A 115343-nucleotide genomic window follows, 5' to 3' on the forward strand; every position below is an offset into this window, starting at 1 on the left:
GTGCGATCGGGCTATGATTCGCCGCACGACGTTCTATAAGCACTTTGCGGATAAAACGGCCTATTTCTCATTTTATGTCGATAGCCTGTGCTCGAATTTTGTGGAGCGCGTAACACAGGAGCAGGCCGCAAAGGCGGCGTCGGTGGACGAACGCCAGGCAATCTTCCAAATGCTGATCGACTTTTTCTTGGAGCACGAGAAGCTTATGGATAACGTGCTCACGAGTTCGGTGAGCGCGATGCTCACCTTCAAGATCTGCGAGACGGTTTCGGGCTTGATACGCAGCCGCTATGCTTCTGAGCTCTCTGCTGGCGAGGATCAACTTGATCTTTTGGACCCCGCCTCCGATTTCATTGCGGGCGGCATCATGCGTCTGATTCGCATGTGGTGGGCAAGCGACGACCGCCGCGAAAACGAGGAGCATTTCGTGCAAGTTTCTAACGTGCTGGTTACGAGAGTGCTCGAGAATAAATAGGGGCCGTGTTGGCAGACGCTTGCTCGGTCTGCGTTCGGCCTGTTTCGCTGACTGAACCGAGGACTGGCATCGAGGGTGTGCTCAAAGGGCGGGGGATGTCCAAATTTTGAGCTGCGCTCAAAATTTACCCGGTCGGGGTCGCGCTCGGCTCGCATCTGGCTGACGGTTGCTCGGTCTGCGCTCAGCCCGCTTCGATGATTGAGCCGAGGACTGACATCGAGGGTGTGCTCAAAGGACGGGGGATATCCAAATTTTGAGCTGCGCTCAAAATTTACCCGGTCGGCGGCAAGCGCCGACCGCGCTTCGCTAAAAACGCGCCACCGGCGCGTTTTCTTAACGCTGCGCGCCCTGTCGGGTTCGAATCCCCCTCCCTCCGCCAGCACGTGGCGGCAAGGGGCTTCTTTGGGCAATTATTCGATTATTAGGAATTCTATGAAAAAGAAATGGCGGAGAGAGGGGGATTCGAACCCCCGGAGCGCTCATCACGCTCAACGGTTTTCAAGACCGCCGCATTAAACCGCTCTGCCATCTCTCCGTAAGGCTTAATGATAGCATCGAATTGGGTGGATATCGGCGAAGGGTTCATAATGGCACAGCGACATGAAGATGAGCGTTTTATGCGCGTGGCGCTTGATGAGGCTGCGCTTGCTGCCCAGGCGGGCGAAGTGCCCATTGGGGCGGCGGTGGTCTTTGAGGGGCGCGTAATCGCCAGGGCGCATAATCGGCGCGAACTCGACAAAGACCCCTCTGCTCATGCGGAGTTCCTCGCGTTGCTTGAGGCGGCGCGCGTCCTTGGGCGATGGCGCCTTACGGGCTGTACCGTCTACGTGACACTTGAGCCGTGCCTTATGTGCGCAGGGCTTATGGTCAATTCTCGCATCGAGCGTTGCGTCTTTGGCGCGCCCGATCCCAAAGGCGGCGCCGTGGGGAGCTTGTATGACTTAAGTCGCGATAATCGTCTCAATCATGCCTTTGAAGTGGCATCGGGCGTGCTTCAGGATGAGTGTTCCAAGCTGCTGCAGGGCTTTTTTTCTCAGCTGCGCGACGGCACGCGCGCCAGTGCACTGAGCCGCGAGGAAGCGCCGCTGCCGTGCTGCTGCCCGAACGCCGATGAGGCACAACTGGGGCCGCGCGTGCTTCTTGCAATCGATTCCTTTAAAGGCTGCGCTACAAGCGCGCAGATTGAAGACTGGGTTGAGGAGGGCGTTCTCCATGCCGCTCCGGGCGCGCAGGTAGAGAAGATTGCAATAGCCGACGGCGGCGAGGGAACGTGCGAGGCTGTCCATCGTTCTCTTGGCGGTGAATTGGTAGAGACCAAGGTCGAGGGCCCCTTGGGTTTTTTGTGCCAGGCTCGCTACCTCTTTGTCGATGATGAGGGCACGACAGGACCGTTTGCTGTGATTGAGTTGGCGCAGGCGGATGGCATTACGCAATCTTCTTGCACATACGATGCTGCCCTCGATGCCTCTACCTTTGGTGTGGGGCAGCTGATCGTTCACGCTCTGGATCGTGGCGCTACGTCTCTCTACATCGGTTTAGGGGGGAGCGCCTCTACCGATGGTGGTGCGGGCCTGCTCATGGCTCTTGGAGCGCGCCTGCTCGACGAAGCCGGCGGGCAAATTGGCCGCGGGCTTCGTGGCCTTGAGAACCTGGCTTCAATCGATCTTTCGCCGGCACTTGAGCGCTTGCGGAATGTCTCGGTATCGGTATTGAACGATGTGACGAATCCGCTGGTGGGGGCTCGTGGCGCGGCGCGAATCTTTGGGCCGCAGAAAGGCTTATGCGCGCAGGGCGCTCCGGCCGTTGCCCTTGACCAAGCAGATGCCAATCTGGTCCGCTATGGCAGGCTTCTCACACAGGCGCGTGATGCGCACGATGGTGACGCCCTGCAGGTGGGCGAGAGGGGTGCTCGCCCCCGTTCAATCATGGCGGTTCCCGGTGCGGGCGCTGCCGGTGGCACAGGCGCTGCGCTTCTCGCGTTGGGCGCGCGCATGTCATCGGGTATCGAGACGATGCTCGATCTTGTTGGGTTTGATGAAGCGGCCGCTCATGCCAATTTGATTATCACGGGAGAGGGCAACATGGACAACCAGACGGCTGCCGGAAAGGCTCCTGTCGGCGTGGCCAAACGAGCCAAGGTAGCGGGAAAGCCTGTGGTGGCGATTGTTGGAGGCAGGGCCAATGACATCGATGAGGTGTATCGCGCCGGTATCGATCTTGTAGTCCCTCTTGTGCCTCGTCCGCTTGCGCTGGAGTGTGCCCTTGACCCTGCTGTTGCTCGCGAGAATGCGCGCATCGCGGGCGACGCAGCTGTTCGCGCTTATCTGTTGTAGCCCGCCTGTCGTCCGCATTCGCGACGGCGCAGTGCGTCCGAGGTGCTACGATGCATGTCATTTGATGAGCAGAAGAAAGGTTCAGCATGTCTTCCCAACATGTCGCATATGATTTTGGTCGACCGATTGACCGCCGCCACGACGCTCGCAGCTATTCGCAAAAGTGGAGCTGTGCCGAGTCTCTTGCCAAGCGGCTTGGCGTCAAAGAGATTACCGATAACCATATCGCTCTCTTTACGGCAGATATGGACCTGCGCTGTGCGCAGCCCATCCTCGACGCCCTACATGCTACCGTCGACCATGGCATTTTTGGCTATTCCACCCTCGATGGCTGCAGTGCATACACGGATGCCATCCGCGGCTGGTTTGCGCGCCATGACAGGTGGGACGTTGACTGCGATCTTATGTCGCTCAGCGCGGGCACCGTCAAGGCGCTTGACGTTTGCGTCCGGGCGTTCACAAAGCCTGGCGATGGGATTATTATCCAGCGTCCGGTCTACCCGCCGTTCATGCACGTTGTCGAGGACAACGACCGCATGATTTTGAACAACCAGCTCATTCGCCATACTGCCAAGGATCCTGAGGGCGACCTTTACTACTCTATCGATTTCGACAATCTGGAGGAGCTCGCCGCGCGTCCCGAAGCAAAGATGTTTATCCTTTGCAACCCGCATAATCCGGTCGGCCGCGTGTGGTCTGTCGAAGAACTCGAGCGCATGGCCCAGATCTGCATGAAGCACGATGTGCTGATTGTTGCCGACGAAATTCATGGCGACCTAGTGTGTGAGGGCATAACGATGCATCACATGGCGCAGGTGGCGCCTGAGGCTCGCGTGATAACCTGCACGGCGGTGAATAAGACATTCAACCTTGCCGGCCTTGCTGCAACCAATGTGTTTTTTAGCAATGCACAGGACAAGGCATGTTTTGAGAAGATTCGCGGCTTTGTTGAGCCGAACCCCTTTGCCATCAGTGCGGTAATCGCGGCCTACAACGAGGGCGACGACTGGTATGAGCAGGTAAAAGCTTATATCGAGGCCAACTTTGATACCGTGATCGCATACTTTGCCGACCATCTTCCCGACGTTGGCGTGCGTCGTCCCGAGGGCACCTATATCCTGTGGTTCGATTTTGAGGCCCGCTGCCGCAAACTTGGTATCGATGGCACCGAGCTACACCGTCGCATCTACGACGAAGCCCAAGTGCTACTGCAGGATGGAAGCAATTTTGATCCCGACGGTGGTGAGTTCTTCCAGCGCATGTGCGTTCCCACGCCGCGTACCATGCTGCTCGATGCTTGCGAGCGCATTGCGCGCGTGCTTGCGGAGTAACTTTTTCTTCCGTCTCGCGTGCCTCTCGTGAAGATATGGACGCGAGGCGGGGGAGCGGCTACTATATAACAACAGCGCCGTGCGCGCTCGATGGGTTCGGATGACGATATGTTCCGAATCTGGTCAGGTCCGGGAGGAAGCAGCCATAAGGAGCCTCTGACGGGCATCCGGATCCATCGAGCGCGCACGGCTTTTTTCATGCCGAGAGACCCTTTTCGCAGCGGCATAAGGTGCATCTTTCTTTACCGCCTGTTTACCTAATTGTTCTATCATGACCTCGTGAACCATCGCGCAAGTCCGCAGCGCTGTTGGTGTTTGCTGCTTGCCGCATGTCGGCGGGCCATGTTGTCGTGAAACGAAAGGGAAGCGCTGCGCATGCTTGAGCTGCTTAGACGTTATTCCGGGCCGTATCGAAAGTACTTTGTCGTTGGCCCTGCCTGCAAGTTGATCGAAGTCTTGTTCGATCTGTTCACACCTCTTGTCATCGCCCGCATGATCGATCGCGGCGTGGGCGCGCGCGACGTTCACGCTGTGGCCATGTACGGTTTGCTGCTGGTTGCAATGGCTGCCTTGGGCATTCTGTTCACGCTTGTATGCCAGAAGATGGCTGCCCTCGCATCGCAGGGTATGGGAACGGTGATTCGCGGAGAGCTTTACGAGCATATCAACGAACTCTCCTACGCCGAGCTCGATCGCTTTGGCACCCCGTCGCTTATCACGCGTATTACCAACGACGTTAACCAAGTGCAGCTTGCCGTGGCCTTGGGCGTGCGCCAACTGATTCGCTGGCCGTTTTTGGCTATTGGCTCCATGGTTGCCGCGCTGCTTATCGACGTGAAACTCGGGCTTATCTTCCTTGTTTCGACGCCGCTCATTGGTATTGTCTTTTGGGTTGTGATGGCGCGTTGCGTGCCGTATTTCAAGCAGATGCAGCAAAAGCTCGACCGCATTGCGCTTATCTGTCGTGAAGGGCTTTCGGGCGCGCGCGTGGTACGAGCTTTTGTACGCGAGGAGCACGAACGAAAGCGTTTTCATGAGGCCGCTGCCGATCAAACACAGACGGCGATTACCGTGGGGCGCCTGTCCTCGACGCTTAACCCCGTGACGTTTTTGGTGATGAATCTTGCTGTTTGCGCCATCCTGTGGGCTGGCGGTGTCCAGGTGAACGTGGGCAACCTCTCGCAGGGCCAGGTTATCGCCTTTGTGAACTATATGACGCAGACGTTGCTCTCCATCGTGTATGTTGCGAACCTCGTGGTGGTCTTCACCAAAGCGAGCGCTTCGGCTTCCCGCGTCAATGAGGTGCTCCATGCGCGCCCGAGCATTACCGATGCGGGCAATGGGTTGGTGGAGCTGCCCTGCGCATCCGAGGCGGCGGGCATGCTGGCTCTGGAATTCGAGCAGGCGTCATTTGCTTTTGGTGAGGGCGCTGCTGCCGCCGTGGACGGCGTGACGCTTGGCCTGCCGATCGGCGTGACGCTTGGCATTATCGGCGGTACGGGCTCAGGCAAGTCGACCATGGTCTCGCTTGCGCCGCGTCTATACGACACCACTTCGGGCACTGTGCGCGTAATGGGCAAGGATGTACGCGCATGGCTGCTTGAGCAATTGCGCCATGTGGTGGGCATTGTTCCGCAGCGCGCTTCGCTTGTTACGGGGACCATTCGCTCCAATTTGCAGTGGCGAGATGCCAAGGCTTCGGATGAGGGTCTATGGCAGGCGCTCGAGGTGGCGCAGGCAGCCGAGTTTGTGCGCAAGCTGCCTCAAGGGCTCGATAGTCCGGTGGAGGCGGGCGGCAAGAACTTCTCGGGTGGTCAGCGCCAGCGTCTGACCATCGCTCGCGCCCTTGTGGGCAACCCGCTCATTCTTATCATGGACGATTCCGCTTCGGCGCTTGATTTTAAGACCGATGCTGCCTTGCGCCGTGCGGTGAAGCGTCGCAGCGAAGAAGGGCGTGCGAGCGGAGGGCTGCCGCTCACAACGGTTATCGTTTCACAGCGTGTTTCCACGGTGCGTGGCGCCGACATGATCTGCGTGCTGAGTCACGGCGCCGTGGCGGGCTTGGGTACGCATGACGAGCTGTTTGAAACCTGTGAACTCTATCGCGAGATCTGCCTCTCGCAGTTCAAGCGCGACGAGTCCGCATCCGTAAAGGGGGTGTGTTAGATGAATCCTTACGCATCTACCGGTTCGGTCGCGACGGTGACCGCGAGCGTTTCGGGCAACGACAATCTCAATGATCTGGGAGGGCCCAAGCGCAACGTCCCTCCCATGCCGGCGGGCAAGGTTACGCGTCGCTTGCTTTCCTACGTGCGCCCTCACATGGCGTCGTTTATCATCTCGTTTGTATCGGCGGCCATCTCCGTGACGCTGCAGCTCTATACGCCTATCCTGATCGGCCAGGGTATCGACTGCATCGTAGACGCGGGCAAGGTGGACTTTGCCACGCTCGCCCCAATCATCGTCAAGCTTGCCATTGTGGTGGTGCTTGCCGCTGTTTTCCAGTGGATCCAGGGTTATTGCGTAAACCGCCTTTCCTACGAAACGGTGCGCGACATGCGTATGGAAGCGTCCGATAAGCTTTCGCGCATGTCCCTTTCGTTTATCGATTCCCATGCGCACGGCGACCTTATCAGCCGTGTGGTAAACGATGTTGATCAAGTGGGCGACGGCTTGCTCCAAGGTTTCACCCAGCTGTTTACCGGCGTGGTGACTATCGTGGGCACCCTGGTGTTTATGCTATCCATCTCGGTTCCCATGGCCATTGTGGTGGTGCTTGTGACACCGCTGTCCATTTTTGCGGCAGGGCTCATTGCCAAGCTGTCTAACAAGAGCTTTGCGGCTCAGCAAAGCATTCAAGGACAGCTTGGCGGGCATATCGAGGAATACGTGGGCGAGCAAAAGCTGGTGGACGCGTTTGCCTATGGCTCGCATGCCAAACAGCGCTTTGATGAGCTTAACGAGCGGCTGTATATGGCAGGCGAACATGCGCAGTTTATGAGTTCGCTTTCGAACCCTGGGACGCGTTTTATCAACAACATCATCTATGCAGTGGTGGCGGTAATTGGTTGCGCGGGCGTTATCACCGGCGTGCCGGCGCGGCTGACGGTGGGCCAGGTTCAGACATTTTTGAGCTATGCGAACCAGTACACGAAGCCATTCAACGAAGTGACGAGTGTCATTACGCAGATCCAGACGGCGTATGCCTCCGCGCGTCGTGTGTTTTCGCTGCTTGATGCTGGCGAGGAGACACCGGATGCTGCCGATGCCGCAGAGCTTGTGGAGCCGCGCGGCGAAGTCCAACTCAAGCATGTTGACTTTTCCTACGTACCCGACCGCAAGCTCTTGCAGGACATTTGCATCGATGCCCAGCCTGGACGTCGCTTTGCCTTGGTCGGTCCTACGGGATGCGGCAAGACGACCCTTATCAACTTGTTGTTGCGCTTTTACGATATCGATGCTGGAGAGATTGATGTAGATGGCCGCTCTTCGCGCGAGTATACACGCGCGAGCCTGCGTCGCAGCTTTGGCATGGTCTTGCAGGATAGCTGGCTATTTGAGGGGACGGTACACGAGAACATCGCGTACGGTCGTGCGGATGCCACACGCGAGCAAGTGGTCGAGGCGGCTCGTCGAGCGCATGCCGACAAGTTTATTCGCCAGCTGCCGCAGGGCTACGACACCATGATTGGCGAGGACGGCGGGACTTTTAGCCAAGGTCAAAAGCAGCTTTTGTGCATTGCCCGCGTGATGCTCACCAATCCGGCGATTCTCTTGCTGGATGAGGCGACCTCGAGCATTGATACCCGCACCGAGCTGCAGGTTCAGGAGGCATTTGACGAGCTCATGACCGGGCGCACCAGCTTTGTGGTCGCGCATCGTTTGAGTACCATACGCAACGCGGACTGCATCCTCGTCATGCGAGATGGTCAGATTATCGAACGTGGCACGCATGAGGAACTGCTTGCCGCCAATGGATTCTACGCCGGCCTGTATAACAGCCAGTGGGCTGTGGAGGAGTAAGGGGCTTGATCGAGCTGAGTTGCTTGGCTGTCTGAATGTTGGGTACAACCTAGCAGGTCAACCAAAGCTGGCATCAACGTTTGGGGAAGAGTATGAACATTGCTTTGATCACTAATAGCAAGAGCGGCAATACGGCGCAGCTGGCACAGGCGTTGCGCGAGGCATTTGCCGTATCGGACGTACAGCTTGTCTGCGATGTCGAGCTTCCCGATGCACCCGATACCGCCCAACTTGAAGACGTTGCTGGTCAGGCGCTTTTAGCCGATGCTGTCTGCGTTGGTTTTTGGTGCGATAAGGGCTCTTGTACCGAGGGCGTGGCCAAGCTGCTTGAGCGCATGGACGGAAAGCGCGTCTTCCTTTTTGGTACCTGTGGTTTTGGCGGGAGCCAAGAGTACTTTGATCAGATTATTGAGCGTGTAAAGGAGCACCTGCCGCAGACGGCGGAGCTTGCGGGCGCGTTTATGTGCCAAGGCAAGATGGGCTCTGGCGTTCGCGCACGCTACGAGGCCATGCTTGCGAAGAACCCGACCGATGCTCGGGCACAGGCGCTCATCGACAACTTCGATTTGGCTTTGGCGCATCCTGACGCCGAGGATCTTAAGGCCGCTGCGTCTTTAGCTGCTCGGGCTCTGAATCTCTAACGCGGCAAGCATCATTTCTTTCTAGGAGGCTCCCCTTTTGGCTGGATTCAAAAGGGGAGCTTTCTATTGTGACGAAAACTTGTTCAAATAATCATGTACAAGTAGACGCCCATCTCGGCTACTATAGAGCTAGTTCGTATGGTTAGTTTGACGCTGGGACACTCTGGCGCCGCACTAGAAAGGAATGTGCACCATGCTCGTTAACCTTCGTGACATCACCGCTATTGCAGAGCAGAACAACATGGCCATTGGCGCCTTTAACTCGCCGAGCCTTGAGTCTGCTCGTGCTGCAATCGATACGGCCGAGAAGCTGGGTTATCCCGTCATCATCGATCATGCTCAGGGTCACGAGGAGATCACCCCGCTCGACGTCATGGGCCCGGTGCTGATTGCTCTTGCCGAGCGCTCCACTGCTCCTGTCTGCGTGCACCTCGATCACTGCGAGGACCTGTCCTATATGCGTCGCGCGCTGGAGATGGGCTTTAACGGTGCCATGTTCGACGGCTCTTTCCTGCCGTACGAGCGCAACTGCGAGCTCGGTCACCGCGCTGCCGAAATGTGCCACAGCTTTGACTGCGGTCTTGAGTGCGAGCTCGGCTCGATGGGTAGTCGCGAGGCCGGTGCAAAGGTCGAGGGCGGCACTGCCGAGGAAGCAGGCGCCATCTACACCGACCCCGATCAGGCCAATGAGTTTATCGCGGCAACCGGCTGTGACATCCTGGCTGTCTCGTTTGGTACGGTCCACGGCCTGTACAAGGGCGAGCCGCACCTTTGCTTTGATGTGCTGAATCAGATCCGCGAGCGCACCCTCACCCCGCTTGTCATGCACGGCGGTTCGGGTGTTTCCGACGAGGATTACGCTAAGGCCATCGATGCCGGCATCCGCAAGATCAACTACTTCACCTACGGCTCCAAGGCCGCTGGCGAGGCAGTGACTGCCGATCTCAAGAACGAGGAGGTCCCGTACTATCACAAGATGACGATGACCGCCTACGATGCGTTCTGCAAGGATTATGAGCACGTCATGAAGGTCTTCGCCAACGGCGCCAAGCCCATCGCGTAATCATCTGCTCTAAAGATCAAACTCGAGAGGCGACAGCCCCCTTCCATCCCGTCGCCTCCCCTCTACCAAAAGTGCCCGGCGCAGTTTAGACCGCGCCGGGCACACTCTTTTTTAATCCCCGTATCCGGAACCGCCGAAACAGACGTCGGGCATAGCGGCTAGTGGCTTCTGGTGGGATGAGGCCGGGGCCCTTTCGCTCGAGACAAGTTCCGCACAAATGAGAAAAGAGCCAGTGGCGCTTTTCTCATTTGGAGGACTGTTTGCAGGCTCGAGCAAAAGGGTCCCGGCCGACCATTTGGGGCCGAATCCTTACTTGATCTTAGTGGTGCCCGGCGCCAGGTTCGGGTCCGTCTCGTTTGCGGCGTCCTGATAATGCTTGGTGTAGATGTCCTTGCCATCGCCAAACATCATGTAGTACTGCATTGCATGGTAATCGGAGCGTGCTTTCTCGCAGGCCGCAGCGATGGTGTCGTTATATGCCTCGTCGCTCTTTGAGCTGGAGAGCAGCCAGCGATCCTGCGAATCCTCGTAGCCCACGGAGTTCAGGGCGGGCAGAGACTGGCGCAGCGTGAGGTGGGCCTTCTGGTAGTCGGTGAGGGGCGCGCCGATAAGCTTCATGAGCTCAGAGCTCAAGTAGTTGGAAGAAAGGTCTTCCTCTTGGCTCGTCTGGGAATTGCCCGCTACGTCGTAGTTGGCCCAAATAATGTAACTGGTCTGCCACAGGCGTTCCTGGTGCGTGGCGTCGTCCTCGTTGGTGAACCAGCGGTCGTTATACGTATCGGGGAAGAACGGCTGATGGTCGCCCCAGAACACCACGACAACCTTGCGGTCGAGCTTGCTCAGCTTATTGAGGAAGTACTTAAGTGCCTCGTCGGACTGCTGAATGAGCGAGACATACTCGTTGACGTTTGAGTTGTACTCGCCGTCGATGTTCAGGTTCATCTGCTTGTCATAGGGAATGAGGCCGGTGTCATAACCGGAGTGGTTTTGCATGGTCACGTCAAAGATGAACTGCGGGTTACTGTTGGTGTCCAGCAGCTCAAGAATCTTGTCGTACGTGGCCTTGTCGGTCACCATGCCGCGCAGCGTCTCGGCATTCTGGAAGTCGTTGATGGTGAGGAATTGGTCAAAGCCAAAGTCCTTATAGACGTTCTCGCGGTTCCAGTTGGTGCCATGGTTGGGGTGCATGGCGGTGGTGTAGTAGCCAAGCGACTTGAACTGCGCAGCGAGGTTCTCGGTGTCGGTGAGGTCGTATGTGGTGTACGGATACACGCCGCTGCCCAGATAAGCCATGGAGTTGCCCGTCAGGAACTCGAACTCGGTGTTGGCGGTGCCGCCGCCATAGGCGGAGACGTAGAGGCGCCCGCGCGAGAGGCAGTTGTCGATGCTCTTAAAGTACGTGGGGCCCTGATAGTCGGCATGCATGTTCTGGTAGATGGAGAGGTCCGAGAAGGTCTCGTTCATGACGGCGATGACCGTGGGCTTTTCTTCATCAAACTGCTTCGTGGCCTCAAGCCGCGTCGAAGAGGAACCGCCCGTCTGGTTGTTGCCGTCATACTCCTTTGCGTACTCGGAGATGAGCTTTTTTGCGCCAGAGACCGTGTAGTCCTCGGGTTTGGAAGGCTTGATGGTCTGAGCACCAGAGATGAACGAGGGTAGGAAGCCCTGGCGGTAATAGCTCTCAAGCGGGCGCCAGGGGTACACCTGAATATAGAGGGTGTGGTAGTAGTCGAGCAGCGTAGTGTGTGCAGCAATGCCGCCCAGGCAGACGATGGCAATCAGCAGGTTGAGTACCAGGCCGCGCCAGGAACCTTTCTGGCGTTTGGGCGCAACCTGTGCCGCGAGGGTGCAAATCTGGATAGCGATAACCGTAAAGGCAAGGCTCAGCATGCAAAAGCTGGTGATCGTGTATGTGAAGCCCGTGCCAGCAACGGCGGCGGCGGTGGAGAGGGCCGTCAAATCGTCGGGGGAGATGGGCATGGACTTAAACAGGATGACAAAGTACTCGGCAAGACCCAGGACATAGAGGGCAACAGCAAGCACGACGGCACCGCCGCAGCGACGCTGGAACAGGAAGAAAAGTCCCAGCATGGCGAATGCGATGAGCGCCCACTCGAGCAGCAAGCACAGGGGGTACATCCAGGTGAGGTCGTGGTTGGAAGAGAATTCGAGCCCCAGCGTGGCAAAGACGCCGGCAAGAAGGAGCATGATCGAGGCGCCAAGCAGCGGATGGGCAAACTTCCCCTCTGCACCAAGGAGCGCCCGCAGACGCTCGAGTACGCAATCGCGGTGGATATTGAAATAGACGCAGCCGCACAGGAGTGCGTGCGCAACAATCGCTACGACAACCGCCATGGGGTCTGCACAGTCCACGAGGCCGATGGCAGACCAGACAGTGAAGAACAGCTGGATCAGCAGGATGAGGCCGCAGCGGACAAAGAGCGTGCGGCTCGGCGTGTTTCCCGTGCTTTTGCAAGCCTTGAGGTGCTTGAGCACGAGCAGTACCGTGCCTGCGGCGCCAACGAGCGAAACGAGGGCAGCGAACATATGGTGGGGCTCCTTTGCGAATTATCTGGCGTATACACGGACGTGGAAGCCCGTGCCTATGCTTCGCGTTTTGCAAGCAACCATAGTACCGTGGGAATGTTGAGATTTCGTATTGATGCACGAAAACGGCCCTATTTGTGGAATTTCGCCACGAAGTCAACAGAGGGTTACCTTGAAAAAAGTGGGCAATTCCAATGACGGTGCAAGCTAAGTGACATATCGGTTTTCTCTGAGGCGCGTCGCGAGGGCTTTCCTTTCGATTTTCGGCCACGTTCGGCGGTTCTCCGCCGTTTCTCATGCGTCGCGTGGCATGATGGAGCAACGCGAATAGAAGGGATTCAACTCATGGCAGACGAGCTAACCATCGATACCATTCCCGCAGCGTATGCAGATGATGCCACGCTTGGGCTCATCGATGCGCGTTCTTCGACTCGTTCTTTTACCGAGGGTGTCGATATCACCGATGAACAGCGTGCTGCGATTTTGCATGCAGCAAGCCGTGCGCCCTCTGCGGGCGCCATGATGATGTATTCCATCATCGACGTGCGTTCTCAAAAGACGCGCGATCGCCTCGCGGTTCTGTGCGACAACCAGCCTATGATCGCAAAGGCGCCTTGGGCATTGGTGTTTGTTGTCGACTACGCTAAGTGGATCGACCTGTTTGAACATGCGGGCTGCTTTACACCCGAGTTTGCAAAGCGCACGGGTAAGAGCCCGCGCGTCGCGCCTGGTTTGGGCGAGTTTGCCATCGCGGCACAGGACGCCGTGATCGCGGCTCAGAATGCAACCATCGCGGCAGAGGCCGTGGGGCTTGGCAGCTGCTATATCGGCGACATCGTTGAATGCCAGGAAGAAGTGCGCAAGCTGCTTGACCTTCCGGCCTACACCGTGCCGCTTTCGATGCTCATTATCGGCGAGCCCAAAAAACGCCGCCCTGCAACACCGCATCCCGTCTGCAACTTGGTGATGCGCGAGCGCTACCAGCGCGCCGACGCGTCAGTTCTCGATAAGCAGATTGCCGAGATGGACGCGATGTTTCGCCCGCATGCCACCGAGCCTGCCTCGCGCGTGCACGATATCTATACGCGTAAGCACACGAGCGATTTTATGGTCGAAATGTGCCGTTCGATGCAGCTATGGCTCGACAACTGGCAGGGTAAATAACAAACCGTCGCGCGAAAACGAAGAAAGGACATCTACATGATCAACCATTTTTGCAAGACTCCGCTTTGGGAGTGCAACGACAAGCTCGTGCGCGTAGCGCAGGGCCAGGAGCCGGCAGACCTTGTGATTCGTCATGCCAACTTGGTGAGCGTAACCACACACGAGATTTTGGAAGACACCGATATCGCCGTGTCCTGTGGACGCATCGCCTATTTGGGCATAGGCGAGTACACCGCGGAGCATTGCATTGGTGAGAACACGACGGTGGTGGACGCTACGGGCAAGTACGTAGCTCCGGGCTATATCGATTCTCACATCCATGTCGAGTCGGCCATGATCGGCTGCGCCGAGTACGCCAAGGTTGTGGTTCCGCGCGGTACCACTGCGATCTTTGCCGATCCGCACGAATGCTGCAACGTTGTGGGGCTCGATGGCGTGCGCGTGATGTTCGACGACGCCAAGCGCGCCCCGCTCAAAGCGATGCTCACCACGCCTTCGTGCGTGCCCGCCGTGACCGGTTTTGACGACAGTGGCGCTTACGTGGATGCGGCGCAGGTTGCCGAGACCATGAAGTGGGATGACGTTGTGGGCCTGGGCGAGATGATGAACTTCCCCGGCATCCTGGGAGGCGAGGAGAATGCCCAGCATGAGGTGGGTGAGACCCTCAAGGCCGGCAAGTGCGTGACGGGCCACTACTCCATTTCAGAAACCGACCGCGGTCTCAACGCATACATCGCTTCGGGCGTTCGCGCTTGCCATGAGTGCATTACGTCCGACGATGTGATGGCCAAGCTGCGCATGGGCATGTACGTGCAGGCGCGCTATGGCTCGGCATGGCTTTCGCTTCCCAACTATCTCCCGCAGGTGCTTGAGAGCGGCGTCGACACGCGTTTGATTATCCTGTGCACCGACGACAACCATCCCAACACGCTTGTTAGCGAGGGCGGCATGGACCGCGCTCTGCGTGCCGTACTCGAGTGCGGATGCGATCCTGTGACAGCTTTGCAGTTTGCGACCATCAACGCCGCACAGTGCCTGGGTGTGGACCAGGATATGGGCTCTATCACCCCGGGCAAGTGCGCCGACATGGTGGTCCTGCCCAATCTGGAGACCTTCATTCCCGAGCAAGTTTATATCGACGGCGACTTGGTGGCTCAAGACGGGAAGGCCACGTTCGACCACGACCTCTTTGAGTGGCCCGAGTTTATGACGCACACCATGAACGTTGGCCGCACCTTTACCGCTGCGGACTTCGAGATCCCCGTGGACCGTCCCGACGGTATGTGTCGCGTGCGCGCCATCGGCGGTGTAGGTGGCTCGACCATTACCGAGGATGCGGTGATCGAGGTTCCCGTTGTGGACGGAAAGCTACAGGCAAACCCCGCGATCGATGCGCTCAAGATGGCCGTGTTCGATCGCCATCATGGCGCCGAGGGAACTCATTCCTTTGGCTTCTGCACGGGCTTTGGCGTCCACGGTGCGCTGGCACAGACCGTTGCGCACGACTCCCACAACCTGCTTGTTGTGGGTGATAACGACGAGGATATGGCGCTTGCGGCTCAGACGCTCGTGGAGTGCGGTGGCGGCGAGGTCGCGGTTCAGGACGGTCGCGTGCTCGCTTTGGTGGAGCTGCCGGTTTGCGGCCTCATGAGTGACAAGCATGTCGAGGAGGTTGCCCAGGAGGTAGCCGCTATCGAGCAGGCTTGGGCCGATATGGGTTGCAAGATGCCCTCGCCCTTTATGACCATGGGCATCCTCTCGCTGCCTTGCGTGCCGGTGCTTCGCCTTACCAATCGCGGTTATGTGAACTGCCTCACCTTCCAGTTCGAGGACCTGCTCATCGAGGACTAACCTTCCCCATGTGACAAAAGTCCACGGGTTTGTTTTGTCATATTATTGGTCGGGCCTGATTGGGCCAAAAAAATGCCCCGCATCTCATGGGAGGTGCGGGGCATATTCGGTGCGCATGGGAATGCGTCGAGCTAAACGAACGGCGGGGGCGCGAAACTAGGGGCGCTCGTCTGGGGCGATGCGCTGCATCTTGTCAACGCTCTTGAACTTGGTGAACAGCGGCACATATTCGAACGTGACGTTGGAGTTCTCCAGGCCGTACCAGCGCGCCGGATTGCCGGCGGCGCGGCGAATGAGGTACTTGAGAACGATGGCCGTGCGCTCGGTGCTGTCCACATCGGATTCGGGTGCAAGGAGCTTTCGCAGCATGATGAACTGGAACGAACCGATGGGGCTCGGCTTCTTGTAGACCGAATACTCGTGGGTCTGGTCGGGCAGCTCGCCAGATGCGGAGAGGTCGGAGACCACCTGGCGCAGATAGGCGTTCACGCGCTGGTTGACCTTATAACCCAAGAACAGGTGCACGCGGAAGACGTAGTCGGTGCCAAAGGTCTCAACGGAATAGGCGAACGTATGGGGTTCGTCCATGGTCTCGACGTTGATGAACCAGTAGGCGCGAGCACGCTTGGGGTGCTTGTCGAGAATCGAGTAGATCACGTCGCGATCGATGTAATCGGTGTTGCTGTCCTTGGTAAGGTAGACGATGTTGTCGCTCATCAGCTCGTAGGTCTCGTCGTTGCGCAGGCGATCGAGCTGCGGCAGATAGGTGCGCAGCGGCAGGAGGGTTGCCTGGCGGCGCTCGACGGCGGTGCCGTTGAACCAGCTCACCATGATGCCCATGATCAGCGCTGCCATCAAAATGGTGAAGTAGCCGCCGTGGAAGAACTTGGTGAGCGAGGAGCCAAAGAAGAAGCCCTCGAGTGCCAGGAAGAACACGATAAAGACCCAGGGGAAGACCTTGATCTTGCGGTCGTTATGCAGGTAGAAGAAGAGCAACAGCGTAGTGCACATCATGGTGATGGTGATGGCCAGGCCGTATGCCGCTTCCATGTGAGCGGAGGACTGGAAAAGCAAGACCACGATGACGCAGCCCACGAGCATGACGTTGTTCACCATGGGGATGTAGAGCTGGCCCTTGGTCTCTGCCGGGTAGAAGACCTGCATGTGCGGCATGAGGTCCAGGCGGCTGGCCTCGGATACCAGTGAGAACGCGCCGGTGATAAGTGCCTGCGAGGCGATGATGGCAGCAAGCGTGGAGAGGATTACGGCAAACGGGCGAACGTTGCTGTTGAGCATCTCAAAGAACGGGTTGAGGTCATGGATACCCACAAGCGAGGGGTTGCTGGCGTTGGCAAGCAACCAAGCTCCCTGACCAAGGTAGGAAAGCAGCAGGCAGACCTTAACGAACGGCCAGGTGGCGTAGATGTTTCCGCGACCCACATGGCCCATGTCGGAATAGAGGGCCTCGGCGCCGGTGGTGGCAAGGAAGCAGCTGCCCAAGATCATGATGCCCGCGTGGTTGTTGGGCGAGAGCAAGAACGAGATGCCTTCAAACGGGTTGAACGCAAGCAAAACGATGGGGTTGCCCAGGACAAAGAACAGGCCGGTGCCGCCCAGGAACAGGAACCACAGGGTCATGATGGGGCCAAAGGCGCGGCCGATCTTGGCGGTGCCCACATGCTGAATCAAGAACAGCGCGATGATGATTGCAAGCGTGATGATGACCACGTTGGTCTGCGCCGGACCGATGATCGACTTCATGGCAGGGATGGTTCGCAGGCCCTCGACAGCGGTGGTGACGGTCACCGCGGGGGTGAGGATACCATCGGCCAAAAGCGCAGCGCCGCCCAGCATGGCGGGGATGATGAGCCACTTGCCAAAGCGGCGTACCAGGCTGTAGAGAGCGAAGATGCCGCCTTCTCCGTGGTTGTCGGCCTTCATGCAAATCAGCACATACTTAATGGTGGTAAGCAGCGTGACCGTCCAGATCACAAGCGAAAGGGCGCCCAGGATAAATTCCTGGTTCACCGAGGTGATGCCACCGTTGCCGGCAACGAGTGCCTTGGTGACGTACATCGGCGACGTTCCGATGTCGCCGTACACCACGCCGAGCGTGACGAGCATGGCAGAGAGGCTGATAGGGATTGCGTGCGCATCAGTGTTGCTCACGGTTGCGGATTGAGCCTTTTTGCTCATGTCGCGTTTTCCTCCTTTTACCATCTCAGCCGCCTTGCCAGGTAGATATCCCGATGGAGGCGGCTGTTGGAAAACGGGTGATTGCCTAATCCTCAGAAGTATAGCCATGCACGCGATTCTGTGCGCGACAATTTGCGAAAATCGCCCGCTCAGCTGAGAGGTTGGGCCACAAGGACACTCGATTTGTAGAGAATCGCGCCCCTGTGACCCGTTGCATTACTCTGCGCGTTGGTTGCGTCCGTGGTCGCGCTCGTGTTCGCGTAGCTCCGCCTGACGTGCGCTGATGGCGGCGTCGTTCATACCAGCCAGGCGCATGGCGTCCTCGATGCGGTAGCGTTTGACGATATAGCAGTGATGGATGCGCTTGTTGCGCGCAAAGTCCTCGGGGATGGTTTGCTCGGTGATGTCGGTGAGCACCACGCCGGCTCGTGCCAGGGCTTCTGTATCCGGTTTGAACGTGCGGAGATTGCATGAGAAGATGGCCTCTCCCTCGCGTGTGAGGAGGCGCGAGATACCCACGATAAGGTCCACATGATCGCGCTGTACGTCCCAGGTGCGACGGCCCATCTTCGAGGAATTGGAGAACGTGGGCGGATCGCAAAAGATCAGGTCCCAGCGGTTGTCGGTCTGGCGCTGGTAGCGAATCCATGCCAGCACGTCATCGCGTACGAAGTAATGGTTGGAGCCGGTAAAGCCGTTTTGGCGCATGTTACGCTCGGCCCAGTCCAGATAGGTGTTGGAAAGGTCGACCGTAACGGTTTCTTCCACGCCTGCGTCAGCGGCGTAGCAGGTGGCGGTGCCGGTGTAGGCAAACAGGTTGAGGAACCAGCGCGCCTTCTTGGCATGCTCTCGCACCAGGCCTCGCGTAACGCGGTGGTCTAGGAAGATGCCGGTATCGAGATAATCGTCAAAGTTGACCGTAAAGGCGAGGCCGCCTTCTTGGATATTGGGAAGAGTCGGGTCGTTGAGCATGTCGCGCTTGGGTGCGCTTGCGCCCTTGCCGCCCTTCTTGTCGCGTGGCCCCTGGGCATACTGCGAGCCGCCGCGCGAGCGTGTGCGCGCACGGGTGGCAACATGGTTGGCCGGAACATCGAGCACGGCAGGGGCGATGGCGAGGATATCCATCATGCGTGCTTGGGCGAGCTCGGGGTCGACGCTTTTGGGGGCAGCGTACTCGGCCACGACGAGCCAGCGGCCAGGTGTATCCGGCGCACCTTCATAGAGGTCGATGGCTGCGGCGTAGTCGGGAAGATCGGCGTCGTAGACGCGATAGCAGGTGACGCCCTCGCGCGCGGCCCAGCGCCGACGCTGCTTTGCCACCTTGCGCAAGCGGGCGGCAAACTGGTCGGACTCGGGGATGAGCATGGGGATGCGCACGCCGTCGCCCACCTTGACGGTCGCCTGGTCCGCATCGGCCTCTTCGGTCTGTCCGCGCGTGGCGGGATCGAAGTACATGAGCGAGGCGTCTTCGTTGTTGGGCTTGATGGCGAGCGTGCGGGCGGGAGCAAGGCCCAGGCTGCGGCAAACGATCGTGTCGCGTGCGAGCACCACGCAAGGTAGGTGCTCTAGCAGCTCATCGCGCGTGACGTTGTCGAGCAGTTTGAGGGCGCGGGAGGTATCGGTTGGGGCGATGTCGGTGGTGTCGGCCACGACCATGCCTCGGGCGGGAAGCGGTGCGCGGCGGATTCCGAGCTTTGCCACGATTTTCTGTGCGTTGGGAGGCATGGCGGCTACGTATTGGGAGAGACCGGCGGCAGCGAGGACGCGCTGTGTGGCCGAGACGGCGGCGGCATCTACATCGGTGGCGATAATGCGGCAGCGGCGCTCATTTGCGCGTTCGGCGCGACCGTCGGCTTCATCCAGAAGCGCGTCCCAGGTTTGCTCGTCATGCAGGCGCCAGCCCATAAAGCCCCAGTGTTCACGCAGGAGGCCCGGAGCGCGGTCGAGAAGCTGCTGAGTCGCCTCGAGCACCAGGCCGCCGCCCGCGCAGCAGGCATCAACAAAGACGAGCGGTCCTGTGCCCTCGGCGTCCTCATCTTTTGCGGGGGTCTCGGCGCACAACAGGGACCATCCTCCCTGCGCGAGGGCAAGGGCGGCGTAGTCGGGACGAAGCACATGATGGGCGGCATCGCCGTGGGTTGCCTCGCGGGGGAGGCGGCGGAACAGCGCGTCTCCCGAGAGGTCGAGATGCAGGCTTGCGCGGTCGTTGCGAATGGAAAGGGCGATGCGCGCGTCGGGGTTTTCGGTATCGACGTTAGGACGCGCGCCGGTTGCCTCAAGCATGTGGTCGCAGATGGCGTCTTTCACGCGCAGAGCGCTAAAGCGGGTGTTTCGCAGGTTGTCGTTGGTGCCACGAGCGGTGACGGCGATGGTGGCGCCTTCGGCCAGGATCTCCTCCCAAGCGACTTCGCGCGTGCCGGCGTAGAGGGCGTCGGCATCGCGAGCGTCAAAGCGGTCGATGACCACCAGGATGCGGCTCGCCAGACGCGACCACAGGCAGACGCGCTCACCGTCGATGACCTGGCCCGTAAACGAAACACGACCTTTGAGTTTACGCACCTGTGCTAGGCCGAGGGCATTGAGCTCATCGGCAAGGGCGTCCTCGAAACCGGTGGGACAGCTGGCAAAGAATTCCATGGCATGTGCCTTTCGCAATCAGTGTGTTCCGGCACATTATCGCATGGATGACCGGCGGGATAGGCCGGTGCGTAAAGGCTGCACCGCAGTCCTCTCATATGAAATAGGGCCGCCGATTGCTCGGCTATCTTATAAAAAAGTCAATTTCTATAAGATAGAGCAGATTATTACGTTGCTATTTTATAAAAATGGCAATTTCTATAAAATAGAACCAGAAAGTGCTCCTCTAAAAGTGAGAAATGGCGATTTGTATGACATACGAGTCTCTTTCCAAACTTTTTTACAAAGATTCGTCGAGCGATAGGTTCGAAAGAAATGCCGTGCTCGCAAAAGCTCGTAGGCAAGCAGATTCATCTTTTCTTTTGGGAATGAAGAACGAGAACGGTGAAGAGCTCTTCTTTTCGATGCCACGAGAGCTGGCCGTTCTGAGCGAGGCCGTTTTGTGTCGCGAACGCGAGATATCAGATTCGCTCTCCACGCTGCCGGGCATTGCCCGTTCGGCTCTGGTGAGAAATCTCGTGATTTCAGAGGTGGTTAGCACCAATCAGCTCGAGGGCATTCATAGCACACGGAAGCAGATCAACGATTTACTCGAAGGTGCTGACAGCCCTTCTGAACCTGCTGCACAAAAGCGATTTCGGGAGCTTGCGAAACTCTATATGGGCTTAAGCGACCCCCGTGGTTTTTCACGTCCGGAGGCCCCGGAGGATATCAGGCTGATTTATGACCGGGTGATGGACGGGGAGAATCTCGGGGGCGATGCTCCCGATGGAAGGCTTTTCCGAAAAAATGCCGTTGAGGTTATTGGCGCTGGTGGGAAGGTGCTTCATGAGGGCTTGATGCCCGAGGAGGCTATCGTTGGGGCCCTCTCGTCGATGCTATCGCTGGTTAACTCTCCTGACGTCCCAGGACTCATGGCCGCAATCGCCGCTCATTATATTTTCGAATATGTTCATCCCTTTTACGATGGAAATGGGAGGACGGGGCGCTATCTTCTTGCTCTGCATCTGAGCCGTCCCCTGTCCCAGTTAACAGCGCTTTCGCTTTCGCGAGCTATCGCAGATAGCAAGGCTGCATATTATCGAGCTTTCAAAGATGCCGAAAACCCGCTCAATCATGGGGAAATCACCACTTTTATGATCTGCATGATGGAGTACCTCTCCTCTGCTCAGGTGGCACTTCTTGATGATTTGGGGTCGAACGCCGGACGATTGCGCGAGGCGGAGATTGCGCTTCGAAAGGTGGAGGAAGAGCGCGATTTGACTTCCAAACAGGTCGATGTCCTTTTCGTTCTTGTTCAAAGCAGCCTGTTTGCAGCGTTCCCAGATGTTTCGCTTGCCGATCTCGCATTGGCGGTGGGGCTTACTCGGCAAGGGGCGCGACCACACGTCAAAGAGCTTGAAAAGCTTGGTCTTGTTGTTGCGACGTCTCAGAAGCCTTTGCGTTTTGCACTTGCGGAGGAAGCGAGAAGGTTGCTGAGCCTTTCTTAGCAGAGGATTTTCAGCGTCAATCGCCCTTACGATTGCAGACACTTGCATGCGGGCATAAGAGTTCTACATAGCAAGCTCTATGCGAGGAGGTTGGCGCGTATGGATAAGACGGCGTTTTTTACGATGACGAGTGGCCTGTATGTGGTAAGTGCCGCGGCCGGCGATTGCAAGGCGGGCTGCGTGGTCAACACGGCGGTGCAGGTGACGTCCAGCCCTGCGCGCATTTCGGTTGCGGTGAATAAGGAGAACTTCACCGCAGGAGTGATCGCCGATGCCGGCGCCTTTGCCGTGACGGTTATCGATCAGACGGCGGACATGATTTACATCGGCAACTTTGGTTTCCGTACCTCGGCGAACTTCGATAAGTTCGAACGCTATGAGGAGCGCCAGACTGCTCTTGGTGCGCCTTATGTGCCCGAGCATGCGACGGCGCTGTTCTCGTGCCGTTTGGTGGAAACTCTCGACGTGGGCACGCATCTGCTTTTTATTGGCGAGATTGAGGATGCGCAGAGGCTTTCCGACGAAGCTCCGCTTACCTATGACTACTATCACAAAGTCCTTAAAGGAAAGACACCGCCCAAGGCGTCCTCGTATGTGGAGTAGGGATTGCGCCAACATGGCGTAAGCAACATCGGCCCGCACGCCGTCAAAGCGTGCGGGCCGATGCCGTTATCGCAGGGGTTCTTGGTGCAGCGCGCTATGCGAACACGATGTCGCCGGTCTCGGGGTCCATGCTGTCGACGATGGCGAGGGACTCTACCTGGTAGCCGCGCTCGCGAAGCTCTTTGCCGCCGGGCTGGAAGCCTTTTTCGATGGCGATGCCGATACCCTCGACGACAACGCCGGCCTCGTCGCAAATCTCCAGAAGACCGTTGAGGGCGCAGCCCATGGCCAGAAAGTCGTCGATGATGATGACATGCTCACCGGGGTTGAGGAAACGCTTGGCAACAATAACGTTGTAAACGCGATTCTTGGTGAAGCTCCTAATCTCCGTGCGGTACTGCTCGCCATCGAGGTTCGTGGACTCGGTCTTGCGTGCAAAGACCACAGGCACGCTGCCAAAATGCTGGGAGGCAACGCAGGCGATGCCGATGCCGGACGTCTCGATCGTCAAGATCTTGTCGATGCGCTTGCCCTCAAACAGGCGTGCCCACTCAGCACCCATCTGGTCGTACAGGGACACATCGCACTGATGGTTGAGGAAGTTGTCGACTTTGAGGACATTGCCCTCACGAACGATGCCGTCCTTGCGAATGCGGTCTTCGAGCTCCTTCATGTATGTCCTCCAGATGGTGAGTGCACGGAAACAGTTGCTCACCATATTGCCACGTCTGGGGCGCTATACGGACCTGCAGGGTGTTCATTCACCTACACGCCATGAAGCAACGGCGTGGGCCGGCCAAAGCAAGCCAGTATGAAAGCGGCCGCCCGACGCTTGATGCGTGTCGGGCGGCCGCTCGGTGAGGTCGTATATGTGGAAAGGCGCTACTCCAGCTCAAAGGCTCCGGTGTAGAGTTGGTAGTAGTAACCGCGCTTGGCGATAAGCTCCTCATGGTTGCCGCGCTCGATGATACGACCGTGTTCCAGGCAGATGATCACATCGGAGTTGCGCACGGTCGAGAGACGGTGGGCAATCACGAAGGTGGTGCGGCCATTCATGAGGGCGTCCATGCCGCGCTGCACGATGGCCTCGGTGCGCGTATCGATGGAGCTCGTGGCCTCGTCCAAGATCATTGCGGGAGGATCGGCCACGGCGGCGCGTGCGATAGAGATCAGCTGGCGCTGCCCCTGGGAAAGCTGCGCGCCATTGCCCGAGAGCATGGTGTTGTAGCCTTCCGGCAGGCGGGTGATGAAGTCGTGTGCGCCGGCGAGCTTGGCTGCGGCGATGCACTCCGCGTCGCTTGCGTCGAGGTTGCCGTAGCGGATGTTGTCCATCACAGATCCGGTGAACAGGTTCACGTCCTGCAGCACAACGCCCAGACTTCGGCGCAGATCGGCCTTGCGGATCTTGTTGATGTTGATACCGTCGTAGCGAATCTTGCCGTCGGCAATGTCATAGAAGCGGTTGATGAGATTGGTAATGGTCGTTTTGCCAGCACCGGTGGCGCCCACGAAGGCGACCTTCTGGCCGGGCTTGGCAAAGACGCTCACGTCGTGCAGCACCGCGTGGTCGGGCGTGTAGCCAAAGTCAACGTGGTCCATGCGAACGTCGCCGCGCAGTTCCTCGTACGTGAGGGTGCCATCGTGGTGCGGGTACTTCCAAGCCCAAAGACCCGTGTGCTTGTCGGTCTCGATAATCTGGCCCGTAGCGCGGTCGCGCTCTGCATTGACCAGCGTGACGTAGCCCTCATCCTCTTCGGGCTGCTCGTCAATGAGCTCGAAGATGCGGTCTGCACCAGCAAGGCCCATGACCACGGCGTTGATCTGCATCGAGATCTGGCCAATCTGGCCGCAGAACTGCTTGGTCATGTTGAGGAACGGCACCACCACAGCGATGGAGAGCACCGTGCCGGAGATGGAGAGGTTCGGCACGTTGAGCGCCAGGAAGATGCCGCCGGCAAGAGCGACCAGCACATAGAGGAGGTTGCCCAGGTTCATAAGGATCGGCATGAGGATGTTCGCATACATGTTGGCCTTCTGCGACACCTCGAACAGTTTCTCGTTGCGCTCATCGAAATCGGCCTCGGCGGCGGACTCGTGGCAGAACGCCTTAACGACCTTCTGGCCGTTCATAACCTCTTCGATATGGCCCTCGACAACACCCAACTCGGTCTGCTGTGCGATAAAGAAGCGCGCGGAGTTAGAGCCCAAGAGCTTGGTCATAAAGGCCATAAAGGTAACGCCGGCGATAATCACCAGGCACATCCAGACGGAGTAATACAGCATGATGAAGAACACCGTGCAGATAACGATGATCGTCATGAGCAGGTTGGGCAGCGACTGGCTGATCATCTGACGCAGCGTGTCGATGTCGTTGGTGTAATGGCTCATGATGTCGCCGCGCTGGTGCGTGTCGAAGTAGCGAATCGGCAGGTCCTGCATGCGGTTGAACATCTTTTCGCGCAGCTTCTCGAGCGAGCCCTGCGTGACGGTGGCCATTGCGCGGTTCCAGAAGAGCGAAGAGAGTACGCCGACGGCATAGATGCAGCCAAGCGTCGTTGCCAGACTCAAGATCTGCGGACGCGCTGCCTCCCAGTCGCCGGACTGCCATGAGGCGCTGATGATCTCGAGGGCGCGCTGCAAGAAGGTGGCGCCGATGGAGTTGATGACGGCGCAAACAATAACGCCAATCGTTACCAGGGGCAGGAGCACGGGATAAAACGAGAAAAGCGTTTTGATGAGGCGGGAGAACGTGCCGGGCTTACGGTTCTTGGCGCGCTCGGCGGTGGTTGCCTTACTCATGCGCCTCGCCTCCTTCCTGCTCTGCTGCATCCAACGTGGGCGCCTGGGCCTCTTCGGTCATTTTGTTTTGCGAGGTAAAGGTCTCGCGATAGATTTCACTCGTCTCGAGCAGCTCGTTGTGCGTGCCGATCTGCGCGATGTGACCGCCTTCCATCACGATGATGCGGTCGGCTTCCTGTACGGAGCTGATGCGCTGGGCAATGATGAGCTTGGTCGTATCGGGCAGATACGTGGCCAGGCCCTCGCGGATCTTGGCGTCGGTCTTGGTGTCGACGGCACTCGTGGAGTCGTCCAGAATCAAGATCTTGGGGCGGCGCAGCAGGGCGCGGGCAATGCACAAGCGCTGCTTTTGGCCACCGGAGACGTTGGAGCCGCCCTGCTCAATCCAAGTGTCGTAGCCCTTGGGGAAGCCGTCGACAAATTCGTCGGCGCAGGCAAGACGCGCGGCTTCGCGCACCTCTTCGTCGGTGGCGTTGGGGTCGCCCCAACGCAGATTCTCGGCGATGGTGCCGCTGAACAGAACGTTTTTCTGTAGCACCATGGACACCTGATGGCGCAGCGTATCCAGATCGTAGTTGCGTACGTCCACGCCGCCTACGCGCACGGTGCCCTCGGTGGCATCGTACAGGCGTGCGATAAGGTTTACGAGCGAAGACTTGGCGGAACCCGTGCCGCCGATGATGCCGATGGTCTCGCCGCTCTTGATGTGCAGGTCGATGTTATCCAGGGCCTGACGCTCGGCGTGCTTGGAGTACTTGAAGCTCACGTGGTCAAAGTCGATGGAGCCGTCGACAACGTCGGTGACGGGCTCGGCGGGATTGATAATGGTCGGCGTGGCGTTGAGCACCTCGACGATACGATGCGAGCTCTCGTCTGCCATGGTGACCATGACAAAGATCATGGAGAGCTGCATGAGGCTCATGAGGATCTGGAAACCGTAGGTAAGGATTGAGGAGAGCTGGCCCACGTCAAAAATGGTTCCCTGGCTCGTGATGATGATCTTGGAGCCCAGGTAGATGATGGTGACAAAGGCGCCGTTGACGCAGATGTTCATCATAGGGTTGTTAAAGGCCAGGAGCTTCTCGGCGCGGGTGAAGTCGGCGCAAACGTCGCGGGCGGCACGGGCGAATTTCTGCTTCTCGTGATCCTCGCGTACGTAGCTCTTCACTACACGCATTCCGGTGACGTTTTCCTCGACAGACTCGTTGAGCGCATCGTACTTATGAAAGACACGCGCAAAGATGGGACGCACCTTAAAGATGATGAAGAACAGGCCAAAACCCAGGATCGGGATGATGATTAGATAGACCATCGCTACGCTGCCGCCCATGGCAAAGGCCATGACAAAAGCGAAGATAAGCACCAGCGGGGAGCGCACGGCGATGCGGATGAGCATCATGAATGCTTGCTGGACATTGGTGATATCGGTGGTGAGGCGCGTGACGAGCGAGGAGCTCGAGAACGTGTCGATGTTGGCAAAGCTAAACGTCTGGATCTTATAGAACAGATCGTGGCGCAGGTTCTTGGCAAAACCGCAGCTGGCGTGGCTGCAGGTGATGCCCGCTGCGGCACCAAAGGCAAGCGAGCACAGCGCGATAATCGCAAGGATGCCGGCGGTGGGCAGGATCTCTGCGACGGTGGCGCCGTCTTTGATGGTGTCGATGAGGTTTGCGGTGACAAACGGGATGCTCATCTCGCAGATGACCTCGCCCAATACCAGCAGCGGGGTGGCGATGGTGACTTTCTTATAGTCACGAATGCTTGCTGCAAGAGTTTTAATCATCGAGTCCCTCCCAAGTGTTTCGAATCTTGTTGAGCATGGTGAGCAGCTGCTCGCGCTCTTTGAGCGTGAGAGCAGAGAACGCTTCACTGCGGAATTTGATGCGCGCGGCTTGTTCAAGTTCTGCCTGGCGCATGCCTTCTTCCGTGAGCTTAATGATGAGCTGCCGGCGGTCTTCGGTGCTGCGCGAGCGCTCGATGAGTCCGATGGCTTCGCACTTGGAGAGAATCTCGGAGAGGGAGCCGGGCTTGAGGGCAAAATGCAAGCCCAGTTCCTGCTGGGAAATCTTGCCGCCATGTTTGGCGATCAGACAGATGATAGGGGCCTTGCCCGATGCGCCGCCGCCGTGAAAGTGCAGGTAGTGACCACAGTAGCCAAGGCCATTAAGAATCTGCTTTGCAAGCATGTCCTCGGCGTTTTCGGGTTCCGGCAAGTCTGCCGGTTCTTCTCCGAGAGTGCGGGGGATTTCGCATGCATCGCAGGTTTTTTCTGCTGTCAAAAGGTCACTCCTTTCGTTCTTTTTTGATTTCTGAGGTACACGAATAATGAGGGTACCGCACGATATATAACTGTCAAGGTACCGAAGGAATATTTTGAGAAGAACATATGCCGTCCGAGGAACGCTTTGCATGCCTGCGCGCAGGGGCGCGTTCTTGCGCGGCGACGCCGTGGTGCCGGTTCGTTACAGCTGCTTGAGCAGGGCCTTGCAGCCGGCGAGAACATCCTCGTAGGTGGCGTCGAAATTGCCGGTGTACCAGGGATCGGCGACATCGCGATCGCTGCCGGTAAGACTCAAGAGCTTGATTAGCTTGGCGCAATCGTCGGCCTGTGCTGTGGGTTCATGCTCGAAGATGCGGCGAAGGTTTCGCATGTTGGCGCTATCCATGCCGATGATGAGATCCCAGTTGGCATATTCCTTTGCGCGAACCTGTCGTGCGCGGTGCGGCACCAAGGGTATGCCCGCCTGGCGCAACTTTGCGACAGTTCCATAGTGCGGCGGGTTGCCGATTTCTTCGGTTGAGGTTGCCGCGGAGTCGATGACAAACTCTTCGCTGCGGCCTGCCTGGTGCATAAGCTCGGTGAATACCGACTCTGCCATGGTCGAGCGGCAGATATTCCCATGGCAGACAAAGAGAACGCGGTGGACGGGCTTTGGGCTATTCATGACCAGCTCTCTCCAAACGAAGCCAAGTACGACGCATTATCGAACGGCGTCCCTAGGCCCTGACGATGCCAGCGAGCGCGACAGGTTCATGCTGGGAACCTCGATTATGCGCCAGAACACAACGGAGACGAGCATGCTTGCGGGCAGCGAGACCGCGGCAATCGCGAGCGGGTCGACAATCCCGAGCCTGGGCAGCAGGGCAACGAGCGCACCGATGACCATGGCGTGGGTAAGGTAGAGGCTGTACGACACCTTTCCCAAAAAGACCATGGGGGCCGCAGAGAGCGCACGGCGTGTGAACCCGTCGGCGATCGCGACGACAACCACCACCAGGCAGGCCGCGTTCATGGCGGTGGACTTCAACGCCTCGAGGACCCCACCGGGATGCCACACGAGCGAGAGCTCGATAACACCAACGGAGGCCACAAGCAGCGCCAGCTCGGCCAGCATTGAAAGCTTGACGGCCTTGATTTTGTCGAATCGCCGGGCCACCATGACGCCAAGCCAGAACATCAGGCAAAGGCGCAGCGGAAAGTAGCCCGTCCAGTGCGAGACAAGCACCGCAATAAAGGTCGCAACAACCGCCAGACCCGTCCGGCGAATCCTTGATATGCACCAGATGGCCAGCGGAAGCGTCAGGCTAAACCAGAGCTCCCAGCTCATGGACCAGACGGGAGAGTCAACGCGGACGAGCTGCGCGCCAAAGAGGTTGTTGCCGCCATCGGACACGTTGAACAGCACGTCGAACTGCATGAGGATGTCATGAACCGCAGCGGGAAGGCCTGCGTCGTAGGTAACAGCAAGCGCGGAGCGCGAGGTGGACCCCAGGCGCCAGGCCACGTAGCCCATAGGAAGGGCCAGCGTAATCGCCGCAAACAGCGGCCCGCAAAGGCGGACGACCCTTCTTGGGTAATAGCCAAGCCAGTCGTACCCGCCGTTTCCCATGTGCTTAAAGGGAACAAGAGACAGCACTATGCCAGATAGGATGAAGAACACCATAACCGACGCGGTGCCAGGGAAGAGGCTCGGACCCCCCGCGCCAAACGGCTTGACCATGATGTCGACGTGATACAGGAACACCATCAGCGCCCCGAGCCCTCGAAGACCGTCAAGCGACAAAACGCGTTCCTCGTGTTTTGGCATTGCTGCCCCTTTCCTTATGCTCGTCAATATAAGCGTCCAGTATACTCCCAGGGTATTCCACACGAGGTAACGACTGTCCGTGCTCCGTAAGCGAAAATCCCGACTTTTCCAGACATTAATCTAAGGATGCGACAGGTAGCGTCATGGCATACAAAGAGGACGCGGTGCGGCTGCATAGGGGCTTCTCGGGGTATCGGTTGCAAAGCATTTGGGCGCACGGCTTTGTGCGGGCGGTCCACAGGTAAACAATTCTATCGAGAGTCTAGCGGATGAGTGTCCCTTATGCGTCTCTGCGCTACACTGGGGCAATCGCGGCGCCGTGTGGACGCTCGAATCGCTAAGGGGACCAGATGAAAAACATCCAGCAACTTTTGCTGATTAACGACATGTGCGGCTATGGCAAGGTGGCGCTTTCGGCCATGCTGCCCGTGCTTTCGCATATGGGCTACCGCATTCATAACCTGCCTACGGCCTTGGTGTCCGATACGCTCAATTATCCCAAGTTCTATATTCACGACACTACGGAATATGTGCGCGAAAGCCTTGCTATCTGGGAAGACCTGGGCTTTGAGTTCGATGCCATCTCCACCGGTTTTATCGTTACGGAGGAAGAGGCGCGCATCATCTCCGATTTTTGCCATCGCCGCGCAAAGACGGGCACTAAGGTGTTTGTCGACCCCATCATGGCCGATAACGGCAAACTGTATGCCGGCGTGCCGGAGTCCACGATCGGCCTTATGCGAAGCCTGGTAGAATGCGCGGACTGCGCGGTGCCCAACTATACCGAGGCATGCCTGCTTACCGAGACGTCTATGGAGAGCGAACTCACTTCCGAGGCGGCCCGTGCGCTGGTCGATGCCGTGCGCGACCTTGGCGCTAAATCGGTAGTTATCACCAGCTGCAAGGTCGAGGGTGCCGATGTCATCGTGGGTTTTGACCATACGACCGGCGAGTATTTCACGGTGCCTATCAATATGCTGCCCGTGTATTTCCCCGGTACGGGCGATACATTCTCCAGCGTGCTGCTGGGCCGCGTGATGCACGGATGGTCGTTGGAACGTGCTTCCGCCGATGCCGCACGTGTGGTGCGCGAGCTTATTGCTCGCAATGCCGATCAAGAGGATAAGTCTGCGGGCATGCCTATCGAGGCTTGCCTTGACGTGATTGACGGTGAGTAACGTGGCAAACGAGGCGATGGGCGAGGGAACCGCGAGTCTCAAGCCCGCAGGGGCGCCGCGTGGCAAGCGCCCGAGCATTCACATTACCTGCGTGGACCAGCTGGGGAAGTGTCGATGTCATCATGGGCACAAGCCGGGCGATGTCTTTGACTTCGACCGCGATCGCGGCAAGCTCTGCCCCATGGCCTGTCATGTGGGGTTCCCCTACATCGATATTCTTCGCTACGGAGGTGCTGTTCCCGGCAACGAGCCCGGTACTGCCAAGTTCTGCTGTCCCGAGGTCGATACCCTCAATGTCTTTTTGGCCGAGGTCGTGGAGTAGTTCGGGCCTGAGCGTCTCGATTGGTCGCAAAGAGATTTCGACGAGAGCCGAGCTCTCATTGCAAGAAGTCGTCCTTAGAGCGTCTGCAGAAATTCTAAGGACAAGTTTTGGCCTTAACTTGTCCTTAGAATGCCGTGCGTTGCTCTAAGGACAAGTTCTCGTTCTTACACAGAACAAAAAGCGGGGCGCACCTCAATTGAGATGCACCCCGCATTACTTGCTATGCCGCAAAGGCTTACATGGCAAAGTCGCCGCCGATGAGGCGGGACACGGACTCCTCGTTATACACAGCGGCGATGGCGCTGGCAAACTCGTCGGCCACGGTGATGGTCTTGATCTTGCCGCCAACCTCGACGGGGATGGCGTCGGTGACCACGCACTCCACGATGGGGGCGTCGTTCAGGCGCTCGATGGCCTTGCCCGAGAAGATGCCATGGGTGGCGCATACGTAGATGTCGCCGGCACCCAGGGCCTTGAGCTCACGGACGTTGGCGCACAGGGTGCCTGCGGTATCGATCATGTCGTCGTTGATGATGCAGGTCTTGCCCTTGATGTCACCGATGATGCCCATGACCTCGGCCTGGTTGTGGTGCGGACGGCCCTTGTGGGCGATTGCGAGGTCACAATCGAGCATATCGGACAGCTTCTTGGCTGCCTTAGCGCGGCCCACATCGGGGGACACGACAACGAGGTTCTCCTTGTCGAGGTTCATGGCATTGTAGTAATCGGCGAACAGCGGCAGGGCGGAAAGGTGGTTGACCGGGACGTCAAAGAAGCCCACGATCTGGCCCTGGTGCAGGTCGAGCGTGATGATGTTGTTCACGCCAGAGCACTCGAGCAGGTCGGCGACCAGACGAGCGGTGATGGGCTCGCGGGGAGCGGCCTTGCGGTCCTGGCGAGCATAGCCGTAGTGCGTGATGACGGCGGTGATGGAACGGGCAGAAGCGCGCTTGGCGGCGTCGGCGGCCACCAGCACCTCCATGAGCATGTCGTTGACGTTCTCGCCGGCGATGGACTGGATCAGGAAGACATCGGCGCCGCGGACAGTCTCCTCGTAACGAGCGTAGATCTCGCCATTGGCAAACTGCTCAAGAGCGAGGCCGGAAAGCTCGACCCCTAGGATGTCAGCGATTTTCTGCGCGAGCGGACGGTTGGAAGAACCGGAATACACGCGCATGGTCTTGTAGATCGCCCGCCTTTTGGTGGGATCGTTAGTTGGCATCTGCCCCTACTCCTTAGTACGTACTTGACCCTTGTCGTTGAGCTAGTTGCCCGCGTTGTGGCGCGTGCCCCAGCCCTCTATGATGCACTGCTTGGTGCGCTCGAGAGCAAGCGCGCCATCAGGGACATCCTTGGTAATGGTTCCACCGGCGCCTGTTACGGCGTCGGATCCGATATTAACGGGAGCCACCATCATAGTATCGGAACCGATGAAGGTTCGGTCGCCAATGGTGGTCGGATTTTTATGTTTGCCATCGTAATTGCATGTGATAGAGCCGGCGCCCACGTTCACGCCCTCGCCCATGGTGGTGTCACCGATATAGGAGAGGTGCGGAACCTTGGAGCCGCGGCCGATGGTGGACTTCTTGATCTCCACGTGCGTGCCGGCCTTAGAGCCGTCGAGCATGTGAGTGCCCGGGCGCAGATAAGCGCGCGGGCCGCAGTTGACGTTGTTCTCGAGGACGGCCTCGATGGAGACGGTCTCGTCGACCACGCAGCCGTTGCCCACCTGGGTATCGATAAGGCGGCTATTGGGGCCAAGCTGGCAGTTTTCGCCCACATGGGTGTTGCCGATCAGATGCGTTTGCGGCCACACGATAGTATCGCGACCGATGGTGGCGTCGGGTCCGACCCATGCCTGTGTGGGGTCGAGGAATGTGACGCCCTCGGCCATCCAGTGGGCATTGATGCGGTCGCGTGCGATGGCGGTGAGTTCGGCGAGCTGAGCGCGTGAGTTCACGCCCAGGCCGTCGCGATAGTCGTCACAATGGAAGATGGTGACGGACTGGCCTGCGCCTTTGAGGATTTCGAGCATGTCGGGCAAATAGTATTCGCTCTGCGCGTTGTCGTTGGTAATCTCGCCGATATGCTGCTTGAGCTGGGCGCCATCGAAGGCGTAGCAGCCGGCGTTGCACTCAAGGAGTGTTTCGGACTGCTCGGGCGTGCAATCTTTCTGCTCGATGATACGGGCGATGGAGCCGTCTTCGTCAAGTTCAATGCGTCCGTAGCCAAAGGGCTCGGGCGGAGTGAAGGTGAGAGCGGCCGCGGCGTAGGTGCCGCCGTCTACGGTTTGTGCGAACTTTGCTACCGTGTCCGCCTGGATGAGGGGCAGGTCGCCGTTGAGCACCACAACAGGGCCGGCATCGATGCCGCAAGCCTCGATGGCCACCTTTACGGCGTGGCCGGTACCCAGGCGCTCAACCTGCTCAACCGTCTCGACGGTGATGGGGGAGTTGACATATGCATCTTGGAGAAGCGCGCGCACTTCGTCTGCATGGCTTCCCACGACAACGATCACGCGGCTGCAGCCTGCGGCGATCGTAGCGTCGACGATCCAGTTGATCATCGGCTTGCCAAGGATCTTATGCGATACCTTGGCATGGTTGGACTTCATGCGTGTGCCCTCGCCGGCGGCGAGGATGATGGCGGTTGCGTCCATGCTTCTCCCGGGTTGTTTGGTATGTACTGCGCGGTGGCGCTTACTGCCGCGACAGGTTTTGATGATACCGCAGGCGGGGGCGTGAATGGCGTGCGGATGACACATGGCATCAAGAGCACAGCAAAGATGCGCGATGGGCATGCGTTATGGGGTTTGCGCATGGCGACGTGGGGGCGTTTTGAGAGCCGTTACAATAGCGAAAGCGAAGGTGACACGGGATGCATGGTCCCGCCGGAGGAGTTTTTGATGCGATTGTTCCAGAGTGCCGACAGGTCGGGGGCGCACGATGCGGGTTCGCTTCGAGCGGCGTTGCGCATGCGGGCTTATGCCCTTGCTGCCGTGGTGCTTTTGATGGCTGGTTTTGCCTCTCCTGCTGTAGCGCGGGGCGCAGATGTTGCCGAATCGACCTTTAATGATCCCTACACCGCATGGGCTGGCTATGCAAGCACTGCCGCAGCGGGCGCTCCGGTGGGCGCCGTGCCCGTTATGGCGCCGGCAAGTGACAAGGTGCTGTGGAGCGCGGACGCGGGCGCTCCGTGCGCTGCTGTCCTTCGTCAGCGCGGGCAGGCAACCTATCTATATCTTTTGGATAAAACAAGCCTGGCCCAGTATGACGCGACGAGTGGCAAGGTTTGCAAGCAGGTGTCACTGCCCGCGCAGTCGCTCGGTTCGTGTATGTTTGCCGATAGCGCTTTGATGGTTCCTTTGGCAGACGGCCGCCTGGCGGCATATGACGAGGACCTAACGAGCGCATGGGTTTCTGGCGAGGGTGTGCCGCTGGGCGTGGAGGGCGCAACGTGGAGTTCGTGCTCCACGCCTGTGTACGCTGAGGGCTGCGTGTTCGTGACGTTTTCCTATCGGGGGAACGGCTGCTTGGAGACCAGAGTCGCCTCGTTTTCCTCGGTGGACGGGTCACTGCTGTGGCAGGAGGATCTTGCGCTACCGAAAGGGGCTTTGCTTGATGGCGTTGCTACGGGCGAGGGCGCTCTGCCTGCAGCGCTTTACTCGCAGGGCCGTTTGCTGGTGAGTGGCGCTAACTCCGTGGCCTATTTGCTCGAAGCTGCTTCGGGCAAGCTGCTCGACAGCGCCGCTACCGCTTCGGCAGGGCTGGCGTCGTGTGCCTCGTCGGCATCTGCGGGCGCGGCGGGAGAGGGCGAGGCCCTTGCCGTTGCGGCGTCCGATGGAACGGTTTGCCTGGTGGAGGCTGCCGATTCGAGCCTGCGGATCGAAAACTCCGTGATTCTTGGTTGCGCCCTGTCTTCCTGCGCCCCGGTGTGCGTTGACGACGCGGTGTACGTGGGAGGCTCCGATGGATCTGTCTATCGCCTGACGAGGGACGGTACCGCGCTTTCGTTGCGCGCCGATGCCCAGATTCCCGTATGCTCCAGCGCAATAAGCGAGTTGCTGCCGGTTGCCTACGGAGAGAAAGCTTCTGCCATGACACTCGGCGTGTATGCCCAGGCGGAGGATGGATTGCTCTTTTATATAGAACAGGCAAACGATTCCAAGGCTTCGGTCCAGCGCATTGCGGGCAAAGAGGGGACGGGAGGCGGGCCTTTCGACGCTGCGGCCGCGCCCCTTTCGCATGCGCTGTCGGTAAATCGCGACGGCTCTGTTTTTGCTGTGTCGCGCGGGGAGCTAACGGTGTTTGCCGCCGATGAGAGCCGAACGGTAAATACCCCGGTGGGCGGCTCGAATAGTCTCGATACGCTCGGCGCATCTTTGGCAGGTGTCACACTTCCCAATGGCGCGGGCCTTGGTGTTGGCGCTTTGATTTTTGTTGCGGCATTTGGCGCATATGCCGTGATTCGCAACAAGGGCGGCCGTCGCTTAAGCGACGAAGGTTTGGATGTCTGGCGAAGCCGAGAGGACGACAGGCGTTCATGAAACAGCGGTCTTTCTACGTATTCGAAACATCGCATCCCGCCGTGCCGGCGTGCTACGTAATCGTCACGCTTTGCCTTACCATGGCGGCGATGCAGCCGGTGCTGATTGCTATTTCGCTCATCGGGGCATTTGCCGCAAACTGCTGCGCACGTGGTCCGCGCTCAACCCTCGCGGGCCTTCGCTGGCAGCTTCCCATCATCGCCATCATCGCGCTGTTTAACCCGCTTTTTTCCGCCTCGGGTTCTACGGTTCTTTTTTACCTGGGTGCCCGGGCTGTTTATCTTGAGAGCCTGATGTACGGTTTAGCCATGGGTGGCCTGTTTGTGGCAAGCACCCTGTGGTTTATGGCCGGCTCTCGTATGTTGACGTTCGATAAGGTTATGGCGCTTTTTGGCAATGTGGCTCCCGTGGTTGCGCTGATGATTTCGGGCACGATGCGGATGATTCCGCGTTTTGTGCGCCGGGGGCATCAAATCCTTGCGGTCCAGGGAGCACAGGGCGTGCCGACAGCAGGTGCGGTCGATGCAGTAAAGAGCCGCCTGCGTCTTTCTTCGGTGTTGATGGGCTGGGGTATGGAAGACTCGCTGGAGATGGCCGATGCCATGCGCGCCCGCGGCTGGGGCGCTGCTCCTCGCCGTACTACCTACACGCGCTACCGCTTTCGCGCCCGGGATGTGTATGCGCTCACGGGCTTGCTTCTTGTCGCCGTGCTCTGCTGCGTACTTGCCATGGTGGCGTGCAGCCAGTTCTTGTTCTATCCCGTGCTGAGCCGCTTGGTTGTCTGGTGGGGGTACGTTCCCTATGCCGCATGGATGCTGTTTCCGGCCGCGATGCATGCTGTGCGCTCGAGGAGGTTTGCATGAGCGAGACATACGATTGGAACGAGACGTCGGCACCCGCTGCAGCCATCGCCGTGGAGGGGCTTACGTTTTCGTATCCGCAAGCCAAAGCCCCCGTGCTGCGCGATTTGAACTGGAAAGTTCCCCGCGGCGCCTTTGCCATACTTGTAGGTGGCACCGGATCGGGCAAGTCGACATTGCTTTCTCTGCTCAAGTCGCAGATTGCGCCTACGGGCACCCGTGAGGGCTCGCTTGCGGTGGACGGCGTTGACGTTGACCGGCTCGACGACGCACGGAGCGCGCGGAGCATAGGCTATGTATTTCAGAATCCCGATAACCAGATCGTGTGCGAGAGCGTTTGGCACGAGATGGCATTTTGCCTTGAGAATCTAGGTACCCCGCAAGACGAGATGCGTCGCCTTATAGCCGAGACCAGCTATTTCTTTGGCATCGACGATTGGTTTAGACAGAGCACCGATTCGCTTTCGGGCGGTCGCAAACAGCTGCTCGCCCTTGCCTCGACGCTTGTGGCGCAACCGTCGCTGCTGTTGCTCGATGAGCCTACTTCGCAACTCGATCCGGTGGCCGAGCGCAATTTTCTCCATGCCCTCTTTCGCATCAACCGCGAGCTGGGGTGCACCGTGGTGGTGGCTACGCATGCCCCGCGCGCGATGATTGATTATGCAACCTGCGCGTTTGAGCTTGTAGATGGGCAGGTACGAGAGATTTCCGATATGGAAGCGCTGCGCATACGGGAGCCGCTGGTAGATACCGGCAAGACCGTGCCCCCGCGGGTGCAGTGGAAAGACGCCCCTTCCCCGCTCACGTTTGACGATGCCTGGTTTAGGTATGATCGCGAATCTCCCTGGGTGCTGCGAAACCTTGACCTGCGTGTTGCCAAGGCGCAAATCCATGCGTTGGTAGGCGGCAACGGCTGCGGTAAATCGACGTTGCTCACGCTTGCGGCGGGCTCGTCACGCCTCCAGCGTGGCAAGTTGCGTGCCGGAGATGGGCGGCGCGTGCTGTTGCCGCAGGACCCCCGCGCCCTGTTTGCCGCCGAGACAACGCTTGATGAGCTGATGGAGTGGTCTGGCCAGCTTGGCTATGGCGAGGAAGAGGCGCATCGGCTGCTGGAGAAGCTGGGCCTTACGGCACAGGGATCTGTGCATCCGTACGATCTTTCGGGCGGTCAGCAACAGTTGCTCGCCATCGGCAAGCTGCTGTTGACAAAACCGGACGTGCTGCTGCTCGATGAGCCCACTAAGGGATTGGACGCGCAGGCACGCTCAAAGGTTGCGCATGTGCTTCTTGACCTTCGAGCCCAGGGCAAGACCGTGCTCATGGCGTCGCATGACCTCGATTTTGTGCAGCAGGTGGCCGACACGGTATCCATGATGTTCGATGGCGAGATTGCCTCTACCGAACCCGTAACGACGTTTTTTGCCAACAATGTGTACTACCGGCCGTAAAGGAGCTCGCGTGTTTGCTCGCATATGGCGCTCCATAGAGGGGCCGATGCTTTTGATCGTGCCGCTATGCATGGGCATTATGCTGTACCTGGGCATTGCTCAGGCGGCTCTCTTAATGCTTGCGATGGTGGTGCTTGTGCTCGCCATGTTCTTTGCGGGCTACGAGGCGAGTCGCCCGGCGCTGCGGCAAATCATGCCCACGCTCGTGCTGGTCGCCTTGGCTGCGGCGGGACGCATCCTGTTTGGGCCAATTCCCGATTTCAAGCCCGTTTCTGCCATTGCTATCATCGCGGGCGCCTGTTTGGGCGCGCGTTCGGGATTTATGGTTGGTGCGCTGGCGGCTCTCACCAGCAATTTCTTTTTTGGCCAGGGCATGTGGACACCATGGCAGATGTACGCCTGGGGCGTGGTGGGCTACGTGGGCGGATTGCTCGCCCGCGCCGGAGCCTTTAGGCGTGCAAGTGGCAGTGTTCGCATGCCAGCGCTACTTGCATATGGCGCCGCTTCGGGTTTGCTGTACGGCGTGATTATCAACGCGTATGACGTGATTGGCTTTGTCCAGCCCCTCACGGTGGCGGGCATTATCGCGCGCGTCTCTGCAGCGGTGCCGTTTGACCTTATGCACAGCGCTGCTACCTGTGTATTCCTTGCCGCGCTCTATGCTCCATGGACGCGCAGAATCGACCGCGTGGTGCAAAAGTACGACTTGCGCGCTGGCGAGTAGCCGCGCAGTCTGCGCGCCCGAGGGCCTTCGCGACGGTTTGGGCTAGCTGGCAGGCCGCCTACTCCGCAGCTACCTGCTTGCCCTTGCGTACCTCGGTCGCATGGGCAACGTTGAGCAGCGCCAGACCAAGCAGCGAGGCGGTGACGCTTGCGGCAAGGACGGCGCATTTTGCCGCCAACTGCTCGGGGCCGGAGCTAAATGACAGGCCCGAAATCAAAATGCACATGGTAAAGCCCACGCCGCCCAGGACTCCCACGCAAAGCATCTGCCCCCATGTGGCGCCTTCGGGCAGAGGTGAAAAGCCAATCTTCACGCTCAGCGCCGTGACGGCGATGATGCCAATGGGCTTGCCCAAAACCAGGCCAAAGAAGCAGCCCAGTGCCACCGGGTCGCTCACCACGCTGGCCATGTCGACGCCAACAAGCCTGAGCTGGGCATTTGCAAAGGCAAAGAGCGGCAGGATGATAAAGTTGACCGGCGTGGCGATGGTTGTTTCCACGCGCTGCAGCGGCGGCGTCACGCGATGCATGATGTTTTCCACACGCTTGGCGGTGTGCGTGAACTCGTGCTGGCCCAGCACGTGCATCTGCGGGTCATAGATGTCGTCGAGCTCGTCGCCGCGATCGCTTAGCCAGTCCTTGACCGAATCGAGGCGAATATCAGAACGTGCGGGCAAGAAGAATGCCAAGATCACGCCGGCAAGGGTGGCATGCACGCCCGAGTTGAGCATGCAAAACCACAGCAAGATGCCGAGCACCACGTAGTAGCGTGCATGGAATACCTGCAGTACGTTGAGCAGGCCCAGCAGCACGCAGACGCCAACGGCTGCGGCGAGCCGGGGAATGGAGGGCGTCTGCCCATAGAAGAGCGCGATTACGATGATGCCCAGCAAATCATCGGCGATGGCAAGCGTGGAGAAAAACACCTTTGCGGCGGGTGCCACCTTGTCTCCTGCAAGCGACATAATGCCCAGTGCAAAGGCGATATCGGTCGCGATGGGCACGGCCCAGCCGCCAATGTTGCCGCTCGCATTAAAGACGCTGTATATCAAGGCGGGCACAGCTACGCCGCCACATGCTGCGAGGATGGGCATGAGCGCATGGCGCGGGTTGGTGAGAACACCGGCGGTGAGCTCGTATTTAAGCTCGATACCTACGGAGAGGAAGAAGATCGCCATGAGGAAGTCGTTGATAAAGCCTTCGAGTGAGATGCTGCCGATAAAGGGTCCTACCTGCACGGCGAGCGGCGCCTCGAGGAATTCACGCACGGCAAAGTAGGCATCGGTGTTCGCCACGATCACTGCCACGATGGCGGCAAGCACCATGGCGGCTGCGGCAATGGTACCGTTGCTGGTGATGCGCTGGATGGCGGGCTTGCGCGCGTACCGGCGTGCAACGGCCGGAACGGCGACGATTTTTGACTGCGGAGTTGCTGCCGTGTTGTGCCCAGTTGCGTTTGATGTGCTCATAAGCTGCTCCTCTATGGCGCAACTCGGCAGTTTGCGCCCTCTCTCACACTTTGCCGCTCTTTGTTATAACCCCGTCGGCGTCGTGCACGATTGCTCACCGCGGTCGGAAACATATAAATTGCCGCCGCGTTACGCTCCTGTTTCGACCGTTGCGATGGCAAGATCTTTGTCTACGGAGTCGAGAAGGTTTTTAAGGTTTGTACCGGCGAGGAGGATCTGCTGGCTCTGACTGATAGGGAAGAGTAGCGGCTCGATAAAAACGAGGCAGTTCACTGCGCGGTGGGCGCCCATTTTTGTGTCGAGAGGCTGCGGCGAGCAATGATTGTGGCGGCTAGAGTTCGATCTCGAGCGTGACCGGGCAGTGGTCGGAGCCAAAGATGTCATTGCGGATGCCCGCGCCGCGCACGTTTTGGGCAATCTCGTCGCTCACCAAGAAGTAGTCGATGCGCCAGCCGGCGTTGTTCTTGCGTGCGTTAAAGCGGTAGCTCCACCAGCTATATGCGCCTGTGACCTCGGGGTTGAGCGAGCGCCAGGTGTCGGTGAACCCGGCGTCCAAGAGATCGGTGAACTTGCCGCGCTCCTCGTCGGAAAAGCCGGCATTGCCACGGTTGGTGCGAGGGTTCTTGAGGTCGATTTCCTGATGGGCTACGTTAAAGTCGCCGCAGGTGACAACGGGCTTGCCTTCTGCTTCCAGGCTTTTGAGAAACGCGCGGAAAGCATCGTCCCAGGCCATGCGCACGTTCAGGCGAGCGAGCTCGTTTTGTGCGTTGGGCGTGTAGACGTCTACAAACCAAAAGTGTTCGAATTCGAGAGCACAAACGCGCCCCTCCGTGCAGGCTTCGGCCACGAGGTCGTGCGCCTCGGGCACGGCGCATTCAAGAAGGTCGGCCGCTCGACGAACGGAAAGCGGCTCCTCGCGGCTGAACACGGCTGTTCCCGAATAGCCCTTGCGCTCGGCATAGCTCCAGGTTTGAAAATAGCCCGGCAAATCGAGATCCACTTGTCCCTCTTGCAGTTTTGTTTCTTGCAAGGCAAAGACATCGGCATCGAGCTCTTGCGCGATCTCCTCAAAGCTGGGCGACTTCTTTATCACGGCACGCAGGCCGTTAACGTTCCACGAGGCAAAAAGATAGCGTTGGGACATGGGTCCTCCTGGGCATTCCGATGGGAAGGCATGCGATTTAGCGGTAAATGTAATCGCAGCAAAGACAAATTGGCAGTGCGCCTGTAAAACGAGCTGCGCATCCGTATAATATCCAGTTGGTGCAGCATACCGCGCGATTGGCGTGGTTTTTCAAAAACGTTTTAGAAAGGTTCGCGATGTCGGACGCGCAAAACACGGGCCGGCTTGGGGCAGAGCGCCTCGAGATTGCATGCAAGGTCGCCTCTATCGTTCTTTTTGTTGCCGCCTTTATGCTGGCTGCGGTTGGCGCCGTTCATCTTGCCGTGCTGCCGGGCATCATTGAGCCTCATTTGCGCAACGTTGCGATCGAGATGGCGCTCTTGGCATTACTTCTTGCAGTCGCGAGCACGGCTGTGGGCGCAATGGGCATCATGGTTGTCTGTCGCAACTATGATGCGAAGCGCCTGTTCTTGGCCTCATCGGGGCTGGTGGCATTCGCGATCGTTGGCGTCTTGCTGGCAAAATTTGTGATCCGTGGAATTTTTGGCATGGGAAGCCTTACGAGGCCTGGCATGCTCGTTGTGCTGTGCTCGGCCGTCATCGCGTTTGCGTGCGCGCAGATGCTGCCCAGGAAGCCCGTAGCGGAAGATGCCGAGGCTGAACCCGACAAAGATGCCGAAAGCGATGGCGCCGAAAAATCTGCCGAGGATGCCGCTGAGCCGGACGATGCTGATGCACGCGAGAGCGAAGCGCCTGCTGTCGAGCCCGAGTTTGAGTCGGACGATGCGCCTGGCAATGACGCCGCGGACGATGAGGATACGAACGACGATAACCCCACCGATGGCGATGCTGCTGGCGCTGCCGATGCGGATCTCTCTAGCGACAATGCCCCTGTTATTGATGACGACCTTGAGGACGACGGTCCTGCCCAGGGGGCTCACTTTGGTAAGCCGTGCGACGATCGGTAACCGCTCCCGCTCGCGAAGGCCACGCACGCACTTGTGCGCTATGCTGAATCAAGGCAAACAAGGAGGCGCACATGGCAGAGGCTATAACCAATGCCGCCGAGGCCCAGCGGGCCCTGGCGAGTTTGTTCGAGACGCATGAGCACACGGTGTTCTTTGGCGGTGCGGGCGTGTCCACGGCGAGTGGAATTCCGGATTTTCGCAGCGTGGACGGCCTATATCATCAGCAGTTCGACTATCCGCCCGAGACGATGCTCTCGCACTCGTTCTTTGTGTCCCATAAGCCGGACTTCTACAATTTCTATCGCAAGAAGATGATTGCGCTCGATGCAAAGCCCAATCGCGCGCACACCAAGCTCGCCGAGCTGGAGGCGGCGGGCAAGCTCGATGCCGTGGTGACGCAAAATATCGACGGTCTTCACCAGATAGCGGGCTCGAAGAACGTCTTTGAGCTGCACGGCTCGGTGCATCGCAACGTTTGCCAGCGCTGCGGCAAGACCTACGATGCCAAGTGGATCATGGCGCGTGAGCACGAGGACGCGCAAGGCGTGCCCATATGTCCCCTGTGCCGCGGCGAGATCAAGCCCGATGTCGTTCTTTATGAGGAGCCTCTCGACGACAACGTGGTCAACGGTGCGGTGGATGCCATTGCCCATGCGGACATGCTCATCATCGGCGGCACTTCGCTTGTAGTCTATCCCGCGGCCGGTCTCACTCGTTTTTTTAACGGGGAGAAGCTCGTGATCATCAACCGCGACCCTACACCGCAAGATCATAATGCCGACCTCTTGATTTCCTGCGACATCGCAGCTGCCTTCGATTTTTAAGTCCTGCAGGCGGATACAATAGAGTGTCATGCCCCGCGCTTGCATCTGTGCGCGGCATCATACGCATATCATCGTGCCGGTAGCTTGGCTATTGGCATGTACAGTTTTCGAAAGGACATCTATGGCTCACGACACCAAAGTCTGGCGCTGCGGGAAGTACGAGCTCAAGTTTGACCGCCCGCGCATCATGGGCGTCCTCAACGTTACGCCCGATTCCTTTAGCGACGGCGGCGAGCACATGGATACCGAGGCCGCCATCGCGTACGGCCTCAAGATGCTCGACGACGGCGCCGACATCATCGACGTGGGCGGCGAGTCCACACGCCCCGGCTTCACGCCCGTCTCTCCCGACGAAGAGGCGCGTCGCGTGCTGCCGGTGATCCGTGCGCTTGCTCAGCGCGGAGCCATTGTCTCGGTCGATACACGCCATGTCGAGGTGGCCAAGGCCGCCGTGCGCGTGGGCGCCTCGATCGTCAATGACGTGACGGGCTTCACCGATCCCAAGATGCTCGACTTTGTGACAACCAACAACTGCGGTGTGGTGGTTATGCATGCGGGCGAGCTCACGGCTCCCGCGCACGCGCACACTGCCGTGCAGTTGGATACCTCTGCCGCTGCTTTTGTGGCCGAGAAGGCCCGTGCCGCTGCGGAGAGCGCGGTCGCGGCGCGCAAAAGCCGCAATACCAAGCGCAGCCTGATCCAGCCCCTGCTTCCCTTTGACGAACTTCCGGCAGACATCGTGCCCGAGAAAAACGACAAGAAGAAGCCTATCAAGGGCAAGGATGCTGCCGCTAAGGACACTGAGGCGTCGGACGCCGCCGAGACGCCATCCGACGCTCCTTCTGCCGAGGCTATCGGCGCGGCGCTCGCCGGTTCTGCCATCGAGACCACGGCTGCCGCGGTTGTTGCCGATACCGCCCAGCCCGAGCCCGATGCGCTCGCCGCTGTTATGGCTCGCTCCGTGCATCGCGAGGAAGCCTACGTGAGCACCTCGCAGTTGCGCCGCTTTACCATGCCCGATTCTGCCCCCATCATGCGTCGCGTCATGGGCTTTTTGTCCGACCAGGCGCGCGCCCTTATGCAGGCGGGCGTTGCGCGCGAGCGCATCTGCATCGATCCGGGTGCCGGCTTTGGCAAGACTGCGAACGAGGACATCATCATCCAGCGCGAGACGGCCAAGATGGCCTCGCTCGGCTACCCGCTGCTGTGCGCGGTTTCGCGCAAGCGTTTTGTGGGCACCGTCTCGGGCGTGGCGGATGCTACCGCGCGCGACGCTGCCACCTTTGGCGTATGCCTGGGTGCCATCCAGGCTGGTGCGAACATTGTGCGCGTGCATGATGTGGCCGGTTTCGCGCAGTTTATCAACGGTTACTGGGCAGTTGCCAAGCCTCAGCCGCGCCGGGCGTTCGTGGCCCTCGGCTCCAATCTGGGCCGCCGCTTGGATAACATCCGCGCTGCTAAGGACCTCATTGCCGAGATCCCCATGACCTGCGTTTCCAACTGCTCACGCATTTACGAGAGTGAGCCTGCTTACGAGGAGCGCCAGGAGCCCTTTGCCAACGCTGTTATCGAGATTCGCACCGAGCTCGCTCCGCTTATCCTGCTGGATCAGCTCATGGAGGTCGAGAACAAACTGGGACGCAATCGCACCAAGAGCGCACGTGCCAACGGGCCGCGCACGCTCGATTGCGACCTTTTGTGGATGGAAGGCGAGATTCACGGCGGTGATAAGCTGCGCCTGCCGCATCCCAAGTTAGGCGAGCGCGACTTTGTGCTTGTGCCCCTCGAGGACCTTATGCACGACCCGGCGCGTTTCTTCCGCTACGAGGGCGTGGACGTAAAGGAGCCTGAGGACCGCGTGGGCCATATTGTGGGCGAGCTGGGCTCGCTGTAGTTTTGTTTGATTCGGCCCCCGTTTGGGCGGCAGGCGTGGATATTCGCGCCGCTGTTCAAACGGGGCGTTTTGTGTTGAAGGAGTGCTTGTGGGCGAGATGATTGCCGGCGAGTTGCCGCAGATCGTGTTTGAGGAGTCGGTGACGTCGACTAATGATGTGGCGATCGAGCGCGGCCGCGAGGGCGCGCCGCACGGTTGGTGCGTGTGCGCGCAGGAGCAAACGGAAGGTCGCGGCAGGCGCGGTCACGTATGGGCCTCGCCTGCGGGGAGCATCTATCTTTCCTGCGTGCTGCGCCCGGGCGTTCGCATGCAGGAGTTCACGGCGCTGCCGGCAGTGTGCGCGATGGGCGTGGTCGATACACTGCGTGAGCTTGGTCTGGCTGAGCGCGTGGGTATCAAGTGGCCTAACGATATCGTGGCGCGCGTCGCGGCAGGGGAGGACGAGCCCTTTGATCGCAAACTCGCGGGCATCTTGGTGGAGGCCAAGGCGAGTGCCGACGGTCCGTTTGCCGTGGTGGGACTGGGTGTTAACCTGCATCCGCTGACGGTCGAGGGTGTGGGATCTCAGGTGAGCCCACAGGCGCTGGAGCCCATCTCGCTCGACGATCTGATGGGGGAGGACGGTTGCCCCGATATGCAAGAACTCGCTGGCATGCTGCGCAATGCGATGATTGCTCGCGTGGATGCGTGGGCTGCGAGGATGGCCACGATGCAGGCAGGCATGGGGCCCATGGCGCCGATTCTTTCTGAGTACTTCGACATGGTGCCCATGCTGGGCAAACAGGTTGCTGTGATTGCGCCGACGGGCCATGTGATGGATACGGGCACGTTCTCCGGTCTGGATATCTGGGGCCGTGCGGTGGTTATTACCCCTGCGGGCGAGCAGAACTATCCTTCAGAAGCCGTAAGCTTGCGTCAAATTTAGGGGCGTGTCGTATTACTCCGTCATGCGACGATAGATCTCGCGGATGCCACGCAGAGTGAGCTGGTTGTCGATGACGTCAAAGACGTCGGTCGATTGCGCCACCACGCTGCTGAGGCCGCCCGTGGCGATAACGCGGGCATCGGGTGCGCCGAGCTCGTTTTTAATGCGGGCCACGAGGCCTTCCGCCATGGCGGCGGCACCGATTACGGCTCCGCTCTGCACGCATTCGACGGTGTTGCGTCCAATGGCATGGGCAGGGGATTCGAGCGGAACGCTTGCCAGCTTGGAAGCGCGTGCGGTGAGGGCGTCCATGGAGATGCGGATACCGGGGGCGATGGAGCCACCGATATAATAGCCCTCGCTGTCGATAACATCGATATTGGTGGCGGTGCCAAAGTCGACCACGATGGCGGGCGCGCCGTAGAAGGTCTCAGCAGCAACGGCATTGGCGATGCGGTCGGCACCGACCTCGGCGGGGTTGGCTACGCGCAACTTGGTTGCCTGGGCTGTCTGCGTGCCCACGACCACGGCGGTTGCCGTAAGGCGCGCTGCCACGGCGTGCCACTCGCGCGAGAGTTCGGGCACTACGCCGGCAAAAGCGATGGCTTTGACCTGGCTAAGGTCCAGGTTGGACATGCGAAAGTAGCCCTCAAGACGCATGTGGACCTCGTCGGCAGTGAAGGTGCGATCGGTGGGCATGCGCCAGGAGTGGACAAGGTCGTCTCCGTCAAACAGGCCGAGGGCGGTTTGCGTGTTTCCCATATCCACAGCTAAAAGCATGAGTTTCCCTTCATATGACGCATGCGCGATGCAAATGATTCGCGTCAATTGTATACTTCGAGCTTGCTGCCATGTGGCTGGATGGGGCGCTGAGTTTGCGCCAATTGTGGATAAAACGCCCTAAATTGTGGAGATGTGCGAGCAAACAAAGTTTCTTCTTGCATCAGGCATAGGTGCATCGTAATATACTTTCTTGCGCACGAGGTGCGTCCAGACATTGCGGGGTGGAGCAGTCTGGTAGCTCGCCGGGCTCATAACCCGGAGGTCGTAGGTTCAAATCCTGCCCCCGCGACCAAGAATTTTGTAGCCCGGAAGCTTAACGGCTTCCGGGCTTTTTTGTTGGCGATCGACATGATGCGGCTTCGTCTCTCTCTGAGGCGCGACGGTGCCGAATGAAAACAAGGTTGCCGTCTTGAGTCTATTCCTCAAAATTGAAAAATTTTCGTTATTGAGGAATAGGTCTAGCGCATTGCCCCGGGAACCTCTGGAGTGGGAAAGATTTCTTGGACATCGAGTTGAGGACAAAGGGTGCTCTATGTGAGCCAGAAAGGGAAGCGCTTCGATAGACAGTTCAAATTAGCGGCGGCTCGGATGGTTCTCGGTGGCGGCGGGACCGGTCGCGGGTATGGAGAACCATGCCGCAATCGCGGAGGGTGTCACCATCCTCACCGCCTCGCGAGGCGGTGAGACCTCGCTTGAGCGTAAGGGGCATGGCGTTTTTACAAGTCTTCTCATAAACGCCCTAGAGGGCGCTGCGGCGAATCTGATAGGCAGTATCACGCCGGGCAGTGCCTATGCGCACATCGATCAAACGCTTGGCATGTGGGGCCAAAGGCCTGTTTTCAAAACGAACACGGACAGCTTCGTGTCGCTGCGCGAAGTCGATCCCGCAATCTCACTCGATGATTTGCGGAAGCTGAAAAAGCTCTTCCCAACAGAGGACTATGAATACAGGCTGGACCCGTCGTATGAGCCAAGGGACGAGGGGAGAACAGACGCTATGCCTCCAGTAGAGCCCAGGAACAACCGGGTGTTCTCTCTGCTCCAGAAATACAACCGGCATGGTCTTCTGGTTCCAGTTGGCGCCGATCATATGTGGAACGCGGCGATGGAGAGCAAGTCCTGCCGGTTGACGCTCCTCGGCAAGCATTATCGAAGGCTTGCGGACCAGGGCCTGCTTTGACACGTTGACTAACGAGGCTTTCAGCGATCATGCTCAAACTTTAGGGCTTGCAGCAAGAGATCGGATAACGCTCAAGCCGTTTGATGCTCATCGAGGAGCTTTAGCATCTCGATGAGCATCTTCGTCAGCTCCTCGTCTTGGATGAGGTCTATGCCGAAGCACTTCTTTCCCGCGTCCTTGAGGGATGCGCCGATGTGATACGCGGTCGCACTGTCGAGGATAAGGAAACGGTCGTGGAACGTTCTGGTGCGGCGGACGGTGAGCTGCGGGTACTGTGCGTTGAACACGTCGACGTCGCCTTGCGTGAGCCGGTTGCCGGAGGTGTAGACGGTCACCGCGACGCCCTTGCGCTTCTTTGCGAGGATGTTCAGGGTGTGGACGTCTGCGTAGCCGTCCACGAGGGAGATTTCGCGCTCGGCGCGGCTCACGAGATCTGTCAGCAGGCTGAAGGCGTCGAACATCTGCCCGGCGAAGAAGATCCGCTGGGGTTTCTCGACCTCGCCTTCGAGCAGGCGGAACACCTGGTTGAAGCGCTCGTCGGTCGATTGCTGAAACGCCGCCTGACTCAACTCGACACCGCGCAGCCGCTCAAACAGGGTGGCATTTTCGGCGAGGAGGTGGCGCATGGCGACAAACGCCCTCATGATACTGATACTGGTCTGCACCGCCACTTCGCTGCGTAGCACGCCGGACAGCATGGCTATGCCCTGCTCGGTATAGGCATAAGGGAGGTAACGCCGCCCGCCGCGACCCTCCACGATCTTTGAGGTTCCAATTTGGCACCTCAAAGACTCGTCCTCCTCTTTGGTCAGTTGAAAACGGAAGTCCTCGGGGAATCTGTCGGCGTTGCGTGCGGCGGCGCGGTTGAGATTCTTCGTCTCTACCTCGTATAACCGAGCGAGATCGGTATCGAGCATGATCTGCTGCCCACGAACGGTATGGATTAGGGGCTCTATGTTTGCGGAATCGACCAGGGCTATCGGCGCACTCGTTTCGACCGATTCGTTCTCGGCATCAAAATCGCTCATGGTTCCTCGATTCAAAGATGGGGACGCTCCTGCGTCGAAAGCATTTTATCATCCTTGGGCTTCGTCGCCTGCCGGTTCAGTGGCGATGATCTCTGGCGTTAGGGAGGGAGTGCGCTTCGTCGTGGCGATGTCGGCCCTAAGCCTCCCTCGCCATGACGGTGATTCGGCTCCCGTCGATGGTGATGGGCGCGCCCGCCCCGCGCTGGATCTCCAGGAGATCGGCGACCGTGGACACCGTGATTCGCCACTCTTCACGAGGGAGCTTCCTACCGCGGCAGGCGAATCGTAAAGCGGCTGCCGACGCCCTCGACCGAGGTTACGCCGATGACGCCGCCGTGGCTATCGACGATCCACTTGGCGATGGCGAGCCCCAGGCCCGAGCCCTGCGTGCCGGCATCGCGTGCGTTGTCGGCACGGTAGAACCGCTCGAACGCGTGAGCTGCGGATTCCTGGTTCATGCCGATGCCCTCGTCTTCAACGGCTATGTCGACCGTGCCCGTGCCCACATCGGGTGTTATGCCAAATGTGACGGTCGTTCCCGCGTCCGAATACTTGGCGGCGTTTTGCACGATCACGCGCAGAGCCTGCTTCACGAGCGCGACATCGACGGACGCGTCGCAGCGCGGGTCGCTGGCAAACGCAGCGTCAAAAGCCAGCCGATACGCGTGCTCGGCATCAATCATCTGCGATTCTTCGCATACCTCGCCGACGAGCGCTGCCAGATTGGTGTCCACACGATGCAGCGCGGTGCGGCCGGCATCGCCGCGTGCCAAAAACAGCAGTTGTTCCACGAGCTCCTGCATGTGCTCGCTTTCGGCCTTGAGCGAGGCGATGGACTCCGCCAGCACGGCCGGGTCGTCTTTGCCCCAGCGGTCGAGCATGTTTACGTAGCCCTGAATCACCGCAATGGGCGTGCGCAGCTCGTGGCTCGCGTCGTTGACAAAGCGCATCTGCTGCAGCTTGGCCTCTTGCATCTGGCGCAGTAGGCGGTTGAGCGCGACCTCGATACTCGCCAGATCGGCGTCGCCGGTGGTGACGCTCGGCGAGTCGACGCTTGCGCGCTCGATGGCCTGCTCTAATGTTTCCATCTTGCCGCCGGAGAGTTGCATGCGGCCGAGCTCGTCCACGCGCAAAGCCAGGTCGTTGAGCGGCGCCATAGTGCGGCGCACGCGGCGGGCGCCGCCGAGCATATCGAGCACGCCGATGGCCTGCCAACCTACAACAACGATATAGAGGGGCCACAGCGCGACGAGGTCCTGCGCGAGGGGGAAGGTCTTGTTGGTGCGCGCAAGCTCGACGGTATAGGTGAGCGTGGCCAGGTCCCAGCCGCGTGCGGGCGCCAGCGACATGCCGTGAACGGTGGCGCCGGGGATCCATCCTGCGGTAAACGCGCCGTCGGGCAGCGCCTGGTTGTAGCCATAGACGAGGATTGCCGCCGAAACAAGCAGCAGTAGCAGGTCGAGCCAGACGTAGCTCATCAGGCGGCGCCACATATAGCTCCAGTTGATGGCGCGGGCGATGGAGGTGACGCGCTTGGCCTCGGCGTTACGCACGGCAGGCATAGCCCACCCCGCGCACGGTCTGGATGATGCGAGCGCCGCCAGCGTCTTCGATCTTGGCGCGTAGGTGCGCGATGTGCACGTCGACGTTGTTGGTGTCGCCCACGTATTCGTGGCCTAGCGCCTCGTGCGCGATGCGCTCGCGCGTGAGCACGGTGCCGGTATGTGCCATAAGCAGGGCGAGGACGTCGAACTCGCGGGCGGTCAGCACGATGGGCGAGCCTCCGACCGTGACTTCGCGGCGGTCGGGGTCGAGCGTGACCGAACCCACGGTGAGCGCGGCGGGGGAGGGCACGGCAGAGGTCTTGGCCGAGGCGCCAGTCGGGGGTATCGCAGCGGCACCCGTAGCGCCCTCTCCGGCCCCAACGCCGCCAACGCCCGAAGCCGCCCGCACGGCCTCCGCGCGCTTCAGCGCCACGCGGATCCGTGCGAACAGCTCCTCAATCGCAAACGGCTTGGTCAGGTAATCGTCGGCGCCGGCATCGAGTCCGGCCACCTTGTCCATCACGGCATCGCGCGCGGTGACCATAATCACCGGCACATCCTTGTGCTTACGTACACGCCGCAGCACCTCCATGCCGTTGAGCTGCGGCAATAGCACATCGAGCAGAATCAGATCGTAGTCGTGCTCCAGTGCCAGGTCCACGGCGGTGCGGCCGTCGGCGGCGTACTCCACCTGATAGCCCTCGTGCTCCAGCTCGAGCGTCACAAAGCGGGCGATTTTCTCCTCGTCCTCTACGATCAGGATTCGTGCCATACGTGCCCCTATCTGCGATTACTTGTCGTCGTTCAGATTTTGCTTGATGCCGTCCGCGGCATCGGCGGCGTGATCCATCAGGTTGTTGATGCTGCCGGGCACGTCGCCGTCGCTGTCGATGCGGTAGCGCATGCCAAAGAACAGGCCAATCAGCATCAGCCATATCGTGGCACCCCAGGCAAACAGCGCGACGATGGGGATCAAGATAGGAATGTTGAGGATGATCGCATCGCGGCGTGTGGCGATAAACTTGGTGTCCAGGCTCAGGCGGAAGAGCTTTTTGAGGTACTCCCACACGCTGTCCATCTTCTTGGAGAAGTCGGTCTTTTCGCTCGACTTTTCGTAGGCGGCCTGCGCGGCGACCATCTCGGCCGAGGGCTCATCGACTGACTCGGGCTCGGTGGCGGCGTGCGCTGACGTGGTCTGGGTCTTGCCCTGCGACTCGAGCCAAATGATGGCATCCAGCACGTTGCCGTTGACAGCGTCGAGCGCGGCTTTGGCGTCTGTGTAGCTCACGTTGCACTTGGTGCGGATGGTTTCAACTTTTTCGAGGTCGTCCATGACCTGTCCTTTCGTTCGATGGGCGCGACGCCGGGCGATCTGCCCGGGCGCGAGCGTTGCGTTCGGCGGCCTGCGTTGCGCGGTGCCGCCCCGCCCTTGGTCGAACTCTATAGTGCAGGTTATAGATTAAGCGATTCTTGAGCCAAGATTAATGTTGGATGAGTTTTTGGGTGACGGTGGGAAAGGGCGGAAAAGGCAGGTTTTGCATGGCGTGAAGGAGGGGCGGTCTGATCTTTGGGACAGCTGATAGCGAGGTCTAATACTTTTCCGAGAAGTGAACGAGTGAAAACGGACCCCCGAAGCATCGACACTTTCCGGGTGCCGTTTCCTGCGGTTTTGAAGCTGAAATCCTGCGATTTTGCTGTCAAAAATGCGGATGCTCCAGGGGTCTAAAAGCAGACGTTCACTTCGCGGAAAAGTATTAGAGCTCAATGGGAAAACGCGGTGACCCATCGCGACTACTCGTTCCGGGGCGACTACATCCGGGTCTCGATGTTCGACGATCGCCTGGAGATCGTCAGCCCGGGGGCGCTCCCGAACATCGTGACGCTCGACAACATGAGGACCACCCGCTATTCGCGCAACCCGCGTATCGCGCGCACGCTGGTTGAATTCGGCTGGGTCCGGGAGCTGAACGAGGGCGTCAAGCGCATCTACACCGAGATGCAGGACTCCCTGCCCAACGATCCGGTCTACACGGAGCCCGGCGGGACGAAGGTCCAGCTGACGCTCGAGAACAACATCGTGGCCCGGACCGTCAGGAGAAGTGAGGCGCTCGAGGACAGGCTCTCGGCCGAGGCTATCGCCTCGCTTGGGGACTATGAACTCGCCGCCGTAAGGCTGGCCTTCACGAATGGAAAGGTGGCGGCAAGGGGGCTCGCGGAGCACATCGGAAGAGATCGTCGAACGGCAAGCCGCGTGCTAGGTAAGCTGATCGGGGAGGGAGGGCTGCTCGAGTGGCATGGCTCCTCTCCAAACGACCCGAGGCAGTTCTATGCGATAAGGTAGGCAGAGGTTCGGTTTCGCACCTTTGTCGCAGTAGTGTCGCACCTTTTTCGCAGTAGTGTCGCACCTTTTCTCGCTGACGCCTGCGACGGTTGGGGGCGGATTCTTTGCGAAGAATTGCAACGAAGCGTCGCCGCGAAGAATTTGCGAGGAAAGATTTGAGCGAAATCAGGCAATACAGACGCATGAAGCCCACGACTTCACTAGGCGGCTGGCGGAGGAGCGGGACCTCGCATCCCTTGGGCTTGTGGTTGTGAGTCTTCGCACGGCAAGGCGAGAGGACATTGGCAGAGAGCGTGGACTGCGAGCTGATGAGAGACTTGCTATGGCGTTAGAGGCCATTCCGGAAGAAGACGGAAAATGGTATCGCGTGGACAGGGAAATTATAAGCTTGCGTCGGTGGAGCAAAGACCACGCGGCGAGCTAGTTGCTGTGCGGGCATTTTTGATCCCCCCGTGCTAATCTCTGCGCTTTGAGGTCGTTGGTTCGAATCCGGCCTCCGCGACCAAAGCTCCAGGCCGACGCAGGAAAGCCTGGCAGTGCGAATAATCGACAAGTACCATCATGCCGAGATGATCGGCATGATGGTACATCTTAGAAGTGATCTCGAGCGTTATCTTTAGGGAGGGTTCGAAATCATCTCCGCGTTCTTTAAATGACGAGCTGGGCGTTACGCAAGATTAGTTGAGAATTACATTCTCAGTAGTATAAGATGCCTGTGCGTATCGCTGAGCATTGGCAAACTGCGAAGTAGCAAGGCCATACATAATTGCAGCCTGCTCCTTATCGCCTTTCGCATTGGCGCAATCAGCCATAGTTGTGTAATTGCATCCCGTGTGCACCGCCTCAGCAGCCATATTGTAATATTCCATCGACTCGTCATCCACTGAGTCATTCTTATACAATTCAGCTCCTGCATTTCTTACCGCAATACGCGCATCGGTTTCTGCGCTTTTATTAGTGGTCTGCATGTCCTTTCCGAGAGTAAGCTTGCAGTAATTAGCTGTACCATAGGGAACGTCTGAACGGAATTTCTCGTCATGACCTCTCAAGACATACATTTCAAGATCAGTTGCATCAAAAATTGTCCTGAAAATTGTCTTGAATTCTATGTCGTCTCCTTCTGGAGAGTGGAACTGATAGAAACCGCCGTAATCCCAATTTTCCTCACTCCATTTGCCCTCGTCATAGTAACGAATGCTTCCAAGTCCGTTCGCGAGCGTGAGCGGGGTAACGCTGCCGCCCTCGTCTTGCATAATCTTTTCTAGAGTATTGGCTCTTGGCACGCTATCCGGATATGCCTCATATGAATCATTCATCCACAGCTCATCCTTGAAATGATTCGCTGCAATTAGATAGTCCGTTTCACCGTAGTCACCGGCTTTGCGCACTACATATGCATTATCTTTTTGCTCGATGAGATACGCATTCCCATTGTTGTCGGAAACGTTGATGTTACCCGTGTGAATCCACTCAGTTTCTGTAAGCATTTTGACTGCTTCGTCTGCCGAATCACACTTTGTGGCTGTGTACCAATAAGCAAACAAAGTATCGAGGAAGGTGCCTTCCCTATCGATTACCTCGGCACCTTCGCTCGGCGATGCTGTAGGCGCTCCAGCATAGGTAATAACAAGGCCTTTAGAGTTCATGAACGCATTTCCTTGCAATCCACCTGATGCAATGACTGCATTGCCATGTTTCGGATAAGAAATCATGCTCGAGAACATTGCAGCGGGTGTTGCGCTGAGTGCATCAAGATTAGCTCCTCCAAGATGATGACCATCCTGAGTCATATCTCCCCAAGCAGATACATTCATACATGTTTTTGAACGCTCTGAATCATCAGTTTTTGAACCCTCTGGATCATAATGCATCATGAGATCAGAGTTAAGAACAGATGAACCCATAACTGCAACTACTGCATCTTCCTTTGAGATTCCTGCCCCATCAGCTACTCCCGACAAGAAATCAAATACAGATGGCTCATCCTCTTCATAATGTTTCAGAATCTTACCCATAGCTTTGTTATATGCGGCATCGTCTGCCTCTGCGTAAATTGAAGCCATTACAGCTGTCCAGTTATTCTCTAACTGATCCTTTTGCTGTAACCCATACTGCCTTCCCATGTCAAACCAAGAGCCATTTACATACACAACTTCCTGCGCATTTCCTGCGTTGACGGTTGCATCGAACTTCCCGTCAAACTCTTTGTTTTTAGAAGTTGATCCGACATTTGCCTGCGTGCTGTCTGATGACCCACTTAGCGTATTTTTTGCAGAACATCCTGGGCCTGCCACCATGCTTAAACATAGGATGGCGCAACACAATACGCAGGCTATCTTTCTTCTCATCATAATCTGTCACCTTCTCTTCCAGAAGTTCCGTGTTGCCGATAACTTGATGGCTAAAGCAAAGGCCCCTCGTTGCCGACAACCCAATGGCTAGATTATGTGGTTTTCCAATCCGCTTTCATATGAACTGACCTGGATAAAAGGGTTCAATCTTAGCTTATACCCTGGTTTAGCGCTTTATGAACCAGGGTTCATAAAGCGCTAAGCATGTATAAACAAAAGGAAGCGGGATTCATATTGATTAGCCCAACGTAATCAACGTTATGAACATCTGATTTTCTGCAGCAACTGCATCCTGTTGCTAACATCGGCCTTCTGATAAATGTTATGTGTATGAGATTTGACGGTGCCAGTCGAAATAAACAACAGCTCGGATATCTCCTGTGTGCTTTTCTCCTTGAGCAAGAATCCCAGAATCTCTCGCTCTCTGAGACTAAGGCCAATAGATGTCGCATAGGCGTCTATGACTTCTTCCGAAAGCTCTCCTGTCAAGGCTTCGTAGCTGATCGGTTTCACTGTAATCTTGTCAACAAAGAAACGTGCCGCAACAACAATAAGATATGCGGCAACAACTATCTGGGAGACGCTTTCGCCAATATTGCGGCTTCGAATCGCGCCGCTAGTTACTAGGCTTGCAACATCATTATTTAGCCCATAATATAATCCCGCAAGAATGTCCTCAAAGACAGTCATTAATCCGAGGATTCCAACCAGTCGCAAGAACATGTCTAACCTTAAAAACATGCTCTTATGCACTGTTTTGCCAAAGGACCTGCTACCGATAAAGGCTAGTACGATAACCAGAAGTTGGAATGGCAACAAATAGCAAATGTACAAGAATCCTGTGCGCACCTTTAACAAAGGGAACATAACGAGCCAGATGAACAACGGAGCTTCCACCAATGTCAATATCCACGTTTTTGACCTGTCAACAGCTCCCTTGAATAAACGACATATGAGAAAAACGCAGGCGTAATATAATAGCGACTTGATTACTACGGGCACCGAAAGATAATTATGAAAGTAATAATAAATGGGCGAACTAATTTCGTATCCTCGAACTATTAGCTCAATCAAGTACTGGCTTAGCATAAGCAGAGCGATATACAGATATTCCTTCTTTTGACTTCCGATAAAGAGGATTAAATAAAGGGCTGCACAGATTACACAGCTAGATTTTATTAATAAACTTAAAGTAGCAGACAGTACCAGCATCAGGCCTCACCCTTTATTTTGTAAAACAGATAGCAGCAATAACGTCCCAGTCCGGATGCGTTTCCAAGGACGGTACATTCGAGATTGCAAAAGAAGAACGGCCGGTCAGAAACTGCATCAGGAGCGTGCCAATATTCGACAAAATAGCGACCGCTGGAATTGGGCAACACATGGCAAGCGACCTTATAGATTTTTCACTTCAGTCATTTAAGAAGCCCCCTTACCGACAACGCTCATCCCTTTTATAAAAGAGTTTATGGTCAAGGACTATGCGAAGTCGGTCAAAGGGACGAGGTTCCCCGTTAGCTTTCGCACTCCTGCGAGCCAGGAGCGCATGGACGAGATTGCTGAAGAGTTCGTCAGGCTCCGCAGAGACCTTTTCACAGCCGGTATTGTCTGCAAGGAGTACGTTGATTTGGTCCGCTGCGGTGGCGCGACGAATGAGTGGAGAGCTTTTTATCTCGGCGGGGATCTTCTCAACGTATGCAGGAACTTAAATCAGCCGGCAAGCGTTGCGAAGCCGCCTGAGGAGCTTGTACTGGCGTGCTCAGATCTTGGGAGTCCCTACTACACCGTGGACTTTGCGGAGCGAGCGGATGGGGTTTGGATCGTGGTAGAGACCGGTGACGGACAGGTATCGGGCCTCGCTGCGGCTCAGGACCCGGTTATCTACTATCAGGTGCTTGCGGATGTCCTCGAAAGGCGAGATTGACTCGTGTAGTTGTGATTTTGAGTCCGGTACGGTCTGATGGGATGCGCTCGAGATGTCGAGGGCGTCGGCCTCTCGACTTGGCTCACGAAAGGAGTAGCGAACTAGGGAACTTTACTAGGGAACTAGGGAACTTTACTGTGGAACTAGGGAACTTTACTGTGGAGGTCTTTCGGGCGCTGCTAACCTCTGCGCTGGCGCCGGTCATCGTCATGATGATTCGCGCTGTGACTTCCTGGATCGCAGCGCTTCTTTAGGCCGATGTCTGTATCTTAATCACCGCAAGACGCGTTCCGTCCACGGTAAACGCCACGTCGTATCCGGCATAAGCCAAATGATAGATGCGTTCCGGCTCGTGCTTGCTGCCGGCGCGGCGCGGGTCTTGTCGCAGGACTTCTACGAGTCCCGGGAGTTTTTCGGGTTCGACGTGCTGATGCAGTTCTTTGGGAAACTCGACTTCCAGCTCCTGCCACGGGGCGTCTTCGATCCATCCGCCACTGGCATCCTCGTGGCAATCGGCAAAGGGGATGTAGGGCTTGATGTCGAGGATCGGCGTCCCGTCGCGCAGGTCTGCGCCAAGCACGTGGACGATGGGCCCGGTCTCGCCGCGCTCTATGCTATCGATTTTCACGCAGGTAAGACCTATTGGATTGGGCCTAAAGGGGCTGCGCGTGGCAAAAACGCCTACGCGCTCGGTGCCGCCTAGGCGTGGCGGCCGTACCGTTGCCGACCAGTTGTCGTTGGTGCCTGCCTTGTTTGCGGTTACGCTATCGGCAGCGATGTCTTTGGCGGTACCTCCGGGCGTGCCGTTTTCAAACTGCCAGATAAGCCACAGGTGGCTAAAGCTCTCGAGTCCAGCCACGGCTGCATCCAGCGCAAACTCGGGTTCAAAAACAATCGATCCCTGCAGGTGCGGTGCCAAGAAGCTGTTGCGAGGAATGCCAAATTTCTGCGGCAGGTCGGTATGAATGTGCGCGATAGGTTTCATGGAACCGATTGTACCGCGTAATGTCTGGTGCCCGGTTTGCTTTTCGCCGCAAAGATGACCAACATTGTGGTCATCTTTAGGGTATCCTGACGATGACGAGAGAGGGGGCTCCCATGGATATGCCGGCAATCGATACTGCCCGTGCTATGCATCTTGGTCTCGCAGAGGTAAAGGCAAGCTTAAGTAGCGTGGTGAGTCGTGTTGAGCAAACCGGCGAGCCTGTTGTGGTCATGAGGTATAGTCGGCCCGCTGCGATTATTGTGCCTGTTCCGCAAGAAAGAGCCGTGGCTGCTCATGCGCGTGGCTTGCTGGCAGAGTATGCAGATGAAGAGAAGCTTGAGCAGGAGGGCGGAGCGTTTGCTCGCGCAATGGTGGCAAAGCATGCTCGATGATCAGACTTTGTTGGATGCAAATGCCGTGTTGCGCTACCTTTTGGAAGATATCGAGGCCCAAGCCACGAAGGTTGAACAAGCGATTATTCGCGGTGCCGAAGTGACAATCGAGGTACTGGCGGAATGCGTTTATGTGTTGGAGGGCGTCTATCATGTTCCGCGCCAGCGCGTTAACGAGAGCTTGTGCATTCTGCTCGACGAGGCGTCGTGTCGGAGGAAGAACGTAGCGATCGAGGCTCTTTCGCTGTATTCGGCAAGTTCCTTTGATTTTGTCGACTGCGTCCTGGCCGCCGAGAGCGATGCTGGGCGTCGGGATGTTCTCACGTTTGACAAGAAGCTTTCGAAGCTTATAAAAACGTTGGACGAGACATCCTACGTTCGATAAAGCCCGGGCGCGCGGTGGGCACGTCCGGGCTTGGGCGGTAGCTTTTACCTTGGGACATCCTATTTCTTAAAACGGTGCACTAGGTAGTTGGTGGGCGCGGAGACGTCGATGCCCAGCAGCGCGTGTCCCATCCAAAGGAAGGCGGCGAGCACCAAAAGCGGAATCAGGCACGAGGTAACAATCATCACAATGGCACCCTCTATCAGGTTTGTTGCCTGCGTGATCACACTGTCGGTCAGGCTCTGAACGCCGCTCGAGAGAGCTGAACCAAGCTGCGCTGCGCCATCGACAAGCTGGTCCAGGAAGCTTTTGTTTTCCTGTTTCTGCTTGCTTTTGCTCTTGCTTTCCTTGGCGGCTTTTTCCTCGGCCTTCGCCTTTGCCTTCGCTTCTTCCTGTGCGATGCTCACCTGGTAGGTTTCATCGACACGCTGCGTGACCCATACGCTGGCGGGCACTACCATGATGGCGATGACTGCCACGATGAGCACACGCATGCCCAGGACTCGCAACACGCGGCTGGTGCTCAAGCGCCCGTGAATGCCGAGCGAGATGGCAAAGAGCACGCAGACAATGGGTATGAGCACGCCAAATGAGAGGAAGCTCAAGATTGTGAGCAGGTATTTTTCGAGGTAGAGCACCGCGAGCACAATGCCCAGGTTGCCGGCGAGCTGGGAGAGTTGCTCGGCTACGGGAGTGCCGGCGTCGTCGGGGATGGCGGTGATGGCTGCCGAGAGCGCAAGGGACGAGGTCGTGAGCGCCAAGACGTTTGACTTTTTGGCGTCGATGACCTCTATGGTACTTCCCCAGGTCTCGACCTGCTCAAAGTGCGGGCGCAAAGCAAATTCCGAGACAAGAGCCGCAACGATCAAAAGAACGATAAAGCCGATCTGCAAAGGGCGACGTCCGCAAATCCAATCGGAAAGGCTCAGCTGCATCGCGGGTTGCGGAATTGCCTCGGCAGTAGGGATGGCAGGCTCGATACCCTCTCGACCATCTTTTTGCGGCATAATTTGATTTCGCTGCATGATGCACCTCCTGCAGACGCGTTCGTTGGTTGCCCAAATGATACCCCGCGGCATGGAGGATGGATCCAGTCATGACGCTTTCTTTGCCCCCTCTTGGTGTTGATGCCCTGGTTTAGATCTTTCCGCCCATCGTTTTGTCATCGCCGCTTAGCCGTTAACAAATTGGATGCTGTCAACCGTCCTGCTTTCGCGCATACAATGCATTTGGATTGAACTGACTGTCGCTCGTGTTTGCACGGCGATTCGAAGGGGAGTGGCTACCATGAAGCGTGTGTTCGGCATCGATGTGGGCGGCATGTCCGTGAAGTTTGCCATCGTCGACGAGACGGGGACCATTATTGAGCGCTGGTCTGTCCCTACGAACCTCGCCGATGCGGGTTCCCACATTCCCGATGAGATGATTTCCAGCATTAACGAAAAGCTGGCTTCGTCCCCCGAGCCTATCGTCGCTATCGGTGTGGGCATTCCCGGTCCGGTAAATGGCGAGGATGCCGTGCGCGCCGTCAATTTAGGATGGGGCAACATGCCGCTCGGCAATATTTTGCGCGAGGGAACGGGCCTGCCTGTGGCATTGATTAACGACGCTAACGCCGCTGCCGTCGGTGAGGTTTGGATGGGCGGAGAAGGTTCCGTTACGGGCAATTCCATATTTGTCACGCTGGGCACCGGCGTTGGCGGCGGCATCATTATCGATGGCAAGATCGTGGGCGGTGACCATGGTTGTGGTGGAGAGATCGGCCACATTCCGGTCGTGGCTCCTTCGGAGCGTGTGTGCGGCTGCGGCAACGTCAACTGCCTCGAGTGCTACGCCTCTGCCACGGGGATTATCAAAAACGCTAACGAGCTTGCCGAGAAGGCCGGCGAGGAGCGCCGCTTTACCAAAGGCGAAGAGATTTTTGAAGAGGTAAAGCAGGGCGGGGCTACTGCTACGGCGGCGCGCGATATGACGGTCGATTATCTGGCTCGTGCGCTGGCGGGCATCATGGCGACCGTCGACCCATCTGAGGTGATCGTGGGCGGCGGCCTTTCTGGCGCCGGGGATCTATTGATGGTTCCCCTTGCCGAGAGGCTCGAGCGATATGTCTTTCCTCCTATGCGCGGCTGCTACACATTGCGTCGCGCAGCGCTGGGCAACGAAGCCGGCATTCTCGGAGCGGCATATCAGGCCCTGCAGCTTGTGTAGTCGCTGCTCGTTAATCTATTTGCGGATTGTGGACTCACGCACGACGAGCTCCGTTTCAAGAAGCATCGAGCTTGCGGAGTCCGATCCGTCCATGCGCTCGATAAGCAGGTTGCAGGCCGAAAAGCCCATGTCGTAACGCGGCTGGCTGATGGTGGTAAGCGCGGGCGTGGTCATGGTTGCGGTGTCGGTGTTATCAAAACCGACAACCATGAGGTCGCGCGGGACCTCGAGACCGCATTTCTTGGCCGCGCGGATTACGGCAGCGGCATACGTGTCCGAGCACGCAAAAACGCCATCGGGGCGGTTGGGAGATTCCAGCATATGGCAGATGGCGGAATAGGCGAGGCCAAAGTTGTTGTTGGGAATCTGAAGCATCCAAGAAGGACGCTCGACAAGGTCGTGCGCGCGGATAACCTCCAGGAAGCCTTCCTTGCGGCCGCGGGCGTACTTATAAACCTGCGGCCCGCATACGATGGAGAGCTTCTTGCATCCGCATGAAACCAGGTGCTCAACGGCGGTGCGCGCTGCTTCGCGGTCGTCGATGCTCACGAAGGGGATATTTGTTTCGGGGTTGTACTCGCAACACTGCACGGTAGGGACGGTGCTGGATATACGCTCGAGCGACTCTGCGGAAAGCGGACAAAGGATAATGACTCCCGCTGCTCCGCAGTTTTGCAGCATAGAGCAAAAGCGCTTGCATGATTCAACGTTGTCGGGTGAGCCCCAGGAGATGAGCATTTCCAGACCGTGCGCTTCGGCGGAAACGCGCACGCCGCGCATGATCTCGCCGTAAAAGGGGTTATCGAGCCAGGGGATATTGACCACGATGGTGCGGCGCGATGTTCCCGCCGCGGGCTGTCCGGCGATTCCAGAGTAGCCGAGCTCCGACAGGCTTTTGCGCACGCGTGCAACAGTGGAGGGGTTCACCAGCTCAGGATGCCTCAGCACGCGCGAGACCGTGGCAGACGAAACCTTTGCATGCTCAGCAACGTGTGCGATGGTGATTTTCTTGCTTCCGGCCATCGGCCCTCCCTCTCGATTCCAGTGGGTCGTTTGCTTTACAGCATGCAGTATGCGGCTGAAAAAAGCGAAAGGTAGGTTTGAATCGCTCGACGGTTTTGAAAACTTTTCATACGGTCGAAGTGACCGGCGATAAAGCGCTTTAGCCAGCAAGGTATGCTTCTCTGAATACCACTTCTCTTTCGATTTACGGTAACTTGTGGTGCAAAAATAGAAAAGTGCAGGAATATAGCGCATTAGAACCACTTGAGTATCGTTTAATACCACTCACGGGAATAGCCAAAGCAAAACTATCTTTATCTCATTACGATGCAAGTGATGAAACACAAAATGAAAGAAATGAAAGAAATCTTTCATTTCCAAGGATCCATCGGTACGCATCGAGCCCTCTTTAGGGCCTGAAGGAGGCACATATGGTTCGCGTGGGCGTTATCGGGTGCGGCAAGATCGCTCAGGTTCGTCATTTGCCCGAATACGAGGCAAATTCGAATGCGCAGATCACCGCGGTGTTCGACATGAACTACGATCGTGCCTGTGAAATCGCGAAAATCTACGGTGCCGTGGCGTACAAAACGCTCGAAGAGCTTTTGGCTTCCGACGTGGACGCCGTAAGCGTATGCACCGCCAATGCCAACCACGCCGCCTCTACCATCGCTGCCCTTAGGGCGGGCAAGCACGTGCTGTGCGAAAAGCCCATGGCTATCACCATCGACGAGTGCGAGCAGATGGTTGCCGAGGCACGCGCCGCAGGCAAGAAGCTCATGATCGACCAAAATCAGCGTTTCGCTCGCGCTCACGTGCGCGCCAAGGAGTTGCTCGACGCCGGAAAAATCGGCGATGTCCTGACCTTCCGCACGACGTTTGGTCACGGCGGGCCCGAGACATGGAGTGTCGATCCGGGAACGGGCAGCTGGTTCTTTGACCCTAAGCGCGCCGCGATGGGTGCCATGGCAGATCTGGGCGTTCACAAGACCGACCTCATCCAATGGCTGCTCGGCCAGACTGTCGTGTCCACGACTGCCCGCGTGACGACGCTCGATAAGCGCGATCCGCAGGGAAATCTGGTGGGCGTGGACGATAACGCCATTTGCGTTTACACCATGAGCGGCGGGGCCATCGGCTCCATGACGGCGAGCTGGACGTATTACGGTCCCGAGGACAACTCGACGGTGCTCTACGGAACCCGTGGCGTCATGCGCATCTACGACGATCCGGCTCATTCTATCGTCGTAGACCTCGCATGCGGCGAGCATGAGACCTACGACGTCGAGGCCATCCAAACAAACGATAACCAAACCGCGTCGGGCATCATCGATGCTTTTGTGGACTGCCTGGAAAACGATACCGATCCTGCCATCTCGGGCGAAAGCGTCCTGGCCGCTATGCGAGCGGTTTTTGGCAGCATCGAGTCGAGTAAGACCGGAACCGTCGTTAACGTGAAGCAGGGGTAGGGCATGAAACTGGGAATCATCACCTCCATCTTTGACGGATGGACCTTTGAAGAAATGATCGACGAGGTGAGCCGCATTGGCTATGAGACCATCGAGGTCGCCTCGTGGCCACAGGGTAAAGCCGAGCGTCGCTATGCAGGCGTGACCCATGTGGATGCCGAGCGCGTGCTCGAAGACGACGCATACGCGCAGCACCTGCTTGATTACGCCGCCGAGCATCACGTGCAAATAGGAGCGCTGGCCTATTACCCCAATAATATGGATGCCGACCTTGAGCGTCGTCGTGTCTGCAACGAGCACCTGATCAACGTGATCCACGCCGCCAAGAAGCTGGGCGTACCCAAGGTGACGAGCTTTATCGGGCGCATGACTAACAAGTCTCTCGAGGAAAACCTCGACGAGGTGGGAGCTGTTTGGAACCCCATCATGAAGGTCGCCGAGGATGAGGGCATTCTCGTTGCCATCGAAAACTGCCCCATGCTCTTTGACGAGAGCAACTGGCCCGGCGGCCAGAACATCATGACCTCGCCCGCGAACTGGCGTCGCGTGTTCGAGCGCGTGCCAAGCCCGAATTTGGGCATCGCGATCGATCCGAGCCACTTTGTATGGCAGATGATCGATTGCGATCGTGCCATCCGTGCGTTTGCACCCAAGATCTTCCACGTGCACTTCAAAGACATCAAGTTGCTGCGCGACCGTTTGGCCGAGTACGGCACCATGGCCTACCCGTTGGACATCATGGTGCCCAAGATTCCTGGTCTGGGCGATGTGGACTGGGGCGCATTCGTGTCTGCGCTTACCGAGGCGGGCTTTGACGGTGACGCTTGCGTCGAGGTCGAAGATCGCGCTTTTGAGTCGAGCCGCGAGCGCGTGCTTGCGAGCATCGAACAATCCTATCGGTACATGCGCCAGTTTGTGAGTTAACTGGCCAGTGTGTAATGCCCATCAGGGCGGAAAGCTATGGAAGGGAAACGTTATGAACACCAACATGTCTCGTCGTTCGTTCTTGGTTGGGTCCGGCAGTGCGGTGCTTGCTGCATTCCTGACCGCGTGCGGTAGCAACGATGCCGCCAAGGGTTCTGCTGGTTCCGCTGCCAAGGGCTCCGGCAAGACCATTTACGTCCTCACTCCGTCTGAGGACCACGGCTGGACCGGCTCCGTGGCAACCTTTGCCAAGGAGAAGATCGAGGAGGTCAACAAGGCTGGCGTGTACAAGGCCGAGCTGCAGACCGCCGATTCCGCATCCAAGCAGATTCAGGAGGTCGAGGACATTCTCGCCGGCAACACCGATGAAATCGCCGGCATCGTTATCCAGCCTATGGACGACACCGTGCAGTCTGCCATCCAGTCCATCGTCGACGCAGGCATTCCGTACGTGGCCTTCGACCGCATTATCGAGGCTGTAGCCGATACCGCCGTCTCCAACGTCAAGGGAGACAACGAGGGCATCGGCGCCGGCTCTGCTGCCTACTTTGTCGAAAACGGCATGAAGCCGGGCGACAAGGTATACGTGTACCAGGGTGACACCTCCTCCGTCACTACCCTGCGTGACAGCGGCTTTGGCGAGTACCTCACCGGTAAGATTGAGTTTGACGGCAAGAAGATCGCCGACGACGCCAAGTGGACCGAGGACCAGGTCAACGATGCTGTCACCAAGTCCGGCGCCATGAACTGGAGCCGCTCCGACACCAAGGCTTCCTTCGAGTCCCTGATGGGCGACGAGTCCAACGCCGAGATCAAGTGGTTCTACGCCGAGGACGACGAGCTTGCCATGGGTATCCTCGAGGCCCTCAACGGCGGCGGCATCTCCGACGCTACCAAGGACAAGATCTTTGCCACCAAGCCGTTCATCACCGGTTGCGGCGGCCTTGACGAGTACTACGAGGTCATTCGCGGTAACTCCTATCAGGATATCGTCAAGAACCTTGGCGGCGTTATGTCCGTCACCTACTCGCCGTCCATGATTCAGCTGGCCATTCAGGATATGGTCGACCATCTTGACGGTAAGGAAGTCGCACAGGATCACGTCATCAAGTGCGAGAACGTTACTAAGGATAACGTCAAGGACTTCAAGTCCTTCAAGTAAGCCTTTCCCTGCCCCGTCGCAGCCTTCCAGCCGACGGGGCATTGGCTGTTTGATGCGGGCGGAGTCGCGGCTGCGCTCCGTCCGCATTCGTTAGGAGGTAATGCTCATGGAACTCCTGAACATGAGCGGGATCTACAAAGCGTTTAGTGGCGTCTCGGTGCTTTCGGGCGTGGAGCTGCATGTAAACGTGGGCGAGATTCACGCATTGCTAGGAGAGAACGGCGCCGGCAAGTCGACGTTGATGAACATCCTCTCCGGTTCCTATACGGCAGACGCCGGGACTGTCACCTTCGACGGTGCGGACATCACCGGCTCTTCCATCAAGCAGATCGAGGACGCAGGCATCGCTTTTGTGCATCAGGAGCTCAACCTGTTCAATGACCTGCTGGCATACGAAAACATCTTCTTGGGGGCCGAGGAGACCACCCCGTGGGGTTCGCTCAAAAAGCGCGACATGGCAAATAAGGCTGCCGAGCTCTTTGAGCGCTTGGGCGTGGATATCGACCCATATGCACTGGTGGATGATTTGAAGCCGAGCGAAAAGCAGCTGCTCGAGATCAGCCGCGCGCTTTTCCGCAACGCCAAGCTGCTCATTTTGGACGAGCCTACCGCTTCGCTCAATACCGACGAAGTGGAGCATATGTTCCAAATCGTGCGCGGCCTGCGCGACAAGGGCACGTCATTCATTTTCATCTCGCACAAGATGCCCGAGATTTTTGACCTCTGCGATACCTATACGGTACTTCGCAACGGAAAATTCATCGCGAATGGCAATATCGCCGACACCACCCCTCGCGAGGTTACCAACCTGCTTGTGGGCGCTGCGCTCTCTGATCGCGACGCCTACGAGCCGCGCGAGCTGGGCGAGGAGATGCTTCGCGTCGAGCATTTTAGCGGCGAGGGTTTTGCGGACGTTACGTTCACGGCGCGTCGCGGGCAGATTATCGGCCTTACAGGTCTTAAGGGCTGCGGCAGTTCCGAGCTGATGCAGGGTCTTTTTGGTATCCACCATCCTTCGGGCGGCAACGTGGAGGTGTGCGGCAAGAAGCTGCACGGTGGATCGATTCACGAGGCAATGGGCGCAGGCATAGCGATGCTGCCCGCCGACCGCAAGGAAAACTCGGTGATTCCGGACATGTCGTTGCTCGAGAACATGTATCTGTCCGAGCACGTGCTTTCTGCCCGTTCGTTCGCCATCAATACGAAGCGCGAGAACGAGCGCTTCGAGAAATACGGCAAGCTGCTCAACATCAAGGCGAATTCCTCGGCCGATAATATCAACTCGCTTTCGGGCGGCAACCAGCAGAAGGTCTTTTTGGCCCGATGGCTCAACACCGACGCCCAGGTGCTCTTGCTCGACAACCCCACGCAAGGCATCGACGTTGGCGCGAAGTCCGAGATCTATCACCTGATTTTGGATCTGGCTCGCAAGGGCAAGACGGTGATTATCAATACGCTCGAGATTCCCGAGCTGCGCGAAGTGGCTGACGTCTGCTATGTGCTCTACGAGGGGCGCGTGGTCAAAGAGTTGGTGCATGACGAGATTAACGAGCAGACGGTGATGCTCTATTCGACGAACTCCGCTGCATAGGCTTATTGATTGGAATGGTGAGGTGCATCTTATGAAAGACGCAGCTGCGAACAAGAAACCGGCGTCGGCTGGCCTGCTCAACATTGTTAAGACCTACAGCTTTGTGCTGGTGTTCTTGGTCATCTACATCGTGTACGCATCTGTTTCGGGTGGCTTTGCCCTGGGCGCTGCCATGAACGTGTTCCGCCACAGTGCCGTGATCGGCGTGATTGCCATCGGCATGGGTATCGTGTGCCTTACGGGCGACATCGACCTTTCCGTGGGCTCGATGCTCGCGTTTGTGGCCGGTTTCTCGGTCGTGGTGTTCAATCAGACCAATTCCATTCCGCTGACGCTGTTGTTTGCCGTCCTTTTTGGAGCGCTGTGCGGCTTGATCAACGGTGTGCTCGTAGGCATCGTGCAGATGCCGTCGTTTATCGTCACGTTGGCAACGATGCTTATCTATCGCTCCCTTTCGCAGTATGCGTGCCAGCATATCCCGGCTGAGCTTATCGGCAACGGCAGCTCGGTTTTCCGTATGTCCAATGCACTCGACAGCTATCAGGCGTTTTATGCATTCGGTAACGGCAAGGTTGCCGGAATCATGCCGGTCGTGGGCCTGATCATGGTTCTCATGGTGGCGCTGTTTGTCTATATCTGCACCTCGACGAAGTTTGGCAAGAAGATCTACGCCGTGGGATCCAACGCTCGCGCCGCACACCTTGCGGGCATCAACGTTTCTGCTATGCGTACTTTGGTCTTTGTGATCGCCGGCGCCTTGGTAGGGCTGGGAGCGTTTCTGTGGATTGCCATGAACGCAAGCGCCGACCCCGCCACCACGGGCAAAAGCTACGAGATGTACGCCATCGCGGCCGTTGTGCTTGGCGGCATTGCCATGAGCGGCGGCAAGGGCCGCATCCTGGGTGTGCTGTTTGGCGCCATGTCGTACACCGTGATCGATAAGATCATCATCGCCCTCAAGATGGATTCGCTCATCAACGACACCATCAAGGGTGTGATCTTGATCGTGGTCATTTTGATTCAGGTGGCAGGACCACAGCTCAAGGCGCGTTTTGGAAAGAGCAAAGTGGTTAAATAGCGCACTTGCGCAATGGCGTTGTGACAGCCGCCGCTGGGCAGTTCTTCCCGGCGGCGGCTTTGCTGTTGGGCTTTGCCGCTGGGCACAGGGCAGCTTCGTGCCGCTTGCCCGAGCTTGAGTTCCCATATGGCGGCTACAATGGCCGGGTGGGATAGATCATCGCTTCGCCCTAGGAGGCACTATGGATATGCCTGTAGATTACGAGCTGCTCGCGCAACAGATCGAGGCCTTGGCTCATGCTGACAACCATTGGCTACCGGTTTTGTCCAATGCGTCGGCCTGTCTTTTCGAGGCTATGGACAACATCAACTGGGCGGGATTCTATTTGGTGGACGAGTCCACCCGAGACCAAAAGACGCCGGAGCTGCGCCTGGGTCCCTTCCAAGGCAAGGTCGCCTGCGTGCGCATTCCCTTTGGGCGTGGCGTGTGTGGAACCGCTGCGGCAGAGGACAAGACGCAGCTGGTCTCCGACGTGCACGCGTTTCCGGGGCACATCGCCTGCGATGCGGCGTCGCGTTCCGAGGTGGTCGTGCCGCTTCATTGCGGGGGCCGCGTGGCGGGCGTGCTAGATATTGACAGTCCTCTGCTTGACCGGTTTTCTGCATATGATGCGCGGGGACTCGAGTCTTTCGTCCGCGCTTTAGAGAACTGTATTTGCTGGAATGCTTGCTAAGCGATTTATGTAGCAAAGCGCTTCTGTCGGCGATATAAAACGCCTTTTGCGGAGGGTCGACTTTTGGGTTGCCCCTTCGCCGCCGCTCTGACGAGGAGGGCGCCGCCCTCGGGCTCTCCTCGCATCTCGCCGTCTGTCGCTTGACGTATTCCCGCATGCCGATGGGCCTCTCATGCGAAGCCTTCCGTACGTTACGCTGACGCTTGCTGGCTGCGGCGTCTGGATAGGTCTCGGGCGCCGCCACAAAGAGAGGAGCTATTATGGGCCGTTTGGATAACAAGGTTGCTGTTGTTACCGGTGCGAACTCCGGCGTGGGTGCTGCTATTGCCAAGTTGTTTGCTGCCGAGGGCGCAAAGGTCGTTATGACCGCGCGCCGCGAGGCTGCGCTCGAAGAGGTCTCTGCCGAGATTCAGGCTGCCGGCGGCGAGACCCTTGTCGTTCCTACCGACATTTCCAAGCCCGAAGACCCCGAGCGTATGATGGCCACTGCCGAGGAGAAGTTTGGCCAGATTGACATCCTCGTTAATAACGCGGGCATTCTTGAAAGCGGCCTTAAGCCGGTCGACCGTTTTACGGACGAGGACCTCGATCGAATTATCGAGACCAACCAGAAGGGCACCATGCGTTGCATGCGCGCGGCAACCAAGCGCATGAAGGCGGGCGCGAGCATCGTGAACATCGCATCTGTCGCCGGCGAGAAGGGCTGCGGCGGCGCGGTGTACGTTTCTACCAAGGCCGCGGTGATCGGCGTGACCAAACACACGGCGCTGCGCTTCCAGGCAACGGGCATTCGCTGCAACGCTATTTGCCCGGGCACCATTGTGACCCCTATGGTCGCCGGCACCACTGCTGCCGATATGGATCCCGACATGATGGGTGCCATGGCAGCGCACTCTAACTTGCAAACCCAGCCCTGCATGCCCGGGGATGTGGCGAATATCGCGCTGTTCTTGGCAAGCGACGAGTCCCGCGCTCTTACCGGTCAGATTCTCGTAAGCGACTTTGGCGCGATGCTCTAAGGTGCAACTCCCCCTACGAATTTGATAGCACTTGTCGTGTTTCTTTAACGAAAATTGCTAGATTGTTGCTCAACATTTTCGGGAGTGGTAACAGGCGATAAACCGCTCGTATGCGCAATGGCATACGAGCGGTTTTTATGTATTTAAGGGGGATGATATCCAGTTTTAACTTCCAACTGTATTCAGTTTTAGCTGCTCGTTTTTTAGCAAGGAGGGGCCCTGCGACATTGCTTCTTCCGCAGTGCATGCCACATGCCACCCCGCTTAAAATGATTTCCAAAACCTCATACCATCGCAATGAATATCGCTGGTCGTTGGCCGAGTTACCGCTTGGTGCGGACGGCTGGAAAACGCCGATGGGGAGGACAAAATGGAGCTTAAACGAAGCATACGCACCCGGGCAGCGCGCCTGGTGGCGATGTTTGCCATGGCACTTGTCTGCGCGCTGGTTCTGGTGCCGAGCGCCTATGCCGATGGCGCTGTGGCATGTATTGGCGAGGCCAAGTACAACACGTTTGATGAGGCTGTTGCCGCCGCACAGAACGGCGAGACGGTTACGCTGCTTGCCGACGCCGAAACCGCTGGTCTTAACCTGAGCAAGGATCTCACCATTGATGGCGGCGGCCACGCGCTGAAGTTCGCTGATAAGGGCATTGCTCTTTGGGGCAAGGCGTTGACACTCAAGAACGTTAACGCGAGCATGACCGGCATTGGCTCCACGCCGTATACCGCTGAGTGGAAGTGGATGTCCGTGTGCGCAAGCAAGGACGCATCCCTTACGCTCGATGGCGCTACCCTCACTATGGACGGCACCGGTGCCGGTGACGTTCATGCCATCTATTTCTGCAGCAATAATAAGCTTAACCTGAAGAATGGTTCTAACCTCACCATTAAGAACTACGCGCAGGACGCTCTTGAGTGGGATGGCGGCGACGGTGGCTACAACGTGAACATCGAAGGCGGTTCTACCTACACTTCCGATCAATGCCGCTCTGGCTTTACGGGTACGTTTGTCGTCACGGTTGACAATTCGAAGGTTAACGTCGTGAACTCGACCGGTAACGGCTCGAACGGTTCGCACTTCAATATCAAGAACGGCTCTACCGTCGATTTCTCTCGCAACGGTGGCCACGGTCTTTCTGCCGGCAATCTCACCATTGACGATTCAACGGTTACCGCCAACAACAATGCGTATAACGGCATTATCTTTACTGGCAAGGGCGAGTTCAAGAGCGCGAATGTCCAGATTTCCGGTACTAAGGGTAAAATCTACTGGAACGCCGGCATGCGTCTGTTGAAGGCGAATGCTTCCCTCGATGTCGACGCTGCCTCCACCGTTTCTATTACCGACAACAAGGTCACGGGCCTCTACCTCGACGGCGGCTCTCATGCCACGTTTGCCGAGGGTGCCAAGCTCACCATCACTGGCAACGATGCATCCCAGGAGAACTGCTCCACCAAGAAGGATTTTGCTCAGATGGGCGGCGGCGTTATGGTGCGCTCGAATGCAAACCTTTCGCTTCCCGCGTCTGCCAGAATCGACAATAACCATGCAGCTCTTGCCGGCGACGATCTGTGTGCCGAGCAGGGTGCAAAGATCTCGTTTGGCAAGACGGTCGAGGGCGATACCCTTACCGCCTTTAACGGCTGCGGCGATGCGATCACCGGTTGGTTTGACGACTCAAAGGATGCCCGCTGGTGCGCGCACTGGACGGACAACACCCCGTGGCATGTCGACGCTGTCGAGGCCCGCTCCTATGAGACTCCCGTTGCCCTCAAGGCCGCCCACGGCGTAACCGCCGCCCATGCAGAGATTTCTGGCACCAAGGTGCTTAAGGGCGCCCAGCTTGCCGAGGGCGACTTCGAGTTCACGCTTTCGCAGAACGACGATGTCATCTCCCATGCCAAGAATGCTGCCGATGGTTCCTTCACGTTTGGCGAGTCTGCCTTTGACGTCACGGCCGATGACATCATGGATACAGACAATCACAAGGTCTCCTACACGCTCGACGTGGCTGAGGTCAAGGGCAATAAGGCCAATGTGACCTACGACGCTTCCGTCAAGAAGGTCGTTGTTACCGCCGTGCCCGAGGATGACCACGTGAAGTTGACCTACAGCGTCGACGGCAAGGAAGTCGAGGATCTCGCTTCTGCTCTCGTGTTCACGAACACCTATACCAAGCCTGCAGAGCCCAGCGAGCCCAAGACCCCGGGCGCGTCCACGAAGCAAAACCTCCCGAAGACGAGCGATGCCTCGCTTGCCGCTCCCATTGCGTTTATTTTCGCTGCTGCCGTCGCCTGTGGTGCCGGTGTTGTGATGCGTCGCCGCGGTTAATCTTTAGCTCGGACTTCCTTTTTCGGCTTTCGAAATGCGCCATCTGCCTCTACGGCGGGTGGCGCATTTTTTTGTTGCGCGCCCTCCCGACTTACGCCGCGCGGCTGGCTCCGGTGACGTAGTCGATAGTGACGCCTGGCTGGTTGTTGTAGCAAAAGACGTTGAAGCTCAGACCGACACCTGCGTCTTCGAGCGAATAGGCTTCCATGTGGACGCCGCGTGCAACGAGCTCGCCCTCTTCGAAAAGTGGGGTCACGCGGTAAAGCACGTGGTTATGCGTCCGCTCAATGTAGCGTACGGTTTGCTCTTCGAGAGGTTCCATACCGTCGACATTCATGGCTCGTGTTCCGGTGATGAGATCGCACTCGTTGTCATTTTCTCCGCAAAGGGAGAAGGCGATCAAGTGGCAGCGGTTGTAGAGAACGCCTTCGTCGATAAACTCGTAGCTGCGCTGGTCCCATCCGCTGGGGTATACATTCGAGATGCTTTTGCGCGGCTGGGTGGGTAGCGTTTCTTGCCCCAGGCAGGCGAGGGCGGCTCCACAGCGCCCGAGGTAATCGAGCCGAGAGAATTCGGTGAAAGCACCGGATTGTGCCCGGGAGATTTCCTCCGAGGTGAAAGCAGGCGTTCCCTGCGGATGCGCTGCACTTGTATTGATATAGACGATGGGGGTGCCGTTGTAGGCAGGTATATCTCCCAGGGTCGAGACTGAGGATGCATTGGAGAAGCGCTGCACCAGTGCGTCCGGAAGAAACTGGGCAAGTTGGGTGCATCCGCCAAAGGACCCGACGCCGCCGGTGATGATCGCAATGGTAAGAGTGACGATAATCGCAGCTAGGCGCTGCGTCGTATTGTTTTTGCGGCCGGCGCGTCGCGGACGATATCCCATGCATCTCCTCCTTCGCGGCAATGATATCAGTCTGTTGAGACGCGGCGCGTTAGCCGTTCATGCTGCCGTGGATATAAGGGGCGACCACAGGGTTGATGCTCTTTGCGCCAAAGCCGCGGAAGGCGTCGATGGCTTCTTGGGGCAGACCTGCATCGCCTGTTTGCTGCTCAAAACGGTGGAGATCGGCGGGTGCGGCCTGAATCTGCAGTTCGCCTGCGAGCAGGCGCGCGCGAATCTGGCGAAATCCTCGGGTATGCAGCCAGTCTTCGCATGTGCGGACAAGATCCAGCTTCTCGTGCGTGAGGGGCTCTCCGCACGGTACACGTGTGGCAAGGCAGGCGCCGGCGGGCATATTCCAGACGTCGTAGTCCCACTCGCGCAACAGCTCGCGCTCCTCGCCTTTGTGCCAGCCGCATTCCAGGAGGGGCGAGCGCACACCGAGTTCCTTGCAGGCTTGCATGCCCGGGCGATAGTCGGTTGTATCGTCGGCATTGCTGCCGTCCACTACGGTATCTGCGCCGTGTTCGCGTGCCGCCTGGATAATCGCTCCAAACGCGGCGTGCTTGCAGTGGTAGCAGCGATTGTGCGGGTTGGCGGCGACCCTGGGGTTATCGAGAGGGTCAAGGTGCAACTCGATAACGGGGAGGTCAAAACTCGATGCGCTTTCTTTAAACGATGCCTGCTCCGGCGTGCCAATCAGCGGGGTGGTGAGATGGATGAGCATGCTTGCCTGCGGTAGCTCACGTGAGCAGACGGCTGCCAGAAAGGTGCTGTCCACGCCACCCGAGAATCCCACCGCAATGGTTCCCAGGGTGCGTAGGTGCTCTACGAGCGCCACGAGCTTTTCTTGCTGTTTTTGGTTCATGCTTTTGCTTTCGTTATCTCGATGGATGGGGCTATCGTACCCAATGTGGTGCGCTGTCTCTGGCAAAATGGAGAACGGTGGGAACGCAGGCCAAGAGCTTACATTGTATGCGGGGGGAATGCATGATTAAAGCCGTGATTTTTGACATGGATGGAACGCTTATCGACAGCGAGAGGATCGCCATCATTGCGTGGAACCGCTCGGCAAAACGTTTTGGATTCGAGATTCCCCTGGAGATGCTGCACGGATTTATCGGCATGACGCGCGATGCCTGCATGGGTACGCTCACCGAGCACGTGGGCAGTGAACGCATTGCCAACGAGATGTTCGAGGATCATAAGGTGATTGAGGACGAGCTTTATTCCACGATGCTCGACCTTAAGCCTGGCGCTCGAGAGGTCGTAGAGAATCTTCATGCTCGCGGGCTCAAGCTGGCGGTAGCTACCTCCACGCGTACCATTCAGGCGCACGAGAAGTTCGATCGCTTTGGGCTTACCCCTTATTTTGATGTGTTCACCTGCGGTGACGAGCTCAATCGCAGCAAGCCCGAGCCGGATATCTTCCTGCTTGCCGCCTCGCGCTTGGGCGTTGACCCCGCCAGCTGCGTTGTGGTGGAGGATTCCTTCAACGGCGTGCGCGCGGGCCATGCGGCGGGTATGCATACCATAATGGTTCCCGATATCAACAATCCGACGAAGGAGATCGCCAAACTCGCGGAGGCTGTGGTTCCAGCCTTGAGCGACGTCGAACCCAAGCTGGTTGAGCTGGGGCTTTTGGCGTAAACGAGATCCGCCCCATTCGCTTAGAGATAGAGGCCGAGGTCGAGCTGCGAAGAGTTTTTCTGGCGTTCGGCACCGGTGCTCTCGCGTGCCAAGACAAATGGCCTCACCAGATCTTGGCGATGCTCTTTTTCGTGTTTTGCGGCTTGTTCTGGGTCGCTTTTTGCAAGTGCGATGCGCTCAACAAGGTGCTTGATGCCGCGTCTGCCAAGCTCGTAGCCAATGGGCGCGCAGGTGGTCAGTTCGATGCCGCAGCTCCAGGCAAGCGGATTGCCGTCGCATCCGCATACCAACAGGTCGTTGGGAACGCGCAGCCCTAAGTTTTCGGCGCCCCGCACGGCTCCCGCTGCCAGCATGTCGCTTAAGGCGATGATGGCTTGCGGGTGAAGGCTGCTGGGCTGTGCCATGAGATCGGCTACGGCAGACGCGCCGTCTTCGGGTTTGTTGGCGTCGCCTGTCTCGGTAAAATCAAATTCAACATGGGGATAGAGCATCTCGGCAGCATGGATTCCCTTGGCACGGGCACGCAGCTTTTGGGTGGATGGGCGCCCGATGATCGCGATGCGCTCGATGCCTAGGTTTATGAGATGCTCTGCCATCAAGCGCCCCTCGGCGGCGTTGTCTGCGCAGATATAATCTCCGGGGCGTTCGCTCCAAATATCAAGATAGACGGTGGGGATGGGGTCGTGGTTGGCGATGACGCCCAGCTCTGTTGTGGGGTTTGCCACAAGCATGCCAGACATTTGCGTGCCTGCAAAATAACGTCGATAGGTGCCGATCCGAGTACAGTCTTGGACGCAGCTGGCGATGAGCAGGTTGTAGCCTTCTTTGGTTGCCTGGGCGGTGGCTCCTGTGGCGATCTGCAGATAAAGACCATGGTTGAGCTGGGGAAGGATGAGGCCAAAGGTGCGACTCGAGCCGCCGGCAAGCACGCGGGCGCTTTGGTTGGGCGCATACCCCAGCTTGTCAATTGCTTCGGTGACCTGCCGGATTGTTTCGGGACGCACTTTTTCGGGATGATTGAGAACATTCGAGACGGTTCCCAGTGCAACGCCCGCTTCGCGTGCGACGTCTCCGATAGTTACATTCGCCATCTCATTTGCTCCCATTGATGCGTTTCAATTACTAAAGATGATTGTAGCACGGAGATTTTGTAACCAAATAATTACCTTGTTATGTGGTATTTAAGAAAGCATACCAGTTGGTATTTAAATTCGAGCACCACCTTGCGTAGAATAGGCAACCGATGTGCGTGGCAAACTCATTGAACCCGAAAGGTTGCAATATGTGTGGAATCATCGGCTACACCGGAAGTAGGCTGGTGAGCGATATCCTGCTGGGTGGTCTTGCTCGTCTTGAATATCGCGGTTACGACTCGGCGGGAGTGGCGCTCGAAGTGGGCACCGGTACCGATTGCGCACTCGATGTTGTGCGAGAAGTGGGCAAAGTAGCGAGTCTTGCAAAGAAGTTGGAGCAGCATGATGCGTCCTCTACCTGCGGTATTGGCCACACTCGCTGGGCAACGCATGGACGGCCGACGGTTGAGAACGCGCATCCGCACGTGAGTTGCGATGGGCGTATCGCCATTGTCCATAACGGCATTATCGAGAATTTTGCCGAGCTTCGCGAGGAGCTGAGTGGTCGCGGCCATACCTTTAGGAGCGAGACCGATACCGAGGTTTTTGCCCACCTGGTTGAGGAAGGCTATGCCGCTACGCACGATTTGATGGCTGCCGTGCGCGACGCTTGCGCGCACGTGGTGGGCGCTTATGGCTTGGCTGCGGTCTGTGCGGACGAGCCGGATGTAATCGCCGTGGCACGCAAAGATTCGCCCATCGTTGTGGGCATGGGGCAGGACGGCGCCTATTTGGCTTCCGACATTGTTGCGCTGATCGATGCTACGCGTGATGTTGTGGTGCTCGAGGACGGACAATTTGCAAAGCTAACCCCTAAGGGTATTGAATACACCGATGCCGAGGGCGCGGTTATCGCTCCCGCCGTTACGCATGTCGATTGGGATGTCGATATGGCCGAGAAAGGCGGCTATCCCGATTTTATGCTCAAGGAGATATGCGAGCAGCCGCGCGTCGTGCGCGATACGCTTGTTGGGCGCTTGGCGCCCACGGGTGAGCTCGATATCGATGAACTGGGGCTTTCGTTCGAGGAGCTCAACCTGATCGATCGCGTTTACGTAATTGCTTGTGGAACGAGCTACCACGCCGGCTTGATTGCTAAAAACCTGATTGAGGGCTGGGCGCGCATTCCCTGCGAGGTCGAGGCGGCGAGCGAGTTTAGGTATCGCAACCCGATAATCACCCCCACGACGCTCGTGGTTGCGGTGTCGCAGTCGGGCGAGACGGCAGATACCCTGGCGGCGATTCGCGATGCGCGCATCAAGGGCGGAAAAGTCTTTGGCATCACTAATGTGGTGGGCAGTCCTGTGGCGCGCGAGTCCGACGGTGTGATTTACACCAAGGCCAATAAAGAGATTGCCGTGGCGTCTACCAAAAGCTTTATTGGGCAGATTGTGAGCCTGTCGCTGCTTTCACTCTTGTTGGCGCAGGCCAAAGGCAAGCTCAAGACCGGTCAGGTAAAGATGCTCTTTCATGAGCTGGGCGATACCGCAGCGCAGATCCAGCATATTCTCGATACACAAGGCCCGGCTATTCATGAGGCGGCGCTTGCCTGCAAGGACGCGGCTTCTGCCTTGTTTGTGGGCCGCGGCATGGGCACGGCCATTAGCTACGAAGGTGCGCTCAAGCTCAAAGAGGTGAGTTACCTGCATGCAGAAGCCTATGCGGCCGGCGAGATGAAGCATGGACCCATTGCACTTATCGACCCCGGCTTTCCCGTGATCGCGGTGGCTACCAAGAGTCCTACGTACGACAAAGTGGTCTCGAACCTCAAGGAGTGCGAGGCCCGCGGGGCCACGATCATCGCGCTTGCAACCGAAGGCGACGAGGACATCGCAAAGATCGCAGGCCATATCATCTCGATTCCGCCCGTGCGTGACTGCTTTAGCGCCATCACGGCGAGTGTCCCGTTGCAGCTCCTCGCGCGCGAAGTGGCTCTCATGCGTGGCTGCAATGTCGACCAGCCGCGCAATCTGGCAAAGAGCGTCACGGTGGAATAGGGTGTCGATCTTGTTGCTCAGCATCGGTATTGCCACACCGCCGCTCGTTCCGCGGGAATTGGCGGCGGCGCTTTTGTCCGATGCCGTCCGGGAAACGGCTCATTCCAAAATCGGCGGCGCATATGACTAAAAAGAGCGCTTCAATATGCGAAATCAGTCGTACTATAGTTGGGTTAAATCCCTCTTATAGAACGGATAAATGCGTATGGAGTTTCTCACCGATTTCAAAAACAAATGGAAAGGCGTTTTGTTTTGCCTGGTCGTTGCCGTGCCTGCATGGTTTTTGGGCACGCGACTTGAAGTCGTGGGTGCGCCGGTCTTTGCGATCTTGCTGGGCATGGTGCTCGCCCTTGTGGTGCCCGAAGGGTCGCGCCAACCGCTTGCGGGCGGCGTGAAGTTCACTTCAAAGAAGATTCTTCAATATGCCGTGATCCTACTGGGCTTTGGCATGAATCTCTCTGAGATTTTGGCCAAGGGCGCGCAGTCCTTGCCCATTATCGTCATGACCATCTCGACGTCGCTCGTCATCGCATTTGTCCTGTGCCGCGTCATGCGCGTCCCCTCGAAGATCGCGACGCTTGTGGGCGTGGGCTCCTCCATTTGCGGCGGTTCGGCTATTGCCGCAACGGCTCCGGTTATCGATGCCGACGATGAGGAAATCGCGCAGGCTATCTCGGTCATCTTCCTGTTCAACGTTATCGCGGCGCTGATTTTCCCCACGCTCGGTGGCATGCTGGGCCTCACGAACGAGGGCTTTGGTCTCTTTGCGGGCACGGCTGTCAACGACACTTCTTCGGTGACAGCGGCGGCAAGCGCCTGGGACAGCATGCATCCGGGTGCCAACGTGCTGGAGAGCGCCGCGGTGGTCAAGCTTACGCGCACACTCGCCATCATCCCCATCACGCTTGTACTCGCCTTCTGGCAGATGCATAAGGCGAAGAAGGCCGGTGCGGATGCGGGCAACACGTTCTCGCTCAAGAAGATCTTCCCGTTCTTCGTGCTGTTTTTCGTCCTCGCGAGTGTGATCACCACGGTGTTTGCGCTGCCGGCAACCGTCACGGCGCCGCTCAAGACGCTCTCCAAGTTCTTTATCGTTATGGCCATGGCAGCGGTGGGCTTTAATACCAATATCGTCGACCTGGTCAAGAAGGGCGGCAAGCCCATCGCGCTCGGTTTTTGCTGCTGGGTCGGCATTGCGTGCATGAGCTTAGGGATGCAGCACGTGCTGGGTATCTGGTAAGGCATTCGCTGCAAGTTCCTTGTGGCGCGCCGCCTTTTGGGCGATAGCCGTAGATTGCTTGGGATACCATAAGGGCTGGTCACGTATTACGGCTTGCATCGGGGCTTTTGGCCTGGATGCGAGCCGTTTTTTTATTGTTGCTGTCGTCGCAGGGCCGATGGCGGCGTTTGAGGAGGACATCATGGGAAAGGCATCGCAGCAGCCGGAGTGCCGCAACGTCGAGACGCTCGTTCAGGCGGGCGATACGTTCCAGGATTTTGTCGATACCATCTGGCGCTTGCGTCAGCCCGACGGTTGCCCTTGGGATCGTAAACAGACACATGCCTCGATTGCTAAGAACATGATCGAGGAGGCATACGAGGCGGTTGATTGTATCGAGGCGAACGACCCTGTTCATTTGTGCGAAGAGCTGGGCGATGTTCTCATGCAGGTGGTGCTGCACGCGCAGATCGCGCGCGATGCGGAGGAGTTTTCTATCGACGACGTGGTGCGCGGCGTGAACGAGAAACTCATTCGTCGTCACCCTCATGTGTTTGGCGAGGCGGACGCGAAAAACTCCGATGAGGTGCTGGCCATTTGGGACAAGATCAAGCTCAAGGAGAAGGCCGCCCGCAACGCTTCTGCCGAGCGGGAGGATGAACGACCCGAGGGCCTGCTTGACGGCGTGCCTACTTCGCTACCGGCTTTGATGCAGGCTCAGAAGGTTTCAAAAAAAGCTGCTGCCGTGGGCTTTGAGTGGGAAAGCGTCGAGGACGTGTGGAATAAGGTTGCCGAGGAGCGCGCCGAGTTCGAGGCTGAGGAGCCGGGGACGGATGCGCGTGCAATGGAGTTTGGCGACCTGCTCTTTGCCCTCGTGAACGTGGCACGCAAAGAGGGGATCGATGCAGAGAGCGCCTTGCGCGCAAGCACGATGAAGTTCCGTCACCGCTGGGAGCTTATGGAAGGTGCTGCGCTTGATGAGGGCGTTTCGCTCGAGAGTCTTTCGGTCAAGGAGCTCAACGACATGTGGGAGGGCGCCAAAGCGATCGCGGGGGATGAGGAGTAGCTTTGGGGTTCTCTGCTTGCCCGGACCACTTGCGCCTGCTTTAACAACGGGATTTTGCCCAGGGCGAGATGGGACGGTTGGGGCATGCCCTTGAAGTCGCGCTGCGGCACGAAGGCGCAATGGCTTTGTGCCCGCATCCATCTTGTTTTACCGAATAAAGAGCTCCGTTAACCCAATTGCAGGTCAAATATGCTGGAGCACTCGCTCAAGATTCGGTACCGTTAACCTCTAATGACGCGAACTTTCTCGTGAAAAGGGGAGCGTATGGCAGGCAAACCGGCAATTACCAAAGCGGAGATTCTCGATGTCGCCTACGCGCGAGCGCAGCAAGATGGCCTAGGCGGCCTCTCCATTCGTTCGGTTGCGCGCGAATGCGGCGTAGCCGTGGGTACGCTGTACAACTATTTTCCCGATAAGGCATCGCTTGTTTCGGCAATCGTTTTACGTTTCTGGGGCCTCGTTTCAAAAAGCAGCGAGGGCATTTTTGTGCCGGGCGAAAGCGCGCTGGATTGCTGTCGCGCTCTTTTTACTAAGCTCAAAGCGTTGCTCTCGGGCTTTCAAATCAACTGGCTGCGCGAGATCTCGATGCTTGATGTTCAAACACTCGAATTGATCCGTGAAGAGAAAGTCGTTCGCCTTGACGATATTTACGAGGTTATTGAGCGCGCTTTGCTCAACGACCCTCGTATCGATTCTGGCGTGTTTGAGCACTTGGACAGCCGCAGGATGGCGCGCGTTATCTGGCGTTCTCTTTTCGATTCGCTTCGCTCGGATGTCGAGGTGTTCGACGATTTTCTGGAAGTGCTGTCGCTTGCCCTGTATGGTCCAAGCGACCTGTAACCTGTCCGCAAGCCCTGCACAACTGTCACGCGTTCGCGTGGTATAACTAAAACAAATCAGCGCATATACACTTCAATCGCACAAGGCGCCCATGGATCGTTATTCGAACAATCACTCTGCCCGTTATTCGGCTGCTGCAGGCACGTCGTCGCGCGTGCGTACCGTGCAACTTAGCCACCCTGGCCTGCGCCGTAGGGCAAAAGAGCCCTTGCAGCAAGCGGCCTCGTCTGCGCCCGCCGACCGCGCTTCTCGTCCGGTTGCAGAAACCGTACGCAATGTTGCCCTAGCCGATGCGGATGCTTTTGCGCACAGGGGCAAAGAGCCTTCCCATAACTGCCGCGTTGCTTCTACGCCGGCCGGGAAAGACGGCGCCGCCTCGCGCGGACGATCGTCTTCGCGCGCAACCCGCACCAACTTCATGAAATACGCGGCAGATAATCGTGCCGTCCATGCCATCTATGAGTTCACGACGGGGCGTACCAAGCCATTGGCCATCGCTCTTGTGATTCTGGCAATTCTTGGTGGACTCTATGGTCCGATGCGTGACTACTACGTTGCCTATCGCACGGGGGATATCCTTGCGCGCCAGCTGCAGGTAAGCGAGCGGTACAACAAGAGCTTGCAGTCCGATGTGAGCAAGCTGCTTTCCAAGGAGGGCATTGAGGACGAGGCCCGCTCAAAGCTTGGTCTTGTGATGCCAGGAGAGAAGCAGCTTGAAGTTAAGGGACTCGATGGCGATTCTTCTTCCGATTCTTCCGATGCAAGTTCGTCGCTTACGGCTTCTGAGATTGCAAAGCGCGAAGCGGAGGTTGCGGCAGAGGCGCCTTGGTACATAAAGGTTCTTGATACGGTCTTTTTCTATTCTGGCGTGGGCGGTCAGGAAGTGTCTTCATCGGGTAATTCGACTTCGGGGGAGTAGCCATGTGCGATGCTGCTTCGATGTGCTTTCGTATCGCGTCAATTGATTTGGGAACCGTCTCTTCGCGCCTGCTTTTGGCGACGGTTGAGGACGGGGTCATTGTCGATTCGAATAAGCATACGGTTATTACGAATCTGGGCGAGGGCGTGGACGCGACGGGTTCGCTTTGCGATGCGGCCATCGAGCGGGTGACCTCTGTGTGCCGCGAGTTTTGTCGCAAAGTGGACGCGTTTGAGCCCGATGCCGTGTGCACTACGCTGACGAGCGCCGCGCGCGATGCCAAGAACGGGGCCGTGCTTATCGATGCTTTGCGGGGGTTGGGGCTTTGTCCGCAGGTTATTCCTGGTGAGGTTGAGGCGAAGCTGACGTTTTACGGCGTGGCACACGATTTTGAGGGCCAGGTTATCGCTGTGGCCGATTCTGGCGGCGGGTCGACGGAACTGGCGCTGGGGTCCTATGGGGCGGGCAGGCCGCTTGAGTTGAGTTCTGTCGAATCTCTCAATATCGGTTGCCGTCGCGTTACCGAGCGGTTTTTCTCGGCGTTGCCTCCGCAATATGGCGAGGTTGAGCGTGCTGCCTCATGGGCTGCGGAGCAGTTTGGGGCCTTTTGGGCTGGCGCCGCCGAGCGGCCCGATCGACTGATCGCCGTGGGGGGAACAGTGACGACGCTCGTCGCGATGATCGAGCGCATGGAGCACTACGACTCTTCGCGTGTGCATTTGCATCGCCTGGGAATCCAGGATGTCGAGGCGTGTGTTGAGGCTATGCGTGTTTTGGACGCGGCGTCTGTTGCAAATCTGCCCGGCGTTCAGGAAAAGCGAGCTTCGGTGCTCTTGGGCGGCGCTGTCATCATTCGCGAGCTTATGAAGACCGGCGGGTATGATGAGTTGACGGTGAGCGAGAACAGCTTGCTCGCTGGTATGGCGGCGACGATGCTCGAGGCGCTTGCGCATAAGGGGGATGATGGCTTTAAGCCGGTTGTTGGCTGGAAGCCGGAGTTGTCGTGATAGACTAGCTCACACAAGGGGGCGTGGCGGAATTGGCATACGCAGGAGACTTAAAATCTCTCGCCGCAAGGATTGAGGGTTCGAGTCCCTCCGCCCCTACCAGGTTACCAAGGGTCCCGGCGACGGGACCTTTTCTTTTGCCGAGCGCCGCAGCGGGGCGCCAGCGCGCAGCGGTGGAGTCCCTCAATGTGACAAAACAAGACAGAGGACTTTTTGTCACATCGTGGGTCTGGATAAGAAAGCAGGCCAGAACCAATATAGGCTCTGACCTGCGTTTTCATAAAATGTGACAAAATAAACCTGTCGACTTAGTGTCACGTTGGGTTAGTGGGCGGAGTGGTGGAATCCGTCCTCGGCGGCGCGCTTGAGGTATTCGTCGCGCTTTTGGATGTTCTTGGCGTTCTCGTACTGCACGGCGATGAAGTACTCCAGGCGGCCGCGCTGGGAACCGCTTGTTTTGTCGAGCAAGGCCTCAAGCTCTCCAATGTGGTTGGATTTCTTCAGGATCATGATGTCGTACGAAAGCAGTGCATCGTGCTTGTACGGCTTGTATTCGTCGCCCTCCCAATTGAGAATCTCGTCGAGCATACTTTTGGCCTGCTGCTTCTTACCCTGGCCAACATAGATGTTGAAGGCCTTGAGCACCAGATCGACGCGCTGCTGATGCTTGAGCGGGTAGCGAAGTAGCATCTCGAGGGTTTCGTTGGCTTTTGCGTAATCCTCTTTAAGCAAGTACGCATTGAGCTTGAAGTAGTTGATGTTGTAATCGGGATACAAGGCGTTGGTGAGCGGAGCATCGATAAGCTTGAAGAACTCGTCATACTGCTCGCGCGCAAGATAGTTGCGCAGCTTCTTGTACGTTGTGCGTTTCTTGATGGCCTTGAACGAGATCATACAGATCAAAATAATGCTCAAGATAAAGGTGGCGATACGGAAGTTCATGCCCTGCTCCTCGGGGATGCCGTTGTATAGACCAAGCTCGACACATAATAGCGCGCGCCGCGTTCGAGGCATTTCGGGATTGACCCCTCGCGAAAATATCTAGATTGACTTGTACATAAGTTGTATAGTTACGGAGCAGCAAAGAAAGGACTCGAGATTGAGCAAAGCTAACGGCGAGACCCTGCATGGCACGGTTTCGAACTATATCCGATCAAAAATCTTCGCCAAGGAGTGGGGAACGGGGGAGCGCATCCCGTCTGAGCACAGCCTGATGGATTTGTTTGACGTAAGTCGTGGCACCGTTCGCAAGGCAATCAAAACGCTCGTCGATGAAGGTCTTTTGCAGCAAGAGCATGGTCGCGGAACCTTTGTGAGCGAGCCGCATATCGCGCATCCCGGCGGTGATCGGCCGTTTTCGTTTGCGGCCTCACTGCAGCAGCAGGGAATTACGTTTGAGACCGAGGTCCTTTCGCGTGAGCGCATCGGCGCCACGCTAGAAGTTGCGGAGCATTTGCAGATCAAAGAAGGCGATCCTGTTCTAAAGCTTCGTCGCGTGCGTCGCGCCGGCGGTAAGGCGATTATGGTGCTGGACAGCTGGACGCCGCTGAATGTCTGCCCCGGTATCGAGGACATGCCCTTAGAAGAGATGTCGCTGTTCGATGCGGTCGAGAAGGCGACAGGTGCACATATCGCCGTTTCGCAGATGGCTTACTCGGCGCGCTCTGCGGGCAAGGATCTGGCAAGCGTGATGGGCGTGTCCGAGGTGTCGCCCGTGCTTAACCTGGAACAGCTGATCTTCTTGGATGACGGCCGTGCTATTGAGTGGGGCGATACGATGCTGGCCGCGGGTCAGACCATCGTGGGAACCGCGCATCAGCGCTTTGAGTCATAGGGTTCGTTTCACTTTCGTTTTTTAACCCCCACGCTTTCGCTCTTTCGAATGGCTTGAAGCGGGTAGAGCTGAGCTTACGGCTTGAAACTGAACGATGTTCAGCAAAACGTCATAGACCCTTCAAATTTACGGTTGTGGGCAAAGCGTGTGCGGAATGGTGTAACGTTTTACCAACGGTCAAATCGCTCCTTTGAAGAAAATGCCCTATTTGACACACCGTTCATCGAAGATAACGACCGTTTGCGAGATACCCGCAACAATGCGTTTCTCTCAACTTGTCTCCATTAGAATGTACAAGCAGAAGGCAACTTGTATAGCATTTTGAGTGCGAGTTGCCGTATCATTCCAAACGGCAGATGCACTTGCGCCATGTGGGGCATCTGGCAGATCAAACGTGCTTGCGTTCAAGCAGCGAGCACCCGATAGCGGAGATGATGTAATGGAGAAAAAGCAGCTTCGTTGGCCGTTCTTTGTGGTCAATCCCAAGTCCTACCTCTATGGCGAGGACATTCTCAAACTCGCTAAGTACACGGACAAACTGGCCGAGAAGTATGACTTTGACGTTCTGTTCACCGCGCAGCTCATCGACCTGCCGCGCATCATCGATGAGTGCCCTCACCTGGTACCTTGCGCCCAGTACATGGAGAGCCTCAAGCCGGGCCGTGGCATGGGCCACGTTCTACCCGAGGCACTTGCCGCCGCTGGCGTAAAGGCAACCTTCCTCAACCATGCCGAGAACCCCTCTACCGTGCATGAGCTGGCAGCTACCATCGCTCGCGCCAACGAGGTTGGCATCCTTACCGTCGTATGCGCCGATTCCGTCGAGGAGGGCGAGATGATCGCCTCTCTGAAGCCCGACGTCATGGTTTGCGAGCTCACAAGCCTTATTGGCACCGGCACCGTTGCCGGCGAGGACTACATGCGCGCTTCCACCGAGGCCGTTAAGGCCGTCTCTCCCACCACGCAGGTGCTCCAGGCCGCGGGCATTCATTCTGGCGAGAACGTCTATGATGCCATCAAGTACGGCGCCGACGGCACGGGCGGCACGTCTGGTATCGTTGCAGCCGAGGATCCGTTTGCAACCCTCGACGAGATGTTCGAGGCTCTCGACCGCGCACGCACCGATTTCGCAAAGTAATTCAGACGGACAAGGATTTGCACATGACTGTTTACAAAGGTCTCGTTAAGGTTTCCACCCTCGAAGGCAAGCCCACCTACCTGGACATCACCAAAGAGGTCGAGGACATCGTTCGCGAGTCTGGCGTCAAGGAGGGCATCGTCACGGTTATCTCCTGCCACACTACCTGCGCCGTCTTCTCCGAGGAGTATGACCACGATCACACCCCCACGGGCGACACGTTCCTGCAGGCCGATCTTTCCGATGGCCTCAACCGCATCTTCCCCGAGCAGCACGACTGGAGCACCTATCGCTATCCCGGTCTCGACCATTTCGAGGAGGTCGAGTCTTGGCCCAACCCCGAGCAGTACCTGCCCAACATGGACCGCAGGATGCTGTGGAATGGTGATGCGCACCTGCGCTCGACGCTCATCGGTTCCAATCAGACGTTCGAAGTCGAGAACGGCGAGCTTCAGCTCAATGGTCTGGCAAGCATTTTCTTTGTCGACTTCGACCGTACGCGTGAGCGCAACCGCAAAATTAAGGTTTGCGTTATCGGCGAGTAAGCGCTAGCTTTTTCAATGGCTTTTCGCCGGCGTCGCTTCGCATACTGCCCGATGGCGAAGCAAGTTCGAGCGCCGGCTGAAGTAGTAGAATGTGAACATCGTTTGTTTACGAAAGGAGAGAGTAAATGAAGAAGATCGTTGTTGCTTGTGGTTCCGGTGTCGCGACCTCCACGGCTGTCGGCCATAAAATTGCCGACCTCCTGGATGCTAACGGCCTTTCCGGTCAGTACCACATCGTGCAGTGCGCCATCGCTGAGGCTCCGTCTCAGTGCGCCGACGCTGTGCTTCTGGTCGCAACCACTATCGCTCCCGCAGGCATTACCTGCGAGTATGTGAGCGGCGTGCCCTTCCTGACGGGTATGGGCAAAGCTGATGCAGAGAAGAAGATCGTGGAGATCATCTCCGCGTAATTCCAGGCATCAGAGTCTGATCACATCTGACCGCTGACGCGGTCACCTTATCCGAGAGTGAGATTACTCAATGGACGCAATTGTTGCATTTTTTGGCGGCGTCTCCAGCCTAGGCGTCTCCGTCGTTATGCCGATCGTGCTCACCATTCTGGGCGTGCTGTTCGGCGCCGGCTTTGGCAAGAGCCTTAAGGCCGGTCTGACCGTCGGTATCGGCTTTATCGGCCTGAACCTGGTCATCAACCAGCTCATGGGCACCGACCTCGCCGGTGGCGTTAACGCCATGGTTACCCGCTTCAGCCTGTCCCTGAGCGTCATGGACGTGGGCTGGCCTGCGGCTTCCGCAATCGCCATGGGCTCCATCGTGGGCACCATCATCATCCCCCTGGGCCTGCTCGTGAACGTGCTTATGCTGCTCACCAACACCACCCAGACCGCTGACGTCGACATCTGGAACTACTGGCACTTCGCCTTCACCGGCGCTCTCGTTGCCATCGTTACCAACAACATCGCTTTTGGTATCGCTGCCGCCATCATCAACGAGGTTGTCGTCCTCATCATCGGCGACCTGACCGCTCCGCTGGTCGAGAAGTCCCTCGGCCTCCCCGGCGTCTCCATCCCTCACGGCTTCTCCGGTGCTTATGCTCCGATCGCCTTCGCCGTCAACTGGGTTATCGACAAGATTCCTGGCCTGAACAAGATCGACATCAACGTTCGTTCTATGCAGAAGCAGTTCGGCGTCTTTGGTGAGCCCGTCCTTCTGGGCGCCATCATCGGCCTGCTTATCGGCCTGCTCGCTGGCTATGGCTTCCTGCCTGGCGCCAACGGTGAGCCCTCTGTGCTCGCTATGGCTGTCTACATGGGCGCCGTTATGGTCCTGATCCCGAAGATGGCTGCCCTCCTCATGGAAGGCCTCATGCCCGTCTCTGACGCTGCTTCCAACTTCATCCAGAAGCACTTCCAGAACCGCGGCAAGATCTACATCGGCCTTGACTCCGCTGTTGGTACCGGTCACCCCGTGACCCTGACCATGGCGCTCATCCTCGTGCCGGTCTCCATCTTCCTGGCCTTCATTCTCCCGGGCAACCAGGTTGTGCCTCTGGCCGACCTCGCCTGCATCCCCTACATGCTCGTGCTCATCACCCCGATCGTTCATGAGAACGGCTTCCGTGGTCTGATCGTCGGCGTCATCGTCCTGGCCGTTGGTTTCTACATCGCCACCGACCTGGCCCCGCTCATCACCTCTGCTGCTGCAAACGTGAACTTCGACATGGGTGGCGCTGCTGCCATCTCCTCCATCTGCGATGGCGCTAACCCGCTCACCTGGGTCATCACTCGCCTTGGCCAGCTTGGCGACGGCATCGGCCTGGTCATCCCGGCTGTCGTTGCTATTGCCATGGCTGTCTGGAACCGTATGCGCATCCTCAAGGAGGCCAAGGAGCTGCACGCCGAGCAGGCGTAATGCACCAACCTCTATGCTCAAGACGCATATGAGCTAGCATCATTTGGGGCCCGCGACGAGTTTCGTGGGCCCCAATCTTTTATCGAGACGTCGCGCCACATGCTGGAATGCCCAGCCAAGCGCGCTAGAGGAGTTTTGACGATGGCGAAGAAAGCCGTAAAAAAGATCGAGACCGCTTCTGTGCCTAAGGTGCTCAAGGTTGGCGTCGCTGCGGGTGTGCCTCCCGAGGAGAAGAGGACGTACACCTATGACGATCGCAGCTACCGTTCAGACGTGTTGATCCCCGCATATGCATGCATCTTTTTTGCATGCGTCGCCATTCACTGTGTGGTTATCGGCTTTTTTGCGCCTATTGCCATCCTGGCACTCGTTGTGTGCGCCTATACGCTGCTTAACACGTTTGTGGCCCATGCGTATCCGCGCGTGATCGAGCTTGATGCTACGAGCATCAGCTTTGAATCGTTTGGTCAGAAAAAGGTTTTTGCGCTGGACAAACTCGAGCAATGTTCGCTTCGCTCTGCAGGCAACAGCGGCCATCTGTACTTGCGTATTGCCGAGAAGAATGACGCAGGGAGCGGTCGGGGGACTCATGCGCGTTATTTTATTGACACCGAGGATAGCGTTGACCAGGACGGCAACCCCGCAATGGAGCTCAAGGATTTTCTGCTTGCCACCGAGGAGCGCGTCGATCCCGAGAATATTCGCGTTATCGCTCGTAAACAGGGACGCTAGAGCTCTGCGGGCTTTTGGCCCCTTATGTGCCGTATGGCGCTACAACTGACGTAAGATTGAAGCCGCGCCGCTTGGTGCGGCTTTATTTGTAGGCAACGCGTGTGAGCGCAGATGGGAGAATCGAGTATGGCAACGATGGGTGAGGGTAATCCGGTAGAGCTCTTTAATATGCATGTGGCGCACGTGGGGATCAATGCAAAGGACCCGCACGAGGCGCAGCGTATTGCCAAGCAGTTTGAACTTTTGCTGGGTTTGACTCCGCGTGAAACGCCCATTTCGTTTTTCTCGGACACGCTGGTCGAGACAATGAAGCAGAATGGACGCGGCGAGCACGGCCATATCGGCCTTGCGGTAAACGATACGGCAGCTGCCGAGGCGTGGCTGCGTGAACGCGGCGTAGAGTTTATCGAGGAATCCCGCGTGCTTAACGAGGATGGCTCGACGTTCTTGATTTATCTCAAGGACCAGATCGGCGGCTTTGCCATCCATCTTTCTCAGGGCAAGTAGACAATTTTTGGCATCCGAGTCGAACGGTTCGAAAGAAATTAAAAAAAGAGCTTGAATCGATTGTTCCGCTCGAGTATTATTTAACAGCACGCGGGCGTGGCGGAATTGGCAGACGCGTAGGCTTCAGGTGCCTATGGGCTTCGGCTCGTGAAGGTTCAAGTCCTTTCGCCCGCACCATTAACTATTTAAGGCTTCCAGCAAAGGAGGCCTTTTTTTGTTAGGGCGCCGTGAGCGGACTTGAACCGATGAGGTCGCGAGACGTGAAGCGGGCAGGCCGGCGGCCTGCCCCGTAGCCGAGCATGCGAGCGGGCGGCGGCAGCCGGCCGCGTGGCCGCGGATTCGCGCAGCGAAGGCGCAAGTCAGAACGACATATCATTGCTTGCTAAACGCGCTGCAAGGACTCCTAAAAGAGCTGGAAGGCAGAGTCGACAAGCTCGTTAAAGCTCTGTTCTTTAAGACTGAATGTATTCGAAGCGTCGTCGTAGCTAAATTCGAGCGATCCGTAAGAGGATTCGGTATCGTCGTTTTCGATTTCGTTCAGCGCGTCGTTATATATTTCGCGCACGCGCTCTTTTTGGGCATCGGTCAGCTGGCTGTGAGCGCTGCTCAGTCCCTCGTCATAGAGATACTCACTAAGCTCTTCGTGGAAGGTCTCGTCAAAATCATAGGCGCTTGGAACAAAGTAATCGAAAAAAGCGGTACCACGGTTGTCGGCGGGATCTTCGTTGTCGGTAAACGCATATACGCTATCGATTTGATACGTAAAGTTGCCTAGTAGCTTATTGGCGTAAATCGTCGGGTCGATGCCGAGGTCCTCGGCATCGTATCCATAGGAGTTCTTAAGCTCCTGCGAGAGATTGTTGCAGATGCGCTCGCGTACATTCTCGTTGTCTTGTAAGGCGGAGAGGGTCTGGCAGGTAACATCGTAAACGGTGCTTTCTTCCTCATTCAGTTCCGATGGATCCAGCTGCCTCGCTCGGGAATGATCAAACGTTTCGTCCTCAAACGGTGCGAATGGGCTTTCGTCAAAGAAGGTGTTATCGAGAAGGTTCCCGGCAACTGCAAAAATGAAGACGATGAGGATGAAGATAGCGAGCTTGCTGCGGCGACCGGTTGTCTTAGAGGAGCTGCTCTTGGTGTGGTTGGATGCCCGGGGCTTTTGATTCGTTTTGCCGTCGCGTGTCTTGAAAGCTGCTTTCCATGCACGATGGGTTCTTTTGTCGGCGACGCTGGCGGGGGAGTTGTCGGTGGGTGCGCGGTAGGCATCGGGGCGCTTTCGCGGCGCAGAGTAGTCCTTATCGGCAAAGGAACACGCGTCACCCGGGAAATCATCTGGCTGCGTGTCTTCCGGCATCACGGGTTCGCCGGCGTTAAACGGGTCGATATTAGAGTCGTGGTGTCTGCTCATGGCGTACTCCAAGGTCGAATGGCCTTAGGGCTTAGTATACCGTGGGCGGCACAAGGCAATGGGCCGTGATTGCTAGCAAAAAGGTCCGATGCCAGGGGCGTCAGACCTTAACAATGGAGTGCTGGTTGTTGCGGGCTGTGTTTAGAGATCCCAGTCGTCATCATCGCTGGGCCCGCGGTCTACATACATCTTGCTCGTGCGTTTCTCGAGAATAAAAGCAACCAGTCCAATGACGAGGATGCCGACAACAAAGAGAATGCCCACGCCTTCACGCGTGCCAAACAAAAAGGAAAAAAACGTGTCCATCCAGCCATCTCACCTTCTGGGGGTCAAGTCAAACTGCCCATAAGTATATACTTGCGAGAGCAATGGTATATTGCCAACCTGAATACACATCGCGGTGCCGGCCCGGCGCCGGCGCGGTACAACGGAGGAAGCATGCTCGATATCAAATTCGTTCGAGAGAATCCCGACGCTATCGACGAGGCCATGGCCAATCGCCAGACTTCGTGGGACCGTCAGAAGTTCTTTGAGATGGATGATGAGCGTCGTCAGGTCATCGTCGAAGTTGAGGAGCTCCAGGCTACGCGCAACGCCGAGTCCAAGAAGATTGGTGCCCTGATGAAGGAGGGCAAGAAGGACGAGGCCGAGGCCGCCAAGGAGGCCGTGCGCGAGGTCAACGAGAAGATTGACGGTCTTGCCGAGCGTCGTACTCAGATTGAGGGCGAGCTGACCGATTTCATGGCCCATCTGCCCAACATCCCGTGTGAGGCCACCCCGTACGGTAAAGACGAGGACGAGAACATCGAGCGTCGTCGCTGGGGTACTCCGCGTGAGTTTGATTTTGAGTTCAAGGCTCACTGGGACTTGGGTACCGACCTCAACATCCTCGATTTCGACCGCGGCAATAAGCTTTCTGGTAGCCGTTTTACCGTTCTTGGTGGCGCTGGCGCCCGTCTTGAGCGTGCGCTTATCAACTTCTTTGTGGACACGCACACGAGCCGTGGCTTCAAAGAGTGGTGGCCGCCCATCGTCGTTAAGCGCCAGACCATGTTCGGCACGGGTCAGCTGCCCAAGTTCGAGGATGATGCCTATCACGTGTCGGGTGACAACTTCTTGATCCCCACCGCCGAGGTTGTGCTTACCAACCTGCACGCCGGCGAGGTGCTCGACGCAGACACGCTGCCGCGCCGTTACACCGCTTTCACTCCGTGCTTCCGCGAGGAGGCTGGCTCTGCTGGTCGCGATACCCGTGGTATCATTCGCCAACACGAGTTTGACAAGGTCGAGATGGTTAAGTTCGCCAAGCCTGAAGAGTCCGACGAGGAGCTTGAGAGCATGACCGCCGAGGCCGAGTATCTGCTGCAGCAGCTGGGCCTTCCGTATCGCGTGATTAGTCTCTGCACGGGTGACCTGGGCTTTTCGGCGCGCCAGACCTACGACATTGAGGTCTGGCTGCCCAGCTACAACGCGTACAAGGAGATTTCGTCCTGCTCCAACTGCGGTGACTTCCAGGCACGTCGCGCCAACATCAAGTATCGCGATCCCGCCAACTTCAAGGGCTCGCGCTACTTGCATACGCTGAACGGCTCCGGCCTGCCGGCCGGCCGCACTATGGCGGCCATTCTGGAGAACTACCAGAACGAGGACGGCACGGTTACCATTCCCGAGGTGCTGCGTCCTTACATGGGCGGCATGGAGAAGATCGTGCCCGAGGCATAAGGCTTCTTGCAAATATATCGCCTGATGAGCGGCGGAGTCCTATGGGGGCTTCGCCGCTTTTACTTGCCGCGCGTTCTGGCGGTGTCTCGACGGAAGTTTTAGCAGCGAGAAAGGCTGTCCATCCGTGTGGGAGGCTCTGAATCGGGCGCACTTTCTGTCCTATAAGACGGGAAGTGCGGGACATAAGCAAAAAAGAAGCCCGATTCCCGGGGGAGGCGGGAATCGGGCCCTGCTCGCGCGCTCAGGTTGCCCTGCGGGCTACTCTGCGTGCGGCGTCATGTTGGACGTGACGCTACTTTCTCGTTCCGGAGATAACAAGCCCATTCTCCTCGCAGAGGTCCTTGATGCTAATGTCCTTGGCCTCAAGCTTCTTTTCCTCAAGATCTTCCTCGCAGAACTCAATGGACTCGAGGAATGCCTTGACGGCGGGATCGTCGGGGGTCGCCATGAAGAGGGTGATCTCGACGCTTCTGCCGGAGTTGGGGATGTCGGTCACGAGGTGCATGCTCGGCGTCTTGTGCCAGGTGAAGTTGACGGTCTTCCAGGTGTACCTGCCGATGGTTACATCTTCTCCGCGCTCGTAGCCGTCGCGCTCCGCGTCTCTGTTGGCAACTGCCTCAGCGTCCTTCGTGGAGCTCACGCCAAAGGAGATGACTTTGTTGCTGTCCTCAATGCCATTGAAGAGGATTTCGGACACGTTGCCATCGCTCCCGCTGCGTGCCCATACGTCGTAGCCCTCGGGCGCGTAAGCCTTGAACCACGTAAAGTCGATGCGGTCGTCGGCAGGCTTTTTAGACTCTTTCTTTTCGGTCGTCTGTTTGGAGGCGCTGCCAGCGGCGCTGCCGGCGGGCTTGGCGGTGTTGTCGCCGTTGCAGCCCATGAGGGCCATGCTCAGGGCAAGAGCCGCAAGGCACGCCGCTAATAGCTTCTTGGTGATCTTCATAGGTCCTCGTCCTTTCTTGCTCGTCCCTCTCCGCTTATTCTGCAGATCGTTGTGTGGAGCAACGCCTGCCTTACCCACATAAACTACGGGCTACTTTCCCGGCTTGTACTCAGTGAGACTGTTTTCCTTGCACAGGTCTGCAATGCTGATCTTCTTGGCTTCGTTGTGTGCCTCTTCGAGGTTCTCGGGGAACTCGAGGGACTCGAGGAATGCCTTGACGGCGGGGTCGTCGGGAGTCGTCATGAACAGGTAGATGACAACGCTTTGGCCGGTGTCGGGAATCTCGGCGATCAGTTCGACGCTCGGGGTATCGTTCCAGGTGAAGTCGACGGTTTTCCAGGTGTACTTGCCAATAGTGATGTCTTCGCCGGCGGTATAGCCGTCGCTGTCGGTTTCATCGGCAACGAGCGTCTCGGCGTCGTCGGATTCGACGTCAAAGGAGATGGACTTGTCGCTCTCTTCGACATTCTTGAAGCAGATACTGCCAACAAAGCCGCCGTCACCGGTATCGGACCAGATGTCATAGCCCTCGGGCACAGAGGCCTTGAACCACGTAAAGTCGACGCGGTCATCGACAGGCTTGTTGGATTCCTTTTGTTCGGCGGCTCCTGTGGGGGCGCTTCCGCCACCGGAAGAGCTCGTGCCGCTGTTGCAGCCCATCAAGGCCATGCTCAGGGTGAGAGCTGCGACACACACCGCCAGTAGCTTCTTGGAGATTTTCATGGGTCCTCGTCCTTCCATGTGCATTTCATTTCGACCCATGGGTCGTTGAGTGGATCAACGGGCACCGCGATGGGTCCTTCTCACTTATGAGGCTATCGGCCGGAGGCTATTTTGGAAGCGCCTTGGGTCCCGAATGCATCGCGCAAAGCGTCACAAACGTCCCATTTGTGAAAATGAGGGCGCGATGCGAAATCAATCGAGGAGTGCGTTTTGATCATGTGCCTTATTTACCTGCGCTTTAGCTGCTTTGCATGCGCGAAGCAAAAATTTTTCGACTTTTAGAAAAGTTTTTCTTGACGTGACCTAGGGGCGGTGGCATTATAAATAGCGCGCTGCGGCATTAGCTCAGCTGGATAGAGCGTTTGACTACGAATCAAAAGGTCATAGGTTCGAATCCTATATGCCGCACCAACCGAATGTTAGGCCCCCAGCAATGGGGGCTTTTCTTTTATCGCGGTGTTTCGCCCCGCCTGTAAGGTGCTTGGTGGCAACGCTTTTGTCCTTGTGTTCGCAGCCTTATGAGGAGCGCCTCGATCACGATGCGCCCGTAAGCGCTTGTGTGCATGCGAAAGTTCCTGCTTTGGCAAAAAAGTTAATATTTGCGCGATTCGGTTATCGCGTTTGCGGATGTATAACTGCCCGAATGGCCTTTGAAGGCTCGATGGCGACTATGAACGTCGTTCATAGTCGCCATCGGCAGTTTCAGCGCCTAAACGTTGATGGAAAGGGTCGTCATATCGCGCAATTATTGACTTTTTTGCCAGAACGCACAGGTCGGTCTGCGGAAAATGCCAAAGTGGCTCGATTTGCCTGTTTTTTATTCGAATCGAATACCGTTTTATGCATTTATGTTGCCCATGAGGTGGCCAGCTCCGTCCCCCGTGCCCAAAGCCACCGACTGCCGGACGTCCTGGGCCCAGAGTTTCATATCGAACGTATGATAGATGCGGAACATCTCGCTGCCAGCACGTTACCGGTGGCCTAAACAAGAAGGACGAGGCAATGCAGGCAGCTCGTTATAAACTGGGCCTACTGGCGGGCAAAAAGCGCTTCACGCACATGCCCGAGCAGCTCGACGACGAAACGTACGGCACAATTTCCGGTGCGTTTGGCAAGGATGCTCAGGAGGCCTGCTATGTTGTCCGGTTTGTCGGACGATCACAGGTCGAGATTTTGGGCTATGTCAACATGTCCGGCGAAGTGTACCGTACGTGTGCCCCGGTGAGGGATGCGGCGCTTCCGGATGCTCCCGATCTGGTGATTCGCAAGAGCCCCGATGCAGAGTCGGGGTCGATTAGCGTGCTTGATGAGCATGGGCGTTTGCGTCGTATTTCGCACTTCAAGGGCGCTGTGGAGGGCACGATGCGCGAGAACGCCGACGAGCCTACCTGGAATTCGAAACGCAGCCTTCGCTACGGTGACTTCCTGGCGTCGCTTTATCTGCGCTACTGCGTTTTTGGCGCGGCGGGAACCGGTGCCATTTCCTCTGGAAGTCCGAATGCCGAACATGAACGTTTTGATATCGAGATGCAGGCGCTTGATGAGCCTGTCGAGCTGTTTTGCGGCTTTGCGTCCGCCTCGCTTCCGGACGCCATCGACGCGCTGCTGTATCGCATCGAGAGCAATCAAAATCCCTGCGGTCTGGAGCTGTATGCAAAGCGCTTGATGAGCGAGGTGGATCTTCCCTGCTTGCGCACCTGCTCGGTTAAAACGACGCTTACGCTCGCGCGCATTGAGCGCACGCGTAGCTTCTTTGTCAACTTTGATCGTTCGGGGCTGTCGCGGCATGAAGTGGAGACAGTGCTTTCTGTTGAGACGGTTCTGAATCGCCTTTCTCGCATGCTTGATCGCATGGGGGCGGGCATGGCGCCCACCTCCATGTCTCCAAGTGAAGAAGACTGCTCGAGGATCGACCGTCGCATCTTCGACGAGACGACGGGACAGGTCGCGCAGCTGTTGGAGCAGCTTTCGGAGCCAAATCCATGGGCGATGCCGGGAACGATTCAATGCGTACCCGGGGGCGAATGGGATGTTCGCACGCGATTTGCGCGTCTTGCGGAGGGGATTAACATCATCACGCGTCTCGACTATCGATTCGATGCCGATGTGTCTCGCGGCGCCATGCGCGTGCAGTTCATGCAGCCGCCCTGCGCCGCCATGCCCCGCTCGTTCTATGATGAGCTCGCGGGCGGGTGGGCCAAATACGATGAGGGTGAAATTCGAGAGCTGCGCGCGGAACTTCTATCGCGCGTGGTCCTTACGTTGGCGGCGGCCTGTTTTGCGGCGGGGCTCAATATCGAGCGCTGCCTTGTGCAGGTCGATCCATTGTTCGAAGACGAGCGGCCCGAGGAGAGGCTCCCGGTATGCATCTACGAGTTCACGCGCTCGGCATATATGGCCAAGTGGCGTGAAGTCGCCAAGCGGCTCGATGCCAAGTCGTTCGAAGGCACTCCATGTCTAAAGGCGCTGGAAGACTCGATATATGCTGGTGAGGAGGCTTGGCCTGCAGTTGACCAGCGCAAAGTGGCGCCGGCAAACGATACACGCATGCTGCCAGAGTCGTTGCGGCCGATGCTTTTGGCAGATACTGCTGCGGAGCTTGAGGTGATGGAGGACTCCGAAGACCCTCACGTCAAGCGGGTGGTGGAGCTCCGGGAGCTTGTGCATACCGATCCCGCTGCGGCGGCAAAGGGTTTTGCCAAGCTCGTCGACGAGCTCGAGGCGGCGTGTGCGCTAGAAGAGCTTGCGGCAACGGTTCCGGTTGAATCTCAATTTTGTGAGAATTACCTTGCGCGTTTGATGCTTCCCCTCACGGAGGACGACGGCGACATTCGCGTTTTGCGCGTGCCGGATGCCCTTTACTTTGCCCAGTATGAGCTGTGCAATCTCTATACGCAGGCAGGCGATTTAGAAGTTTTGCTGCCGCAGGCGCGCAAGCTTTACGATATGGCGAAGTCCTCCATGCAAGCGCATTTTTCGCTCATCAACGTTCTTGCTCAGCTTGAGCGTTTCGAAGAGGTCGTTGAGGTGGGAAAGCACGCGGCGCGTCTTGCGCACGATCGCGCCTCCATCGGCTACCTGTTCTATCGCGTGGCGTTTGCCTATTGGAACTTGGGCGATAGACAGATGGCGCTTGCATGCTATCGGCTGATTCCGCGCGGCGAGGAGATTGAACCTACGGCGCAGGAAGAAATGCGGGCGCTCATGTCCGAGATGGACGTTTCGGAGCCGCCTTCGTTTGAAGATGCGGTTGCTACCGTCGAACGGGCGGGAATTGCCTTGCCGCCCACGGAGGAGGTTTCGAATTTCATAGCCGATTTGGCAGTCCAGCTGGTTGACAACGGTTTTTTCTTCTTGGGAACGCGCTGCGTCTATCAGATGTGGCATGCACGTGGCAGCGACGATTTAAGCGTGCTGAGCAGGTCTTTGCAGTAGATTGAGCATGGTGTCGCTGCGTATCTGCGAGAGAATTCTGAAGACTTGCATTTCTGTTCTTGTGCTGTTGGGGCCGAGTGGGGTATGATATTACGGCTGTTACGGAGAGCTGACCGAGAGGCCGAAGGTGCTCGCCTGCTAAGCGAGTATGCCCCAAAAGGGCATCTGGGGTTCGAATCCCCAGCTCTCCGCCAGTTTGACTTGGAAAGGACGTCCACCCGGGCGTCCTTTTTCCGTTTTGAAGGAGCCCGGGGATTCGAACCCGAGAGAGTGCGGAGCTGAGGCAACGCGTAAGCGTTGTCCAGCGCAGCACGCAAGGCGCGTAAGCGCCGCAGCGGTGCGGCATGCGCACGCATGCCGGAATCCCCAGCTCTCCGCCAGTTTGACTTGGAAAGGACGTCCACCCGGGCGTCCTTTTTCCGTTTTGAAGGAGCCCGGGGATTCGAACCCGAGAGAGTGCGGAGCTGAGGCAACGCGCTCGCTTGCTACGGCGCGATGATGATATCGTCGCGATGAGCTCGGATAGCGTCCCAGGAGAACAACTCGACCAGTTCTGCTGCGCCGCGCGGCTTGGCATCTGGGGCAATGCCGGCGAGATGCGCGACGTATCCCAAAAGTGCTTCGGGCGAGCCAAATCGTTCGCGAAGCTCGTCCATACCGCAATCGTGATCGCGCTTGGAAAGACGACGTCCGTCGGCAGCGACGAGCAGCGGCACGTGAGCATAGTGCGGGTGGGGATATCCCAGCAGATTCTGCAAATACATCTGGCGCGGCGTGGACGAGAGCAGGTCGTTTCCGCGCACAACTTCTGTGACGCCCATGGTGGCGTCGTCAACTACGACCGCAAGCTGATAGGCGAAGATTCCATCGCTGCGCCGAATCAAAAAGTCACCGCATTCCGAGGAGAGTGACTCGCGCTGTTCGCCGTAAACACCGTCTACAAATTCAATAGTATCGAAAGGGCCGTTGGCCTCCGGCACACGCAGGCGCGTTGCCGGCGGCCGTACGGCCGTGCGCTGCGCTACCTCTGCGGGCGAGAGGTGGCGGCACGTGCCTGCGTAGATGGGGGTACCATCGCTCGCATGTGGTGCGCTTGCCGCGTGTAGCTCGGCCCTCGTGCAAAAGCAGGGATACGTGAGGCCGGACGCGATGAGTTTCTTAAGGGCGTCTTCGTAAAGGTTCGTACGGTCTCGTTGATAGAAGGGGCCTTCGTCCCAGTCCAGACCAAGCCAGCGGAGGTCTTCGATAAAAAGATCGGACCACAGGGGGTTGCGGCAGCGCGCATCGAGGTCCTCGATGCGCAGGACCATGCGCCCGCCCTGGCTTCGCACGGAGAGCCATGCCATAAGGGCGGAGAAGATATTGCCCAGATGCATGCGACCGGAGGGCGACGGCGCAAAGCGTCCCACGACGCAGGCGTCGTGCGGGCCGTTTGCGCCGTTGATATGTTCTTCGTTGAATTCCATGTCGCTCAGTATAGAGGTTGGAGTGCGTCTGCGCTTGCTCGGCGTCATTTGATATCTCGATACTGAGTTTGGCTTTCGTTGCAATCTGGGCGAAAGCGCGGCGGCGTGTGCGGGTATACTGTGCTCTCAATGCTATATGGAGGTGCGTGCGCAATGATAAACTGGCTGATACGTCGTTTGGTGGCGCAGCCGGAAGGTGAGCTTTTGGACGCTTCGGTGCGTACCCGTGCCGGACTGGCCGCAGGCATCATCTGCATTTGCTGCAATATCGTGTTGTGCGTGAGCAAAGGCATTGTTGGACTGCTTACGGGTTCCGTGTCGCTTGTTGCCGACGCCGTCAACAACGTATCCGACGCTTCGAGCAATATTGTGAGCTTGCTGGGCTTTCGCCTGGCGGCACGTCCTGCCGACGCGGGCCATCCGTATGGGCATGGACGCTTTGAGTACCTAGCGGGCCTCAGCGTGGCAGTGATCGTGTGCTCCGTGGGCCTTAACTTGGTTACCGAATCGGTGAATAAGCTGCTCCATCCGTCGTTTACCGAATACGGCGTGGCTTCGATGGCGGTGCTCATTCTTTCTATGGTGGTCAAAACGTGGATGGCCCTATTCAATAGGCGTCTGGGGCATCGCATCGATTCGGGGACGCTTCTCGCTACTGCCGTCGACTCCCGAAATGACGTGATTGCCTCTGGTGCGGTCTTGGCGGCTGTGCTCATCTCCCGTGCCACGGGTATCGACCTTGATGGCTGGGCAGGCTTGGGCGTGGGCCTTTTTGTGTGTGCCGGTGGTGTCGATTTGGTGCGCGACGCGGCGAGCCCTCTTCTGGGCCAAGCTCCAGACGAGGGGCTTGTTGAGCGCATCCACACCAAGATCATGTCCTATCCCGGGGTCCTGGGCACGCATGACCTTATGGTGCACGATTACGGCCCGGGCCGTCAGTTCGCAAGCGCGCATGTCGAGATGCCGGGCGAGCGCGATGCCTTTGCCAACCATGAGATACTCGATTCCATCGAGCACGACATCCAGCGAGAGTTGGGGGTTGAGATAACGTTGCACTGCGATCCTGTTGTGACCGATGCTCCCGATGGCTTTGACTTGCGCTCGTGGCTTAACGAGCGCGTGAGGGATATCGACCCGCGGCTTTCGGTCCACGATGTACGCCAGAAGCGAGATTTTGTGGCGTTCGACCTGGTACGTCCTACCGATTTTGATATGGATGACGATGAGCTTCTTTCTCGTGTGAGTGCGCTCGTGGGCGAAAAATGCCCCGGTGTCCCCTGCGTGGTGACGTTTGACGCCGGTTACGTTTCGCCGGTGAGCGATGGGAGCGTCTTGACGGATGATGTGAAGGGCTGATATGCCTACCTTGTTGGGGAGCACCAACATCGAATGTGAACGCGCACGCGTGCGGAACGTCCCCGCGCGACTACAATAGGGCCACGGATAACGCCGACGTAAGGATGTGCCATGCGTACCCGTTTTCGCGCAATTACCGCCTTGGCCCTGGTGCTGGTGGCGTCTTTGATTCCTGCTGCAGCTTATGCGAGCACCTACCAGACATCGCAGGTGGATATGCGGGCGCATGTGACGTCCGATGGCTCCCTGCAGGTGAGCGAAGAACGAACTTTCGAGTTCACCGACGATGTTAACGGCGTGTACTGGGAGATCCCTCTCGGACAAAATCAGCAGGGCGAGAACGTGACCCTGGGCATCAACGGCGTTTCTGTCGATGGAGATGAATTCCAAGAGGCGGATTATGCCTCCTCGGGGGATTACGGCGTCTATACCGTAGATACCAGCGGCTCGTCTGTGACTTTGAAGATCTATATGCCTTCGTCCGATGGCTCGAGCGCAGATGTCAAGATCTCCTACACGATGAACGGCGCGGTCATGCTTTGGCGGGATACCGCCGAGCTCTACTGGAAGTTCGTGGGCGATGAATGGGGGGAAGATTCGAACGACGTGACGCTTAACGTTTCGTTTGACGCTTCCTTGGTGCAGCAAAACCCTGCGACGGTAGGCGATACGCTGCGCGCCTGGGGCCATGGACCACTGACGGCGACGGTCACGCCCGACGACGAGGACGGCGAGGTCGATTACGATGTCCCCTGCGTGAGGGGTGGCGAGTTCGCCGAGGCGCGCATCGCGTTTCCCGCGTCTTGGGTGCCCTACATGCCATTGGGCTCTCGATCGGACGAAGAACGCCTTCCGGATATTTTGGACGAGGAAGAGCAGTGGGCCGAAGAGGCGAATACTCGTCGTGAACGCGCTCGGCTTCTCTCCTGCGGCCTGGCGGCATTGACGGTCGTTGTTTCCGTGGCGCTGCTGGCGGTGACGGTGATACAGAAACTACGCCTCAAGCGTCCTGTCCCCACGTTTAACGAGACGTACTTCCGTGATGTTCCAAGCGACGACCACCCTGCCGTGCTCGCGACGTTTATGAACAAAGGCACGGTGCCCGACCGCGCTTTTGTTGCCACGCTTATGAAGCTTACCGACGAGCGTTTGATCAAGCTGCAAAGTGTTGCTACGCCCGGTCAAAAAGCTGCGAGCGACTACTGCATTTCGATGGATAATGGTGGCTTTACGAGGGCAAAGAACGGAATCGATCGCGCTGTGCTCGAACTGTATTTCTTGGGCGTCGAGCGCCAGGGAACTACTCTTTCGCGCACATTCCAGTCGTTCAAGCAATATGCCAGAAAGCATACGAGCACGTATTCCAGGAGGCTTGATAGCTACACGCACAGCGTCACGGGTGCTATGGAATCCAGGAATCTTGTCGCTTCCGACGGCACGGCGGCTGTGGCGCTCACGATTATTGGTGGCACGTTTGTCATCGGAGGAGGACTTCTCCAGATGTTCTTCTTGGATGCTCCCGTGCCTAACATCATTGCGTTTGGCATCTCCGTTGTCTGCTCGGTGATTACCATTTTGCTGGGCTTGACCTTCCGTCGCCTAACGCAAGAGGGCGCCGACTTGGAGAACAAATGCCGCGCGCTTAAGAGGTGGCTCGAGGACTTCACCCGCCTGGGCGAGGCCGTGCCGGGCGATCTTGTCTTGTGGAACAAGCTCATGGTGATGGGCGTGGCCCTGGGTGTTTCCAAAAAGACGCTGCGCGAGCTTGCCGACGCCGTGCCGCCTGCGGTCCGTAACGCCGAGGGTTTCTACGATTACTACCCCGTGTACTGGTGGTGCTATAGCGATCCTGCACTCGACGCTCCCACCGATTCGATTGGCAGGGTCTACCACAATTCCGTGTCCGCGGTGGCAGCTTCGGAGTCCAGCTCCGGCGGTGGCGGTGGCGGTGGCTTTTCCGGTGGCGGTGGCGGCGGCTGCGGCGGCGGAGGCGGCGGCACGTTTTAACCTGCGAGTTTCGACAGTTCATGCAAAAGGGTCCGACGGAATGTTTCCGTCGGACCCTTTCATATCTGAACACGACCGCGGAGAGAGTTGCGATCGCGTCCAGGCACGGGCGTGTGTCCGTACCGCCTATGTGTTTTCCCTACGGGCGCGTTGGACGTCAAGCTGCCCTCAAGACGTCCAGCTCCTCGCAGGTTAGGCACTGAGGTCTAAACCGTAAAGATACATCTCTCGCGGAAGCAGACTGCGCTCTTCGCGTGTCGATTTGTATCTCCCCAAACGTTTCATGCCGCGGAGCTCGTAGAACGACCATCTGCAATCGCTGTCGGTATACAGATACGCCTTAAGATCGCCGAGTGCGGCGTAGTACGAAGATGCGGCGTCAAACAGCACCGTTCCGATTCCGAGCCCCTGTGCCGAGGGATCTACAACGAGCAGCGTGATTTCATTGTCGAGTGTAAGGCCGCTCGATGCCAAGAGGCGCTCGTCTACTTTGCGCATGCCGTCGTACCACGTTTGGAACGTGTGGGCGGCTTTGGCGTCGTAGGAATCCATGGCGCAAGCCGATTTTGCTTCGATGGTCGCCCAACGGGATAAATCTTGGTTGTAGTCGTTTTCCGATCGGGCGAGGATAATGCCACGCGGCGCACCGTCGATAAGGGCTACCTGTGAGAAGGTGGATACCGAGAGGCAATGCGCAAGATCGCATGTCGCCTCGAGGGTGCCAAAGGCAGCGTCGGGGACGTCATCGTCGTTGTGCCATAGCGTACGGACGATCTCGACAAGCGGTTCGAAATCTTCATCTTCAAATGGTCTGTACAGCACGGTCGACACGCAGCGCACCTTTCTCTCGGCAGATTTAATACCACCGTTTGGGGCGCGGAATATGGTGCCTTCATGTTCACACGTCAACTGCGTCATTTCTACGCGAAAGCGCCATCGCCTCTCGGTATTTTCTTCAAATAACATGCGTATCGCCTGCGAGTTGGCGTGTCGATGCGCTACATTAGTGATGTATGTGGAAGAGGGGGTCGATGCCGTAACTTTTGCGGTATCAAGGCCCCTTTCGCGACAAGGAGGAAGGCATGGCCGCTGATGTGAAGATCGGGCGCGCGCTTATCTCGGTCACCGATAAGACCGGCGTCGTCGATTTCGCACGAGCACTGGTTGACGATTTTGGCGTTGAGATTATCTCGACGGGCGGAACCGCCAAGGCGATTGAGGCTGCGGGCGTGCCCGTTACCCCGATCGAGGAGTTTACCGGCTACCCCGAGATGATGGATGGCCGTGTGAAGACGTTGCATCCCAAGGTGCACGGCGCCCTGCTGTGCCGTCGTGACTCCGAGGAGCACATGGCTCAGGCCAGCGAGCACGATATCAAGATGATCGACCTCGTGGCGGTTAACCTGTACGAGTTTGAGAAAACCGTTGCCTCTCCCGATGTGACCTTTGCCGACGCCATCGAGCATATCGATATCGGCGGCCCTTCCATGCTGCGCTCTGCCGCCAAGAACAACGACTCGGTGACCGTGGTGTGTGACCCGTCCGATTACGCGATGGTTCTCGACGAGATGCATCGCCACAAGGGCGCAACTACCTTGGGCACGCGTCGTCGCCTGGCTGCCAAGACCTATACGCGTACCGCCGCCTACGATACCGCTATCTCCACGTGGCTCAACAGCTACTTGGCAGAGGAGGCCCCCGAGGCTTCCGCCTCCGCTGCTTTTGTTCCGCCTGCGGCAATCGATCTGCATCTTGAGAAGGTCGAGGACCTTCGCTATGGCGAGAACCCGCATCAGGCCGCTGCCGTCTATCGCTTTGCCGATGAGTTTGGCAACTTCGCCTCTTCGGCAAATCCGCTCGTTGGCGCCAAGCAGATCCAGGGCAAGCCGCTCTCCTATAACAACCTGCTCGACGCCGATGCCGCTTGGAATGCCGTGCGCGAGTTTGATGAGCCTGCTGCTATCATCCTCAAGCATCAAAATCCCTGCGGTTCTGCTGTCGCCAAGACGGTGACCGAGGCCTATGATCGCGCCTTTGCATGCGATCCCAAGAGCGCCTATGGCGGCATTATCGCCTTGAACCGCGAGGTTCCCCTTGAGCTTGTGGAGCACTTTGCCGATCGCGACAAGCTTTTTGTCGAGGTGCTCATTGCCCCGTCCTTTACCGACGAGGCTCTGGAGCGTCTGAGCCGCCGCAAGAACCTGCGCGTGCTGGAGACCGGCGGTGCCGATGGCCACGCTCACCTCGAGGCTCGTACCGTTGATGGCGGTATGCTCGTTCAGGCCGTGGACACCGTTTCCGAGGATCCCTCGACCTTTACCTTCCCCACGACTCGCAAGCCCACGGACAAGGAGATGGACGACCTTCTGTTCGCTTGGCGCGTGGTGAAGACCGTTAAGTCCAACGCCATCTTGATCGCCAAGGATCAGTCCGGTATCGGTATGGGACCTGGCCAGCCCAACCGCGTCGACTCTGCGCTCTTTGCGTGCGAGCGCGCCGAGGAGACCTGCAAGCGCATGGGCGTTGAGGCGGGCGGCTTTGCTGCTGCGAGCGATGCGTTCTTCCCGTTCCGCGACAACGTGGACGTGCTTGCGGCCCATGGCGTGACCGCGATTATTCAGCCCGGTGGCTCGATGCGCGACGAGGAGTCCATCCAGGCTTGTGACGACCACGGTGTCGCTATGGTGTTCACGGGCGCTCGTCACTTCCGCCACTAGGAGTTTTTGCCGAATCCCGTTGTTTGTCCGAGCGTTGGGATTTGGCTTTTGCTAAAGGCGTCCCAGCTGGGCAACCTGCCGCATGAGCGTGCTGCATCTTGCTTTTGCTGGGGCGTTTTCGCTATCGAGAGTTTGGCCCGTGTGCTTTTTCGAAGCCTGCGGGAATGGCGGGGTGCATGCCCCGCGCGCTTAGACGAAAAGGAGCCGTGTCTGCCATGACGGTGCGTGACGAGGATCTTTTCTCCAATCCCGAGGACCTTCGTGCCTACAGGGAGTTTTGCGAGACGCAGCAGGCTGTACCGGATTTTCAGCTCGATCAGCCCGCGCTTGTATGCCGCTGGCGCATGGCGCGCAGGCAGGTTCCTTTGCTTAACAGGCATATCCGTGCTCTTTCGCAGCGCTTGGTACAGGGTCGCCCCCTCACCACCAATATGCTTTCTTGGGCAAAGCAGCACGTGGAGTGGTCTCTTGCCGAGGGTACCTATGCGGATCCCAACGGTGTGCTCATGCTGGTGATTGACGTAAACGGTAACGCTGCCATGACCGTGGGCGCTTACGAGCCCTTGGCCTCGACTTCCCATGATGCACTGTGCGCGCGTGCCGAGCTTGCTCATGCCGAGCAGATTGAGACGGGCGTGGCTCCGGAGGCGCTTTGCTGCGTGAAGTCGGGCACGCTTTATGTGGCTGCCGCGGAAGGCGAGCACCTGTGTGGTTCCATGACGCTGGTTGAGCAGCTAGCGGCAACGCGTGGTTATCGCGTGCTGCGCGCGACGCCTGGGGCCGCGGACGATATCGTGCTTTCGCTAAATGACCTTGGCGGCGCGCATGTGCTCGTCTCCGATGAGCACGGCGTGGTTGTGGAGGACGCTGGGCAGGGAGATTCGGCAGAGGACCGCTCTATTGCCGAGTTCTTGGCCACGGGCGTATCAAAGCTCTTCTCCTAACGGGACGCTTGCTTACATTGTTGCCACATGTGGTGGCATCGCCTTTGTCTCGTCCATAATGGAGGGCAACCGAAAGGGGCTTTTCCATGTCGAAGATTTACATCGTCGAAGATGACGACGCCATTCGCACAGAGCTCGCCTTGGCGCTTGAGCGCAACGGCTATGAGGCGCTTGCTTGCACGACGTTTGACCATGTGGTCGACGACGTGCTGGAGGCGTCTCCCGACCTTGTGCTTCTCGACTTGAGCCTGCCTCAGACGGACGGGCAGTTTATCTGTCGCGAGCTGCGCTCGCATTCGGACGTGCCCATTATCGTGCTCACCTCTCGCGCGACGGAGGTCGACGAGGTTATGAGTATGACGCTTGGCGCCGACGACTTTATTCCCAAGCCCTATAGCCTGCGCGTTCTCATTGCGCGCATGCAGGCGCTTTTGCGTCGCAGCTCCTCCACGCAGGGAAAGACCGTGCTGCGACATGATGGGCTTGAGCTCGATGTTGCCCGTTCTCGTGCGCTGTACGAGGGCTCGGAAGTCGAGCTGACCAAAAACGAGCTGAGGATCTTGAGTTTGCTTATGCGCCATGCGGGAACGATTGTCTCGCGCGAGGCCATTATGCGCGACCTTTGGAATTCCGATACGTTTATCGACGACAACACCTTGACGGTTAACATCAATCGCCTGCGCGCTACGCTCGATAAGATTGGGGTGCATGGGTATCTGACCACGCATCGCGGCCAAGGCTATTCGGTGTAGCGGCTTATGGGCAGGTATTTGAAGTCGCATAGCGCTGTGGTGCTGTTGCCCCTGCTCGCTACGGGGCTTGTCTGCAGCGTTTTGCTCACCACGAGCGTGTACGTGCAGATCGTGGTCTTGGTCGCTCTTATTGGAGTTGCCGGCACGTTGATCGGCGCTGTGTCGGACTGGCTTCGTCACCGGAAGTTCTATCGCGGGCTCGAACGCTGTGCGGAACATCTCGAGAGCGTTTCTTGGGCGATGGAGATGATGGAATATCCGGAGGATGCCGAGGGCGAAGCCGTGTATGACGTCATCCGTGCTATCGCTAAGGCTGCAAACGATGAGGTCGCAGCCTATCGCCGCCAGACTGCGAATTACCGCGAGTATGTCGAAACGTGGGTGCACGAAGCGAAGACGCCGCTGGTTGCAGCCTATTTGATGCTCGAAAATCTGGATGATGCCCTTGCGAACGATGTTCAGCCTCGGGAGGTGCACGAAAAGGTTGATGCCCTGACGGAGGAGGTTGACCGCGTTGAGGGATACATCGAACAGGCGCTGTATTACGCTCGCTCGGAATCGCTCGACCGCGATTATGTAGTGCGGAACGTCTCCTTGCAGTCCATTGTCTCTTCGGCACTTAAGCGCAACGCGCGCGCGATGATTTCTGCCCATATGGCGCCCGTTTGCCGCGGCCTTGAGCTCGAGGTGTTTGCCGACGAAAAATGGGTTGAGTTCATCTTGGGGCAGCTTATTCAAAACAGTGTGAAGTACGCTCGCAGCGAAGGCGCTCAGCTGCTCTTTGCGGCGACTCGTGCGAACGCAGGGGGCACCGATGATTGCGTGAGGCTTGTGGTTCGCGACAACGGCTGCGGTGTTCCTGCTGCAGATTTGGACCGTGTGTTTGATCGTGGCTTTACCGGCGAGAACGGCAGAAACGGCAAGCGCTCCACAGGTATTGGGCTCTATTTGGTCAAGCGCCTATGCGACAAAATGGGGTTGGGAATCGTGGCTCGCTCCGAGCACGGGGAATTCTTTGAAGTCGAGATCACGTTCCCAACCAATCATATGCACTATTTTGAGTCGTAGACATAATGACGGGTTTGGCGGCGGATGCCTGCTTTTAGGCGCCTGCATAAATAAAGCCCCGATCTTGTGACCGGAGCTTTATCGAATGCGCTTGATGGCGATTGGGTGGAGCGTCGAGCTACTTCACAACCAGGATGTCACACTCGGTGTTCCTAAGCAGGAACGTTGAGATGGAGCCGAGCAGGGCGTACTTGATCGAAGAGAGGCCGCGAGCGCCGCAGAGCACCAGATCGGGCTGAATAATGTCGAGCATCTCGTCTTTGAGGGTCTCACGAATGCGGCCGGCGCGAATGATGACTTCGACTTCGGGAATATCGGGGTTTGCCTTGGCTTCCTCAACCTGCTTTTCGATCGAGTTTTTAAATGCCTCCTCAAGGCCGTTTACCAAATCAATGGGGTAGGAACCGGCGGACTCGAGTGCTGTCGAGTCAATTACATGGCCGATGATGAGCTTGGCTTTGTTATTCGCGGCGACCTTGATAGCGCGCGCGAGAACAAAATCCTGCTGTTCAGTGCCGTCGAGCGCGACGAATACTTTTGAATAACCCTCGTTCATGTTTGCCTCCTCAATGGCTCTGCAGCTCCTTTGGCTGCGTTGCCTTACAGCGGTTATACCCGGCTTTAATCACCCGGTACCTCTAAATTCTGTAAATGACGCTGCTTTTTTTCGAGCATGCCTGCAGCGTGAGATAATGGTGCACGGAGTTGCTGCGGGACCATGGCCGCAGCTCAGGCGAAAGGCTTCTTTTGGATATCATCGAACTGCTTAAATCGGCCTTCCTGGGTCTGGTCGAGGGCATCACGGAATGGCTGCCCATCTCGTCTACCGGTCACATGATCTTGGTCGATGAGTTTATCAAGCTCAACGTGAGCAAGACGTTTCTCAACATGTTTTTGGTGGTTATTCAGCTGGGCGCAATCCTTGCTGTCTGCGTGCTGTTTTTTCATGAGCTCAATCCGTTTTCGCCCAGCAAGGGCAAGGAGGGGCGCCGCGACACGTGGAAGCTTTGGGGTAAGATCGTGCTTGGATGCATTCCTGCGGCGGTTGTCGGCTTGCCGTTGAACGATTGGATGGAAGACCATTTTTACAATGCTCCCGTGGTTGCCATCGCGCTGATTGTCTACGGTATCGCTTTCATCGTTATCGAGACGCGCCGTGCTCGCATGCGCGAGACCGTGGATGTGCTGCCTGGCGCGCGCCCTGCCGGCGCTCATTTTGCGACGCCTTCTGTGAGCGAGGATGACGGCGGGGACTTTGGTTCCATCGCCACGCTGGATGATCTGTCTTGGAAGACTGCTTTGGGAATCGGTTTGTTCCAGGTGCTCTCGCTGGTGCCGGGCACGTCGCGCTCGGGTTCGACCATTATTGGCGGCTTGCTTTTGGGCTGCACGCGTGCGGTGGCGAGCAAGTTTACGTTCTTTTTGGCCATCCCCGTCATGTTTGGTGCAAGCGCGCTCAAACTCGTCAAGTTCTTTATCAAGGGCGGCACGTTCGGTGCGTCCGAGGCGGCGATTCTGGGCGTGGGCTGCGTGGTTGCGTTTGTTGTTTCCCTCGCGGCCATCAAATGGCTCATGGGCTTTGTGAAGCGTCACGACTTCAAAGCCTTTGGCGTCTACCGCATCGTTTTGGGCGTGGTCGTACTTGCGTACTTCCTCGTCGCTGTCCCCGTGCTGGGGCTATAGCGCTTTTTACTTGTGGTGATGATGCGCCGTTCGGCTTAGGCCGAGCGGCGCTTTTGTTATGCCGCGACGACGTGTTATGCCGCGACGACGTGCTCGGGCATGATGCCTCGAACAAGATAGTCGACCTGTGCCTTGAGCGTCATGCGGCGCAAGGTGTCGTTGGCCTCATCGGTGCAGTAGGCGGTATGCGGCGTGACGATGCAGCGGGGGTGCTCGATAAGGGTGCGATTGGGGGCGGTCTCATCGGCAAGGACATCGAGAGCGGCAGCGCGGATGCCGCGTGCGCCGTTGCTGGAGATGTTTTCGTCCAACGCGGCGAGCAGCGACTCCTCGTCGATAACAGGGCCACGGGCGGTGTTAATCAAGAAGGCGCTAGGCTTCATGACCTCGAGCTCGTGGGCGCCAATGAGTTTTTCGGTTTGCGGAATAAGCGGGCAGTGCAGGCTCACCACGTCGGAGACGGCGAGCAGCTCGTCAAGAGTTTCGGCTTTAGTGCAACCTGCTTGGGCAAGGTCCTCGCGGGTCTTGGTGGGCGCCCATACCACGACGTTCATGCCGAGCGCCTGCACGATGCTCGCCATGGCGCGGGCGATGTTACCAAAGAATACGAGGCCGATTGTTTGTCCCTGCGTGCGATGCGCGGTATAGCCTCCAGTGGGCTCCCAGGCACCGGCGAGCACTTCTCGGTTGGAGAAGGTGATACTGCGCATGAGGTCGAGCATGAGCCCTGCTGCGTGCTGGGCGACATCGGGGGAGCAGTAGCCAGGGCAGTTGGTGGTGATGATGCCGTGCTGTGCAAGGGCCGACACATCGACGTGATTGATCCCGATAGACATGCTCGAGACGATGCGAATGCCCGCGTCCGCCATGGTGTCTGCCGTCTTTGCCGATACAGGGCCGAACTCGCCAATAAAGCCCTCGCATCCAACCATCTGTGCGGGGCTGGGGTCGACAAGCGGTTCATGTGCGCACCCGATGAGCTCGATCTGATCGTCTACGCCCCATTCTTTCAGGATCTGCTGGGCCTTTGCTGTCGAGCCGTCCACCATGTAGTACAGGATACGATGCGCCATTGGGTTTTCTCCTTCGTTTATTCGCCCCTCATTATGCGACGGCGTGCGCGCTTTTGCGGGGAGGAGGGGATAACGTAACGCCCGCGCCACAATCGGTATCGTGGTGCAGGCGCGTTATATGAAGGGAATGTGAAAATGTGACACATTAAACCTGTCGACTTTTTGTCACATCGGTGCCCGCTCGTGAGCCCCTGATGGTCGCAGGGTTGCTTGCTCCGCGTATCCGTGCGGGCGGCTATACTGGTACGGCTCATGTATCTGGCGCCATCGCGCCGTTTGGAATGGAGTTCTATTCATGGCGTACGCCGTCGATATCGATTCGCTCAATCCCGCCCAGCGCGAAGCCGTGCTCACTACCGAGGGGCCGCTTCTGGTGCTTGCCGGCGCCGGTTCCGGTAAGACTCGCGTGCTCACCTTCCGCATCGCTCACATGGTTGCCGATCTGGGCGTGCGTCCGTGGCAGCTCCTTGCCATCACCTTTACCAATAAAGCTGCGGCTGAGATGCGCGAGCGTCTAAGTTCTCTTTTGCCGGAGGGTACGCGTGGCATGTGGGTGTGCACGTTCCACGCTATGTGCGTGCGCATGCTTCGCGAGGATGCTGATCTTTTGGGCTATACCGGCCAGTTCTCCATCTACGATGATGACGATTCTCGCCGCATCGTGCGCGATATCATGCAGGCGCTTTCCATCGAGCAAAAGCAGTACCCCATCAACATGATTCGCTCCAAGATCTCGGCCGCGAAAAACGCCATGATCGGCCCGGACGAGATGAGCGATCGCGCGTCGAGTCCTCAGGAAGAGAAGGCCGCGCGTGTTTACGCAGAGCTGGAGCGTCGCCTGCGTGCCGCGAACGCGATGGATTTTGACGACTTGCTCGTGCGGACGCTGGAGCTTTTGCGCAGCCGCCCCGAGGTGCTCGAAAAATATCAGGAGCGTTTCCGCTATATCAGCGTGGACGAGTATCAGGATACGAATCACGTGCAGTACGAGATCGCGAACCTGCTCGCTGCCAAGTACAAGAACCTGATGGTTGTGGGCGACGACGACCAGTCGATTTATTCCTGGCGCGGCGCCGATATCTCCAACATCCTCGACTTCGAGCAGGATTTTGCCGATGCCAAGGTGGTTAAGCTCGAGCAGAATTACCGTTCGACCGGCCATATTCTTTCGGCGGCAAATGCCGTGGTGCGCCATAACTCGCAGCGCAAGGATAAGCGTCTGTTCACCGCCGCGGGCGATGGTGAGAAGATTCAGGCCTACCAGGCAAGCGACGAGCGCGATGAGGGGCGCTGGATCGCCTCGGAAATCGACAAGCTTCATGACGGCGGTACGCCGTACGACGACATCGCCGTGTTCTATCGCACTAACGCGCAGTCGCGTATCTTGGAAGATATGTTCCTGCGCGCAGGCGTGCCCTACAAGATTGTGGGCGGCACAAGGTTCTTTGATCGTGCCGAGGTGCGCGATGTGATGGCCTATCTCAAGATGGTGGTGAATCCTGCCGACGAGATGAGCGTCAAGCGTGTGATCAACACGCCGCGCCGTGGTATCGGCTCCACATCCATCCAGAAGATCGAGATGCTTGCCGCCTCCAATCGCTGTTCGTTTTTCCAGGCGTGCGAACTCGCTTGCGCCGAGACGGGCATGTTCTCGGCCAAGGTCCGCAACGGCCTGGCCGATTTCGTCAACATCGTGCGCCGTGGTCGCCGTATGGATGGCGAGCTCAAAGATGCGGTCGAGGCTATTGTGGAGAGCGCGGGTCTTGTCCAGGCGTATCGCAGCGAGGGCACGATGGAGGCCGAGGGGCGCGCCGAGAACATTCAGGAATTCATGGGTGTAGCCGCCGAATTCGAAGAGAGCCACGAGGATATCGAGGGCACCTTGGAGAGTTTGGAGGAGCTGCGCGCTGCCGGTGTCGGCGACGTGCCTCAGCCTGCTCCGGCGTCCACGCTTGCAGACACGCCTTTCGCGTCGAGCGCGGCACAGGCCGCCTCGGAGATCGAGCGCACCTATGGTCCGCTGGCGTGCAAAGCGCTTCCCGCGCTGATGGAATGGCTCGCCCTTCGCTCGGACCTCGACGCGCTTTCGGGTCAGTCGAGCGCCATCACCATGATGACTATCCATTCGGCAAAGGGTCTGGAGTTTCCTGCGGTATTCGTTGCCGGCATGGAAGAAGGCATCTTCCCGCATGTTGCCGGCTTTGGTGGAGAGGACGCGGCGAAGCTCGAGGAAGAGCGTCGCTTGGCATACGTTGCTATCACGCGTGCACGTAAGCGCCTGTTTCTTACCTATGCTGCCACCCGTCGTACCTACGGCTCTACGCAGGCCAATCCTCGTTCGCGCTTCATGAACGAGATTCCCGATGAGGATATCGAGTTTTCCGGTATCGGGTCATCCGGTTTTTCCGGCACGGGCTGGGAGAAGCGCGGCGACCGCCGCGGAACCTTTGGATCCGGTCAGGGCTCGGACATGTACGGTGGGCGCGTGTTTGGCTCGTATACACGTTCGACGGGAGGCTCAGGCGCTTCTGCCGGGTCGTATGACAGCTTCTTTGGCGTGGCGGGAACCGAGCGCCATCGCGGCGTGAGCCCCGATGCGGGTCGCAAGCCGGCTACGTTTGGCAGCGGCGCCGCGCGTCCGCGTCAACAGAAGGCATCCGCTCCGGTCGAGCAGCGCCGTCCCGATGCCGCGCGTGCTGCCGAGGTCTTTGCCGTGGGTGACGCCGTGAGTCACAAGACGTTTGGTGCCGGTACCGTTATCTCGGTCGATGGCGACATGATCGAGGTCCAGTTCGAGAAGAGCGGGAAGACCAAGAAGCTCATGAAGGGCTTTGCCCCCATCGTCAAACTGTAGCCCCATCGGCGCGCTGTAGCACCGGATCTTCACCCTCAATCGTCGGGCGCCGCACGCTAGGCGCGGTACCCTCCTCTTTCGGGTCAATCTGCGGTACTACAGTCCGCCGATGACCTGGTCCCGCGTGGCGTTTTGCCTAGGGCGTCGCTTGCGTATCTTAAGTACGCGGCGCTCCTCTTTCGGGCGAACCTCCGGCGCTGCAGCGTGCCGATGGGTCTTGATCCGTGTGGAACACCGGATGGGCGCGTGGTTACTACCACTCCACGATGCCTGAGGCACGATTGGGGCGCATCGCGCTATCATTCGGGCATAGCGATAATTACGGGCGATAAGCGCTCGCGGTGGAAAGGGAACGAACATGGCAGACGAACTCTATGTTGGCATCGACGTGGGCGGTACTTCGGTTAAGATCGGCGTTATGACCAAAGAAGGTGACGTCGTTGCCAAGGCGGGCGTCCCCACGCCTCCGCTGGTTGACGAGGCCGGCTATACCGCCGTCACGGATGGCGTCAAGTCCATGCTCGAGAGTGCCGGTGTCGATGCTTCCCTGCTCAAGGGTATCGGTCTTGCGGTTCCCTGTCCCGTTCCTGCCGACGGCAACATTTCTGTCATCGCCAACCTGAGCCTCAATTTGTTGGGCGTGCACGACGCGCTCCAGGCTTCCTTCCCGGGCGTATACGTTGGTTTTCTCAACGACGCCAACGCGGCAGCTATGGGAGAGCTTTGGCGCGGCGCCGGTGCGGGCTATAACAGCCTCGTACTCGTGACGCTCGGCACTGGCATCGGTGCGGGCGTTGTGTGCGACGGCAAGGTTCTTGCAGGTGCGAACGGCGCCGCGGGCGAGCTGGGTCACGTGATTGTCAATCCTGCCGAGTCGCGTCAGTGCGGCTGCGGCCGTCATGGCTGCTTGGAGCAGTATGCTTCGGCTACGGGCATCGTCAACAGCTATCGCATGGAGTGCGAGAAGCGTGGTAGCGAGCCTGTTGAGCTCTCTGGTCCTTCCGATTCGCGCAGTGTATTCGAAGCCCTCGTTGTAGGCGATGAAGCCGCGCGTGCTGCCGTTGACACCATGGCAGGTGCTCTGGGTTTCGAGCTCGCCAACGCCGCATGCTCTTTCGATCCCGAGGTCTTCGTGCTGGGCGGTGGCGTTTCTGCCAGTGCCGAGCATTATCTTGACCGCGTGACCGAGGTGTTCAAGAAGATGACGCTGTCTTGCTGCGCAGACACGCCCATCACCGTTGCCTCTCTTGGCAACGACGCCGGCATGCTCGGCGCCGCTTACTACGCGGTGGCCAACGCGTAACACGCCTCGTCATATCGATCGCAGCAAAAAGGGGGCACCTCAGACGAGGTGCCCCCTTTGCTTGTTGGCGAATACAGCCCGCCTTGCACTAGACGAGAGTGATGAGCTTCATCAGCAAATCGACAGTGCCAACGTTGTAACCGGCGGTTGCATAGACGCCGCGCAGGCTGCCGTCGAGCTGCTTGCAGGCAAGCACCGTGAGCGGCAGCTTCTCGGGATTCGCAAACATGCGGCGAGCGAGCTTCTCGGGCAGCTCGGTAAAGTCGTCGTAGGCGATGGTCACGCCGGTGAGCGTGGGAAGCGTGCGAGCGAGTGTGGGGTCATCGAGCTGGGAGGGGTCACTGATCACGAGGACGAGCGGCAGATCGGTTTCGGCGACGCGCTCTGCCTGCTCGCGAAGCTCGTTGAGCAGGTGCTCGGTAGGCTCCATTCCAGGCTCCAGGAACGAGATGGCAACCGGGTGCGAATCCGATCCGTGCTCGGCAGCGATTTTTGCGGCATCGACAACGTTGCCGTCGGCGTCGCGCAGGGCGAACGCCTCGAGCGCGATATCCTCGAGCATCTGTGATGCCTCGGGCTCGCGCAGGACGAGTTCGATGGGCTTGTCGGTGCCTGCGTCGCTTACATGGAAGGTGCGCTCGGCTGCCTGCGT

Annotated in this window: 97 protein-coding genes, 6 tRNA genes and 1 other RNA gene (2 of these 104 running past the window's edge); 67 read left to right on the top strand and 37 right to left on the bottom strand. The window is 57.9% G+C overall.

Annotation, left to right across the window (positions count from 1 at the left end):
• Positions 1-475, top strand: the 3' portion of a protein-coding gene (locus HF320_RS00520; RefSeq protein WP_169276609.1) for a TetR/AcrR family transcriptional regulator. The gene continues 98 nt to the left of window position 1, outside the view; the window shows 475 of its 573 coding nt (coding positions 99-573); its start codon lies off the left edge, out of view; the stop codon is at positions 473-475.
• A gap of 444 nt (positions 476-919) precedes the next feature.
• On the opposite strand, the gene HF320_RS00525 is transcribed toward HF320_RS00520, so the two are convergent.
• Positions 920-1010: transfer RNA gene (locus tag HF320_RS00525), tRNA-Ser, on the bottom strand.
• 52 nt (positions 1011-1062) lie between these two features.
• Here HF320_RS00525 and tadA point away from each other — a divergent pair.
• From tadA to HF320_RS00560, 7 genes are all read left to right on the top strand, one after another.
• Positions 1063-2808: a tRNA adenosine(34) deaminase TadA gene (tadA, locus tag HF320_RS00530; RefSeq protein WP_169276610.1), complete on the top strand. Its 1746-nt coding sequence runs from the start codon at positions 1063-1065 to the stop codon at positions 2806-2808.
• A gap of 86 nt (positions 2809-2894) precedes the next feature.
• Positions 2895-4139: a MalY/PatB family protein gene (locus tag HF320_RS00535; protein WP_169276611.1), complete on the top strand. Its 1245-nt coding sequence runs from the start codon at positions 2895-2897 to the stop codon at positions 4137-4139.
• A gap of 87 nt (positions 4140-4226) precedes the next feature.
• Positions 4227-4322, top strand: an RNA gene (gene ffs / locus HF320_RS00540) — signal recognition particle sRNA small type.
• Positions 4323-4514: 192 nt separating this feature from the next.
• Positions 4515-6305 carry an ABC transporter ATP-binding protein gene (locus HF320_RS00545; RefSeq protein WP_169276612.1) on the top strand — a complete coding sequence of 597 codons (1791 nt, stop codon included), beginning with the start codon at positions 4515-4517 and terminating at the stop codon, positions 6303-6305.
• On the top strand, positions 6306-8162 hold the full coding sequence (locus HF320_RS00550) for an ABC transporter ATP-binding protein (RefSeq protein ID WP_169276613.1): 1857 nt from the start codon (positions 6306-6308) through the stop codon (positions 8160-8162).
• A gap of 92 nt (positions 8163-8254) precedes the next feature.
• Complete coding sequence (bilS, locus tag HF320_RS00555; RefSeq protein WP_169276614.1) at positions 8255-8803, top strand: flavodoxin family protein BilS; 549 nt, start codon at positions 8255-8257, stop codon at positions 8801-8803.
• Positions 8804-8996: 193 nt separating this feature from the next.
• The gene (locus HF320_RS00560) at positions 8997-9866 is read left to right on the top strand and encodes a class II fructose-bisphosphate aldolase (protein ID WP_169276615.1); all 870 of its coding nucleotides are present in this window, start codon (positions 8997-8999) and stop codon (positions 9864-9866) included.
• A gap of 309 nt (positions 9867-10175) precedes the next feature.
• On the opposite strand, the gene HF320_RS00565 is transcribed toward HF320_RS00560, so the two are convergent.
• Positions 10176-12413, bottom strand: coding sequence for an LTA synthase family protein (locus tag HF320_RS00565; RefSeq protein ID WP_169276616.1), 2238 nt, complete (start codon positions 12411-12413; stop codon positions 10176-10178).
• Positions 12414-12758: 345 nt separating this feature from the next.
• On the opposite strand from HF320_RS00565, the gene HF320_RS00570 reads away from it, so the two are divergent.
• Entirely contained in the window at positions 12759-13577 is an 819-nt protein-coding gene (locus HF320_RS00570) for a nitroreductase family protein (protein WP_169276617.1), read from the top strand.
• Between the two features lie 36 nt (positions 13578-13613).
• Positions 13614-15428 (top strand): adenine deaminase, encoded by a 1815-nt coding sequence (locus HF320_RS00575; protein ID WP_169276618.1) that lies wholly within the window; start codon positions 13614-13616, stop codon positions 15426-15428.
• Between the two features lie 156 nt (positions 15429-15584).
• Here the strand turns inward: HF320_RS00575 and HF320_RS00580 are convergent, their stop codons facing one another.
• Both HF320_RS00580 and rlmKL read right to left on the bottom strand, forming a co-directional pair.
• Entirely contained in the window at positions 15585-17624 is a 2040-nt protein-coding gene (locus tag HF320_RS00580) for a KUP/HAK/KT family potassium transporter (RefSeq protein WP_211158899.1), read from the bottom strand.
• A gap of 216 nt (positions 17625-17840) precedes the next feature.
• A complete protein-coding gene (gene rlmKL, locus HF320_RS00585) occupies positions 17841-20261 on the bottom strand; it encodes a bifunctional 23S rRNA (guanine(2069)-N(7))-methyltransferase RlmK/23S rRNA (guanine(2445)-N(2))-methyltransferase RlmL (RefSeq protein WP_169276620.1) in 2421 nt (806 codons plus the stop codon).
• 251 nt (positions 20262-20512) lie between these two features.
• Here rlmKL and HF320_RS00590 point away from each other — a divergent pair, with 251 nt between their 5' ends.
• Together HF320_RS00590 and HF320_RS00595 are read left to right on the top strand one after the other, a co-directional pair.
• A complete protein-coding gene (locus tag HF320_RS00590; RefSeq protein ID WP_169276621.1) occupies positions 20513-21751 on the top strand; it encodes a Fic family protein in 1239 nt (412 codons plus the stop codon).
• Positions 21752-21850: 99 nt separating this feature from the next.
• Positions 21851-22354, top strand: a complete 504-nt coding sequence (locus tag HF320_RS00595; protein ID WP_169276622.1) for a flavin reductase family protein — start codon at positions 21851-21853, stop codon at positions 22352-22354.
• 94 nt (positions 22355-22448) lie between these two features.
• On the opposite strand, the gene HF320_RS00600 is transcribed toward HF320_RS00595, so the two are convergent.
• The 6 genes from HF320_RS00600 to HF320_RS00625 all read right to left on the bottom strand — a co-directional run bounded on the left by HF320_RS00600 (position 22449) and on the right by HF320_RS00625 (position 29241).
• Positions 22449-23027 carry a xanthine phosphoribosyltransferase gene (locus HF320_RS00600; protein WP_169276623.1) on the bottom strand — a complete coding sequence of 193 codons (579 nt, stop codon included), beginning with the start codon at positions 23025-23027 and terminating at the stop codon, positions 22449-22451.
• 209 nt (positions 23028-23236) lie between these two features.
• Positions 23237-25153: an ABC transporter ATP-binding protein gene (locus tag HF320_RS00605; RefSeq protein ID WP_169276624.1), complete on the bottom strand. Its 1917-nt coding sequence runs from the start codon at positions 25151-25153 to the stop codon at positions 23237-23239.
• Complete coding sequence (locus tag HF320_RS00610) at positions 25146-26936, bottom strand: ABC transporter ATP-binding protein (RefSeq protein WP_169276625.1); 1791 nt, start codon at positions 26934-26936, stop codon at positions 25146-25148. Before HF320_RS00610 ends, HF320_RS00605 begins: the two co-directional genes overlap by 8 nt.
• Positions 26929-27432 (bottom strand): MarR family winged helix-turn-helix transcriptional regulator, encoded by a 504-nt coding sequence (locus tag HF320_RS00615; protein ID WP_248276540.1) that lies wholly within the window; start codon positions 27430-27432, stop codon positions 26929-26931. Before HF320_RS00615 ends, HF320_RS00610 begins: the two co-directional genes overlap by 8 nt.
• Before the next feature lie 183 nt (positions 27433-27615).
• A complete protein-coding gene (locus tag HF320_RS00620) occupies positions 27616-28098 on the bottom strand; it encodes a low molecular weight protein-tyrosine-phosphatase (RefSeq protein WP_169276626.1) in 483 nt (160 codons plus the stop codon).
• Between the two features lie 36 nt (positions 28099-28134).
• Complete coding sequence (locus HF320_RS00625) at positions 28135-29241, bottom strand: acyltransferase family protein (RefSeq protein WP_169276627.1); 1107 nt, start codon at positions 29239-29241, stop codon at positions 28135-28137.
• 350 nt (positions 29242-29591) lie between these two features.
• Here HF320_RS00625 and HF320_RS00630 point away from each other — a divergent pair, with 350 nt between their 5' ends.
• On the top strand, positions 29592-30419 hold the full coding sequence (locus HF320_RS00630; protein WP_169276628.1) for a PfkB family carbohydrate kinase: 828 nt from the start codon (positions 29592-29594) through the stop codon (positions 30417-30419).
• A gap of 1 nt (position 30420) precedes the next feature.
• Complete coding sequence (locus HF320_RS00635; protein WP_349290673.1) at positions 30421-30741, top strand: TIGR04076 family protein; 321 nt, start codon at positions 30421-30423, stop codon at positions 30739-30741.
• 235 nt (positions 30742-30976) lie between these two features.
• Here the strand turns inward: HF320_RS00635 and HF320_RS00640 are convergent, their stop codons facing one another.
• Together HF320_RS00640 and glmU are read right to left on the bottom strand one after the other, a co-directional pair.
• Positions 30977-31963: a ribose-phosphate diphosphokinase gene (locus HF320_RS00640; RefSeq protein WP_169276629.1), complete on the bottom strand. Its 987-nt coding sequence runs from the start codon at positions 31961-31963 to the stop codon at positions 30977-30979.
• Positions 31964-32005: 42 nt separating this feature from the next.
• Entirely contained in the window at positions 32006-33400 is a 1395-nt protein-coding gene (gene glmU, locus HF320_RS00645; protein WP_169276630.1) for a bifunctional UDP-N-acetylglucosamine diphosphorylase/glucosamine-1-phosphate N-acetyltransferase GlmU, read from the bottom strand.
• 246 nt (positions 33401-33646) lie between these two features.
• Between glmU and HF320_RS00650 the strand changes: the two genes are divergently transcribed.
• From HF320_RS00650 to HF320_RS00665, 4 genes are read left to right on the top strand one after another with little or no spacing between them, the layout of a single operon-like run.
• The gene (locus HF320_RS00650; protein WP_169276631.1) at positions 33647-35287 is read left to right on the top strand and encodes an outer membrane protein assembly factor BamB family protein; all 1641 of its coding nucleotides are present in this window, start codon (positions 33647-33649) and stop codon (positions 35285-35287) included.
• Positions 35284-36150, top strand: coding sequence for an energy-coupling factor transporter transmembrane component T (locus tag HF320_RS00655; RefSeq protein WP_169276632.1), 867 nt, complete (start codon positions 35284-35286; stop codon positions 36148-36150). Before HF320_RS00650 ends, HF320_RS00655 begins: the two co-directional genes overlap by 4 nt.
• Complete coding sequence (locus HF320_RS00660) at positions 36147-37595, top strand: ABC transporter ATP-binding protein (protein ID WP_169276633.1); 1449 nt, start codon at positions 36147-36149, stop codon at positions 37593-37595. Before HF320_RS00655 ends, HF320_RS00660 begins: the two co-directional genes overlap by 4 nt.
• Before the next feature lie 10 nt (positions 37596-37605).
• On the top strand, positions 37606-38319 hold the full coding sequence (locus HF320_RS00665) for a DUF6580 family putative transport protein (RefSeq protein WP_349290674.1): 714 nt from the start codon (positions 37606-37608) through the stop codon (positions 38317-38319).
• A gap of 58 nt (positions 38320-38377) precedes the next feature.
• Here HF320_RS00665 and nhaA read toward each other — a convergent pair whose 3' ends face one another.
• Positions 38378-39787: a Na+/H+ antiporter NhaA gene (nhaA, locus tag HF320_RS00670; RefSeq protein ID WP_169276634.1), complete on the bottom strand. Its 1410-nt coding sequence runs from the start codon at positions 39785-39787 to the stop codon at positions 38378-38380.
• A gap of 331 nt (positions 39788-40118) precedes the next feature.
• Entirely contained in the window at positions 40119-40931 is an 813-nt protein-coding gene (locus tag HF320_RS00675) for an exodeoxyribonuclease III (RefSeq protein ID WP_169276635.1), read from the bottom strand.
• 176 nt (positions 40932-41107) lie between these two features.
• Between HF320_RS00675 and HF320_RS00680 the strand changes: the two genes are divergently transcribed.
• The 4 genes from HF320_RS00680 (at position 41108) to HF320_RS00695 (ending at position 45521) form a co-directional block, all read left to right on the top strand.
• Positions 41108-41878 (top strand): hypothetical protein, encoded by a 771-nt coding sequence (locus tag HF320_RS00680; protein WP_169276636.1) that lies wholly within the window; start codon positions 41108-41110, stop codon positions 41876-41878.
• A 71-nt stretch (positions 41879-41949) separates the two neighbouring features.
• Positions 41950-42702, top strand: a complete 753-nt coding sequence (locus tag HF320_RS00685) for an NAD-dependent protein deacylase (RefSeq protein ID WP_169276637.1) — start codon at positions 41950-41952, stop codon at positions 42700-42702.
• A gap of 121 nt (positions 42703-42823) precedes the next feature.
• Positions 42824-44596 carry a dihydropteroate synthase gene (gene folP / locus HF320_RS00690; protein WP_169276638.1) on the top strand — a complete coding sequence of 591 codons (1773 nt, stop codon included), beginning with the start codon at positions 42824-42826 and terminating at the stop codon, positions 44594-44596.
• A gap of 97 nt (positions 44597-44693) precedes the next feature.
• On the top strand, positions 44694-45521 hold the full coding sequence (locus HF320_RS00695) for a biotin--[acetyl-CoA-carboxylase] ligase (protein ID WP_248276564.1): 828 nt from the start codon (positions 44694-44696) through the stop codon (positions 45519-45521).
• 12 nt (positions 45522-45533) lie between these two features.
• On the opposite strand, the gene HF320_RS00700 is transcribed toward HF320_RS00695, so the two are convergent.
• A complete protein-coding gene (locus HF320_RS00700) occupies positions 45534-46301 on the bottom strand; it encodes a type III pantothenate kinase (RefSeq protein WP_169276640.1) in 768 nt (255 codons plus the stop codon).
• A 218-nt stretch (positions 46302-46519) separates the two neighbouring features.
• On the opposite strand from HF320_RS00700, the gene HF320_RS00705 reads away from it, so the two are divergent.
• Positions 46520-46596, top strand: a tRNA-Met gene (locus tag HF320_RS00705).
• 330 nt (positions 46597-46926) lie between these two features.
• Positions 46927-47484, top strand: coding sequence for a hypothetical protein (locus HF320_RS00710; RefSeq protein ID WP_211158900.1), 558 nt, complete (start codon positions 46927-46929; stop codon positions 47482-47484).
• 71 nt (positions 47485-47555) lie between these two features.
• Here HF320_RS00710 and HF320_RS00715 read toward each other — a convergent pair whose 3' ends face one another.
• From HF320_RS00715 to HF320_RS00730, 4 genes are all read right to left on the bottom strand, one after another.
• Positions 47556-48512: an ORF6N domain-containing protein gene (locus tag HF320_RS00715; RefSeq protein WP_169276641.1), complete on the bottom strand. Its 957-nt coding sequence runs from the start codon at positions 48510-48512 to the stop codon at positions 47556-47558.
• 266 nt (positions 48513-48778) lie between these two features.
• A complete protein-coding gene (locus HF320_RS00720; RefSeq protein ID WP_169276642.1) occupies positions 48779-50074 on the bottom strand; it encodes a sensor histidine kinase in 1296 nt (431 codons plus the stop codon).
• Positions 50058-50828 carry a response regulator transcription factor gene (locus HF320_RS00725; RefSeq protein WP_169276643.1) on the bottom strand — a complete coding sequence of 257 codons (771 nt, stop codon included), beginning with the start codon at positions 50826-50828 and terminating at the stop codon, positions 50058-50060. Before HF320_RS00725 ends, HF320_RS00720 begins: the two co-directional genes overlap by 17 nt.
• An 18-nt stretch (positions 50829-50846) precedes the next feature.
• Positions 50847-51389 (bottom strand): UBA domain-containing protein, encoded by a 543-nt coding sequence (locus HF320_RS00730; RefSeq protein WP_169276644.1) that lies wholly within the window; start codon positions 51387-51389, stop codon positions 50847-50849.
• Positions 51390-51833: 444 nt separating this feature from the next.
• Between HF320_RS00730 and HF320_RS00735 the strand changes: the two genes are divergently transcribed.
• Positions 51834-52397, top strand: a complete 564-nt coding sequence (locus HF320_RS00735; RefSeq protein ID WP_349290675.1) for an ATP-binding protein — start codon at positions 51834-51836, stop codon at positions 52395-52397.
• A gap of 677 nt (positions 52398-53074) precedes the next feature.
• Here the strand turns inward: HF320_RS00735 and HF320_RS00740 are convergent.
• Both HF320_RS00740 and HF320_RS00745 read right to left on the bottom strand, forming a co-directional pair.
• Positions 53075-54748, bottom strand: coding sequence for a C45 family autoproteolytic acyltransferase/hydrolase (locus tag HF320_RS00740; RefSeq protein ID WP_169276645.1), 1674 nt, complete (start codon positions 54746-54748; stop codon positions 53075-53077).
• Between the two features lie 258 nt (positions 54749-55006).
• Positions 55007-55471, bottom strand: coding sequence for a helix-turn-helix transcriptional regulator (locus tag HF320_RS00745; protein ID WP_169276646.1), 465 nt, complete (start codon positions 55469-55471; stop codon positions 55007-55009).
• A 745-nt stretch (positions 55472-56216) separates the two neighbouring features.
• Between HF320_RS00745 and HF320_RS00750 the strand changes: the two genes are divergently transcribed.
• Complete coding sequence (locus HF320_RS00750; RefSeq protein ID WP_489884288.1) at positions 56217-56672, top strand: ATP-grasp domain-containing protein; 456 nt, start codon at positions 56217-56219, stop codon at positions 56670-56672.
• 250 nt (positions 56673-56922) lie between these two features.
• On the opposite strand, the gene tsaA is transcribed toward HF320_RS00750, so the two are convergent.
• Positions 56923-57657, bottom strand: a complete 735-nt coding sequence (gene tsaA / locus HF320_RS00755) for a tRNA (N6-threonylcarbamoyladenosine(37)-N6)-methyltransferase TrmO (protein ID WP_169276648.1) — start codon at positions 57655-57657, stop codon at positions 56923-56925.
• 113 nt (positions 57658-57770) lie between these two features.
• Here tsaA and HF320_RS00760 point away from each other — a divergent pair, with 113 nt between their 5' ends.
• Entirely contained in the window at positions 57771-58049 is a 279-nt protein-coding gene (locus tag HF320_RS00760; protein WP_022386744.1) for a type II toxin-antitoxin system Phd/YefM family antitoxin, read from the top strand.
• On the top strand, positions 58039-58434 hold the full coding sequence (locus HF320_RS00765; protein ID WP_022386745.1) for a type II toxin-antitoxin system VapC family toxin: 396 nt from the start codon (positions 58039-58041) through the stop codon (positions 58432-58434). Before HF320_RS00760 ends, HF320_RS00765 begins: the two co-directional genes overlap by 11 nt.
• A gap of 59 nt (positions 58435-58493) precedes the next feature.
• Here HF320_RS00765 and HF320_RS00770 read toward each other — a convergent pair whose 3' ends face one another.
• Complete coding sequence (locus tag HF320_RS00770) at positions 58494-59459, bottom strand: hypothetical protein (protein WP_169276649.1); 966 nt, start codon at positions 59457-59459, stop codon at positions 58494-58496.
• A gap of 262 nt (positions 59460-59721) precedes the next feature.
• Between HF320_RS00770 and HF320_RS00775 the strand changes: the two genes are divergently transcribed.
• Positions 59722-60642, top strand: a complete 921-nt coding sequence (locus tag HF320_RS00775; RefSeq protein ID WP_169276650.1) for an ROK family protein — start codon at positions 59722-59724, stop codon at positions 60640-60642.
• A gap of 15 nt (positions 60643-60657) precedes the next feature.
• Here the strand turns inward: HF320_RS00775 and HF320_RS00780 are convergent, their stop codons facing one another.
• The gene (locus HF320_RS00780) at positions 60658-61665 is read right to left on the bottom strand and encodes a LacI family DNA-binding transcriptional regulator (RefSeq protein WP_169276651.1); all 1008 of its coding nucleotides are present in this window, start codon (positions 61663-61665) and stop codon (positions 60658-60660) included.
• A gap of 410 nt (positions 61666-62075) precedes the next feature.
• Between HF320_RS00780 and HF320_RS00785 the strand changes: the two genes are divergently transcribed.
• From HF320_RS00785 to HF320_RS00820, 8 genes are all read left to right on the top strand, one after another.
• Positions 62076-63113 carry a Gfo/Idh/MocA family protein gene (locus HF320_RS00785; protein ID WP_169276652.1) on the top strand — a complete coding sequence of 346 codons (1038 nt, stop codon included), beginning with the start codon at positions 62076-62078 and terminating at the stop codon, positions 63111-63113.
• 3 nt (positions 63114-63116) lie between these two features.
• The gene (locus HF320_RS00790; RefSeq protein WP_169276653.1) at positions 63117-64037 is read left to right on the top strand and encodes a sugar phosphate isomerase/epimerase family protein; all 921 of its coding nucleotides are present in this window, start codon (positions 63117-63119) and stop codon (positions 64035-64037) included.
• Positions 64038-64089: 52 nt separating this feature from the next.
• Entirely contained in the window at positions 64090-65199 is a 1110-nt protein-coding gene (locus HF320_RS00795; RefSeq protein ID WP_022386751.1) for a substrate-binding domain-containing protein, read from the top strand.
• 106 nt (positions 65200-65305) lie between these two features.
• On the top strand, positions 65306-66790 hold the full coding sequence (locus HF320_RS00800) for a sugar ABC transporter ATP-binding protein (RefSeq protein WP_169276654.1): 1485 nt from the start codon (positions 65306-65308) through the stop codon (positions 66788-66790).
• A 31-nt stretch (positions 66791-66821) separates the two neighbouring features.
• On the top strand, positions 66822-67868 hold the full coding sequence (locus HF320_RS00805; RefSeq protein WP_169276655.1) for an ABC transporter permease: 1047 nt from the start codon (positions 66822-66824) through the stop codon (positions 67866-67868).
• Positions 67869-68049: 181 nt separating this feature from the next.
• A complete protein-coding gene (locus tag HF320_RS00810; RefSeq protein ID WP_349290676.1) occupies positions 68050-68541 on the top strand; it encodes a GAF domain-containing protein in 492 nt (163 codons plus the stop codon).
• A gap of 260 nt (positions 68542-68801) precedes the next feature.
• Entirely contained in the window at positions 68802-69560 is a 759-nt protein-coding gene (locus HF320_RS00815) for an SDR family NAD(P)-dependent oxidoreductase (RefSeq protein WP_169276656.1), read from the top strand.
• 370 nt (positions 69561-69930) lie between these two features.
• Positions 69931-71895 (top strand): Spy0128 family protein, encoded by a 1965-nt coding sequence (locus HF320_RS00820; protein WP_169276657.1) that lies wholly within the window; start codon positions 69931-69933, stop codon positions 71893-71895.
• Positions 71896-71986: 91 nt separating this feature from the next.
• Here HF320_RS00820 and HF320_RS00825 read toward each other — a convergent pair whose 3' ends face one another.
• Both HF320_RS00825 and larE read right to left on the bottom strand, forming a co-directional pair.
• Positions 71987-72784, bottom strand: coding sequence for a DNA/RNA non-specific endonuclease (locus tag HF320_RS00825; RefSeq protein ID WP_169276658.1), 798 nt, complete (start codon positions 72782-72784; stop codon positions 71987-71989).
• Positions 72785-72833: 49 nt separating this feature from the next.
• On the bottom strand, positions 72834-73649 hold the full coding sequence (gene larE / locus HF320_RS00830) for an ATP-dependent sacrificial sulfur transferase LarE (protein ID WP_169276659.1): 816 nt from the start codon (positions 73647-73649) through the stop codon (positions 72834-72836).
• Between the two features lie 122 nt (positions 73650-73771).
• Between larE and HF320_RS00835 the strand changes: the two genes are divergently transcribed.
• Positions 73772-74431, top strand: coding sequence for an HAD family hydrolase (locus tag HF320_RS00835; RefSeq protein ID WP_040219280.1), 660 nt, complete (start codon positions 73772-73774; stop codon positions 74429-74431).
• A 20-nt stretch (positions 74432-74451) separates the two neighbouring features.
• Here HF320_RS00835 and HF320_RS00840 read toward each other — a convergent pair whose 3' ends face one another.
• Positions 74452-75522 (bottom strand): LacI family DNA-binding transcriptional regulator, encoded by a 1071-nt coding sequence (locus HF320_RS00840; RefSeq protein WP_248276541.1) that lies wholly within the window; start codon positions 75520-75522, stop codon positions 74452-74454.
• A 191-nt stretch (positions 75523-75713) separates the two neighbouring features.
• Between HF320_RS00840 and glmS the strand changes: the two genes are divergently transcribed.
• The 7 genes from glmS (at position 75714) to HF320_RS00875 (ending at position 82714) form a co-directional block, all read left to right on the top strand.
• Positions 75714-77561 (top strand): glutamine--fructose-6-phosphate transaminase (isomerizing), encoded by a 1848-nt coding sequence (glmS, locus tag HF320_RS00845; protein ID WP_169276661.1) that lies wholly within the window; start codon positions 75714-75716, stop codon positions 77559-77561.
• 205 nt (positions 77562-77766) lie between these two features.
• Positions 77767-78801, top strand: coding sequence for a YeiH family protein (locus HF320_RS00850; protein ID WP_169276662.1), 1035 nt, complete (start codon positions 77767-77769; stop codon positions 78799-78801).
• A gap of 181 nt (positions 78802-78982) precedes the next feature.
• A complete protein-coding gene (gene mazG / locus HF320_RS00855) occupies positions 78983-79846 on the top strand; it encodes a nucleoside triphosphate pyrophosphohydrolase (RefSeq protein WP_169276663.1) in 864 nt (287 codons plus the stop codon).
• Positions 79847-80110: 264 nt separating this feature from the next.
• Positions 80111-80686, top strand: a complete 576-nt coding sequence (locus tag HF320_RS00860) for a TetR/AcrR family transcriptional regulator (RefSeq protein WP_169276664.1) — start codon at positions 80111-80113, stop codon at positions 80684-80686.
• A gap of 91 nt (positions 80687-80777) precedes the next feature.
• Positions 80778-81605, top strand: a complete 828-nt coding sequence (locus HF320_RS09040; RefSeq protein WP_248276542.1) for an FtsB family cell division protein — start codon at positions 80778-80780, stop codon at positions 81603-81605.
• Between the two features lie 2 nt (positions 81606-81607).
• The gene (locus HF320_RS00870; protein WP_169276665.1) at positions 81608-82612 is read left to right on the top strand and encodes a Ppx/GppA phosphatase family protein; all 1005 of its coding nucleotides are present in this window, start codon (positions 81608-81610) and stop codon (positions 82610-82612) included.
• Between the two features lie 17 nt (positions 82613-82629).
• Positions 82630-82714: transfer RNA gene (locus tag HF320_RS00875), tRNA-Leu, on the top strand.
• A gap of 222 nt (positions 82715-82936) precedes the next feature.
• Here the strand turns inward: HF320_RS00875 and HF320_RS00880 are convergent.
• Entirely contained in the window at positions 82937-83554 is a 618-nt protein-coding gene (locus HF320_RS00880; RefSeq protein ID WP_169276666.1) for a hypothetical protein, read from the bottom strand.
• A 157-nt stretch (positions 83555-83711) separates the two neighbouring features.
• Here HF320_RS00880 and HF320_RS00885 point away from each other — a divergent pair, with 157 nt between their 5' ends.
• The 8 genes from HF320_RS00885 to HF320_RS00920 all read left to right on the top strand — a co-directional run bounded on the left by HF320_RS00885 (position 83712) and on the right by HF320_RS00920 (position 89414).
• A complete protein-coding gene (locus tag HF320_RS00885; protein ID WP_169276667.1) occupies positions 83712-84446 on the top strand; it encodes a GntR family transcriptional regulator in 735 nt (244 codons plus the stop codon).
• Positions 84447-84885: 439 nt separating this feature from the next.
• Positions 84886-85584 carry a triose-phosphate isomerase gene (locus HF320_RS00890; protein WP_022386772.1) on the top strand — a complete coding sequence of 233 codons (699 nt, stop codon included), beginning with the start codon at positions 84886-84888 and terminating at the stop codon, positions 85582-85584.
• Positions 85585-85607: 23 nt separating this feature from the next.
• Positions 85608-86129 carry a YjbQ family protein gene (locus HF320_RS00895; protein ID WP_075844314.1) on the top strand — a complete coding sequence of 174 codons (522 nt, stop codon included), beginning with the start codon at positions 85608-85610 and terminating at the stop codon, positions 86127-86129.
• A gap of 125 nt (positions 86130-86254) precedes the next feature.
• Complete coding sequence (locus tag HF320_RS00900; protein WP_169276668.1) at positions 86255-86539, top strand: PTS sugar transporter subunit IIB; 285 nt, start codon at positions 86255-86257, stop codon at positions 86537-86539.
• Positions 86540-86609: 70 nt separating this feature from the next.
• The gene (locus tag HF320_RS00905) at positions 86610-87998 is read left to right on the top strand and encodes a PTS galactitol transporter subunit IIC (protein WP_169276669.1); all 1389 of its coding nucleotides are present in this window, start codon (positions 86610-86612) and stop codon (positions 87996-87998) included.
• Between the two features lie 141 nt (positions 87999-88139).
• Positions 88140-88730, top strand: coding sequence for a hypothetical protein (locus HF320_RS00910; protein WP_169276670.1), 591 nt, complete (start codon positions 88140-88142; stop codon positions 88728-88730).
• A 126-nt stretch (positions 88731-88856) separates the two neighbouring features.
• Positions 88857-89237: a VOC family protein gene (locus HF320_RS00915; RefSeq protein ID WP_324249287.1), complete on the top strand. Its 381-nt coding sequence runs from the start codon at positions 88857-88859 to the stop codon at positions 89235-89237.
• Positions 89238-89327: 90 nt separating this feature from the next.
• Positions 89328-89414, top strand: a tRNA-Leu gene (locus HF320_RS00920).
• 226 nt (positions 89415-89640) lie between these two features.
• On the opposite strand, the gene HF320_RS00925 is transcribed toward HF320_RS00920, so the two are convergent.
• The gene (locus tag HF320_RS00925) at positions 89641-90645 is read right to left on the bottom strand and encodes a hypothetical protein (protein WP_169276671.1); all 1005 of its coding nucleotides are present in this window, start codon (positions 90643-90645) and stop codon (positions 89641-89643) included.
• A 141-nt stretch (positions 90646-90786) separates the two neighbouring features.
• Positions 90787-90951 carry a DUF6724 family protein gene (locus tag HF320_RS00930; RefSeq protein ID WP_022386780.1) on the bottom strand — a complete coding sequence of 55 codons (165 nt, stop codon included), beginning with the start codon at positions 90949-90951 and terminating at the stop codon, positions 90787-90789.
• Between the two features lie 132 nt (positions 90952-91083).
• On the opposite strand from HF320_RS00930, the gene serS reads away from it, so the two are divergent.
• Entirely contained in the window at positions 91084-92367 is a 1284-nt protein-coding gene (gene serS, locus HF320_RS00935) for a serine--tRNA ligase (RefSeq protein WP_169276672.1), read from the top strand.
• A 292-nt stretch (positions 92368-92659) separates the two neighbouring features.
• Here serS and HF320_RS00940 read toward each other — a convergent pair whose 3' ends face one another.
• Together HF320_RS00940 and HF320_RS08995 are read right to left on the bottom strand one after the other, a co-directional pair.
• A complete protein-coding gene (locus HF320_RS00940; protein WP_169276673.1) occupies positions 92660-93310 on the bottom strand; it encodes a hypothetical protein in 651 nt (216 codons plus the stop codon).
• A 90-nt stretch (positions 93311-93400) separates the two neighbouring features.
• Positions 93401-94033 (bottom strand): hypothetical protein, encoded by a 633-nt coding sequence (locus tag HF320_RS08995; RefSeq protein ID WP_211158901.1) that lies wholly within the window; start codon positions 94031-94033, stop codon positions 93401-93403.
• A 334-nt stretch (positions 94034-94367) separates the two neighbouring features.
• Between HF320_RS08995 and HF320_RS00950 the strand changes: the two genes are divergently transcribed.
• From HF320_RS00950 to HF320_RS00965, 4 genes are all read left to right on the top strand, one after another.
• Positions 94368-94444 (top strand) — tRNA-Arg (locus tag HF320_RS00950).
• Positions 94445-94517: 73 nt separating this feature from the next.
• Complete coding sequence (locus HF320_RS00955; RefSeq protein ID WP_169276674.1) at positions 94518-95018, top strand: hypothetical protein; 501 nt, start codon at positions 94518-94520, stop codon at positions 95016-95018.
• Positions 95019-95035: 17 nt separating this feature from the next.
• Positions 95036-97468, top strand: coding sequence for a tetratricopeptide repeat protein (locus HF320_RS00960; protein WP_169276675.1), 2433 nt, complete (start codon positions 95036-95038; stop codon positions 97466-97468).
• Between the two features lie 103 nt (positions 97469-97571).
• Positions 97572-97662, top strand: a tRNA-Ser gene (locus tag HF320_RS00965).
• Between the two features lie 291 nt (positions 97663-97953).
• Here the strand turns inward: HF320_RS00965 and gluQRS are convergent.
• Positions 97954-98934 (bottom strand): tRNA glutamyl-Q(34) synthetase GluQRS, encoded by a 981-nt coding sequence (gene gluQRS, locus HF320_RS00970; protein WP_169276676.1) that lies wholly within the window; start codon positions 98932-98934, stop codon positions 97954-97956.
• Positions 98935-99087: 153 nt separating this feature from the next.
• Between gluQRS and HF320_RS00975 the strand changes: the two genes are divergently transcribed.
• Complete coding sequence (locus HF320_RS00975) at positions 99088-100290, top strand: cation diffusion facilitator family transporter (protein WP_169276677.1); 1203 nt, start codon at positions 99088-99090, stop codon at positions 100288-100290.
• Positions 100291-100401: 111 nt separating this feature from the next.
• Positions 100402-102297, top strand: a complete 1896-nt coding sequence (locus tag HF320_RS00980; protein WP_169276678.1) for a DUF2207 domain-containing protein — start codon at positions 100402-100404, stop codon at positions 102295-102297.
• 192 nt (positions 102298-102489) lie between these two features.
• On the opposite strand, the gene HF320_RS00985 is transcribed toward HF320_RS00980, so the two are convergent.
• Positions 102490-103128, bottom strand: a complete 639-nt coding sequence (locus tag HF320_RS00985) for a GNAT family N-acetyltransferase (protein ID WP_349290677.1) — start codon at positions 103126-103128, stop codon at positions 102490-102492.
• A 251-nt stretch (positions 103129-103379) separates the two neighbouring features.
• Between HF320_RS00985 and purH the strand changes: the two genes are divergently transcribed.
• The 4 genes from purH to HF320_RS01005 all read left to right on the top strand — a co-directional run bounded on the left by purH (position 103380) and on the right by HF320_RS01005 (position 107778).
• Positions 103380-105014: a bifunctional phosphoribosylaminoimidazolecarboxamide formyltransferase/IMP cyclohydrolase gene (gene purH, locus HF320_RS00990; RefSeq protein WP_169276679.1), complete on the top strand. Its 1635-nt coding sequence runs from the start codon at positions 103380-103382 to the stop codon at positions 105012-105014.
• 215 nt (positions 105015-105229) lie between these two features.
• Positions 105230-105958, top strand: a complete 729-nt coding sequence (locus tag HF320_RS00995) for a hypothetical protein (RefSeq protein WP_211158902.1) — start codon at positions 105230-105232, stop codon at positions 105956-105958.
• A gap of 86 nt (positions 105959-106044) precedes the next feature.
• Positions 106045-106710, top strand: a complete 666-nt coding sequence (locus tag HF320_RS01000) for a response regulator transcription factor (protein WP_169276680.1) — start codon at positions 106045-106047, stop codon at positions 106708-106710.
• 18 nt (positions 106711-106728) lie between these two features.
• A complete protein-coding gene (locus HF320_RS01005; protein WP_248276543.1) occupies positions 106729-107778 on the top strand; it encodes a sensor histidine kinase in 1050 nt (349 codons plus the stop codon).
• A gap of 118 nt (positions 107779-107896) precedes the next feature.
• On the opposite strand, the gene HF320_RS01010 is transcribed toward HF320_RS01005, so the two are convergent.
• Entirely contained in the window at positions 107897-108334 is a 438-nt protein-coding gene (locus tag HF320_RS01010) for a universal stress protein (protein ID WP_022386794.1), read from the bottom strand.
• A 191-nt stretch (positions 108335-108525) separates the two neighbouring features.
• Between HF320_RS01010 and HF320_RS01015 the strand changes: the two genes are divergently transcribed.
• On the top strand, positions 108526-109461 hold the full coding sequence (locus HF320_RS01015; RefSeq protein ID WP_169276682.1) for an undecaprenyl-diphosphate phosphatase: 936 nt from the start codon (positions 108526-108528) through the stop codon (positions 109459-109461).
• A 74-nt stretch (positions 109462-109535) separates the two neighbouring features.
• Here HF320_RS01015 and HF320_RS01020 read toward each other — a convergent pair whose 3' ends face one another.
• Positions 109536-110534: an NAD(P)-dependent oxidoreductase gene (locus HF320_RS01020; protein ID WP_169276683.1), complete on the bottom strand. Its 999-nt coding sequence runs from the start codon at positions 110532-110534 to the stop codon at positions 109536-109538.
• A gap of 295 nt (positions 110535-110829) precedes the next feature.
• On the opposite strand from HF320_RS01020, the gene HF320_RS01025 reads away from it, so the two are divergent.
• Positions 110830-113388: an ATP-dependent helicase gene (locus HF320_RS01025; RefSeq protein ID WP_169276684.1), complete on the top strand. Its 2559-nt coding sequence runs from the start codon at positions 110830-110832 to the stop codon at positions 113386-113388.
• A gap of 358 nt (positions 113389-113746) precedes the next feature.
• Positions 113747-114691: an ROK family protein gene (locus HF320_RS01030; RefSeq protein WP_169276685.1), complete on the top strand. Its 945-nt coding sequence runs from the start codon at positions 113747-113749 to the stop codon at positions 114689-114691.
• 88 nt (positions 114692-114779) lie between these two features.
• Here HF320_RS01030 and HF320_RS01035 read toward each other — a convergent pair whose 3' ends face one another.
• Positions 114780-115343, bottom strand: the final stretch of a protein-coding gene (locus HF320_RS01035; RefSeq protein ID WP_169276686.1) for a transglutaminase domain-containing protein. The gene runs 2079 nt beyond the window's last position; 564 of the gene's 2643 nt are visible here — the last part of the coding sequence; its start codon lies beyond the right edge, outside the window; it ends in the stop codon at positions 114780-114782.

The organism is Collinsella acetigenes (genome assembly GCF_012844445.1).
GTDB classification, from domain to species: domain Bacteria; phylum Actinomycetota; class Coriobacteriia; order Coriobacteriales; family Coriobacteriaceae; genus Collinsella; species Collinsella acetigenes.

Bases quoted from the DNA above. Each gene is read 5' to 3' on its own strand.
- tadA (WP_169276610.1), top strand. From the start codon at position 1,063: ATGGCACAGCGACATGAAGATGAGCGTTTTATGCGCGTGGCGCTTGAT.
- HF320_RS00535 (WP_169276611.1), top strand. From the start codon at position 2,895: ATGTCTTCCCAACATGTCGCATATGATTTTGGTCGACCGATTGACCGC.
- HF320_RS00545 (WP_169276612.1), top strand. From the start codon at position 4,515: ATGCTTGAGCTGCTTAGACGTTATTCCGGGCCGTATCGAAAGTACTTT.
- HF320_RS00550 (WP_169276613.1), top strand. From the start codon at position 6,306: ATGAATCCTTACGCATCTACCGGTTCGGTCGCGACGGTGACCGCGAGC.
- bilS (WP_169276614.1), top strand. From the start codon at position 8,255: ATGAACATTGCTTTGATCACTAATAGCAAGAGCGGCAATACGGCGCAG.
- HF320_RS00560 (WP_169276615.1), top strand. From the start codon at position 8,997: ATGCTCGTTAACCTTCGTGACATCACCGCTATTGCAGAGCAGAACAAC.
- HF320_RS00565 (WP_169276616.1), bottom strand. From the start codon at position 12,413: ATGTTCGCTGCCCTCGTTTCGCTCGTTGGCGCCGCAGGCACGGTACTG.
- HF320_RS00570 (WP_169276617.1), top strand. From the start codon at position 12,759: ATGGCAGACGAGCTAACCATCGATACCATTCCCGCAGCGTATGCAGAT.
- HF320_RS00575 (WP_169276618.1), top strand. From the start codon at position 13,614: ATGATCAACCATTTTTGCAAGACTCCGCTTTGGGAGTGCAACGACAAG.
- HF320_RS00580 (WP_211158899.1), bottom strand. From the start codon at position 17,624: ATGAGCAAAAAGGCTCAATCCGCAACCGTGAGCAACACTGATGCGCAC.
- rlmKL (WP_169276620.1), bottom strand. From the start codon at position 20,261: ATGGAATTCTTTGCCAGCTGTCCCACCGGTTTCGAGGACGCCCTTGCC.
- HF320_RS00590 (WP_169276621.1), top strand. From the start codon at position 20,513: ATGACATACGAGTCTCTTTCCAAACTTTTTTACAAAGATTCGTCGAGC.
- HF320_RS00595 (WP_169276622.1), top strand. From the start codon at position 21,851: ATGGATAAGACGGCGTTTTTTACGATGACGAGTGGCCTGTATGTGGTA.
- HF320_RS00600 (WP_169276623.1), bottom strand. From the start codon at position 23,027: ATGAAGGAGCTCGAAGACCGCATTCGCAAGGACGGCATCGTTCGTGAG.
- HF320_RS00605 (WP_169276624.1), bottom strand. From the start codon at position 25,153: ATGAGTAAGGCAACCACCGCCGAGCGCGCCAAGAACCGTAAGCCCGGC.
- HF320_RS00610 (WP_169276625.1), bottom strand. From the start codon at position 26,936: ATGATTAAAACTCTTGCAGCAAGCATTCGTGACTATAAGAAAGTCACC.
- HF320_RS00620 (WP_169276626.1), bottom strand. From the start codon at position 28,098: ATGAATAGCCCAAAGCCCGTCCACCGCGTTCTCTTTGTCTGCCATGGG.
- HF320_RS00625 (WP_169276627.1), bottom strand. From the start codon at position 29,241: ATGCCAAAACACGAGGAACGCGTTTTGTCGCTTGACGGTCTTCGAGGG.
- HF320_RS00630 (WP_169276628.1), top strand. From the start codon at position 29,592: ATGAAAAACATCCAGCAACTTTTGCTGATTAACGACATGTGCGGCTAT.
- HF320_RS00640 (WP_169276629.1), bottom strand. From the start codon at position 31,963: ATGCCAACTAACGATCCCACCAAAAGGCGGGCGATCTACAAGACCATG.
- glmU (WP_169276630.1), bottom strand. From the start codon at position 33,400: ATGGACGCAACCGCCATCATCCTCGCCGCCGGCGAGGGCACACGCATG.
- HF320_RS00650 (WP_169276631.1), top strand. From the start codon at position 33,647: ATGCGATTGTTCCAGAGTGCCGACAGGTCGGGGGCGCACGATGCGGGT.
- HF320_RS00655 (WP_169276632.1), top strand. From the start codon at position 35,284: ATGAAACAGCGGTCTTTCTACGTATTCGAAACATCGCATCCCGCCGTG.
- HF320_RS00660 (WP_169276633.1), top strand. From the start codon at position 36,147: ATGAGCGAGACATACGATTGGAACGAGACGTCGGCACCCGCTGCAGCC.
- nhaA (WP_169276634.1), bottom strand. From the start codon at position 39,787: ATGAGCACATCAAACGCAACTGGGCACAACACGGCAGCAACTCCGCAG.
- HF320_RS00675 (WP_169276635.1), bottom strand. From the start codon at position 40,931: ATGTCCCAACGCTATCTTTTTGCCTCGTGGAACGTTAACGGCCTGCGT.
- HF320_RS00680 (WP_169276636.1), top strand. From the start codon at position 41,108: ATGTCGGACGCGCAAAACACGGGCCGGCTTGGGGCAGAGCGCCTCGAG.
- HF320_RS00685 (WP_169276637.1), top strand. From the start codon at position 41,950: ATGGCAGAGGCTATAACCAATGCCGCCGAGGCCCAGCGGGCCCTGGCG.
- folP (WP_169276638.1), top strand. From the start codon at position 42,824: ATGGCTCACGACACCAAAGTCTGGCGCTGCGGGAAGTACGAGCTCAAG.
- HF320_RS00695 (WP_248276564.1), top strand. From the start codon at position 44,694: ATGATTGCCGGCGAGTTGCCGCAGATCGTGTTTGAGGAGTCGGTGACG.
- HF320_RS00700 (WP_169276640.1), bottom strand. From the start codon at position 46,301: ATGCTTTTAGCTGTGGATATGGGAAACACGCAAACCGCCCTCGGCCTG.
- HF320_RS00710 (WP_211158900.1), top strand. From the start codon at position 46,927: ATGGAGAACCATGCCGCAATCGCGGAGGGTGTCACCATCCTCACCGCC.
- HF320_RS00715 (WP_169276641.1), bottom strand. From the start codon at position 48,512: ATGAGCGATTTTGATGCCGAGAACGAATCGGTCGAAACGAGTGCGCCG.
- HF320_RS00720 (WP_169276642.1), bottom strand. From the start codon at position 50,074: ATGCCTGCCGTGCGTAACGCCGAGGCCAAGCGCGTCACCTCCATCGCC.
- HF320_RS00725 (WP_169276643.1), bottom strand. From the start codon at position 50,828: ATGGCACGAATCCTGATCGTAGAGGACGAGGAGAAAATCGCCCGCTTT.
- HF320_RS00730 (WP_169276644.1), bottom strand. From the start codon at position 51,389: ATGGACGACCTCGAAAAAGTTGAAACCATCCGCACCAAGTGCAACGTG.
- HF320_RS00740 (WP_169276645.1), bottom strand. From the start codon at position 54,748: ATGATGAGAAGAAAGATAGCCTGCGTATTGTGTTGCGCCATCCTATGT.
- HF320_RS00745 (WP_169276646.1), bottom strand. From the start codon at position 55,471: ATGTTCTTGCGACTGGTTGGAATCCTCGGATTAATGACTGTCTTTGAG.
- HF320_RS00750 (WP_489884288.1), top strand. From the start codon at position 56,217: ATGGTCAAGGACTATGCGAAGTCGGTCAAAGGGACGAGGTTCCCCGTT.
- tsaA (WP_169276648.1), bottom strand. From the start codon at position 57,657: ATGAAACCTATCGCGCACATTCATACCGACCTGCCGCAGAAATTTGGC.
- HF320_RS00760 (WP_022386744.1), top strand. From the start codon at position 57,771: ATGGATATGCCGGCAATCGATACTGCCCGTGCTATGCATCTTGGTCTC.
- HF320_RS00765 (WP_022386745.1), top strand. From the start codon at position 58,039: ATGCTCGATGATCAGACTTTGTTGGATGCAAATGCCGTGTTGCGCTAC.
- HF320_RS00770 (WP_169276649.1), bottom strand. From the start codon at position 59,459: ATGCAGCGAAATCAAATTATGCCGCAAAAAGATGGTCGAGAGGGTATC.
- HF320_RS00775 (WP_169276650.1), top strand. From the start codon at position 59,722: ATGAAGCGTGTGTTCGGCATCGATGTGGGCGGCATGTCCGTGAAGTTT.
- HF320_RS00780 (WP_169276651.1), bottom strand. From the start codon at position 61,665: ATGGCCGGAAGCAAGAAAATCACCATCGCACACGTTGCTGAGCATGCA.
- HF320_RS00785 (WP_169276652.1), top strand. From the start codon at position 62,076: ATGGTTCGCGTGGGCGTTATCGGGTGCGGCAAGATCGCTCAGGTTCGT.
- HF320_RS00790 (WP_169276653.1), top strand. From the start codon at position 63,117: ATGAAACTGGGAATCATCACCTCCATCTTTGACGGATGGACCTTTGAA.
- HF320_RS00795 (WP_022386751.1), top strand. From the start codon at position 64,090: ATGAACACCAACATGTCTCGTCGTTCGTTCTTGGTTGGGTCCGGCAGT.
- HF320_RS00800 (WP_169276654.1), top strand. From the start codon at position 65,306: ATGGAACTCCTGAACATGAGCGGGATCTACAAAGCGTTTAGTGGCGTC.
- HF320_RS00805 (WP_169276655.1), top strand. From the start codon at position 66,822: ATGAAAGACGCAGCTGCGAACAAGAAACCGGCGTCGGCTGGCCTGCTC.
- HF320_RS00810 (WP_349290676.1), top strand. From the start codon at position 68,050: ATGGATATGCCTGTAGATTACGAGCTGCTCGCGCAACAGATCGAGGCC.
- HF320_RS00815 (WP_169276656.1), top strand. From the start codon at position 68,802: ATGGGCCGTTTGGATAACAAGGTTGCTGTTGTTACCGGTGCGAACTCC.
- HF320_RS00820 (WP_169276657.1), top strand. From the start codon at position 69,931: ATGGAGCTTAAACGAAGCATACGCACCCGGGCAGCGCGCCTGGTGGCG.
- HF320_RS00825 (WP_169276658.1), bottom strand. From the start codon at position 72,784: ATGGGATATCGTCCGCGACGCGCCGGCCGCAAAAACAATACGACGCAG.
- larE (WP_169276659.1), bottom strand. From the start codon at position 73,649: ATGAACCAAAAACAGCAAGAAAAGCTCGTGGCGCTCGTAGAGCACCTA.
- HF320_RS00835 (WP_040219280.1), top strand. From the start codon at position 73,772: ATGATTAAAGCCGTGATTTTTGACATGGATGGAACGCTTATCGACAGC.
- HF320_RS00840 (WP_248276541.1), bottom strand. From the start codon at position 75,522: ATGGCGAATGTAACTATCGGAGACGTCGCACGCGAAGCGGGCGTTGCA.
- glmS (WP_169276661.1), top strand. From the start codon at position 75,714: ATGTGTGGAATCATCGGCTACACCGGAAGTAGGCTGGTGAGCGATATC.
- HF320_RS00850 (WP_169276662.1), top strand. From the start codon at position 77,767: ATGGAGTTTCTCACCGATTTCAAAAACAAATGGAAAGGCGTTTTGTTT.
- mazG (WP_169276663.1), top strand. From the start codon at position 78,983: ATGGGAAAGGCATCGCAGCAGCCGGAGTGCCGCAACGTCGAGACGCTC.
- HF320_RS00860 (WP_169276664.1), top strand. From the start codon at position 80,111: ATGGCAGGCAAACCGGCAATTACCAAAGCGGAGATTCTCGATGTCGCC.
- HF320_RS09040 (WP_248276542.1), top strand. From the start codon at position 80,778: ATGGATCGTTATTCGAACAATCACTCTGCCCGTTATTCGGCTGCTGCA.
- HF320_RS00870 (WP_169276665.1), top strand. From the start codon at position 81,608: ATGTGCGATGCTGCTTCGATGTGCTTTCGTATCGCGTCAATTGATTTG.
- HF320_RS00880 (WP_169276666.1), bottom strand. From the start codon at position 83,554: ATGAACTTCCGTATCGCCACCTTTATCTTGAGCATTATTTTGATCTGT.
- HF320_RS00890 (WP_022386772.1), top strand. From the start codon at position 84,886: ATGGAGAAAAAGCAGCTTCGTTGGCCGTTCTTTGTGGTCAATCCCAAG.
- HF320_RS00895 (WP_075844314.1), top strand. From the start codon at position 85,608: ATGACTGTTTACAAAGGTCTCGTTAAGGTTTCCACCCTCGAAGGCAAG.
- HF320_RS00900 (WP_169276668.1), top strand. From the start codon at position 86,255: ATGAAGAAGATCGTTGTTGCTTGTGGTTCCGGTGTCGCGACCTCCACG.
- HF320_RS00905 (WP_169276669.1), top strand. From the start codon at position 86,610: ATGGACGCAATTGTTGCATTTTTTGGCGGCGTCTCCAGCCTAGGCGTC.
- HF320_RS00910 (WP_169276670.1), top strand. From the start codon at position 88,140: ATGGCGAAGAAAGCCGTAAAAAAGATCGAGACCGCTTCTGTGCCTAAG.
- HF320_RS00915 (WP_324249287.1), top strand. From the start codon at position 88,857: ATGGCAACGATGGGTGAGGGTAATCCGGTAGAGCTCTTTAATATGCAT.
- HF320_RS00925 (WP_169276671.1), bottom strand. From the start codon at position 90,645: ATGAGCAGACACCACGACTCTAATATCGACCCGTTTAACGCCGGCGAA.
- HF320_RS00930 (WP_022386780.1), bottom strand. From the start codon at position 90,951: ATGGACACGTTTTTTTCCTTTTTGTTTGGCACGCGTGAAGGCGTGGGC.
- serS (WP_169276672.1), top strand. From the start codon at position 91,084: ATGCTCGATATCAAATTCGTTCGAGAGAATCCCGACGCTATCGACGAG.
- HF320_RS00940 (WP_169276673.1), bottom strand. From the start codon at position 93,310: ATGAAGATCACCAAGAAGCTATTAGCGGCGTGCCTTGCGGCTCTTGCC.
- HF320_RS08995 (WP_211158901.1), bottom strand. From the start codon at position 94,033: ATGAAAATCTCCAAGAAGCTACTGGCGGTGTGTGTCGCAGCTCTCACC.
- HF320_RS00960 (WP_169276675.1), top strand. From the start codon at position 95,036: ATGCAGGCAGCTCGTTATAAACTGGGCCTACTGGCGGGCAAAAAGCGC.
- gluQRS (WP_169276676.1), bottom strand. From the start codon at position 98,934: ATGGAATTCAACGAAGAACATATCAACGGCGCAAACGGCCCGCACGAC.
- HF320_RS00975 (WP_169276677.1), top strand. From the start codon at position 99,088: ATGATAAACTGGCTGATACGTCGTTTGGTGGCGCAGCCGGAAGGTGAG.
- HF320_RS00980 (WP_169276678.1), top strand. From the start codon at position 100,402: ATGCGTACCCGTTTTCGCGCAATTACCGCCTTGGCCCTGGTGCTGGTG.
- purH (WP_169276679.1), top strand. From the start codon at position 103,380: ATGGCCGCTGATGTGAAGATCGGGCGCGCGCTTATCTCGGTCACCGAT.
- HF320_RS00995 (WP_211158902.1), top strand. From the start codon at position 105,230: ATGACGGTGCGTGACGAGGATCTTTTCTCCAATCCCGAGGACCTTCGT.
- HF320_RS01000 (WP_169276680.1), top strand. From the start codon at position 106,045: ATGTCGAAGATTTACATCGTCGAAGATGACGACGCCATTCGCACAGAG.
- HF320_RS01010 (WP_022386794.1), bottom strand. From the start codon at position 108,334: ATGAACGAGGGTTATTCAAAAGTATTCGTCGCGCTCGACGGCACTGAA.
- HF320_RS01020 (WP_169276683.1), bottom strand. From the start codon at position 110,534: ATGGCGCATCGTATCCTGTACTACATGGTGGACGGCTCGACAGCAAAG.
- HF320_RS01025 (WP_169276684.1), top strand. From the start codon at position 110,830: ATGGCGTACGCCGTCGATATCGATTCGCTCAATCCCGCCCAGCGCGAA.
- HF320_RS01030 (WP_169276685.1), top strand. From the start codon at position 113,747: ATGGCAGACGAACTCTATGTTGGCATCGACGTGGGCGGTACTTCGGTT.